The organism is Franconibacter sp. IITDAS19 (assembly GCF_023079515.1).
Classification (GTDB): Bacteria; Pseudomonadota; Gammaproteobacteria; order Enterobacterales; family Enterobacteriaceae; genus Franconibacter; species Franconibacter pulveris.
The window spans coordinates 227,621-341,571 of sequence record NZ_JALJCP010000003.1; the positions used below are offsets into that span (position 1 = coordinate 227,621).

Annotated in this window: 104 protein-coding genes, 2 tRNA genes, 2 pseudogenes, 1 CRISPR repeat array and 1 riboswitch (2 of these 110 running past the window's edge); of the genes and pseudogenes, 54 read left to right on the plus strand and 54 right to left on the minus strand. The window is 58.2% G+C overall.

The window, feature by feature from the left end; all coding sequences use genetic code 11:
• The 3 genes from MT962_RS10785 to MT962_RS10795 form a co-directional block, all read left to right on the plus strand.
• On the plus strand, positions 1–321 hold the 3' end of the coding sequence (locus tag MT962_RS10785; protein WP_247365579.1) for an alpha/beta hydrolase. Its footprint begins 525 nt before the window's first position; the window shows 321 of its 846 coding nt (coding positions 526–846); its start codon lies beyond the left edge, outside the window; it ends in the stop codon at positions 319–321.
• A gap of 365 nt (positions 322–686) precedes the next feature.
• Positions 687–1,169, plus strand: coding sequence for an Hcp family type VI secretion system effector (locus MT962_RS10790; RefSeq protein WP_029590420.1), 483 nt, complete (start codon positions 687–689; stop codon positions 1,167–1,169).
• The gene (locus tag MT962_RS10795; protein WP_247365581.1) at positions 1,166–1,645 is read left to right on the plus strand and encodes a DUF2778 domain-containing protein; all 480 of its coding nucleotides are present in this window, start codon (positions 1,166–1,168) and stop codon (positions 1,643–1,645) included. The genes MT962_RS10790 and MT962_RS10795 overlap by 4 nt, the downstream gene beginning before the upstream one ends.
• A 1,245-nt stretch (positions 1,646–2,890) precedes the next feature.
• On the opposite strand, the gene MT962_RS10800 is transcribed toward MT962_RS10795, so the two are convergent.
• Both MT962_RS10800 and MT962_RS10805 read right to left on the minus strand, forming a co-directional pair.
• Positions 2,891–2,966 (minus strand) — tRNA-Phe (locus MT962_RS10800).
• 103 nt (positions 2,967–3,069) lie between these two features.
• Positions 3,070–3,788: pseudogene (locus tag MT962_RS10805) on the minus strand (DUF554 domain-containing protein).
• A gap of 532 nt (positions 3,789–4,320) precedes the next feature.
• Between MT962_RS10805 and MT962_RS10810 the strand changes: the two are divergent.
• Positions 4,321–6,456: an ornithine decarboxylase gene (locus tag MT962_RS10810; protein WP_024556916.1), complete on the plus strand. Its 2,136-nt coding sequence runs from the start codon at positions 4,321–4,323 to the stop codon at positions 6,454–6,456.
• Between the two features lie 231 nt (positions 6,457–6,687).
• Here MT962_RS10810 and mltC read toward each other — a convergent pair whose 3' ends face one another.
• The 3 genes from mltC to mutY are packed head-to-tail and all read right to left on the minus strand — an operon-like array spanning position 6,688 to position 9,180.
• Complete coding sequence (gene mltC, locus MT962_RS10815) at positions 6,688–7,779, minus strand: membrane-bound lytic murein transglycosylase MltC (RefSeq protein ID WP_024561223.1); 1,092 nt, start codon at positions 7,777–7,779, stop codon at positions 6,688–6,690.
• Positions 7,780–7,820: 41 nt separating this feature from the next.
• The gene (locus MT962_RS10820) at positions 7,821–8,096 is read right to left on the minus strand and encodes an oxidative damage protection protein (protein ID WP_024553650.1); all 276 of its coding nucleotides are present in this window, start codon (positions 8,094–8,096) and stop codon (positions 7,821–7,823) included.
• Between the two features lie 28 nt (positions 8,097–8,124).
• Positions 8,125–9,180 (minus strand): A/G-specific adenine glycosylase, encoded by a 1,056-nt coding sequence (gene mutY, locus MT962_RS10825; RefSeq protein ID WP_247365582.1) that lies wholly within the window; start codon positions 9,178–9,180, stop codon positions 8,125–8,127.
• Between the two features lie 151 nt (positions 9,181–9,331).
• On the opposite strand from mutY, the gene trmB reads away from it, so the two are divergent.
• The 9 genes from trmB to fbpC all read left to right on the plus strand — a co-directional run bounded on the left by trmB (position 9,332) and on the right by fbpC (position 19,413).
• Entirely contained in the window at positions 9,332–10,051 is a 720-nt protein-coding gene (gene trmB / locus MT962_RS10830; protein WP_247365583.1) for a tRNA (guanosine(46)-N7)-methyltransferase TrmB, read from the plus strand.
• Positions 10,051–10,377, plus strand: a complete 327-nt coding sequence (locus MT962_RS10835; RefSeq protein ID WP_024561221.1) for a YggL family protein — start codon at positions 10,051–10,053, stop codon at positions 10,375–10,377. The genes trmB and MT962_RS10835 overlap by 1 nt, the downstream gene beginning before the upstream one ends.
• A 52-nt stretch (positions 10,378–10,429) precedes the next feature.
• Positions 10,430–11,146 carry a DUF2884 domain-containing protein gene (locus tag MT962_RS10840; RefSeq protein WP_024556921.1) on the plus strand — a complete coding sequence of 239 codons (717 nt, stop codon included), beginning with the start codon at positions 10,430–10,432 and terminating at the stop codon, positions 11,144–11,146.
• Between the two features lie 436 nt (positions 11,147–11,582).
• Entirely contained in the window at positions 11,583–12,215 is a 633-nt protein-coding gene (locus tag MT962_RS10845) for a response regulator transcription factor (protein ID WP_024561827.1), read from the plus strand.
• Positions 12,212–13,753, plus strand: a complete 1,542-nt coding sequence (locus MT962_RS10850; RefSeq protein WP_247365584.1) for an MASE1 domain-containing protein — start codon at positions 12,212–12,214, stop codon at positions 13,751–13,753. Before MT962_RS10845 ends, MT962_RS10850 begins: the two co-directional genes overlap by 4 nt.
• An 86-nt stretch (positions 13,754–13,839) precedes the next feature.
• Positions 13,840–15,168 (plus strand): MFS transporter family glucose-6-phosphate receptor UhpC, encoded by a 1,329-nt coding sequence (gene uhpC / locus MT962_RS10855; protein ID WP_024558979.1) that lies wholly within the window; start codon positions 13,840–13,842, stop codon positions 15,166–15,168.
• Between the two features lie 13 nt (positions 15,169–15,181).
• Positions 15,182–16,213, plus strand: a complete 1,032-nt coding sequence (locus MT962_RS10860) for an ABC transporter substrate-binding protein (protein WP_024558980.1) — start codon at positions 15,182–15,184, stop codon at positions 16,211–16,213.
• A 59-nt stretch (positions 16,214–16,272) separates the two neighbouring features.
• The gene (locus tag MT962_RS10865; RefSeq protein ID WP_024558981.1) at positions 16,273–18,351 is read left to right on the plus strand and encodes an iron ABC transporter permease; all 2,079 of its coding nucleotides are present in this window, start codon (positions 16,273–16,275) and stop codon (positions 18,349–18,351) included.
• 15 nt (positions 18,352–18,366) lie between these two features.
• The gene (fbpC, locus tag MT962_RS10870; RefSeq protein ID WP_024558982.1) at positions 18,367–19,413 is read left to right on the plus strand and encodes a ferric ABC transporter ATP-binding protein; all 1,047 of its coding nucleotides are present in this window, start codon (positions 18,367–18,369) and stop codon (positions 19,411–19,413) included.
• A gap of 27 nt (positions 19,414–19,440) precedes the next feature.
• On the opposite strand, the gene MT962_RS10875 is transcribed toward fbpC, so the two are convergent.
• The 8 genes from MT962_RS10875 to MT962_RS10910 all read right to left on the minus strand — a co-directional run bounded on the left by MT962_RS10875 (position 19,441) and on the right by MT962_RS10910 (position 29,584).
• Positions 19,441–20,598, minus strand: a complete 1,158-nt coding sequence (locus tag MT962_RS10875) for a sugar diacid recognition domain-containing protein (RefSeq protein WP_024558983.1) — start codon at positions 20,596–20,598, stop codon at positions 19,441–19,443.
• A 97-nt stretch (positions 20,599–20,695) separates the two neighbouring features.
• Positions 20,696–22,033, minus strand: coding sequence for an MFS transporter (locus MT962_RS10880; RefSeq protein ID WP_247365585.1), 1,338 nt, complete (start codon positions 22,031–22,033; stop codon positions 20,696–20,698).
• 93 nt (positions 22,034–22,126) lie between these two features.
• Positions 22,127–23,005, minus strand: coding sequence for an SMP-30/gluconolactonase/LRE family protein (locus tag MT962_RS10885; RefSeq protein WP_024558985.1), 879 nt, complete (start codon positions 23,003–23,005; stop codon positions 22,127–22,129).
• A gap of 13 nt (positions 23,006–23,018) precedes the next feature.
• Positions 23,019–24,356 carry an MFS transporter gene (locus MT962_RS10890; RefSeq protein ID WP_048887961.1) on the minus strand — a complete coding sequence of 446 codons (1,338 nt, stop codon included), beginning with the start codon at positions 24,354–24,356 and terminating at the stop codon, positions 23,019–23,021.
• 136 nt (positions 24,357–24,492) lie between these two features.
• Positions 24,493–25,683 (minus strand): thiolase family protein, encoded by a 1,191-nt coding sequence (locus MT962_RS10895; protein WP_247365586.1) that lies wholly within the window; start codon positions 25,681–25,683, stop codon positions 24,493–24,495.
• Between the two features lie 9 nt (positions 25,684–25,692).
• On the minus strand, positions 25,693–26,427 hold the full coding sequence (fabG, locus tag MT962_RS10900) for a 3-oxoacyl-ACP reductase FabG (RefSeq protein WP_024558988.1): 735 nt from the start codon (positions 26,425–26,427) through the stop codon (positions 25,693–25,695).
• The gene (locus MT962_RS10905; RefSeq protein WP_028019983.1) at positions 26,424–28,031 is read right to left on the minus strand and encodes a CoA-transferase; all 1,608 of its coding nucleotides are present in this window, start codon (positions 28,029–28,031) and stop codon (positions 26,424–26,426) included. The genes fabG and MT962_RS10905 overlap by 4 nt, the downstream gene beginning before the upstream one ends.
• Positions 28,028–29,584, minus strand: coding sequence for a class I adenylate-forming enzyme family protein (locus MT962_RS10910; protein ID WP_247365587.1), 1,557 nt, complete (start codon positions 29,582–29,584; stop codon positions 28,028–28,030). Before MT962_RS10910 ends, MT962_RS10905 begins: the two co-directional genes overlap by 4 nt.
• Positions 29,585–29,990: 406 nt before the next feature.
• Here MT962_RS10910 and MT962_RS10915 point away from each other — a divergent pair, with 406 nt between their 5' ends.
• Entirely contained in the window at positions 29,991–30,488 is a 498-nt protein-coding gene (locus MT962_RS10915) for a DUF4760 domain-containing protein (protein WP_024558991.1), read from the plus strand.
• A 143-nt stretch (positions 30,489–30,631) separates the two neighbouring features.
• Here the strand turns inward: MT962_RS10915 and yjiA are convergent, their stop codons facing one another.
• From yjiA to MT962_RS10930, 3 genes are read right to left on the minus strand one after another with little or no spacing between them, the layout of a single operon-like run.
• Positions 30,632–31,597, minus strand: coding sequence for a GTPase (gene yjiA / locus MT962_RS10920; protein ID WP_188723939.1), 966 nt, complete (start codon positions 31,595–31,597; stop codon positions 30,632–30,634).
• A gap of 19 nt (positions 31,598–31,616) precedes the next feature.
• Positions 31,617–31,820 carry a YbdD/YjiX family protein gene (locus MT962_RS10925; protein ID WP_024558993.1) on the minus strand — a complete coding sequence of 68 codons (204 nt, stop codon included), beginning with the start codon at positions 31,818–31,820 and terminating at the stop codon, positions 31,617–31,619.
• A 57-nt stretch (positions 31,821–31,877) separates the two neighbouring features.
• Entirely contained in the window at positions 31,878–34,031 is a 2,154-nt protein-coding gene (locus MT962_RS10930) for a carbon starvation CstA family protein (RefSeq protein ID WP_247365588.1), read from the minus strand.
• A gap of 718 nt (positions 34,032–34,749) precedes the next feature.
• Between MT962_RS10930 and cbiB the strand changes: the two genes are divergently transcribed.
• Genes cbiB through cobT form a run of 5 tightly spaced genes read left to right on the plus strand, consistent with a single transcriptional unit; the run spans position 34,750 to position 39,619 of the window.
• Positions 34,750–35,706 carry an adenosylcobinamide-phosphate synthase CbiB gene (gene cbiB / locus MT962_RS10935; RefSeq protein ID WP_247365589.1) on the plus strand — a complete coding sequence of 319 codons (957 nt, stop codon included), beginning with the start codon at positions 34,750–34,752 and terminating at the stop codon, positions 35,704–35,706.
• A 45-nt stretch (positions 35,707–35,751) separates the two neighbouring features.
• A complete protein-coding gene (locus tag MT962_RS10940) occupies positions 35,752–37,263 on the plus strand; it encodes a cobyric acid synthase (protein ID WP_247365591.1) in 1,512 nt (503 codons plus the stop codon).
• Positions 37,260–37,808 (plus strand): bifunctional adenosylcobinamide kinase/adenosylcobinamide-phosphate guanylyltransferase, encoded by a 549-nt coding sequence (gene cobU, locus MT962_RS10945; protein WP_188723815.1) that lies wholly within the window; start codon positions 37,260–37,262, stop codon positions 37,806–37,808. Before MT962_RS10940 ends, cobU begins: the two co-directional genes overlap by 4 nt.
• Positions 37,805–38,545: an adenosylcobinamide-GDP ribazoletransferase gene (cobS, locus tag MT962_RS10950; protein ID WP_024558999.1), complete on the plus strand. Its 741-nt coding sequence runs from the start codon at positions 37,805–37,807 to the stop codon at positions 38,543–38,545. Before cobU ends, cobS begins: the two co-directional genes overlap by 4 nt.
• Positions 38,546–38,566: 21 nt before the next feature.
• Entirely contained in the window at positions 38,567–39,619 is a 1,053-nt protein-coding gene (gene cobT / locus MT962_RS10955) for a nicotinate-nucleotide--dimethylbenzimidazole phosphoribosyltransferase (protein WP_024560752.1), read from the plus strand.
• Here the strand turns inward: cobT and cobD are convergent.
• The gene (cobD, locus tag MT962_RS10960) at positions 39,616–40,695 is read right to left on the minus strand and encodes a threonine-phosphate decarboxylase CobD (protein ID WP_247365592.1); all 1,080 of its coding nucleotides are present in this window, start codon (positions 40,693–40,695) and stop codon (positions 39,616–39,618) included. The two genes, cobT and cobD, sit on opposite strands and share 4 nt — an antisense overlap.
• Positions 40,696–40,822: 127 nt before the next feature.
• Here cobD and MT962_RS10965 point away from each other — a divergent pair, with 127 nt between their 5' ends.
• The gene (locus MT962_RS10965) at positions 40,823–41,389 is read left to right on the plus strand and encodes a sterol desaturase family protein (protein WP_024559002.1); all 567 of its coding nucleotides are present in this window, start codon (positions 40,823–40,825) and stop codon (positions 41,387–41,389) included.
• On the opposite strand, the gene crtB is transcribed toward MT962_RS10965, so the two are convergent.
• The 7 genes from crtB to MT962_RS11000 all read right to left on the minus strand — a co-directional run bounded on the left by crtB (position 41,295) and on the right by MT962_RS11000 (position 49,370).
• Positions 41,295–42,221: a 15-cis-phytoene synthase CrtB gene (gene crtB / locus MT962_RS10970; RefSeq protein WP_024559003.1), complete on the minus strand. Its 927-nt coding sequence runs from the start codon at positions 42,219–42,221 to the stop codon at positions 41,295–41,297. The two genes, MT962_RS10965 and crtB, sit on opposite strands and share 95 nt — an antisense overlap.
• Positions 42,218–43,699 (minus strand): phytoene desaturase, encoded by a 1,482-nt coding sequence (locus MT962_RS10975; RefSeq protein WP_024559004.1) that lies wholly within the window; start codon positions 43,697–43,699, stop codon positions 42,218–42,220. The genes crtB and MT962_RS10975 overlap by 4 nt, the downstream gene beginning before the upstream one ends.
• Positions 43,700–43,707: 8 nt before the next feature.
• Positions 43,708–44,874: a lycopene beta-cyclase CrtY gene (gene crtY, locus MT962_RS10980; RefSeq protein ID WP_188723818.1), complete on the minus strand. Its 1,167-nt coding sequence runs from the start codon at positions 44,872–44,874 to the stop codon at positions 43,708–43,710.
• Entirely contained in the window at positions 44,871–46,130 is a 1,260-nt protein-coding gene (locus tag MT962_RS10985) for a glycosyltransferase (RefSeq protein ID WP_024559006.1), read from the minus strand. The genes crtY and MT962_RS10985 overlap by 4 nt, the downstream gene beginning before the upstream one ends.
• Positions 46,127–47,167, minus strand: coding sequence for a type 2 isopentenyl-diphosphate Delta-isomerase (gene fni, locus MT962_RS10990; RefSeq protein ID WP_188723819.1), 1,041 nt, complete (start codon positions 47,165–47,167; stop codon positions 46,127–46,129). The genes MT962_RS10985 and fni overlap by 4 nt, the downstream gene beginning before the upstream one ends.
• A 50-nt stretch (positions 47,168–47,217) precedes the next feature.
• Complete coding sequence (locus MT962_RS10995) at positions 47,218–48,105, minus strand: polyprenyl synthetase family protein (protein WP_229701846.1); 888 nt, start codon at positions 48,103–48,105, stop codon at positions 47,218–47,220.
• A 242-nt stretch (positions 48,106–48,347) separates the two neighbouring features.
• Entirely contained in the window at positions 48,348–49,370 is a 1,023-nt protein-coding gene (locus MT962_RS11000) for a LacI family DNA-binding transcriptional regulator (RefSeq protein WP_024558885.1), read from the minus strand.
• A 270-nt stretch (positions 49,371–49,640) separates the two neighbouring features.
• On the opposite strand from MT962_RS11000, the gene MT962_RS11005 reads away from it, so the two are divergent.
• From MT962_RS11005 to cas2e, 12 genes are all read left to right on the plus strand, one after another.
• On the plus strand, positions 49,641–50,714 hold the full coding sequence (locus MT962_RS11005; protein ID WP_024558886.1) for a cellulase family glycosylhydrolase: 1,074 nt from the start codon (positions 49,641–49,643) through the stop codon (positions 50,712–50,714).
• Positions 50,715–50,933: 219 nt separating this feature from the next.
• Positions 50,934–51,329 carry a VOC family protein gene (locus MT962_RS11010; RefSeq protein ID WP_024560539.1) on the plus strand — a complete coding sequence of 132 codons (396 nt, stop codon included), beginning with the start codon at positions 50,934–50,936 and terminating at the stop codon, positions 51,327–51,329.
• Between the two features lie 111 nt (positions 51,330–51,440).
• Positions 51,441–51,923 (plus strand): DinB family protein, encoded by a 483-nt coding sequence (locus MT962_RS11015; protein ID WP_247365772.1) that lies wholly within the window; start codon positions 51,441–51,443, stop codon positions 51,921–51,923.
• Positions 51,924–52,043: 120 nt separating this feature from the next.
• Positions 52,044–52,295: a hypothetical protein gene (locus MT962_RS11020; RefSeq protein WP_024558890.1), complete on the plus strand. Its 252-nt coding sequence runs from the start codon at positions 52,044–52,046 to the stop codon at positions 52,293–52,295.
• Positions 52,296–52,804: 509 nt separating this feature from the next.
• A complete protein-coding gene (gene cas3, locus MT962_RS11025) occupies positions 52,805–55,462 on the plus strand; it encodes a CRISPR-associated helicase Cas3' (protein ID WP_247365593.1) in 2,658 nt (885 codons plus the stop codon).
• Between the two features lie 6 nt (positions 55,463–55,468).
• Positions 55,469–56,977 carry a type I-E CRISPR-associated protein Cse1/CasA gene (gene casA, locus MT962_RS11030; protein WP_024560542.1) on the plus strand — a complete coding sequence of 503 codons (1,509 nt, stop codon included), beginning with the start codon at positions 55,469–55,471 and terminating at the stop codon, positions 56,975–56,977.
• Positions 56,974–57,498 carry a type I-E CRISPR-associated protein Cse2/CasB gene (gene casB / locus MT962_RS11035; protein ID WP_247365594.1) on the plus strand — a complete coding sequence of 175 codons (525 nt, stop codon included), beginning with the start codon at positions 56,974–56,976 and terminating at the stop codon, positions 57,496–57,498. Before casA ends, casB begins: the two co-directional genes overlap by 4 nt.
• Positions 57,495–58,130: a type I-E CRISPR-associated protein Cas6/Cse3/CasE gene (cas6e, locus tag MT962_RS11040; protein WP_247365595.1), complete on the plus strand. Its 636-nt coding sequence runs from the start codon at positions 57,495–57,497 to the stop codon at positions 58,128–58,130. The genes casB and cas6e overlap by 4 nt, the downstream gene beginning before the upstream one ends.
• A 13-nt stretch (positions 58,131–58,143) precedes the next feature.
• A complete protein-coding gene (gene cas7e, locus MT962_RS11045) occupies positions 58,144–59,181 on the plus strand; it encodes a type I-E CRISPR-associated protein Cas7/Cse4/CasC (protein ID WP_247365596.1) in 1,038 nt (345 codons plus the stop codon).
• A gap of 3 nt (positions 59,182–59,184) precedes the next feature.
• Complete coding sequence (gene cas5e, locus MT962_RS11050) at positions 59,185–59,883, plus strand: type I-E CRISPR-associated protein Cas5/CasD (protein ID WP_247365597.1); 699 nt, start codon at positions 59,185–59,187, stop codon at positions 59,881–59,883.
• Between the two features lie 46 nt (positions 59,884–59,929).
• A complete protein-coding gene (cas1e, locus tag MT962_RS11055) occupies positions 59,930–60,790 on the plus strand; it encodes a type I-E CRISPR-associated endonuclease Cas1e (RefSeq protein WP_024558897.1) in 861 nt (286 codons plus the stop codon).
• Positions 60,787–61,077, plus strand: coding sequence for a type I-E CRISPR-associated endoribonuclease Cas2e (cas2e, locus tag MT962_RS11060; RefSeq protein WP_247365598.1), 291 nt, complete (start codon positions 60,787–60,789; stop codon positions 61,075–61,077). The genes cas1e and cas2e overlap by 4 nt, the downstream gene beginning before the upstream one ends.
• 55 nt (positions 61,078–61,132) lie before the next feature.
• Positions 61,133–65,614: a CRISPR direct-repeat array (repeat unit 28 nt; unit sequence GTCTTCTCCACGCCCGTGGAGGTGTTTC).
• A gap of 118 nt (positions 65,615–65,732) precedes the next feature.
• On the opposite strand, the gene MT962_RS11065 is transcribed toward cas2e, so the two are convergent.
• Positions 65,733–65,918, minus strand: a complete 186-nt coding sequence (locus MT962_RS11065; protein WP_247365599.1) for a YlcI/YnfO family protein — start codon at positions 65,916–65,918, stop codon at positions 65,733–65,735.
• 199 nt (positions 65,919–66,117) lie between these two features.
• Here MT962_RS11065 and MT962_RS11070 point away from each other — a divergent pair, with 199 nt between their 5' ends.
• The gene (locus MT962_RS11070) at positions 66,118–66,633 is read left to right on the plus strand and encodes a hypothetical protein (RefSeq protein WP_152526317.1); all 516 of its coding nucleotides are present in this window, start codon (positions 66,118–66,120) and stop codon (positions 66,631–66,633) included.
• Between the two features lie 39 nt (positions 66,634–66,672).
• Here the strand turns inward: MT962_RS11070 and MT962_RS11075 are convergent, their stop codons facing one another.
• Both MT962_RS11075 and MT962_RS11080 read right to left on the minus strand, forming a co-directional pair.
• Positions 66,673–67,182, minus strand: coding sequence for a YbjP/YqhG family protein (locus MT962_RS11075; RefSeq protein WP_073859885.1), 510 nt, complete (start codon positions 67,180–67,182; stop codon positions 66,673–66,675).
• Positions 67,179–67,547, minus strand: coding sequence for a hypothetical protein (locus MT962_RS11080; protein ID WP_029590473.1), 369 nt, complete (start codon positions 67,545–67,547; stop codon positions 67,179–67,181). Before MT962_RS11080 ends, MT962_RS11075 begins: the two co-directional genes overlap by 4 nt.
• 338 nt (positions 67,548–67,885) lie before the next feature.
• Here MT962_RS11080 and MT962_RS11085 point away from each other — a divergent pair, with 338 nt between their 5' ends.
• Together MT962_RS11085 and MT962_RS11090 are read left to right on the plus strand one after the other, a co-directional pair.
• Positions 67,886–68,335: an STM2901 family protein gene (locus MT962_RS11085; RefSeq protein WP_024558903.1), complete on the plus strand. Its 450-nt coding sequence runs from the start codon at positions 67,886–67,888 to the stop codon at positions 68,333–68,335.
• A complete protein-coding gene (locus tag MT962_RS11090; protein ID WP_247365601.1) occupies positions 68,329–68,655 on the plus strand; it encodes a DUF1493 family protein in 327 nt (108 codons plus the stop codon). The genes MT962_RS11085 and MT962_RS11090 overlap by 7 nt, the downstream gene beginning before the upstream one ends.
• A 147-nt stretch (positions 68,656–68,802) precedes the next feature.
• Here the strand turns inward: MT962_RS11090 and MT962_RS11095 are convergent.
• Positions 68,803–68,878 (minus strand) — tRNA-Ile (locus MT962_RS11095).
• Between the two features lie 127 nt (positions 68,879–69,005).
• Between MT962_RS11095 and mug the strand changes: the two genes are divergently transcribed.
• The gene (gene mug, locus MT962_RS11100; RefSeq protein ID WP_024558905.1) at positions 69,006–69,512 is read left to right on the plus strand and encodes a G/U mismatch-specific DNA glycosylase; all 507 of its coding nucleotides are present in this window, start codon (positions 69,006–69,008) and stop codon (positions 69,510–69,512) included.
• A 260-nt stretch (positions 69,513–69,772) separates the two neighbouring features.
• Here mug and MT962_RS11105 read toward each other — a convergent pair whose 3' ends face one another.
• From MT962_RS11105 to MT962_RS11125, 5 genes are all read right to left on the minus strand, one after another.
• Entirely contained in the window at positions 69,773–70,198 is a 426-nt protein-coding gene (locus MT962_RS11105) for a hypothetical protein (protein WP_024558906.1), read from the minus strand.
• A gap of 235 nt (positions 70,199–70,433) precedes the next feature.
• The gene (gene rpoD / locus MT962_RS11110) at positions 70,434–72,272 is read right to left on the minus strand and encodes an RNA polymerase sigma factor RpoD (RefSeq protein WP_024558907.1); all 1,839 of its coding nucleotides are present in this window, start codon (positions 72,270–72,272) and stop codon (positions 70,434–70,436) included.
• Positions 72,273–72,424: 152 nt separating this feature from the next.
• On the minus strand, positions 72,425–74,170 hold the full coding sequence (gene dnaG, locus MT962_RS11115) for a DNA primase (protein ID WP_247365603.1): 1,746 nt from the start codon (positions 74,168–74,170) through the stop codon (positions 72,425–72,427).
• A gap of 114 nt (positions 74,171–74,284) precedes the next feature.
• Positions 74,285–74,500 carry a 30S ribosomal protein S21 gene (gene rpsU / locus MT962_RS11120; RefSeq protein WP_001144069.1) on the minus strand — a complete coding sequence of 72 codons (216 nt, stop codon included), beginning with the start codon at positions 74,498–74,500 and terminating at the stop codon, positions 74,285–74,287.
• Positions 74,501–74,552: 52 nt separating this feature from the next.
• Entirely contained in the window at positions 74,553–74,714 is a 162-nt protein-coding gene (locus MT962_RS11125; RefSeq protein ID WP_154663432.1) for a hypothetical protein, read from the minus strand.
• 35 nt (positions 74,715–74,749) lie between these two features.
• Here MT962_RS11125 and tsaD point away from each other — a divergent pair, with 35 nt between their 5' ends.
• On the plus strand, positions 74,750–75,766 hold the full coding sequence (tsaD, locus tag MT962_RS11130) for a tRNA (adenosine(37)-N6)-threonylcarbamoyltransferase complex transferase subunit TsaD (protein WP_028019989.1): 1,017 nt from the start codon (positions 74,750–74,752) through the stop codon (positions 75,764–75,766).
• Between the two features lie 33 nt (positions 75,767–75,799).
• Here the strand turns inward: tsaD and plsY are convergent, their stop codons facing one another.
• Positions 75,800–76,426 (minus strand): glycerol-3-phosphate 1-O-acyltransferase PlsY, encoded by a 627-nt coding sequence (gene plsY, locus MT962_RS11135; protein ID WP_024558909.1) that lies wholly within the window; start codon positions 76,424–76,426, stop codon positions 75,800–75,802.
• Between the two features lie 106 nt (positions 76,427–76,532).
• Between plsY and folB the strand changes: the two genes are divergently transcribed.
• Both folB and bacA read left to right on the plus strand, forming a co-directional pair.
• On the plus strand, positions 76,533–76,892 hold the full coding sequence (gene folB / locus MT962_RS11140) for a bifunctional dihydroneopterin aldolase/7,8-dihydroneopterin epimerase (RefSeq protein ID WP_029591105.1): 360 nt from the start codon (positions 76,533–76,535) through the stop codon (positions 76,890–76,892).
• Between the two features lie 126 nt (positions 76,893–77,018).
• Positions 77,019–77,837, plus strand: coding sequence for an undecaprenyl-diphosphate phosphatase (bacA, locus tag MT962_RS11145; RefSeq protein WP_024558911.1), 819 nt, complete (start codon positions 77,019–77,021; stop codon positions 77,835–77,837).
• A gap of 4 nt (positions 77,838–77,841) precedes the next feature.
• Here bacA and MT962_RS11150 read toward each other — a convergent pair whose 3' ends face one another.
• Complete coding sequence (locus tag MT962_RS11150; RefSeq protein WP_024558912.1) at positions 77,842–79,089, minus strand: multifunctional CCA addition/repair protein; 1,248 nt, start codon at positions 79,087–79,089, stop codon at positions 77,842–77,844.
• A gap of 96 nt (positions 79,090–79,185) precedes the next feature.
• Positions 79,186–79,806: a TIGR04211 family SH3 domain-containing protein gene (locus MT962_RS11155; protein WP_024558913.1), complete on the minus strand. Its 621-nt coding sequence runs from the start codon at positions 79,804–79,806 to the stop codon at positions 79,186–79,188.
• Positions 79,807–80,054: 248 nt separating this feature from the next.
• On the opposite strand from MT962_RS11155, the gene MT962_RS11160 reads away from it, so the two are divergent.
• The 3 genes from MT962_RS11160 to hldE all read left to right on the plus strand — a co-directional run bounded on the left by MT962_RS11160 (position 80,055) and on the right by hldE (position 85,706).
• The gene (locus MT962_RS11160) at positions 80,055–81,356 is read left to right on the plus strand and encodes an inorganic triphosphatase (RefSeq protein ID WP_247365604.1); all 1,302 of its coding nucleotides are present in this window, start codon (positions 80,055–80,057) and stop codon (positions 81,354–81,356) included.
• 17 nt (positions 81,357–81,373) lie between these two features.
• Positions 81,374–84,211 (plus strand): bifunctional [glutamate--ammonia ligase]-adenylyl-L-tyrosine phosphorylase/[glutamate--ammonia-ligase] adenylyltransferase, encoded by a 2,838-nt coding sequence (glnE, locus tag MT962_RS11165; protein ID WP_247365605.1) that lies wholly within the window; start codon positions 81,374–81,376, stop codon positions 84,209–84,211.
• 67 nt (positions 84,212–84,278) lie between these two features.
• Positions 84,279–85,706, plus strand: coding sequence for a bifunctional D-glycero-beta-D-manno-heptose-7-phosphate kinase/D-glycero-beta-D-manno-heptose 1-phosphate adenylyltransferase HldE (gene hldE, locus MT962_RS11170; RefSeq protein ID WP_024555589.1), 1,428 nt, complete (start codon positions 84,279–84,281; stop codon positions 85,704–85,706).
• A gap of 46 nt (positions 85,707–85,752) precedes the next feature.
• Here hldE and MT962_RS11175 read toward each other — a convergent pair whose 3' ends face one another.
• Entirely contained in the window at positions 85,753–86,118 is a 366-nt protein-coding gene (locus tag MT962_RS11175) for an accessory factor UbiK family protein (protein ID WP_024561673.1), read from the minus strand.
• A 123-nt stretch (positions 86,119–86,241) separates the two neighbouring features.
• A riboswitch (FMN riboswitch) is annotated at positions 86,242–86,444 on the plus strand.
• 109 nt (positions 86,445–86,553) lie between these two features.
• On the opposite strand from MT962_RS11175, the gene ribB reads away from it, so the two are divergent.
• The gene (ribB, locus tag MT962_RS11180; RefSeq protein WP_024555587.1) at positions 86,554–87,207 is read left to right on the plus strand and encodes a 3,4-dihydroxy-2-butanone-4-phosphate synthase; all 654 of its coding nucleotides are present in this window, start codon (positions 86,554–86,556) and stop codon (positions 87,205–87,207) included.
• Positions 87,208–87,254: 47 nt separating this feature from the next.
• Here the strand turns inward: ribB and zupT are convergent, their stop codons facing one another.
• Complete coding sequence (gene zupT, locus MT962_RS11185; RefSeq protein WP_024555586.1) at positions 87,255–88,034, minus strand: zinc transporter ZupT; 780 nt, start codon at positions 88,032–88,034, stop codon at positions 87,255–87,257.
• A gap of 196 nt (positions 88,035–88,230) precedes the next feature.
• Here zupT and ygiD point away from each other — a divergent pair, with 196 nt between their 5' ends.
• On the plus strand, positions 88,231–89,019 hold the full coding sequence (gene ygiD, locus MT962_RS11190; protein WP_024555585.1) for a 4,5-DOPA dioxygenase extradiol: 789 nt from the start codon (positions 88,231–88,233) through the stop codon (positions 89,017–89,019).
• 30 nt (positions 89,020–89,049) lie between these two features.
• Here the strand turns inward: ygiD and MT962_RS11195 are convergent, their stop codons facing one another.
• The 3 genes from MT962_RS11195 to tolC all read right to left on the minus strand — a co-directional run bounded on the left by MT962_RS11195 (position 89,050) and on the right by tolC (position 92,574).
• The gene (locus MT962_RS11195; protein WP_188723842.1) at positions 89,050–90,210 is read right to left on the minus strand and encodes a glutathionylspermidine synthase family protein; all 1,161 of its coding nucleotides are present in this window, start codon (positions 90,208–90,210) and stop codon (positions 89,050–89,052) included.
• Positions 90,211–90,215: 5 nt separating this feature from the next.
• Positions 90,216–90,896: a DUF1190 family protein gene (locus MT962_RS11200; RefSeq protein ID WP_247365606.1), complete on the minus strand. Its 681-nt coding sequence runs from the start codon at positions 90,894–90,896 to the stop codon at positions 90,216–90,218.
• A gap of 157 nt (positions 90,897–91,053) precedes the next feature.
• Positions 91,054–92,574: an outer membrane channel protein TolC gene (gene tolC, locus MT962_RS11205; protein WP_247365607.1), complete on the minus strand. Its 1,521-nt coding sequence runs from the start codon at positions 92,572–92,574 to the stop codon at positions 91,054–91,056.
• A 210-nt stretch (positions 92,575–92,784) separates the two neighbouring features.
• On the opposite strand from tolC, the gene nudF reads away from it, so the two are divergent.
• Genes nudF through parE form a run of 5 tightly spaced genes read left to right on the plus strand, consistent with a single transcriptional unit; the run spans position 92,785 to position 97,204 of the window.
• Entirely contained in the window at positions 92,785–93,417 is a 633-nt protein-coding gene (nudF, locus tag MT962_RS11210; protein ID WP_024561670.1) for an ADP-ribose diphosphatase, read from the plus strand.
• A 2-nt stretch (positions 93,418–93,419) separates the two neighbouring features.
• Entirely contained in the window at positions 93,420–93,842 is a 423-nt protein-coding gene (locus MT962_RS11215; protein ID WP_024555580.1) for a DUF1249 family protein, read from the plus strand.
• A 24-nt stretch (positions 93,843–93,866) separates the two neighbouring features.
• Positions 93,867–94,694, plus strand: coding sequence for a 3',5'-cyclic-AMP phosphodiesterase (gene cpdA, locus MT962_RS11220; protein ID WP_024561669.1), 828 nt, complete (start codon positions 93,867–93,869; stop codon positions 94,692–94,694).
• On the plus strand, positions 94,694–95,269 hold the full coding sequence (yqiA, locus tag MT962_RS11225) for an esterase YqiA (RefSeq protein WP_024555578.1): 576 nt from the start codon (positions 94,694–94,696) through the stop codon (positions 95,267–95,269). Before cpdA ends, yqiA begins: the two co-directional genes overlap by 1 nt.
• Before the next feature lie 42 nt (positions 95,270–95,311).
• Positions 95,312–97,204 carry a DNA topoisomerase IV subunit B gene (gene parE, locus MT962_RS11230; RefSeq protein ID WP_188723845.1) on the plus strand — a complete coding sequence of 631 codons (1,893 nt, stop codon included), beginning with the start codon at positions 95,312–95,314 and terminating at the stop codon, positions 97,202–97,204.
• 87 nt (positions 97,205–97,291) lie between these two features.
• Here parE and MT962_RS11235 read toward each other — a convergent pair whose 3' ends face one another.
• Entirely contained in the window at positions 97,292–97,609 is a 318-nt protein-coding gene (locus MT962_RS11235; protein ID WP_024555576.1) for a putative quinol monooxygenase, read from the minus strand.
• Between the two features lie 31 nt (positions 97,610–97,640).
• The gene (locus MT962_RS11240; RefSeq protein WP_024561059.1) at positions 97,641–98,222 is read right to left on the minus strand and encodes an NAD(P)H-dependent oxidoreductase; all 582 of its coding nucleotides are present in this window, start codon (positions 98,220–98,222) and stop codon (positions 97,641–97,643) included.
• Positions 98,223–98,576: 354 nt separating this feature from the next.
• Here MT962_RS11240 and parC point away from each other — a divergent pair, with 354 nt between their 5' ends.
• From parC to ftsP, 3 genes are all read left to right on the plus strand, one after another.
• Complete coding sequence (parC, locus tag MT962_RS11245; RefSeq protein ID WP_024561058.1) at positions 98,577–100,847, plus strand: DNA topoisomerase IV subunit A; 2,271 nt, start codon at positions 98,577–98,579, stop codon at positions 100,845–100,847.
• Between the two features lie 322 nt (positions 100,848–101,169).
• Positions 101,170–101,907, plus strand: coding sequence for a 1-acylglycerol-3-phosphate O-acyltransferase (locus MT962_RS11250; protein ID WP_024555573.1), 738 nt, complete (start codon positions 101,170–101,172; stop codon positions 101,905–101,907).
• Between the two features lie 80 nt (positions 101,908–101,987).
• The gene (gene ftsP / locus MT962_RS11255; RefSeq protein WP_024555572.1) at positions 101,988–103,400 is read left to right on the plus strand and encodes a cell division protein FtsP; all 1,413 of its coding nucleotides are present in this window, start codon (positions 101,988–101,990) and stop codon (positions 103,398–103,400) included.
• Positions 103,401–103,643: 243 nt separating this feature from the next.
• Here the strand turns inward: ftsP and MT962_RS11260 are convergent.
• The 6 genes and pseudogenes from MT962_RS11260 to MT962_RS11285 form a co-directional block, all read right to left on the minus strand.
• A pseudogene (locus MT962_RS11260) lies at positions 103,644–104,030 on the minus strand (DUF559 domain-containing protein).
• A gap of 70 nt (positions 104,031–104,100) precedes the next feature.
• Positions 104,101–105,237 (minus strand): radical SAM family heme chaperone HemW, encoded by a 1,137-nt coding sequence (gene hemW, locus MT962_RS11265; protein WP_024561874.1) that lies wholly within the window; start codon positions 105,235–105,237, stop codon positions 104,101–104,103.
• Positions 105,230–105,823, minus strand: a complete 594-nt coding sequence (locus tag MT962_RS11270; protein ID WP_024561875.1) for an XTP/dITP diphosphatase — start codon at positions 105,821–105,823, stop codon at positions 105,230–105,232. The genes hemW and MT962_RS11270 overlap by 8 nt, the downstream gene beginning before the upstream one ends.
• A gap of 15 nt (positions 105,824–105,838) precedes the next feature.
• Positions 105,839–106,129, minus strand: a complete 291-nt coding sequence (gene yggU / locus MT962_RS11275) for a DUF167 family protein YggU (protein ID WP_024555569.1) — start codon at positions 106,127–106,129, stop codon at positions 105,839–105,841.
• Entirely contained in the window at positions 106,126–106,680 is a 555-nt protein-coding gene (locus tag MT962_RS11280) for a YggT family protein (RefSeq protein WP_024555568.1), read from the minus strand. Before MT962_RS11280 ends, yggU begins: the two co-directional genes overlap by 4 nt.
• Positions 106,681–106,695: 15 nt before the next feature.
• A complete protein-coding gene (locus tag MT962_RS11285) occupies positions 106,696–107,409 on the minus strand; it encodes a YggS family pyridoxal phosphate-dependent enzyme (protein ID WP_024555567.1) in 714 nt (237 codons plus the stop codon).
• Between the two features lie 18 nt (positions 107,410–107,427).
• On the opposite strand from MT962_RS11285, the gene MT962_RS11290 reads away from it, so the two are divergent.
• Positions 107,428–108,441, plus strand: a complete 1,014-nt coding sequence (locus MT962_RS11290; protein WP_247365608.1) for a type IV pilus twitching motility protein PilT — start codon at positions 107,428–107,430, stop codon at positions 108,439–108,441.
• On the opposite strand, the gene MT962_RS11295 is transcribed toward MT962_RS11290, so the two are convergent.
• Positions 108,442–110,700 carry an FAD-dependent oxidoreductase gene (locus tag MT962_RS11295; RefSeq protein WP_247365609.1) on the minus strand — a complete coding sequence of 753 codons (2,259 nt, stop codon included), beginning with the start codon at positions 110,698–110,700 and terminating at the stop codon, positions 108,442–108,444. It lies immediately after the preceding gene.
• A 55-nt stretch (positions 110,701–110,755) separates the two neighbouring features.
• Here MT962_RS11295 and MT962_RS11300 point away from each other — a divergent pair, with 55 nt between their 5' ends.
• Entirely contained in the window at positions 110,756–111,448 is a 693-nt protein-coding gene (locus MT962_RS11300) for an IclR family transcriptional regulator (RefSeq protein ID WP_247365610.1), read from the plus strand.
• A 164-nt stretch (positions 111,449–111,612) separates the two neighbouring features.
• Here MT962_RS11300 and ruvX read toward each other — a convergent pair whose 3' ends face one another.
• The 4 genes from ruvX to rsmE form a co-directional block, all read right to left on the minus strand.
• Complete coding sequence (ruvX, locus tag MT962_RS11305; protein WP_024555563.1) at positions 111,613–112,029, minus strand: Holliday junction resolvase RuvX; 417 nt, start codon at positions 112,027–112,029, stop codon at positions 111,613–111,615.
• A complete protein-coding gene (locus MT962_RS11310; RefSeq protein ID WP_024551335.1) occupies positions 112,029–112,592 on the minus strand; it encodes a YqgE/AlgH family protein in 564 nt (187 codons plus the stop codon). Before MT962_RS11310 ends, ruvX begins: the two co-directional genes overlap by 1 nt.
• 112 nt (positions 112,593–112,704) lie before the next feature.
• Positions 112,705–113,652, minus strand: a complete 948-nt coding sequence (gene gshB / locus MT962_RS11315) for a glutathione synthase (RefSeq protein WP_024555562.1) — start codon at positions 113,650–113,652, stop codon at positions 112,705–112,707.
• A 12-nt stretch (positions 113,653–113,664) separates the two neighbouring features.
• On the minus strand, positions 113,665–113,951 hold the 3' portion of the coding sequence (gene rsmE / locus MT962_RS11320) for a 16S rRNA (uracil(1498)-N(3))-methyltransferase (protein WP_247365612.1). The gene runs 445 nt beyond the window's last position; the window shows 287 of its 732 coding nt (coding positions 446–732); the start codon falls outside the window, past its right edge; its stop codon occupies positions 113,665–113,667.

Below are 113,951 nucleotides of genomic sequence, written 5' to 3' on the forward strand. Positions count from 1 at the left end.
GCGGCACGGCGGACGGATGTGGTTTCTCTGCGTACGGTGGCGGGGAACCTCGATGTCGCGTACGTGAATGCGCTGTACCGCGTTTCCGCCATGCCGGATGCGCAAAGCGCGGTAGACGTTGCGCCAGAACTGGCGAGCCTGCCGCAAATCCATTTCAGCGGCGCGGATGACCGCACGGTGCCGCCCGCTGTCGCGGCGCGTTTTCAGCAGGCGACAGGAACGCGCTGCGCGCAGGTTGAAGTGGTGCCGGGCATGGCCCATGGCTCCGACTGGGCGGCGCGCTGGCCGGGTTTGCTGGCGAAAGCGCCGGTTTGCCGGTGAAGGGGCGGGAACGTTTGTAGACTGTGGAAATAAACGTGCGAACCAATAAACGTTTTATCGCCACAGCCATTTCAAACCGAGCGTTTATTTCCATTCAGGAGGTTGGTTCCGGAAATAAAAAGGGCCTGCAGGGTTGGGAGTTAAGTTATTTGATTCATTAACTCTGTATCACGGGGGTATTGGGCTTGCAGAAATAAGTGTTATTTAATGACTTAAGGATTAGCGATTATCTCGTCTATGATTTTATAATATATATTTCTAGAAGTTATTCGTGCCATCTATGGCATTTTTTGCCTGGCATTATTATCTGCCACGGGGTTTATTAGTTAGCAGTATTTTTTCCAACTAATCAAGGAATAATGGAAATGGCTATTCCGGCGTACTTATGGCTTAAAGATGATGGCGGTGCAGATATTAAAGGCTCTGTTGATATAAAAGACCGAGAAGGAAGCATTGAAATATTATCATTTGGGCACGGGCTGCATCTGCCTACTGATACCGCAACAGGAAGGATTACGGGAACGCGTCAGCATTGTGCACTGAGTTTTCAGAAAGAATTTGATTCCTCCAGCCCCTATCTTTACAAAGCGATAGCGACGGGCCAGACGCTTAAAATGGCTGAAATAAAATGGTACCGCATCAACGATGCAGGGCAGGAAGTTGAATATTTTAATATGTTGCTTGAGAAAGTTAAGGTTGTCAGTTGTTGCCCCTGCATGCTGGATATAAAAAACCCGGCCACTGAAAAGCATAATCATTTGGAAAATGTATCGCTGCGTTATGAGCGGATTACCTGGAAGTATTGTGACGGCAATGTCCAGTTTACTGATGCGTGGAATGAAAGATGATCCGCTGTACTTTTCATCTGAATGGTGGACAGTTATCAACATTAAGTTGCCCAGGCGTGGGTTTCTTTTCCGCCTATTCCGGTAACGCTGGCCCGCACCGTAATAATCCCGACTCGATAGCAATCCCGAAAAAAGGCCCTATTCCACCGGGAAATTATTACATCGTTACGCGCCCGCGCGGCGGCTTCCGCACGCGCTGGCAGGATATGATCCACGGCCTGGAAAGCGGCTCAGATCGTGATCTGTGGTTTGCCTTATACCGGGAAGACAGCGCAATAGATGACTTCGCATTTATTGAAGGTGTGGAAAGGGGACACTTTCGGCTACATCCTTCAGGCCAGTCCGGGATCAGTAACGGTTGCATTACCTTAACCAGCCATGCTGAATATGACATTTTGCTAAACGCGCTGTTGAAAACACCATCAATAATGGTAACCGCGCAATTTAAAGCTTTTGGCACTATACAGGTGTATTAATGAAGCCCATTCACTATGTTTTTATTTGGCTGCTTGAGCTTTTATCGCTGTCTGTTATTTATAGCCTGCTTTGTTATGTTATGCCGGATGAAGCATTATTTTTATGGTATGAAGACAGATATGGCATGGTAATGGAGAATCAATGGTATGACGCGTATACATTAATACTGATGCTAATAGCCATTTTTATTAATTGCGTGTTGATCTGGCTGATTTTTTCTGCCTGCAACAGGAAAGAATTAACATAATAAAAACGGCGCAGAGTGAGATTCAGCCTGCGCCGTTTTGGTCTGGATTAAGCAAGAATCGCAGCGGCCAGTGGGTTAACCGCGTTAACCCCAAAGGATTTTAAATCCCTCGTTATGCTTCAGTGGAAAACGGATGCGTGAAACATATTTTGCAAGCTGAATTCCATATCACGATGAAAGGCGGGGCAACTGTCCAGGAAGCGGTAAACGCAGGCGCTTAAGTTCTTGAAGCGCATAACCTCTCGTTGTATCGTTCACCCGCGCCTGCAAAATCAGGCGCCGGGATTAGCCTCCTGCCAAACTTCACTGGCGACACATGACGCTTAGCGTCTTTTTTTGTGTCGTTCGCTCGGCTACACCTCAATGGTGGGCCGGGTGGGGGCGTCGCAAGACGCGCCCCTATCCGATGGAACCGGTGAGACCAATTCCGTTCAGTTCTCCGCCCGCAAGATTAATCTCTTCGGTGGTGAATAAAGATCTACTCATCAGAGACTGCCTTGTGGCTACAACCCTTATCCACGTTCCAGCTAATATCTCTGCGCATTTACCCAAGCTTTCCACTGTTTTTCCTCCACGTTTTATTCACATTCTCAACCCGGCATTAGCAAGGGAGTAGCGAACGACATATTGGAAGGTCAGACGTAGGTTTCTTGCACGAAATGGACTCTTATTAAGTAAAGGAATGGCACATAACCACTGAAGGATAGAGAAATGCCAATGAGAAAGTTCATGCTGGATGCAAAGTGAGCACAGCGAAACTGTAATGCCCGGTAACGTATCACCCCCAAAGCAAAAACCCAGCCATAGGCTGGGTTCTCTGAATAAGTGGTGTCCGGACTCGGACAAAAACGCCGGGAGCGTTTTTGCACAGCGCGTTCCGCGCTGGCCCCGCAGGGGTGAGCCACAGGGAGGTGGCGAACAATCGAACATCGTTCGATGAAGAGTCCGGAACCCCCAAAAGCAAAAACCCAGCCATAGGCTGGGTTCTCTGAATAAGTGGTGCCCGGACTCGGAATCGAACCAAGGACACGGGGATTTTCAATCCCCTGCTCTACCGACTGAGCTATCCGGGCAACGGGGCGCATTAAACCTGAATCGTCCATGCGCGTCAAACATTTTCACCTGAATCCGCGCCGTCCGCACATTCCGGCAGCAGTTTGCTGCGTTTATGAACGCTTATGCGAAGAAATGGGTCCAGAGCGCTGAAACCGGCATCGAAAGCAGCAGGGCGGGGAGCATATTCACCACCGCAAACATCTTAATGCGCAAATGCGCAGCCCCGTAGCGAGCAGCAGCAGGCCGCCGGTGGCGGTAAAATCCGCCATCATCGCGGGCGTAGTGAGCGGCAGGATAAACACCGCGCAGTACGCAAGCGTGAGCTGAATCAGCAACATCGGCGCGGCGATAGACGCCACCGCAATGCCAAGCGACGTCGCAAAAATCGTGGCGGTGAAGAAATCGAGAAACGCCTTGGCGATAAGCACGCTGTTATCGCCCGTCATTCCCTCGCGCATGGCGCCGAAAATCCCGGTGCCACTGGCGCAAAACAGAATAATAATGGCGACGAAATTCTGCACGTAGCTCTCCTGCGCCGGGTTCGCCTTCTTGCCGGGCCGCAACCGCTGCGCAATATGGCTTGCGTTCTTCACCGCCTTGCTGATGCCGCCTTCCAGGTAACAGAGCTCGCCAATCAGCGCGCCGAGCAGGGTAGAGAGCACCATCACCGGCAGGTTGGCGCACTTCACCACCAGCAAAATGCCAATGCCCATCGATGCCAGCCCAAAGACAGAGGGCATGGAGGTGCGCAGCCGCTCCGGCAGCCGTTGGCTCAGCGCCGCGCCGAGCACGCCGCCCAGCAGCACGGCGGCGGCGTTGATAAAAGGCCCTGTTACCATAGCCCTCTCCCACTAACTGTGTAAGTTTTAAGCATAAACCGCATCTGTTTTTCCTCGCGTGTCGCCCGCCCGAAACCCCTTGTTACGCATTTTTATGCGAAAAAATGATGAATTTATTCGAGCGGCTAAAAATAGTTATTTGAATTTTAAAGGATTACATTTGCGAGGCAAAATCGCGCTGCGTAAACCTCTTCTTACGGGTTGCCCGTCCCGGCAGAAGGTGCCATTATTGCGCGACTTTTCTTCACAGCACGGGGTGCTTTTATGCTGATTATCGCCACAGCTCCTGCTCTGCGAAGCCTTTCGCAGCCGCACGCCCGTTGTTTCTCCCGGTCGTTCTCCACGCTCGCCATGCGGTGAGGTTAACGCACGCTCACTGCAGGACAACAGTAAGACCAGAAACGCTCTGTTTTTACTGATGTCTGGCGGTCGGAGCTGGAACCCAGTCGGACCACGCAAGCCATCTTCGCCGGGATATTCCCGATGCTGTGCCTGAAGGCGCTCACCCCCTTTGTGACGGGTTTTCGTGCTTATGAATTCATTAAAAATTGCTGCCAGCCACACTCTGGCGACGGCACTCTCCACACACCGTGAAGTGGTGACGCTGGATAACACCGATTTCACGGACGTAGCGGCCGTGGTGCTCACCGTTGCCGATACGCGCAGCGGCATTCTGGCCCTGCTCAAACGCACCGGGTTTAACCTGCCGGTTTTCGTGCTGACGGAAGAGGGAACGGCAAGCGCGGAAGTGACGGGCGTTATCACCGGCAACGCGCAGGGTTTTCTGGAGCTGGAAGCGGCGGCGGTCGCTTATGAAGAGAACCTGCTGCCGCCGTTTTTCGACACGCTCTACCAGTACGTGGAGATGAAAAACAGCACCTTCGCCTGTCCGGGCCACCAGCACGGCGAATTTTTTAAAAAGCACCCGGCGGGGCGGCAGTTTTATGATTTCTTCGGCGAGAACCTCTTTCGCGCCGACATGTGCAACGCAGACGTGAAACTTGGCGACCTGCTCATCCACGAAGGGTCGGCGAAGCACGCGCAGAAGTTCGCAGCGAAAGTCTTTAACGCCGATAAAACCTACTTCGTGCTGAACGGCACGTCGGCGGCGAACAAAGTGGTGACGAATGCGTTGCTGACGCGCGGCGACCTGGTGCTGTTCGACCGCAACAACCATAAGTCGAATCACCACGGCGCGCTGATCCAGGCGGGCGCCACGCCGGTTTATCTGGAGGCGGCGCGCAACCCGTTCGGTTTTATCGGCGGTATCGACGCCCACTGTTTTGATGAAGATTACCTGCGCGAGCGGATCCGCGACGTAGCACCCGATCGCGCCGATCAACCGCGTCCGTTCCGCCTCGCGGTAATCCAGCTCGGCACCTACGACGGCACCGTCTATAACGCCCGTCAGGTGGTGGATAAGCTGGGGCCGCTGTGCGACTACATCCTGTTCGACTCGGCGTGGGTCGGCTACGAGCAGTTCATTCCAATGATGGCCGACTGCTCGCCGCTGCTGCTCACGCTCAATGAGAACGACCCGGGGATCTTCGTCACCCAGTCGGTGCACAAGCAGCAGGCGGGCTTCTCGCAGACGTCGCAAATCCACAAAAAGGATAACCACCTGCGCGGCCAGGCGCGTTTCTGTCCGCACAAGCGGCTGAACAATGCGTTTATGCTGCACGCTTCCACCAGCCCTTTTTATCCGCTGTTCGCCGCACTCGACGTGAACGCCAAAATCCACGAAGGGGAGAGCGGGCGCCGCCTGTGGGCGGAATGCGTGGAGAAAGGCATTGAGGCGCGCAAGGCGATTATCGCCAACTGCAAGATGATCAAACCGTTTGTGCCGGAAGAGGTGGCGGGGCGGCCGTGGCAGGATCACCCAACGGAGGTGATAGCCCGCGAGCGCCGCTTCTTCACCTTCGAGCCGAACGCCTCGTGGCACGGTTTTCACGGCTACGCGCGCGAGCAGTATATGGTCGACCCGTGCAAGCTGCTGCTGACCACGCCGGGCATCGACGCGGCGACGGGCGAGTACAGCGATTTCGGCGTGCCGGCGGCGATACTTGCCAACTATCTGCGTGAAAACGGCATTGTGCCGGAGAAGGCGGATCTTAACTCGATTCTGTTCCTGCTGACGCCTGCCGAAAGCACCGAAAAGATGGCGCAGCTGGTGGCGATGCTTGCGCAGTTCGAGCGCCACATTGAAGACGACACGCCGCTTGCCGACGTGCTGCCGACCATTTACCAGAAATACCCGGTGCGCTACAAAGGCTACACCCTGCGCCAGCTCTGCCAGGAGATGCACGACCTCTACGTGAGCTTTAACGTGAAGGATCTGCAAAAGGCGATGTTCCGCCGCGAAAGCCTGCCGCCGGTGGTGGTGAACCCGCAGGACGCGAACATCGAGTTTATTCGCGGCAACGTAGAGCTGGTGCGCCTGGCTGAGGCCGAAGGGCGCGTGGCGGCGGAAGGCGCGCTGCCGTATCCGCCGGGCGTGCTCTGCGTGGTGCCGGGCGAAGTGTGGGGCGGCGCGGCGCTGCGCTATTTCCTCGCGCTGGAAGAGGGCGTCAACCTGCTGCCGGGTTTCTCGCCGGAGCTGCAAGGGGTGTACAGCGAAACGGATGCCGACGGCATTAAGCGGTTATATGGGTATATGCTGCGCCAGTGAGTGGGCGCCTTCATGCTAACGGCCTGGCGCTAACTTTTCGTATGACGCTGCGTGGGGCCCCAGAACTGGCTTGTTGCCCCTAACCCTCTCCCCGGCGGGGAGAGGGTTAGGGTGAGGGGCGGAAGGCGCGGCGCAGGCCGGTACGCTTTTCCCCCTCTCCCTGCCGGGGTGAGGGTGAAAGCCCATCGACGAAACCGCGGATGGCGCTGGCCGAACCACGCTACGCCTTCATCACCCTCTGCCGCGCCGGTAAGATTTCTGCGCGGTATCCACTTTGTAGAGATAACGGCGCGACTCAGCGGACGGATGCCGCGTCGTCAGCATCTGGTAAACCTCGCCCGGGTCCATGTTGTTGATGATCGCCGCCGCCTCAATCTTGTCGCTCGCAAAGGTGCGCAGCACGCTGCCCGCGCCGCCGTTGTAAGCGGTGATAACCGCATAGCGGCGCGATGTCGGGTTGCTGATGTCAGAGAGGTAAACGTTGTTCAGCATCGCCAGATACGCGGTGCCGGTGTCAATATTGCTCTCCGGGTCGAACAAGTAGTTGCGGCTTGGCATGCCCCAGCGGCCCTGAGCGCGGAACACATCTTTACCGGCGCTGTGCTGCACAACCTGCATCAGCCCCAGCGCGTCGGAACGGCTGACAGCGTACGGGTTGAAGGACGATTCGGTCTGCATGATAGCGAGGATAAGCGACTCATCCACGCCATATTTGCGCGCCGCTTTGCGCACCATGCCGATATATTTATGCGCACGCTTATCAAGGTGGTTCGGCACCAGGTTAATCGTCACGCTGTAGATAATATGCAGGCCGTTGCTGCGGCTTTTCAGGCGGTTTTGCAGCAGGTAGTCAGCGAAGCTGTTCGCGCGTCCCTGCCAGCGGATCGGCTGACCGGTCTGGTCCACCACCTGGCCATAGAGGAACGGCTGCTTTGAGATCTGAATGTCGTTAACGTCGGAATAGAGATCGATAGAGCCAGGATCGTCGCCCATCAGCAGGGTGGTGACGATCGCCTTGCGCAGACGATCCGCCGGATCGGTGCCGGCGATGGTTTCAACGGTGATCGTCCCTTCGTCGAAGTTAATGTGGCTGCGGGTCTGATATTGATCCGTGTATTTCACGTAATCTTTCGGCCCCGCAATCAGAACCTCGTTAAATCCCCAGATGTTTTCAATGTTATGGGCGAACTGGCCCATCAGAATGTCAAAACCGTTGGTATCCTTAATCCAGGCCTCGTTATAGGCGTTTTCAGCTTTTTTATTACTGGAACAGGAAACTAATAACGGCGCGACCAGAGCAAGCGCGAGTAATTTTTTATTCATTCCTGAAGTGCGTCCTGGCTTAGGCAAAAGGGCCGAAGCCCTTACTGTTTTTCTGGCGGCGTGTAGCCTTCGATATGTACGTCTTTCCCTTCGAACAGGAAGTTCACCATCTCCTGCTCCAGCAGTTTGCGGTGCTCCGGGTTCATCATGTTGAGCTTTTTCTCGTTGATGAGCATGGTCTGCTTCGCCTGCCACTGCGCCCAGGCCTCTTTCGAGATTTCGTTATAGATGCGCTTGCCGAGCTCGCCCGGGTACAGCTGAAAATCCTGGCCTTCGGCCTCGCGTTGCAGGTAAGTGCAAAAAATCGTTCTGCTCATAATGTCCTCTGTTGCGGCGCGGCGCGGCTTAAGCCAGCGCCCCGGCGCGTAATTGTTGTAACAGGCGCTCTACAGGCGCCGCCAGCCCGACGGCGGGCGGCTGGGCTAAGTTATACCAGAGACCCGTTCCCTCATCCATGCATGCGCCGCTGCCGGACACGGAAAGCCACATCGGCACGATGTCCAGGTGGAAGTGGCTGAATGTATGACGAAAAGCAGTAAGCTGCGTCAGCCCGTGCGCTTCAAGGCCGCGCTCGTGCAGCCAGTCGCGCAGCGCCGCTTCGTCGCCAAACTGCGGAAAGCAGAAAAGACCGCCCCACAGCCCGCTTGGCGGACGCTGATTCAGGTAGACCTCATTCTCGTGCTGCATCAGCAGGAAGTAGCCTACCTTCTCCGGCAGCTGCTGTTTGGGTTTTTTTCCGGGATATTTCGCCCATGTGCCCTGGGCATACGCCACACAGCCGTTATTCAGCGGGCAAATCTCGCATTTCGGCTTTGAGCGGGTGCAGACCAGCGCGCCGAGATCCATCATCGCCTGGTTAAAGCGCTCCACCCCCTGGGCCGGGGTCACCGCGTCGCTTATCTCCCACAGGCGCTTTTCCACCTCTTTCCTGCCCGGCCAGCCCTCTACAGCGTAGCAGCGCGCCAGCACGCGTTTGACGTTGCCGTCAAGAATCGGAAAACGCTGACCAAGTGAGAGCGATAAAATCGCGCCCGCCGTGGAGCGGCCCACGCCCGGCAGCGCTGAAACGTCGTCGAAGTTTTCCGGAAACCTGCCGCCGTGCTGTGAAGCCACCTGCTGCGCCGCTTTATGCAGGTTGCGGGCGCGGGCGTAGTAGCCAAGCCCGGTCCACAGATGCAACACCTCGTCGAGCGGCGCGTTGGCTAAATCGGTCACCGTCGGAAAGCGCGCCATAAAGCGCTCAAAGTAAGGTATTACCGTCGTCACCTGGGTTTGTTGCAGCATCACCTCGGAAAGCCATACTTTGTAAGGCGTTTTTTCCTGCTGCCAGGGAAGGGTTTTGCGCCCGTATTTATCGTACCAGTCGAGCACCTGGCGGGAGAATTGCTGTGGCTGCATCATTAAAGCGTGGGGTCCGGCTTAAAAAAGAAGAGAGGCAGATTGCAGCACAGCGCCTGAGGGCTGTAAACAGGAACTTTCCGGCGCTTGCATCGAACCCCTATCTTTGGATAATGCCCGTTTTCCGAACACTAACTCAGACAGATGAATCGCCATGAATAACGACGTCATTTCACCGGAATTTGATGAAAACGGCCGCCCGCTGCGCCGGATTCGCAGCTTTGTCCGCCGCCAGGGACGCCTGACCAAAGGGCAGCAGCACGCGCTGGACCACTACTGGCCGGTGATGGGCGTTGAGTTCAGCGATGAACCGCTCGACTTCGCCGCGCTGTTCGGCCGCGAAGCGCCGGTAACGCTGGAGATTGGCTTCGGCATGGGCGCCTCGCTTGTGGAGATGGCGAAAAGCAATCCGCAGCAAAATTTCCTCGGCATTGAAGTGCATTCGCCGGGCGTTGGCGCCTGCCTGAGCTCCGCCCACGAAGAGGGCGTGGAGAACCTGCGCGTGATGTGTCACGACGCGGTGGAAGTGCTGCACAAAATGATTCCTGACAATTCTCTCGCCATGGTGCAGCTCTTTTTCCCTGACCCATGGCACAAAGCGCGCCATAATAAACGCCGTATCGTTCAGGCGCCGTTTGCGGAGCTGGTGAAAAGCAAGCTCAAGCTCGGCGGCGTCTTCCACATGGCGACCGACTGGGAACCTTATGCGGAACATATGCTCGAAGTGATGTCTTCTCTGGAGGGTTATAAAAACCTTTCCGCGAGTAACGACTATGTACCGCGCCCGGCTTCGCGCCCGGTGACCAAATTTGAACAGCGTGGCCATCGTCTTGGCCACGGCGTATGGGACTTAATGTTCGAGAGGGTGAAATAATGGCAAAGCACCGCAGCCGCCGCTTGCGTAAAAAGATGCACATCGACGAATTCCAGGAGCTGGGATTTTCGGTCGCCTGGCGTTTCCCGCAAGGCACCACGGAAGAGCAGATTGATAAAACCGTTGATGATTTCATCAACGAAGTGATTGCGCCCAACGGCCTTGCCTTCGACGGCAGCGGTTACCTCTCCTGGGAAGGGCTGGTCTGCAAAGAGCAGATTGGCAAATGCACCGAAGAAGATCAGGCTATCGTGCGTAACTGGCTTGAAGAGAAAAAGCTTGAAGAGATCCGCTTAAGCGACCTTTTCGACGTGTGGTGGGATTAATGCCGTGTAACGGGTCGGTTTAACCGGCCCGTTTTGTCTTACAGGAGTCACTATGATGCGTAAAGCCCTGCTGGGGGCGTTGCTGATTACCGCAGCGCAGGCCCACGCGGACTACCAGTGCAGCGTCACGCCGCGCGACGACGTGGTGCTAAAACCCCAGACCGTCCAGGTGGTGGGGGAAAACGGCGACCTGCTTATCGGCCCCGACGGCAGCGTAACCTTCAACGGCAAAACGCAAAGCCTGAATGTCGCCCAGCGCCAGCAGGCGCTCGACTACCAGAAACAGCTGCGCGCCACGCTGCCGTGGATTGATGACGGCGCGCGCTCGCGAGTGGAAAAAGGGCGCGTGGCGCTCGATAAAATCATCACCGAGCAGGTGGGCGAGAGCAGCAACATGCGCAACCGCCTGACGCAACTTGATAAGCAGCTTAAAACGCAGATGAACCGCATCATTGAGCATCGCGCCGACGGTCTGACCTTCCACTATAAAGCCATCGATCAGGTGCGCGCCGACGGCCAGCAACTGGTGAACCAGGCGATGGGCGGCATTCTGCAGGACAGCATCAACGAGATGGGCGCTAAAGCGGTCATCAAGGGCGGCGGCAACCCGCTGCAGGGCGTGCTGGGAAGCCTGGGCGGTCTGCAAACCGCCATTCAAAACGAATGGAAAAATCAGGAAGCGGATTTCCAGCAGTTCGGCCGCGATGTCTGCAACCGTACTATCCAGCTTGAAGAGCAGCGCCAGGCGCTGGTCGGCAGCCTGAAATAATCTTCAGGGGGCGTTTCGCCCCCGCGTTTCCCCGTTACGAAACAGCCTGTTACACAGCCCCTTACTCTCTCCCACTTTGCCTGACATTTCTTCACCAGCATGAAGGCATAACGTCATTCTCATAAGGGAAGGGATATGAAGGGTTTTCTCACCGCCGGTCGCGCCCTGTGCCTGTTTTTAGCGCTTCTCGTTCTGATTAATGTCGTGGTGCTGTGGGCGCAGACGTTCGGGGAGTAGCGACGTTTACGGGAGCGTAAATCCGCCTCGCCAACCCTCAACGTTATCCCGCGCCGTGTTATTGACTCATGCCTGTGTAAGCCTTCATCATCGCCCCTTCGCGCTTTTTTGCTACGCCTGTTACATAACGTCAACAATATGATTGCCAGACAATGATTCACAAGCATCATGACGTCATCTTTTTTCACGAGTGACGACGATGATTGGTGTGGTACTGGTCGATGACCATGTGGTGGTGCGCTCGGGATTTGCCCAGCTGTTAAGTCTGGAAACGGATATCCAGGTGCAGGGGCAGTACAGCAGCGCCGCAGAAGCCTGGCCGATGCTGTCGCGCCAGCCGGTGGATGTCGCCGTGCTGGACGTGGCGATGCCGGATGAAAACGGGCTTAGCCTGCTTAAGCGCCTGCGCGCCCGGCGGCCTGGCTTTCGCGCTATTATTCTCAGCATCTACGATACCCCCGCTTTTGTGCAAAGCGCGCTGGACGCGGGCGCAAGCGGCTATCTCACCAAAAGCTGCGGGCCAGAGGAGCTGGTGCAGGCGGTGCGCTCCGTAGGCATGGGCGGGCACTACCTGTGCGCTGACGCCCTGCGCGCCCTGCGGGGCGGGGCGCAGCCAGCTAAGGTCCTTGAGGTGTTAACCCCCCGCGAGCGCGAGATTTTTGACCTGTTGGTGAAGGGCGAAAGCGTGAAAGCCATCGCCGCGCAGCTCGACTTAAGCCATAAAACCGTGCACGTGCACCGCGCCAACGTACTGGGCAAGCTGCAATGCGCCACGACCATTGAGCTGGTGCACTTCGCGCTGGAAAATCAACTGCTGACGGGACACGGATGACAAGCTCGCTGCGCTACGGGGTGCTGTCGCTGTTTATCCTCTTCGCCTGGGGACCGGGCTGGCTGATGCTCTGGACAATCAGCCACTACCTGACCCATAACGGCGAACAGGCGGCGCTGCTGCTGCCGCAGGGAGTGCTGCTGGCGCTGCTGATTTTGCTGGCCCGGCGCTACTGGCTCACGCTGCTTTTGCCGCAATGCGCCATAACGCTCTGGCTGTGGCATGCCGGGCTGCTCTCAGGCTGGCCGATACTCTTCGCGCCTTTTATCAGCCTGTTGCCTGCGCTGGGCGCGCAGCGTTACTGGCACCGTTTCCCGCTCTACTGGCAGCGCCTTTCGCTGCTGCTCGCCGCCGTGATTGTCAATTCGCTGTTAACGACGCTGGCCTTGACGTGGCTGGTGGAGAGCAGGGCCAGCTATATTCTGCTCGCTTCGTTTACCGGCGGCGTGTTGCTGACCCCTTTCGTTTACCTGATTTATGACTATCTGCGCCAGCAGCACCGCTATCATCTGCTGGGGCTGGATGCCAGCAACCCGCCGCTGCGCACTTCGCTTATTCTCTGGTGCAGCCTCTTTTTTATCATCGGCATCGGCACGCAAATGGTGCTGTCGCCGGAAATCGAACGGCTGCTGCTGATTGTGGTGTTTTTGCCAAACGTGGTGATGGCGTGGAAATTCGGCTGGCAGGGCGGGGTGCTGGCGGCGCTGCTCGGCAGCATGATGATTGCCGCCGCGCGCCAGTTCGGCAGCGGTTTTAGCAACGTGCTGGAGCTGGAGATTTTTCTCTCTACCCAGGCGCTGCTCGGCATCGGGCTTGGCATCGCCATCAGCCGCCAGCAGCATCTCGCCAGCAACCTGCACCGCTACCGCCAGCGCCTCGAAGTGGAGCTTCAGGCGCGCCGCCAGCTCACTGAACAGCTTATCCACGCCGAAGAGGACACGCGTAAAAACCTCGCCCGTGAGCTGCATGACGAAATCGGTCAGAACATTACCGCCATTCAGATCCAGTCGCAGCTGGTGAAGCGGGCAAGCGATCGCCCCGTGGCGCTGCAGGCGGCGGAGGAGATAACCGCGCTTTCGCGCCGCATTCACCACTCTACCCGCCAGCTTTTACGCCAGCTGCGCCCGCCGGTGCTTGATGAGATGGGGCTGGACGAGGCGTTGCGCCATCTGGTTAACGAGTTCGCCTTCGAAGCGCGCGGCATCGCCTGCCGTTTTGATTACCGTCTCAGCGCGCCGCCCGGCAACGAAACGGTGGTTTTCACCCTCTACCGGCTGGTGCAGGAGCTGCTCAACAACGTGTGCAAGCATGCCAACGCCAGCGAAGTCGTGATTACGCTTAGCGAGCAGGGCGGCTGGCTGCGCCTTGAAGTGCACGACAACGGCGACGGCATCAGTCTCGCTCACCGGCCAGGCTTCGGCATTCAGGGCATGAGCGAGCGGGTGCAGGCGCTCGGCGGCGAGCTGCTGCTGGAAAACCGACGTGGTACGCGCGTTATTGTTAACCTGCCCACACTTTTGTCACAAAACCGCCCCTGACCAGGAAAAAGTCTTAGTGCTCCTGGAACGAGTCTCATCCCCTTTGCCGTCCCCTTTTTTATAGTCAGCTCAAGCCGGAGGAAATCATGAGCCAGCAAGGTCTGTCCCGCGCCGATATCGACCGTCGCTACCGCGCGCTGCGCCCGCGCCTGCTGTTCTCAATGGTGATGGGTTATGCCGCGTTTTACCTGACGCGCAAAAGCGTCAATTTTGTTCTGCCCGCGTTGCAGCTCGACCTCGGCTTAAGCAAGAGCGATATCGGCCTGCTCGGCTCGCTGTTCTATTTAAGCTACGGCGCCTCGAAGTTCGCCGCCGGGCTCTGGCACGACAGCCATGGCAGCCGCGCCTTTATGGGCGTTGGGCTGCTGATGACCGGCGTGCTGAACATGCTGTTTGCGCTGGGCGACAGCCTGCCGCTGCTGCTGGTTATCTGGACGTTGAATGGCTTTTTCCAGGGCTGGGGCTGGCCGCCCTGCGCCCGGCTGCTGACCCACTGGTATTCGCGCAACGAACGCGGTTTCTGGTGGGGCTGCTGGAACACCTCTATCAATATCGGCGGGGCGATAATCCCGCTGATTTGCGCCCTGGCCGCCCACGCGTGGGGCTGGCAGGCGGCGATGCTGACACCAGGGATAATCAGCGCGCTGCTTGGGCTGTGGCTGTGCGGGCGGTTGCGCGGCACGCCGCAGGAGGAGGGGCTGCCCACGGTGGGCGAATGGCGGCACGACCCGCTGGAGCTGCGACAAGAACAACAAAGCCCACCGATGACGCTCTGGCAGATGCTGCGCAGCACCGTGCTGCAAAACCCGATGATCTGGCTGCTCGGCGGGTCGTATGTGCTGGTTTATCTGATTCGCATCGCCCTGAATGACTGGGGCAACCTGTGGCTTGCGGAGAGCCACGGCGTGAATCTGCTGAACGCCAACGCCACGGTAATGCTGTTTGAAGTGGGCGGGCTGCTCGGCGCGCTGTTCGCCGGTTGGGGTTCAGACCTGCTCTTCAGCGGCCAGCGGGCGCCGATGATTTTGCTCTTCACGCTCGGCCTTATTGTGGCGGTGGCGGCGCTGTGGCTTTCGCCCGTGCACCACTACGCGCTGCTGGCGGTCTCGTTTTTCGCCATCGGCTTTTTTGTCTTCGGTCCGCAGATGCTGATTGGCCTCGCGGCCGTTGAGTGCGGTCACAAAGGCGCGGCGGGGTCGATAACCGGCTTTCTTGGGCTCTTTGCCTACCTGGGCGCCGCGCTCGCCGGCTGGCCGCTCTCAAAACTGATTGAGCATTACGGCTGGCCGGGGATGTTCGCGACGCTGTTTATCGCCGCCATGCTGATGGGTTTATTGCTGATGCCGCTCTTTATGGCGGGCGTCAGCGCACAGGAGCGGACCGATGCCGGTCCTGCTCCGCCACCTCACCTCTGATAAGGATAACAACATGAAAATGACAGCCCTCTCCGCTCTGGTCGCCGCCGGGGTTGCCCTTGCGTCCTTCAGCGGCGCGGCGCAGGCGAAAGGCCGCCTGGTGGTGTACTGCAGCGCCACGAACGAAATGTGCGAAGCGGAAACCAAAGCGTTCGGCGACAAGTATGATGTGAAAACCTCGTTTATCCGCAACGGCTCCGGCAGCACGCTCGCCAAAGTGGACGCCGAGAAGAAAAACCCGCAGGCGGACGTCTGGTACGGCGGCACGCTCGACCCGCAGTCGCAGGCGGGCGAGATGGGCCTGCTGGCGCCTTATCAGTCCGCCAATCTTAGCCAGATCATGGAGAAATTCCGCGACCCGGCGAAGGTAAAGGGCAACTACTCCTCGGCGGTCTATGTCGGCATTCTTGGCTTTGGCGTTAACACCCAGCGGCTGAAAGAGAAAAACCTGCCGGTGCCGAAATGCTGGAAAGACCTGACGAAGCCGGAATACAAAGGCGAAATCCAGATTGCGGACCCGCAAAGCTCCGGCACCGCCTACACCGCGCTCGCGACCTTCGTACAGCTCTGGGGCGAAGACCAGGCGTTTGAGTACTTAAAGCAGCTTAACGGCAACGTTTCCCAGTACACCAAGTCCGGCATCGCCCCGGCGCGTAACGCGGCGCGCGGCGAAACCGCCATCGGCATCGGCTTTTTGCATGATTACTCGCTGGAAAAAGAGCAGGGCGCGCCGCTGGAGCTTATCTCCCCGTGCGAAGGCACCGGCTATGAAATCGGCGGCGTCAGCGTGCTGAAGGGCGCGCGCAACATGGATAACGCGAAGCTGTTCGTGGACTGGGTGCTCTCTAAAGAGGCGCAGGAGCTCGCCTGGAAGAAGGGCAAATCGTACCAGATCCTGACCAACACCACGGCGGAAACCTCGCCGCTGTCGCTCAAGCTCGACGACCTCAAGCTCATTAATTACGACATGGATAAATACGGCTCCACTGACGTGCGCAAAGCGCTCATCAACAAGTGGGTCAACGACGTGAAAATGGGTAAATAACCGCCTGCGGGTGACGCCGTTCACCCGCCGTTTTTCCCCCTTTGCCCCATGAGGCGCTTATGTCTGAAACACTGCTTCTGCGTCCCGCCCACAAGCGGGAGGCGATTTTCGTCTGGGTGGCGATCGGCTGGCTGGCGTTCGCGCTGCTGCCGAGCTGGAGCCTGGATTACGGGCTGTTTGAAGCCACGAGCGAGGAGATCCTCGACGCCTACGGCTGGTCGCAGCTCAATATCAGCCTGCTCTGGTATTTACTGCCGTCGCTGCTGTTGCTGCGCCCCTTTCACGCGCCCGCCCGCGAGCAGCGCCAGCGCCACGCCTTCGACGCCGGATGGGCGCTCTTCTGCATGGCTTTTGTCGTGGTAAGCGCAACGCTTGCCGGGCGCGGCATGGGCTATGCCGCCATCGTGCTGTTTATCGCGCTCGGCGCCATCATGACGCTTGCGCTCTCGCGCCTGGAGTGGCTTGGCGGCGACCGGTTTGTGATTGGCTCGCTTATCGCCATCGTCGCGCTTATCGGCGTCTTTATCGTCTGGCCGAGCGTGGCGATGTTTATCCCTATGTTCACCAACGACGCGGGCGAATTCGCGCCGCTCGCCTTCACGGCGGTGCTGGGGCAGGCGCATATCGTGCAGGTGATTATTAACTCTATTGCGCTTTCCGTGGCGGTGGGCGTGGGCTGCACCTTTTTTGGCCTTGTGCTGGCGATTTACACCACCCGCATCGCTAAGCGCAGCGCCGTTATCGGGCGCATCTTCTCCATTTTGCCAATCGTAACGCCGCCTTTTGTGGTGGGGCTTGGTGTAACGCTGATGATGGGGCGCTCCGGCTACGTCACCGAGTTTATGGTGGAGTGGTTTGGGCTGACCAACACGAACTGGCTCTATGGCTTTACCGGCATCTGGCTGGCGCAGGTGCTCGCCTTCACGCCGATGGCTTTTATGATCCTGGACGGGGCGATCAAAACCATTCATCCGTCGCTGGAAGAGGCCTCTTATACCCTGCGCGCCAGCCGCTGGCAGACCTTCAACGGCGTCTTTGTGCCGCTGCTGAAACCCGCGCTCGCCAACGCCTTCCTGATTGTGGTGGTGCAGTCGCTGGCGGACTTCAGCAACCCATTAGTGCTCGGCGGCAACTTTGATGTGCTGGCGACGCAGATTTACTTCTACATCACCGGTTCACAGCTTGATTACCAGGCGGCGAGCACGCTGGGCGTCTTTTTACTGCTTTTCTCGCTGCTGGTGTTCTGCGTGCAGTACATGTGGATCGGCAAACGCTCCTATGTGACCGTTTCCGGCAAGTCTTATCGCGGCGACGTGCAGCCGCTGCCGGCGACGCTGGTGTGGAGCGTGGTGGCGCTGCTGGCGGTGTGGGTCGCCTTCAACGCGCTGCTTTACGGCAGCATTTTCTACGGCAGCTTTACGGTGAACTGGGGCGTGGATTACACCCTGACGCTTGATAACTTCATCAAGCTGTTCGGCCAGGGAATGGACGACGGGGCGTGGCCTTCGCTGCTCGACACGCTGCTTTACGCAGGCATCGCCGCGCCGATCACCGCCGTGTTCGGCCTGCTTATCGCCTGGGTGGTGGTGCGCCAGCAGTTCCGGGGCAAAAAGACCATTGAGTTCACCACCATGCTCTGCTTCGCCGTGCCGGGCACCGTGGCCGGGGTCTCTTATATCCTCGCCTTTAACAGCGCGCCGGTTTATCTCACGGGCACCGCCGCCATCGTCATTATTTCCATGGTGATGCGCAACGTGCCGGTGGGTATTCGCGCGGGCATTGCGGGCCTCGGGCAGATAGACAAATCGCTGGATGAAGCGTCGCTCAGCCTGCGCGCCGGCTCGTATCGCACCATTGTGAATATTCTGCTGCCGCTGCTGCGCCCGGCCATTCTTTCGGCGCTGATCTACAGCTTTGTGCGCGCCATCACCACGGTGAGCGCCATTGTTTTCCTCGTCACGCCGGATACCCGGGTGGCGACCGCCTACATCTTAAACCGCGTGGAGGATGGCGAGTACGGCGTGGCGATTGCCTACGGCTCAATCCTTATCGTGGTGATGCTGGCCATTATTTTCCTTTTTGACTGGCTTATCGGCGAGGCGCGCATCTCGCGCTCAAAAGCCAAAAACCAGGCGTAATCACGGAGCTTAACCATGACACAACAACATTTTGTGGAACTGCGTAACGTCACGAAACGGTTTGGCGCCAATACCGTGATTGAGAATATTAACCTCGCTATCCCGAAAGGGCAGATGGTGACGCTGCTCGGCCCCTCCGGCTGCGGCAAAACCACCGTGCTGCGGCTGGTGGCGGGGCTTGAGAAGCCGAGCGACGGGCAAATATTTATTGATGGCGAAGACGTGACTCACCGTTCTATTCAGCAGCGCGATATCTGCATGGTCTTTCAGTCCTATGCGCTCTTTCCCCATATGTCGCTTGGCGAAAACATTGGCTACGGCCTGAAGATGCTCGGCACGCCGAAGGCGGAGATCAAAGCGCGGGTGAATGAGGCGCTTTCGCTTGTCGATCTCGATGGCTTTGCCGACCGCTATGTCGACCAAATCTCCGGCGGCCAGCAGCAGCGCGTGGCGCTGGCGCGCGCGCTTATCTTAAAGCCCAAAGTGCTGCTGTTTGACGAGCCGCTCAGCAATCTCGACGCCAACCTCAGGCGCAGCATGCGCGATAAAATCCGCGAGCTGCAAAAGCAGTTCAACATCACCTCGCTTTACGTCACTCACGACCAGAGCGAAGCGTTCGCCGTCTCCGACACGGTGCTGGTGATGAACAAGGGCCACATTATGCAGATGGGCTCGCCGCAGGATCTCTACCGTCAGCCCGCCTCGCGCTTTATGGCGAGCTTTATGGGCGACGCGAACCTCTTTCCGGCGCGCTTTACGCCGGAGTTTGTGGAGATTCACGGTTACCGTTTGCCGCGTCCGGCGCATTTCGCCGCATCCGGCGACGGCACCATTGGCGTGCGGCCGGAGGCGATTACGCTTAGCGAACAAGGCAGCGAGAGCCAGCGCTGCGTGATTCGCCACGTCGCCTATATGGGACCGCAGTATGAAGTGGTGGTGGAATGGCAGGGCAAGCCGATCCTGCTGCAGGTGAACGCCACGCGCCTGCAGCCGGACGTTGGGGACACGTACTTTCTGGAAATTCACCCCTACGGCATGTTTATGCTGGCGGATGCCGCATAAAGAAAGCCGCCCTCAGGGGCGGCTTTTTTAGCTCAGCGTATCGATCCACTCGCTCTGGCGCGGGTTCTGGCGGCGGTAGCAGTGCACCGACACCGAAAGCTGCACGAGGTCGGTGAAGACCATCGGGTCGAGCTGGATCTGCTTTTTAATCTGCGCCAGGCGATAGGCCAGCGTGTTGCGGTGAATGCCGAGCTGCTGGGAGGTTTTCCCCACTTCGGCGTTGTTATTGATAAAGCAGTCGAGGGTATCAAGCAGCGCCTCGCCGGAGTCGTGCTCCAGCAGCTGGCGCACGTTGTTATTAAAGAAGTTGAACATGTAGCTGTTTTCCAGCACCCGGAACAGGCAGAGCATCGCCATCTCGCGGAAATAATAAACCTGCCGCTGCGGCTGCACCTTGCTGCCCACCTCAATCACCGAACGGGCGAACTGGATAGCCTCGCGGATATCCGGCGCACTGTCGGCCCGCACGCCCACGCCGATGTGGTAGTGGCTTATCTGGTTACTGAGGATAAAGCCGATCCGGTCGAGCAGCGCCTCCTGATCCTCTTTCACCGATCCTAAAATCAGGATCTCGTTGCTGCCGAGCAGGATCACCTCTTTCACGCCCGCAAGCTGCGAAAACTCGCTCAGCAGCGTGCCCAGCACGTCGCTTAAGTGCTGCTGCGCCACTTCCACCATCACCACCACCGGCACCACCGGCGTGGCGAGGGTGAAGCCCAGCTCGGCGAGCCGCCGGAGCGCTTCCTGGCCCTGCGGCGCCTCGCCGTGCTCCAGATACTGCGCAAACAGCGTGTCGCGCAGGCGCTGGCGCCAGTTCACTTCGCGCATCTCCAGCGACTGGCGCACCAGCAGCTCGGCGGTGAGGATAGCCAGCTCCGCATAACGGCTGATGACCGCCGGGTCGCCGCTCACGCCCACCACCATCACCACCTGGTCGTCCACCAGGATCGGGTGATTAATGCCCGGATGCACATTCTCAAAACGCGCCGCTTCCGCGGCGTTGTGGATGCTGATGCGCTTGCCGGTGCGGATCACCTCGCGGGCGATCTCATGCTGTTCACCGAGGCGGTGGCGCTCGCCGGAGGCGATGACCTGGCCGCGGTGGTCAATCACGTTGACGTTATGATGAATAATCGCCATCGCCCGGGAGACAATCTCATTGGCCAGCGCTGTAGTAATAATCATGCTGATGTCCGCCCGTTATCGTCAGGTTCGCCCCGTCAGGCGGACGGGGCGAGGGGTCAGTTCTTCTGCGCCTGCGTAAAGCAGGCGTTATGCTTGTTTAATGGCTGTGGCGCGGCGTTTTATCCACCGTCATCAGTTGCAGCAGCACGCCCAGCAGCGCGCAGCCCGCCATGGTGAAGAAGGTGTAGACGTAGCCGGTCGCGCTCTCCCAGCCGCCGCCAAGCTGAATCAGCCAGCCCATCAGCAGCGGCGAAATCCCGCCGCCGATAAACATGGCGGTAGTGATAATGCCGTTGGCGGTAGAGGTGGCGCTCTCTTCGGCGGAGTCGGACGCCATCGCGTAGTAAATCGGCCACACGGCGTTCGCCACCAGCCCGAAAAAGAGCTGGATGGCGACGAGGCGCGGCATGTTGGTGGCGAAGTAAAAGAGCGCGATGCCGATGCTCATCCACAGGCCGCACAAAATCAGCGTGCGCTTGCGCCCCAGACTGTCCGACAGCCACGGCCAGATAATCTGGCCAAGCGTACCGGTGAGCGTAAAGATAATGCTAAGCCCGGCGGAAGCGGCCAGGGAAAGTCCGGAAACGTGATACAGGTACGGCGGCAGCACCACATTGATGCCCATATAGACGATTTGGGTAAGCAGCGTGTTGCCGGCGGTCAGCGAGATATTGCGGTTGCGCAGCGTCTTGACGAAGGTCTTCATGCCGTCGCCTTTCTGCACGCGGTTACTCTCCTGCGTCGCTGGCCGGGTAAAGCCCTGCTCATCCATGTGGTTATAAAGCGTGTTGATGCGCGCGGCGGTGGAGTACTTCGCCCAGAAGATCATCAGCGGAATGGCGACAATCAGCGCCACCAGGAAGCAGTAGCGCCAGCTGCCTTCGCCAAAGGTGGTGAGCACGATACTCGCCACCACGCCGCTTAGCAGCGCGCCAATCGGGTAGCCGGTGTGGTGCACGCCAAGGGCGAAGCCGCGCTTCTCTTTCGGCCACCATTCGGCGGTGTTGCTCACGCCGACCGGCTCGCCCCAGCCCGCGCCGAGGTTTACCCCCACGCGCAGCAGCACGAAGCTCGTCAGCCCGTGGCTGATGGCTTTAATACCGGAGATAAACGAGAGCGCGGTGTAGCCTATCACCAGCGGCACCTGGAAGCGGGCGCGCTTCCAGCCGGAGCCGTAGCGGTCGCTCCAGACGGAGCCGGGAATATCCAGCACCGCCAGCGCCACCATAATCAGCGCCACAATGTTGCCCCACTGCTCGGGTGAAAGCGAAAACTCGCGAGAGATAACCGGGCCTAAGCGCAGGATCATCTCGCGATCGTAGGCGTTGAGTACCCAAATCAGCCAGCAGACCAGCAGGGATACCCAGGAAAAACGATGTATAGCTTGCCGTTTCCCGCGCTTTGCCGCCGCGGGAGAAGAGTTAATGAGGCTCATGTTGTTATCTCCACGGCCACGCCTTCGCGGGCCGCTGATGGTCAGGGTCAGAGAAACGCCGCGTGTTAGGTTTGTTTTTCGCGGCGAGGGCAATTAACCGGCGAAGCGGCGCTCAGGCACGCCGGTGATGCCTAAGCCGTAAATCGCAAACAGGCTGCCGCGCAGCTGGTTATCTTCCGGGAAGCGCGGCAGGGGCGGCTGCGCCATGGAGGTGACGTAGAGCACGTCGAGGTTTTCGCCGCCGAACATGACGCTGGTCACTTTCTTCACCGGCATGTCGATGATGCGGTCTACCTCGCCGTCCGGCGTGTAGCGCACCAGCTTGCCGGCGTAGACCAGCGCGTTCCACAGGCAGCCTTCGCTGTCCACCGTCGCGCCGTCCGCCGCGCCGCCTTCGCTGCGGTCTACCTTGCAGAAAACGCGCTCGCGGGAGAGGTTGCCCGTGGCGGTGTCGTAATCCCAGGCGCGGATCTCGCCCGTCCAGGTGTCGGCGAAGTAAAACGTCTCGCCGGACGGGCTCCAGCACGGCGCGTTGGAGCAGATGATGTTGCGCTCAAGCGTGTGCAGGGTAAGGTCGGTGTCCAGCCGGTAGAGCGCGCCGCTCGGCTCCTCTTCGCGCATGTCCATGGAGCCGAACAGAAAGCGCCCCTGGCGGTCCACCTTGCCGTCGTTTAAGCGGTTGTGCGGTTTATCCGCCTCCGGGTTATGCAGCAACTCCAGCTCGCCGCTGGCGAAATCAAGCAGATGCACGCCGTGCGCAAGCGCCACCACCGCCCCTTCGCCGTTCTGGCGTAAGGCCATGGAGCCGATTTTCTGCCGCACGTCCCAGCTTTTTATCGCCGTGCCCTGCGCGTTGCAGGAGAAAACGCGCCCGTCCTGGCTGTCCACCCAGTAGAGCCTTTGCTGTTCCACGTCCCAGAGCGGGCTTTCGCCAAGCCGGGTTTTCAAATCGACTAACACTTCAATACGCATGACGTTCTCCTGCTCAGACTTTTTCGCCGCGCGCCACCGGGCCTGCGGCAAGGGAAGGGGAAACCTGGCTGCGGATAAGCGTGGCGACCAGCGCGCCGACCACCAGCAGCCCCACGGCGAACCACAGGCCGGAGGTGGCGGAGCCGGTGCGGTCTTCAAACGCGCCGAGGATAAACGGCCCGAGGAAGCCGCCGCACAGGCCGAGGCAGTTAAGCAGGCCGAAGCTGCCCGCCAGCAGGCTGCCGCTCATGATGGAAGGCAGCCAGCTAAAGATGATGGATTGCACGGCGAAGAACATAAACGCGGTGATGGAGAAGCCGAGCATCGCAAGCGTCGGGCCGCCCGTCGCGCCAATCACCATGCCTACCGCCATCACCAGGTAGCCCACCATCAGCATGCGCCGCGAGCGGTTCTCCGTGCGGGCGAAGCGCGGCAGCAGCACGCCGCCGCAGGCCGCCGCAATCCACGGAATGGCGGTCAGCAGGCCCACCTGCAGCGGGGAGAGGCTGCCCCAGCTGCCGATAATGCCCGGCAGGAAGTAGCTCAGCCCGTACACCGAGAACTGGTGAGTGAAGTAAATCAGCACCAGCAGCAGGAAAACGCGGGTGGAAAGGGCTTTTTTCAGCGAGAACGCGGAGGGCGCATGGCTCGCCTCGCGCGCTTCGCGGGCAAGGGTGGTTTCAATAAACGCCACGTCCTGCTTATCAAGCCACTTCGCGTCGGCGGGTTTATCGGGCAGCACTCGCCAGACCACGAACGCCAGCGCCACCGCCGGTAAGCCTTCGATAAAGAACATCCACTGCCAGCCCGCCCAGCCCGCGATGCCGTCCATGTTCAGCAGCAGGCCGCCGAGCGGCGCGCCGATAATATTGGCGAAGCAGACGCCGAGCAGAAACAGGCCGGTGGCTTTGGCGCGCTCTTCACGGCCAAACCAGAGCGTTAAATAGTAAATAATGCCGGGATAAAGCCCTGCTTCGGCGGCGCCCAGCAGCAGGCGCATGGCGTAGAACGACCACGGGCCGGTGACGAAGGCCATCGCGCAGGAGATGACCCCCCAGGTAATCATGATGCGGGCTATCCAGCGCCGCGCGCCGATCTTCGCCAGAAAGAGGTTGCTTGGGATCTCCAGCACCGAATAGGTCAGGAAGAACAGCCCGGCGCCCAGGCCAAACGCCGTGGCGGAGAGGCCGAGATCCACCGACATGCTGGCTTTCGCCATGCCGATGTTGGTGCGATCGATAAAGCTGATGATGTAAGCCACGATCAGTAACGGCAGCAGGTGGCGGTAGATCTTTTTATGGGTGATGCGCGCCTGCGCGCTCCCCGTCGCCTTTTCATTTATTGCGGACATGGTTACTATTCTCCCGTTGTAACGGTCAAAGACCTTTGCCGGGATCGGCGAGATCCCGCTGTGTCAGCTCACGTTGTCGCAGGGGCGATGACCCGCACGACGTCCCGGCCCGATGCCCCACATCGGGCCGTTCTTCTTAAGCGCCTTCGCGCTCAAACAGCATCGAAATCCCTTGTCCGCCGCCGATGCACATCGTCACAAGCCCGGTGCGCGCGCTGCGGCGTTCCATCTCATACATCAGTTTTACCGGCAGGATAGCCCCGCTCGCCCCCACCGGGTGGCCGAGCGCGATAGCGCCGCCGTTGACGTTAACCCGCGCCGGATCGAGCTTCAGATCGTTCATCACCGCCAGCGCCTGAGCGGCAAAGGCTTCGTTCAGTTCGATCAGATCGACGGACTGAATATCCAGGCCGAGCTTGTCCATTAAACGGCGGGTGGACGGCGCCGGGCCAAAGCCCATGATCTCCGCGCCGCAGCCCGCCACCGCCCAGCCTTTGATGCGCATGCGCGGCGTTAAGCTCCGTTTTTCCGCCTGATCGCGGGTCATCAGCACCAGCGCCGCCGCGCCGTCGTTAATGCCGGAGGAATTCGCCGCCGTCACCACGCCCTCTTTCTTAAAGGCCGGGCGCAGGCTGGCGAGCTTCTCGCGCGGGGTGTTGCGCGGGTGTTCGTCGGTATCGAACAGGCGAGTCGCTTTTTTGCCGTCCGGCACCTCAATGCCCAGAATCTGCTCGCGGAAGTAGCCTTCGGCGATGGCCTTCAGCGCTTTCTGCTGGCTCGACCAGGCGAAGTCGTCCATCGCGTCGCGGCTGATGTTGAAGCGTTCAGCGACGTTTTCCGCCGTCATGCCGTTGTGGTACGGTCCTTCCGGCCAGGTGAGGATGGAGATAAGGCCGTCTTCCAGCACGCCGTTGCCCATGCGATAGCCGTCGCGGGCCTGGCGCAGGTAGTAGGGGAGCTGGGTCATGTTCTCGGTGCCGCAGGCAACCACCACGTTCGCCTGGCCGGTCTGGATAGCCATCATGCCGTCGGCGATTGCCTGTAAACCGGAGCCGCACTGACGGTTGACGGAATAGGCGGTGGTCTCTTTTGGTAACCCGGCGCGAAGCTGGCAGACGCGGGCGATAAAGCCGCTTTCCGCCACCTGACCTACGTTGCCCACCACCACTTCGTCCACCTCTTCGGGCGCGATGCCCGCACGAGCGACCGCTTCACGAATCACCGCCGCGCCCAGGTCGTGTTGGTGGGTGTGGGCGAAGCTGCCGTTAAACGCGCCGATAGCGGTGCGAACGCCGCTGACAATCACAATATCGTTTGGGTTTTTCATCTTTGCTCCTTACAGCACCATACCGCCGCCGACGTTAATCACTTCGCCGTTGATGTACCGCGCGCCATCGGAGGCGAGAAACGCCACGCATTCGCCCACATCTTTCGCTTCGCCCGCAAAGCCCGCCGGAATTTTGTTAATCATCATCTCCCACACCTTTTCCGGCACGCCGCGGGTCATGTCGGTGTCGATAAAGCCCGGGCAGATGGCGTTCACCGTCACCCCTTTTTTCGCCAGCTCCCGGCAGGCGGTTTTGGTCATCCCCACCACGCCCGCTTTCGAGGCGGCGTAGTTGGTCTGGCCGACGTTGCCAAGCCAGCTTGCCGACGCGATGTTGATGATGCGGCCAACACCGCGCTCGCGCATGCGAATGGCCGCCTGCTGCATGCAGAAGAAAGTGCCCTTGAGGTTAACGTCGATGACCGTGTCCCAGTCCGCTTCCGTCAGCTTGTGCAGCATGGCGTCGCGGTTAATGCCCGCGTTGTTCACCAGGATATCGACCTGGCCGAAGGCCGCTTCGGCCTGTTCGAACAGCGCTTCCACCTGCGTTTTGTCGCTGATATTGCAGGTAATGAACAGCGCCTCGTTGCCCCACTGACGCAGGGCGGCGGCGGACTCTTCGCCGCGCGGGTCCATATCGGCGATAACAACCCGCGCGCCCTCGCGCGCGAGCACCTGGGCGATGCCGAAGCCGATGCCGCGGGCGGCGCCAGTCACAATGGCGGTTTTACCGGTGAGTTTCATTTGTCGTTTCCTTGCTGGTCTGAAGAGGCGTGGCGGGCGAGCGCGGCGGCGAGGCCACAGGGGGCTTCTTCAAACAGCGCGCTGTCCATCACAGTTAAATCCGACGCGATAAGCGGGCGGAACGCCATCTGCGCGAGCACGTCGCGCTCAAGATCGATGCCCGGCGCAATCTCCACCAGCACCGGCCCTTCGGGGCGCAGCTCGAACACCGCGCGCTCGGTAACGTAGTGCATCGTCTGGCCTTTTTGACGGGCCAGCTCGCCGTTATAAGAGATCTGATCGACGGCGTTGACGAACTTGCAGACTTCGCCTTCCTGCACGATGCGTAGTTCGCCATTTTCACAGGCGATCTCCAGGCCTTTGGCGGTGAAAGAAGAGCAGAAGACCACGTGACGGGCGTTCTGGGTGATATCGATAAACCCGCCTGCGCCGGGGCAGGATGCGCCCAGGCGGGTGGCGTTGACGTGGCCGTTGGGGTCCATTTCGCCCGCGCCCATAAAGGTGATATCCACCCCGGCGCCATTGTAATAAAGCATCTGGTCCTGGTGGCTTATCATGGCGGTGAGGTTGCGCCCGATGCCGAAATCGGTGCCGCCTGCCTGCAAGCCGCCGTAAATGCCGGATTCCACGGTAATGGTGACAGCGTCGCCGACGCCTTCTTCGTGGATAACGGCGCCAATGACGTCGTTGGGAATGCCGGTGCCGAGGTTAATCACGCAGCCCGGCGTCAGGTAGCGGCAGGCGATGCGGCCAATCAGCTTGCGAAGGCTGAGCGGCAGCGGCGCGCTTTCGCTCACTGGCAGGCGGATATCGCCGCACAGCGACGGGTCGAAGGCCCAGCCGGAAGTCTGGCGATGGTCGGTTTCCGGCTCGTCGCACACCACGATGGCGTCAATTAATGTGCCGGGCACGGTGACGCTTTTCGGGTGCAGCGAACCGCGCGCCACGCGGTATTTCACCTGCGCCAGCACTGTTGCGCCGTAGCGCTTCGCCGCCAGCACGGCGGGCAGCACTTCGAGCTTCATCGCCTCTTCGTCGGTGGTCAGGTTGCCGTCTTCGTCAGCGTGCGTGCCGCGCACAATCACGACATCCAGCGGAATAGCCGGGTAGAAAAGAAACTCTTCGCCGCGAAAGGTATGGTGCTCAACGCGGTTCGGCTGCTCGCGGGTGCGGCGGTTCATGCGCCCGCCTTCAATGCGTGGGTCAACAAAGGTGCCTAAGCCCACCTGCGAAAGCCGTCCCGGCAGCCCTGCCGCCATCGCGCTGTAAAGGTGCACCATCTGGCCCTGCGGCAGGCACCAGGCTTCCACCTCGTCGTTATTGATCATCGCCATCCAGCGCGGGGCAAGGCCCCAGTGGGATCCGATAATGCGCGTCACCAGCCCCGGATGGGCGAAGTGCTGGTTGCCGCGCTGGCGGTCGCTCTGGCCTGCGGCGTGTACAAGCGTCAGGTCGCGCGGCGTATTCTCCGCCAGAAAGCGCGCTTCAATGGCTTTGAGGATCGATTCCGCCGCGCTGATGAGCGTCATGCCGACGGTGCACACCGTGTCGCCGTTCTTAACCAGGCGCGCGGCGGCGTCGGCGCTGATAAATGTCGCTTTCACTTTCTCTCCTCCGTGGCGAAATAAGGGATGTATTCAGCAAGCCGCGCGCGCAGCTGGCGCTTGCTGATTTTGCCGTTGTGGGTGCGCGGCAGAGTGCGGGTGAAAATAATGCGCGCCGGCAGCTTAAAGCGGGCCACCTTCGCCTTCAGCCAGCCCAGGATCTCCTCGCTGGTCAGGCTCTGCTGGCTGTCGGCGACGATAAATGCCACCGGCTCTTCGCCATAAACCGGGCTGGGGGCGGGGATGACGGCCACCTCTTTCACGCCGCGGTAGGTAGAAAGAATGTTTTCCAGCTCAATGGAGTAAATTTTCTCGCCGCCGCGGTTAATCATGTCTTTGCTGCGATCTTTAATGAACAGGTAGCCATCGGCGTCGAGATAGCCGATATCGCCGGTATTAAACCAGCCCGCGTGATTACAGGCGGGGCGGCGCTCGCTGCGCTGCCAGTATTCGTTTACCACCACATCGCCCTTAAGCCAGATGTGGCCGATTTGCTCCGCGCCGAGCGGTTGCTGGTTATCGTCGCATACCGCGATTTCCAGCCCCGGGATCGCCTGCCCGGAGCTGCCGCTTTTGGCGCTGCCCCAGACATCCTGCGGAAAAATGGTGGCGGGGGAGGTGGTCTCCGTCAGGCCATAGATGGGGTGAATGGTGGTGCGGGGAAAGCGCTCTTTAAGCTCGCGCACCAGCCCTTCGTTAAGGTGTCCTGCGCCGCAGGCGACGGCGCGCAGCGTCGGCCAGGTTTGCGGCACCCCCTCGCTCTGCGCCTTCGCTGCCTGGCAGAGCAGAATAAAGACCGTGGGCGAACCGTGCAGAAAGGTGATGCCCTGGTCGCGCACGGTGTTCATCACCTCTGTCGCATTAAAACGCAGCTGGAGCCAGATGGCGGCGCCCAGATAGACGAACAGCGCCAGCAGGGCGGAAAGGCCGGTGATGTGATAAATGGGCACCGCCAGCACGGTGCTGTCATTTTCGCCAAGCGAAAGCCCGTGAGCGTAAGCGTCTACGGCGCACAGCAGATTGCCGTGGGTGATCACCGCGCCTTTCGGCTCGCCGGTGGTGCCGGAAGTAAACATTATCACGGCGGTATCGTTGCGGCTTACGCGCGCTGCTGGCGCCGAAGCCCCGGCGGGCAGCGCGAGCGCATGCCACTGCGAGAGAGAAACGCAGCGCGCCCCTTCGGTGCGGGAAAGCCAGTCCTGGCCGTTAGCGTCATAAAAAACCGCCTGCGGCGCGATATGCGCCACCAGCCCTTCGCCCTCTTCCTGTTTGAGCTTGGTGCTGAAGGGCACCACCTCAATGCCAAGGCCCATCGCGGCGAAGAAAATTTCGCAGAAGGCGGGACGGTTGCCAAAGGCGAGCACGATGCGGTCTCCTTTGTGCAATGACCAGACGTGGGCAAGTTGCGCCATGGTCTGCTGAACACGCTGATAAAAATCGCGGTAGCGGTAACGCTCGTTTTCAAACGCCAGCGCCAGCGCGTCCGGGCGGCGCTCCGCGCTGCGGCGCAGGGCCTCATACAAATTCTGAAAGTCGGCGGAGGTGCTGCTCATGGGTCTCTCCTGACAAAGCTCAATGGCGATGACAGCAGTCTAGAGGAGGGACGCCCGGGCAAGTTGCGGGCTTATTCACAACAAAAAATCAACAAAACAACATCATCGTTGTAACTTCGCACAATGCGGCGCGAGCAGGGTCATGATTTTTGGCAAGGAGCAACGCGCTGCGCCGGCAAACGTTGCAAAAGCCAGTTATTTAATTGCGGCATGACTCGCAGGCCGTGATAATTTATTTTGCGCCGCCAAATTGGTTTACGTAATATTATCGGGAAGCGGTCACTCTCTCATTATTTAAGGAGGTCATATGAAAAAGGCATTTGATGAATTTGATGGTTTTTACATTATGAAATAACTGCTTCAGGGCGGGGTGCTCCCGCCCTTTTTATGGATGAACGTTATGACTATGGATCTTGTCGAACTACAGGCAATAAGTAATGCTATTATATTTACGGGTGTTATCGTGGCAACAGTAACTATTGTCTATAACGTCCGTACAGCAAAGAAAACACAAACGGCGGCGTTTCTTTTCGAAAGCAGAAAAGATAAGGAATACCTTGAATCGCTGTATATATTGAAAAAAGTACATGCTTCTGGAAAATCTTTCCGCTCTTATGTGTTTCCCGCGCCGGATGCGCCTATTACCCCTGAGGAGAGAGAGGAGCGCCTTAAGCTGCAATACATTCTGAATTTTTATGAGCGGGTCGCTGTCAGCATTCGGGAAGGTATTTATAACGAAAATATGATTAAGCGAACCTCTTACGCCACCGTCATGGAGACGTGGAATAATGCGGAGCCATTAATTAAAGCAGTAAGGGAATATATTCATTCTGAAACCACCTGGCAGGAGTTCGAATGGCTGGTGAGCCGGTGGCGTAAGTCGCCGTTAAAAAGAACGCGTTAAACGCACTGCTAAACATTCGTCGTTATTCTCTTCTTCCGCGTTGCGCTTTTTATTAACAGAATTAAACGCGGTGCAACGAATATTATTTAAACGCGTAATAAAAAAGGCGGCCCGCAAGCCGCCGCGATTATATTATTTCGCCGTTAACCTTTCGGCTCCAGCGCCGCGAAGGCTGCGCGAATTTGCTCTTCCGGCAGTTGCAGCCCGATAAAAACAATCGTGCTCTGGCGGGGTTCATCCTGCGCCCATTCGCGGTCCCAGTCGGCGCTGTAGAGGCGCTGCACGCCCTGAAACAGCAGGCGGCGCGGCTCGCCTTCAATAAACAGCATGCCCTTGTAGCGCAGCAGGCGGTCGGCGAAATCGAGCAGCAACCCTTCCATGGTGCGCGAGACCGCATCCAGCGCCAGCGGATAGTCCAGATTCACCACAATCGATTCCACCTCGTTCTGCGCCGGGGCGATAAAGCGAAAGCGCGGCGTTTTCTCCACGATGCGCTCTTCCAGCATAAAGCCCTGCACGTTAAAGAGCAGGCTGAGGTCGATGTCGCCATGAATCACGGTATAAATGGGCGCCCGGGCGTTGATGCGCGCAAGCCGGGCGAGCAGGGCGTCGTTTTCCCCCGCCACGTCGGTTTTGGTGAGCAGAATGCGGTCGGCGTAGCCAATCTGCGACTGCGCCAGGGTGAACTGGTCCATCTGCTGCTCTGCGTGCGCCGCGTCAACCAGCGTGAGCACGCCGTCTAACAGATAGCGTTCGCACAGCGTTTCATGGGCGAAAAAAGTCTGAATGATGGGGCCGGGGTCCGCCATGCCGGTGCACTCAATGACCAGCCGGTCGAAGTCGATTTCGCCGCTGTCGCGCTTGTCGAGCAGGTCGAGCAGCGCGTCTTCCAGCTCGTTGGAACGGCTACAGCAGATGCAGCCGTTGCTCAGGGTTGTAATCTGCGTGGCGCGGTCGCCGATGATGGCGTTATCAATCGGCACCTCGCCGAATTCGTTTTCGATAACTGCGATTTTCTGGCCGTGATCGGCCTCAAGAATATGGCGCAGCAGCGTGGTTTTTCCCGCGCCGAGGAAGCCGGTCAACAGCGTTACCGCTACAGGTTGCATCATCTTTCTCCCGTTAATTTCAGCAGCAGCGCATGCCGCCTTTGCCACTCCCGCCGTAACGCGCCTGCTGACGCTCCTGGAAAAACTCATCGTACGTCATGCAAGGCTTATCGGGGTGGTTTTGTTTCATGTGTTGCACATAGGTATCGTAGTCGGGAATGCCGATCAACATGCGGGCCGCCTGGCCCAGATACTTTGCCGCTTCGCCTAATTGACCAAACATAGCGTTATCCTGATAAAGCACGCGCCCCGCAGGAGGCGGGGCGCGTTACGGTCACGATTAATGACCTGAGGAGATTTTTACCCCTTCGGCAGGCACTGGCACATAGGGCGTTTCATTCGCCACAGGCCTGTCGGCGCGCAGCGCTTGCAGCGCGGTGCGAATGCCATAGAAAAGGATGCTGTAAACCACGATCAGGAAGAGAATGCTCAGCCCGGCGTTGGTGTAGTTGTTAACAATAATATGGTTCATTTTGGCGATCTGCTCCGCGGTCAACTCCGCGCCACCCGCCAGGATTTTCGCTTTGTAATCGCTGGCCATGAAGAAGAAGCCTTCCATCTTCGGATTGCTGCTAAAGAGCTTCTGGCCAAGCGCCCAGGTGGTGCAGATAAGCAGCCAGATAGCCGGCAGCATAGTCACCCAGACGTACCTCGTACGCTTCATCTTCACCAGCACCACGGTGCCGAGCATCAGCGCTACGGAGGCGAGCATCTGGTTGGAGATGCCAAACAGCGGCCACAGGCTCTTCACGCCGCCCAGCGGATCCACCACGCCCTGGTAGAGCAGGTAGCCCCACAGGCCCACACAGCCCGCCGTGCCCACAATGCCCGCCACCAGCGAGTCAGTCTTCTTCAGGAACGGCACGAAGTTGCCCACCAGATCCTGGAACATAAAGCGCCCGGAGCGGGTGCCTGCGTCCAGCGCGGTGAGGATAAACAGCGCTTCGAACAGAATGCCGAAGTGATACCAGAAGCCCATGTCGGCTGCCGGAATGATTTTGTGGAACACGTGCGCGATGCCTACCGCCAGCGTCGGCGCGCCGCCTGCGCGGTTCAGCACGGAAGGCTCGCCGATGTCTTTCGCGGTTTGCAGGATCTGTTCCGGAGAAATCACAAAGCCCCAGGAGCTGACGGTCGCCGCCGCGTGGGCCGTGACGTCCTGCAATTGCGCCATGATCGCCGGACCGTTGGCGCTGCCCAGTTCATGCAGGTTCGGCATGGTGAAGCCGAGGCCCGCAGGCGGGGTGTTCATGGCGAAGTAGAGACCCGGTTCGATGATAGATGCCGCTACCAGCGCCATCACCGCCACGAACGATTCCATCAGCATCGCGCCGTAGCCGATAAAGCGCGCATCGGTTTCGTTGGCGAGCAGCTTCGGCGTGGTGCCGGAGGCGATAAGCGCATGGAAGCCGGAAACCGCGCCGCAGGCGATGGTGATAAACAGGAACGGGAACAGCGCGCCTTTCCACAGCGGGCCAGTGCCGTCAATAAACGGCGTCATCGCCGGCATTTTCAGCTGCGGGTTCAGAATGACGATGCCAATCGCGAGGCCGACAATAACGCCGATTTTCAGGAACGTCGCGAGATAGTCGCGAGGCGCGAGGATAAGCCATACCGGCAGCAGCGCGGAGATAAACGCGTAGCCTATCAGCGCATAGGTGATGGTGGTGTCTTTAAAGGTCAGCGCCGGGCCCCAGTACGGGTCATGGGCAATCACGCCGCCAAACCAGATGGAGGCGACCAGCAGCACGATGCCGATAACGGAAACTTCGCCCACGCGACCCGGACGCAGGAAGCGCATGTAGATACCCATAAACAGCGCGATCGGCACCGTTGAGCAGACGGTAAAGACGCCCCACGGGCTTTCCGCCAGCGCTTTCACCACGATCAGCGCCAGCACCGCCAGGATAATAATCATGATGAGGAAGCAGCCGAACAGCGCGATGGTGCCGGGCACCGGGCCCATCTCTTCTTTAATCATCTCGCCAAGTGAAGCGCCGTTGCGGCGGGAGGAGATGAACAGCACCATGAAGTCCTGCACCGCGCCTGCCAGCACCACGCCCGCCAGCAGCCAGAGCGTGCCGGGCAGATAGCCCATCTGCGCCGCCAGCACCGGGCCTACCAGCGGGCCCGCGCCTGCGATAGCGGCGAAGTGGTGGCCGAACAGCACGTAGCGGTTGGTCGGCACGTAGTTCAGACCGTCGTTATTAATAACCGCAGGGGTGGAGCGCGTCGGGTCGAGCTTCATCACCTTGCTGGCGATATAGAGGCTGTAGTAGCGGTAAGCCACCAGGTAAACGGAGACCGAAGCCACCACAATCCACAGCGCGCTCACGCTCTCGCCGCGTCGCAGGGCGACGATAGCGAGGCAGAACGCACCGATTATTCCCAGGACAAGCCAGGGCAAGTGCTTAAAAAGTGTTTTTGCGTTCATGGAAGAACCTGTTTGTCAGACGTAAGTACATTCACGGCAGAAATCCGTTGCCGCACCGGAGGTAAGAAAAAAAGCGAGGCTTTTGCCATGCTGTCTATGATGACAAAACGACCGGAATGGCGGGGTAAGAAATCCTTAAGCGGCAATATAGCCAGACTGAATGGTCGTATAGCCGGACAAGCGGTTAACCAGCCGCAGAACGGGGGTAAGTAATGTGATTCATATCACGCGAAAAAGCGTCAAAATGCGCCGTAAAGGGCCGGAAGCGGCCGTTACGGCCGCGTTTTAGGAAATTGACAGGGGCGAAGCTTTCTTCTGATCGACAGGAAAAGGCGGCGCGTGCGGCGCGAAGGCTTCGCTCACCGCGTTGACAACACTGCGGATTTTCACCGTTTGCCGCCTGCCAGTCGAACCTCTTCATTTTGCCCGCGTTCTGAAACCGCCAGCGGCAGGGCCGGGCCAAAGGCCAGGCGCCGTAAGCCAGGCCGGCAGGCGCGGCCGTTTATTCCGCCGCGCGAGCGTTCATCACCCGAAAGTGGGTTTTTATTGTTTTTTCTGAAAAAAGATTGGTATACCGGCCCGTTGCTGAGGCAAGATTTTTGCTTCTCATCCTGGCGGCGAAAGTTGTCTTTTTGCGGCTGACGCCCCGCCAATAAGGAAGGCCGATGTTGTCAGTGGTATACCGCCTCTGTTTTTTTCGGTTATCAGGTGCGCGCCTGTGACGCTGCTTGCCTGGTTCATCGCGTTCGCCCTCGATCTGCTGCTTGGCGACCCGCCGCGCTGGCCTCACCCGGTACGCTGGATGGGCGCGCTTATCTCCTTTACGCAAAACCGCATTCGCGCCCGTTGCCATTCGCCGCGCCAGCTTCGGGCAGGCGGCGCGCTGCTGTGGCTGGTGGTGGTGGGCGTAACTTTCGCCGCGGCGTTCGGCGCGTTAAAAGCGGCGCAGGCCGTCCACCCGTGGCTCGGCTGGCTGCTGGAGGTCTGGATGATCTACACCTCGCTTGCCGCCCGCTGCCTTGCCGATGAAGCGCGCGGCGTGGAACGGGCGCTGCGTTCAGGCTCGCTTGCGCGCAGCCGCCAGCAGCTTTCACGTATCGTCGGTCGCGACACCTCGCAACTCGACGCGCCGCACATCACCCGCGCCGTGGTAGAGACGGTGGCGGAAAACAGCGTCGACGGCGTTATCGCGCCGCTCTTTTTCCTGCTGCTTGGCGGCGCGCCGATGATGATGGCCTACAAAGCGGTAAACACGCTTGATTCAATGGTGGGTTATAAAAATGAAAAATATCGCCATATCGGCATGATCTCCGCCCGCATGGACGACGCGGCGAACTTTTTCCCGGCGCGGATAAGCTGGTTATTGCTAACCTGCGCCGCCGCCCTCTGCCGCCTTAACCCGGCCGCCGCGCTGCGCATCGGCTGGCGCGATCGTTACCAGCACAGCAGCCCTAACTGCGCCTGGCCCGAAGCCACGGTCGCCGGGGCGCTCGGCATTCGCCTCGGCGGGCCGAACCGCTACTTCGGCGAATGGGTGGAAAAGCCGTGGATAGGCGACGCCCGGCGCGAGGTGGCGGTAGAGGATATTCCCCGCTCGGTGCGGTTAATGCTTATCGCCTCGACGCTGGCGCTGCTGCTGTTCGCCCTGCTGCGCCTGACCTTCAGCGGCGCGTAATATAATAAGGAGCGCAAGCATGCGTGATGTTACCCGGGAGGCGCGATGAGCCTCGCCATCATGTTGCAGGGCACCGCCTCGGACGTCGGCAAAAGCGTGCTGGCCGCCGGGCTGTGCCGGATTTTTTACCAGGACGGCCTGAAGGTGGCGCCCTTTAAAGCGCAAAACATGTCGCTCAATTCCGGCATCACGCCGGATGGCAAAGAGATGGGCCGCGCGCAAATCTTCCAGGCGGAAGCGGCGAACATCGCGCCGGACGTGCGCATGAACCCGGTGCTGCTCAAGCCCACCAGCGACCGCCAGGCGCAGGTGGTGCTGATGGGGCGGGTGGCGAAAAACATGGACGCGGTGAGCTATCACCATTTTAAAACCGAGCTGCGCGCCCGGGTGCGCGAGGTCTATCAGTCGCTGGCGGCGGACTATGACGCGATAGTGCTGGAAGGGGCGGGCAGCCCGGCGGAGATCAACCTGCGCGACCGGGATATCGTCAATATGGGCATGGCGGAGATGGCCTGCTGCCCGGTGCTGCTGGTGGCGGATATCGACCGCGGCGGCGTGTTCGCCGCCATCTACGGCACGCTGGCGCTCTTGCAGGAGCATGAGCGCTGGCGAGTGAAAGGCGTCATCATCAATAAGTTTCGCGGCGACGTGGCGTTATTAACGTCCGGCATTGAACAAATCGAAGCATTGACCGGCGTGCCGGTGGTGGGCGTGATGCCCTGGCTGGATATTGACCTTGAAGACGAAGACGGCGTGGCGCTCCAGCGCGGCAAATATGCGCATAGCGACAAGCGCGAGCTGAATATCGTCGTCGTGCAGTTGCCGCACATTTCCAACTTTACCGATTTCAACGCGCTGGCGGCGCAGCCGGATGCGCGGGTGCGCTATGTCTCCCGCGCCCATGACCTGGCGGGCGCGGACTTGCTCATCCTTCCCGGCAGCAAAAATACCCTTGGCGACCTGCAATGGCTGCGCGAAAGCGGTTTTGCCGACGCGCTAATCGCGCAACATAAAAAGCGCGTGCCGGTCATCGGCATCTGCGGCGGCTACCAGATGCTGGGCGGGGAGATTATTGATGAGGTGGAATCAGGCCTCGGCGCAGCGCAGGGGCTTGGGCTGCTGGATGTCACTACCCGTTTCGCCCATGAAAAAACCACCCTGCGGGTTTATGGCAAGAGCCTGACGCTGCCGGGGATGTTGGCTTGCGTCAGCGGCCTCGCGCTGCAGGGCTACGAAATCCATATGGGCGAAACCACCCTCGGTAAAACGACGCTGCCCTTCGCCCGGCTGGGAGAAGACAAACGCGACGGCGCGGTAAGTGCAGACGGCCTGGTGATGGGCAGCTACCTGCACGGCCTTTTCGATAGCGGTGCTTTCACCCGCGCCCTGCTTGACGGCCTGCGGCGGTGTAAAGGGCTTGCGCCTTTTGACGGCGACGCGCCGGACTACGCCGCCTGGAAGTCGCAGCAGTTCGACCGGCTGGCGAGCGCCATGCGCGAGCATATTGATATCACGAAAATTTATCAGATCATGCGCGAGCATCAGGAGCCAGAATGATGAAGCTGATTACCGGCGGCGCGCGAAGCGGCAAAAGCCGCCACGCCGAAACCCTCGCTGCCCAGGCGGGCGAGCGGGTGCTTTACATCGCCACCTCGCAGGTGATGGATGAGGAGATGGCGGCGCGGGTGCGCCATCACCAGCAAAGCCGCCCGGCTCACTGGCGCACGCTGGAGGCCTGGCGCGAGCTGGACCGCGTCATCACGCCGCGCAACGACCCGCAGGAAGTGGTGCTGCTGGAGTGCATTACCACGCTTATCAGCAACGTGTTGTTCGCGTTTGTCGGCGATACGGCAGAAGAAACGTGGGATTACGCAGCCATTGAGGCGGAAATCGAGCGTGAGATAACGGCGCTTATTCACGCCTGCGAGCGGTGTCCCGCGCCGGTCATTCTGGTGACGAATGAGGTGGGGATGGGCATCGTGCCGGAAAACCGGCTGGCGCGCCATTTCCGTGATATTGCAGGCAGGGTAAACCAGCGGCTGGCGCAGGCGGCGCACGAGGTCTGGCTGGTGGTTTCCGGGATTGGAGTCAAAATCAAATGATGCGTCTATTTTTTGCCACGCTCGCCTTTATGAGTCGTTTGCCAGTGCCCGTGCGCTGGTCGCAGGGGCTGGAGGCGGAGCAGTATGTCCGCGGCGTCTTTTTCTTTCCGCTGGTGGGATTGCTGCTCGGCGCCATCGGCGGCCTGGTGTTTCTGATGCTGGAGCACCTGTGCGGCACGCCGCTGGCGGCGCTCTTCAGCGTGCTGGCGCTTGCCTTGCTCACGGGCGGGTTTCACCTCGACGGGCTGGCGGATACCTGCGACGGCGTCTTTTCCGCCCGCAACCGCGAACGGATGCTGGAGATCATGCGCGACAGCCGTCTCGGCACGCATGGCGGCCTGGGGCTGATTTTCGTGCTGCTCGGCAAAGTGCTGGTGGTGAATGAACTGGCGCTGCGCGGCGGCGCGATGCTGCCTGCGCTGGCCTGCGCCTGCGCGGCGGGCAGAAGCGCCTGCGTGCTGCTGATGTATCGCCAGCGCTACGCCCGGGAGCAGGGGCTCGGCAATCTGTTTATCGGCAAGATAACGGGCAGGCAGTGCGGGGTTACGCTTGCGCTCGGCGTGCTGCTCTGCGCGCTGCTGTTGCAGGGGCCCGGGCTTATCGCCTTTGCGCTGACGCTTGTCATTGTTTATCTGCTCGGTCTTGCGCTTAACCGCACGCTGGGCGGACAGACGGGCGACACCCTCGGCGCGGCTATTGAGCTGGGCGAACTTTTCTTTTTACTGGCGCTGCTGTGAGCCGGCGCGACGGGCAGATTTATGCAAACTCTCGATTCACTGATTAACGCCATTCCCGCTCCCGACCACGAGGCCGCCCTGCGCGCCCGGCGGCATATCGACGGCCTGCTGAAGCCCACCGGCAGCCTTGGGCGGCTTGAAGATTTGGCGGTGCAGCTGGCGGCGATGCCAGGCTTTGGGGGGCGTCCCGATGTGTCGCAAAAAGCGATTGTGGTGATGTGCGCCGACCACGGCGTTTACGAAGAGCAGATAACCGTGTCGCCGCAGGCGATCACCGCCATTCAGGCGCTGAACATGATGCAAAACCACACTGGCGTCTGCGTACTTGCGGCGAATGTCGGCGCGAAAGTGCACGTGGTGGATATTGGCATCGACTGCGAGCCGCTGGCGGGCATCGCCTCGCTTAAGGTGGCGCGCGGCACCGGCAATATCGCCCGCGGCCCGGCGATGCGGCGTGAGGTGGCGGAACAGTTGCTGCTGGCGAGCGCAAACCACGCTCGCGAACTGGCGGCGCAGGGCGTGCGGCTGTTCGGCGTGGGGGAGCTCGGCATGGGCAACACCACGCCCGCCGCCGCTATCATCAGCGTACTGGCAAACCGCGACCCGGAGACCGTAGTGGGCATTGGCGCTAACTACCCGCAGGAGAGGCTGCATCATAAAGTCGAGGTGGTGCGCCGGGCAATTGCAGTCAACCAGCCGGACGCGCGCGACGGCGTGGAGGTGTTGGCGAAAGTGGGTGGGTTTGACCTGCTCGGCATGGCGGGCGTCATGCTCGGCGCGGCCTCGTGTGGGCTGCCGGTGGTGCTGGACGGTTTTCTCTCGTATGCCTCGGCGCTCGCCGCCTGCCGCATTGCGCCCGCGCTGCATGACTACTTAATTCCTTCCCATCTGTCGGCGGAAAAAGGGGCGCAAATCGCGCTTGATGAGCTTAAGCTCACGCCTTATCTCAATATGGATATGCGCCTTGGCGAAGGCAGCGGCGCGGCGCTGGCGATGCACCTGGTGGACGCCGCCTGCGCGGTATACGACAACATGGGCACGCTCGCCGGCAGCAACATTGTGTTGCCGGGTTAGCTTGCCAACACTTGCTTAAGCGCCACGATCAGCGCCGCGTTGGCCTCACGGGATTTCACGGCGACGCGATAGTAGCGGGCGTCGAGCCCCGGGTAGTTGGCGCAGCTGCGGATTAAAATGCGCTTTGCCAGCAGCGCGGCCTGTAAGTCCAGCCCGGGCGCGTCGCAGCGTAAAAAGAGGTAGTTGGCCGCGCCCGGCCAGACCGTTATCCCCGCAAGCTTCGCCAGTTCTGCATAAAGCCAGGGACGCTCGCGGTTGAGCCATGCAAAAGTGGCGGCGAGGTATTCGCTATCTGCAAACAGCACTTCGCCCGCCAGCGCGGCGAAAGCGTTGATGCTCCAGGGTTCGCGGCGGGCGCGAAGGGCGGCGACCGCCTGCTCGTCGGCGCAGGCCAGATAACCGAGCCGCAGGCCGGGAATGGCGAAGAACTTAGTCAGCGAGCGCAGCACCCAGACGTGAGGACATTCCGCCAGCACGGGGATAAGCCCCGGCGCCTGCGGTACGAAATCCAGAAACGCTTCATCGACAATCAGCGTGATGCCACGCTCACCGCAACGCTTCACAATCGCCTTGATCAGCGCGTCATCGGGCAACAGGCCGGTGGGGTTATTGGGCGTGCAGAGAAACAGGCAGTCGAGGTCGGGCGTCAGCGCCTCAAAAAACGCTTCGTCAATTTGCCAGCCGTTCGCTTCCGTCAGCGGATAATCGATAATATCGCAGCCCACTTTTTGCAGGGCGCGGCGATATTCAGCAAACCCGGGCGTCACCAGCAGCGCCCGGCGAGGCGCAAGCCATGCCGCGAGCGCGAATATCAGCTCCGTCTCGCCGTTGCCCGCCAGCACCCACGAGAGAGGAATGCGGTGGTGAGCCGCCAGCCGCGCATGCAGCGCCTGGTACTCCACGTCCGGGTAGCGCTCCGCCAGCGCAAGGTTATCGACAATCGCCTGTCGCAGCGAGCCGGGCATGCCGAGCGGGTTGATATTGGCGCTGAAGTCGAGCAGCTCCGCTTCATCAACGCCGTAAAGCGCCGCCGCCTCGCGGGTGTTGCCGCCGTGCTGGCTGGAAAGTAAGCCCATAATGCGTTCCGGTAAGGGGTTTTCGCCAGTGTAGCCTTAAGGAAGCCGCGCGGAAAAGTGGCTTAATTGGCGGGATGAACTACCCTCCATGCAGGGACTGCCTCTGGCGCACTGAACGGGAGAAAGTATGCTTGTGCTGTGGAATACGCTTATCGTCATCACGACATTTTGCCTGATGGAGATAGTGGCGACGCTTGCCCATAAATACATCATGCACGGCTGGGGATGGGGCTGGCACCGTTCGCACCACGAGCCGCGCCACGGCTGGTTTGAGGTCAACGATCTCTACGCGGTGGTGTTCGCGCTGCTCGCCATCGTGCTGATCGCGTTGGGAACGGCGGGCTGGTGGCCGTTGCAATGGCTTGGCGCAGGCATGACGCTCTACGGGTTATTCTATTTCCTCGTGCACGACGGGCTGGTGCACCGCCGCTGGCCGTTTAACTACATTCCGCGCCGCGGCTACCTTAAGCGGCTTTACCAGGCGCACCGGCTGCACCATGCGGTGAATGGCAAAGAGGGGTGCGTCTCCTTCGGTTTTCTCTACGCGGCGAAGCCGGAAGCGTTGCAGGCGGAGTTGCGCCGCCGTCACGGACGCAAACCTAAAGCGGACGCCGCCAGAGCCCGGCGGGACGGGAAACCTGTCGCGCAGAGCGAGAGCCGAGCGCAAGACCTGCCGCCGAAATCAGCAGAGTGAGTTTTCTGGCTTTGCTGGTGCCCTGCCGCCGGTCCCAGGCCCGCGGCCCCGCTTTCACCACGTTCACGCCAATTTCCCGGTACACGCTGCGGGCGGTGGCGATGGCCCACGCCGAGCGCAGCGGCAGCGCGCCCAGGCCCGCTTTCGCCGAGCGGTAATAAGGCTCCGCTTCTTCCACCAGACGGCGGGCAATCAAGGCAAGCCGTTGCCGGTTCTCCGGCGCGGCGAAATTCTGCTGCGTCAGCCCCGCGTCGTGCAGCCAGCGGGCGGGCAGGTAGCAGCGCCCGTTCCGGGCGTCCTCCACAATATCGCGCGCAATGTTGGTAAGCTGGAACGCCAGCCCCAGGTCGCAGGCCTGGTCCAGCGCCGCCTCGTCGCGCACGCCCATCACCCGCGCCATCATCAGCCCCACGACGCCCGCTACGTGGTAGCAGTAGCGCAGCGTGTCTTCAATCGTTTCGTAACGCTCGCCGCGCACGTCCATGGCGAAGCCTTCGATGTGGTCCAGCGCTTGCCGCTCGGGAATGGCGTGGGCAAGCGCTACCTCCTGAAAGGCGGCGAAGGCCGGGTCGCTCATCCGCTCGCCCCGGTAAGCGCGACGGGTCAGGCGCTGGAGTTCCGCCAGGCGCTGTTCAATGCTCGCCTCTGCGACGGCGCCTGAGGCGAACCCCAGCGTCTGGTCGTCTATCACGTCATCGCAGTGGCGGCACCAGGTATAGAGCATCAGCACGCTGCGGCGGGTTTCGGCGTCGAACAGCTTCGCCGCCGTGTTAAAGCTTTTTGAGCCCGCCGCCATGGTCTGGGTGGCGTGGTTTAATAGCGGTTGATTCATTTCGCCAGCGCCTCCAGCATGAGCCCCGCCGTGGCTTTCGCCGAGCCGATCACGCCGGGCACGCCAGCGCCCGGATGGGTGCCTGCGCCAACGAGGTAAAGGTTGGCGAAGTGCGCGTCGCGGTTGTGTGGGCGAAACCAGGCGCTCTGGGTCAGCAGCGGCTCAATGGAAAAGGCGGAGCCTACATGGGCGTCGAGCTGGTCGCGAAAATCAAACGGCGTAAAGATGCGGTGCGTCACCAGCTGGTCGCGCAGGCCTGGCATGTAGCGCTGCTCCAGGTAATCGAAAATACGCTCGCGCAGGCGCGGGCCTTCCACCGCCCAGTCGATGTCGGCGCGGCCCAGGTGCGGCACCGGCGCCAGCACGTAATAGCTGCCGCAGCCAGGCGGCGCGAGAGAAGGGTCAGTTACGCAGGGGGCGTGCAGATAAAGCGAGAAATCATCGGCCAGCCGGTCGCTGTTAAAAATTTCATGAATCAGCGCTTTATAACGCGGGCCGAAACAGACGGTGTGGTGCGCAAGCTGGGTATGCTGTTTATTGAGGCCGAAATAGAGCACGAACAGCGAGTTGCTCATCCGCTTGCGCTTAAGCTTGTTGGCGCGCTGCGCCCCGGCGGGGTGGTGGCCGAGCAGCTTCTGGTAGGTATTGATAACGTCAGCGTTAGACGCGACGGCTGAGGCCGGGAAGGTGCGGCCATCCTCCAGCGTCACGCCAGTCACCCGCGAACCGGCAGCCTCGATGCGTTTTACCTTCGCGTTCAGCACCAGTTCGCCGCCGAGATCTTCAAACAGGCGCACCAGCCCCTGCACCAGCGCGCCGGTGCCGCCGCGGGCGAACCAGACGCCCCATTCCCGCTCCAGCGCGTGGATAAGCGTGTAGATAGAGGAGGTAGCGAAGGGGTTGCCGCCCACCAGCAGCGAATGAAACGAGAACGCCTGGCGTAAATAGTCATCTTCGATAAACTTCGATACCACGCCATACACGCTGCGCCAGGCCTGAAGCCGCGCCAGCTGCGGGCCCGCTTTCATCATGTCGCGAAACGAGAGAAACGGCACCGTGCCAAGCTTCAGGTAGCCCTCTTTAAACACCGCCTGCGAATAGGCGAGAAACTGGCGGTAACCTTCCACATCCTTTGGATTAAAGCGCGTAATTTGCGCCTCAAGCTTCTGCTGGTCGTTGTCGTAATCCAGCACCTTGCCCGACTCCCAGCAGAGGCGATAAAAGGGCGTGACCGGCAGCAACTCAACATAATCGGCCATCTTTTTGCCCGCCAGCGTGAAGAGCTCTTCTATCGCGCTCGGGTCGGTGATGACCGTCGGGCCGGCGTCGAATTTGAATCCCTGGTCTTCGTAGACGTAGGCGCGTCCGCCGGGCTTGTCGCGCTGCTCCAGCAACAGCGTGGGGATGCCCGCCGCCTGTAGCCGGATGGCTAACGCCAGGCCGCCAAAACCGGCGCCTATCACAATTGTCTTTTCCATTATCGTCCTCATCGTCCTCGTTGCCGCAGCGGTTGTTTAAGTATCGCCAGCATCGCCTCACCGACGGGCACCGGCGGTTTGCCGCTGAGAAGGCGCGCCATATCGGCGGGCGTGAGCCGCCCGGCGTAAAAGCGGGCGATAAGCCCGTCGCTCAGGCCATAAAAACGCGCCATCACCCGCCAGCGTTGCTCAGGCCGCCCGGCGAGAAACAGCATGCGGTTAAGCAGTCGAAAGAAGCGTTGCCGCCGCCACTGCTTCTGCGCGTGGCTGGCGATAAGCGCGTAAAGCGAGGGGTGCGAAAAATCGGTTTGCCAGGCGAGCAGGTCGGCAAGCTGCGCCGACTGCGGCAATGAATAGCCCGTCGTGGCGTGAAACAGCCCGGCGCGCAGGCCGCTGCAGGGCTGGCCCGCTTTGCTGCGCCAGAAAGCGCGAGGGTTGCCGGCAAGCGTAATGGGCAGGCAGCCGCGCTCCTCCCGTTGCAGGCTCTCCAGCCGCCAGCCCTGGGCGGCGGCATAGGCGTGAATATTGGCCCGCGCCTGCGCCTGGTTTATCTCCGGGTGGTCGGTGTAGTACGTGTCTTCAATCAACAGCGTGTCAGGCGAAAGCGGCAGGGTATAGACGAAGCGATAACCCTGCTGCTGGTCGACCGTGGCGTCCATCAGGATGGGGTGCTCAAGGCCGTGGGGGGCTGAGAGCCGCCACTGCTGGCCGATAAACGCCTGGTAACCGCAAGCGATATGGTCATCCAGCAGCGGGCCGCGGCCGTCGATAACCGCGCGGGCGGTGAGCCGCTCGCCGTTATCCAGCGCCACTTCGTCGGGCGCCACGCGAATAACCGATACGTTGCAGCGCAGCGCCGCGTGAAGCTTCTGGCGAAGCTGATGGGCGAAATGGTCGGAAGTGATAGTCAGGTAGCCGCCCGGCAGCGTGCGCTCACGGTCAGGAAAGCGCACGTCGTAACCCTGCCAGCGGTGCGCCACCAGCGGCGAGATCCAGGCGAGCTGCTCCGGCGTGAGGTCCTGTTCGTGGAAAGACCAGGTGTGGTTGCCGCCCGCCTGCGGCCCGGCTTCGAGCAGCAAGACCTTAAGGTGCGGCTGGCGCTGGTGAAGACGCCAGGCGATAAGCCCGTTCGCCAGTCCCGCGCCCACCAGAATCACATCCCATTGCGGCTTCATAGCGTCTCCTTCGTACCGCCCAGCGCCGCTTCGGTGAGCGTGGCGGCAAGCGTCACGCCGCCTGCGCGCTTCAGATCCTCGCGAACCTCGGCGAGCCGCTGACGGTAGCGCGGCTCCGTCAGCACCTTTTGCAGCTGGCGGGCAAGCGTGTCGCGGGTGGCGAAGCGGGAAACGCGCTCGCCAATGCCGCTGTAGACGACCCGCGCCGCCACGCCAGGTTGATCGAAGGCTATCGGCAGCGCGAGGATAGGCGTATTGCCCGTCACCGCATCCAGCACGGTATTAAAGCCGCCGTGGGTGATAACGGCCTGCGCTTCGCGAATGATGGCGGGCTGATCGGCGAAATCGACCACCTGGCTTGCGCCGAGCGCGCGCAGCTTCTCCTCCTGCGCGGCGGTCAGCCCGCCGCAATGGGCTATCACCAGCTCTGCGCCAAGCCGCCGACAGGCGCGGGTTATTTTTTTAAACAGCCCGAAACGGTGGCCCTGAAGCGTACCCAGCGAGGCGAAGACTAGCGGCGCGGCGGCGCGTCGCGCCTCTGACGGTTCGCTCGCGGCGGGCGGGCGCAGCGGCCCAACGGCGTGAAAACAGGCCGGCAACCGCTGTCGGGGAAAATCGAGCGACGGCAGCGTCTGGCTGATTTGCGCCCGGGGCGACAGCCATTCATGCAGCCCGCGCCGCGGCGCAAGGCCCAGCTCTTCGGCATGGCGCGCCAGCACCGCATTCTGGCGGCGCATCATCCAGTCGTGGATGCGTTCGCTCGCCTGATAGGTGCGGCGCGCCCGCTCGCTGGCGGCATAATCAAAAGGCATTACCGGTAGCGGCAGCCCCGGCTCGCGATTTACCGGCAGGGCGCAGGCGACCGAGACAAACGGCAGCCCGGCGGCTTCCGCCGCCAGCGCGCCCGCAGGCTCCATCTGGTCGACAATCAGTCCGTCCACCTCCAGCGTTTTTAGCGCGTCGGGCAGCTCCCGGCAGAGCATGTCGGTAATGCCCGCCAGGTTGTTGATAAGGCGAAAGAGCGAGAGGCCGTTCGGCCGCGCCAGCAGGCGCAGCGATCGCGGCAGGCTGCCGGGGCCGTGCGTATGTTCGCCCACGGCGTAAAAGGCGAGACGCGGGTCGCCCAGCAGGGGGCGCGCCTCGCTCTGATGAATAAAGGTGATGCGATGGCCACGCTCCACAAGCGCGACGGCCAGCGCCTCCAGCGCCTTCACGTGGCTGTAAAAGGGCGGGGCGATAACGGCGTAATGGCTCATGCGTCCCGCGATACCGCAATCAGCGGCGCGGCGCGCAGCGCCACCAGGTCCGCGCTGCCGGTACAAAAACAGGTTACCCGCAGCTGTTCAATCAGCACCTCGAAATGGTCGATAACGGCTTGCGCCGAAGTGTTGGCGCTGCCGAGCACCGCCGCCGCCTGGCCCACCAGATGGGCGCCGAGACGCAGCGCCTTAGCGGCCTCGATGCCGTTGGTAATACCGCCGGAGGCGATAAGCGGGGTATCGGGCAGCGCGTCGTGCAGGTCGCGCAGCGCCTGCGCAGTGGGAATGCCCCAGTCGGCAAACGCCATGGCGATGGCCCGCTGGCGCGGGGTGGCGGCGCGTTCGCCCTCCACCGCAGCCCAGCTGGTGCCGCCTGCGCCCGCAACGTCCAGCATCGCGACGCCCGCATCGACCAGCTGTTTGGCGACCGGCAGCGAAAGCCCGGCGCCGACCTCTTTCACCACCACCGGCACGCCAAGCGCGTCGACCGTCTGGCGAATGGCCGCCAGCACCCCGCGCCAATCGCGGTCGCCGCCGTTTTGCAGGGCTTCCTGAAGCGGGTTGAGGTGAATAATCAGCGCGTCCGCTTCAATCATCTCCACCGCCCGGCGCGCGTAAGCCACGCCGCCGGGGCCTGCGATTTGCGCTGCCCCGAGGTTCGCCAGCAGCGGGATATCCGGCGCGACGCGGCGCAGCTCGCCCGTCAGGCCAAAATCGTTCTGCGCTTCCAGCGCCACGCGCTGCGAGCCAACGCCCATCGCCAGCCCCAGCGTTTGCGCCGCCTGGGCCAGATGCTGGTTGATATGCTGCGCCCGCTGCGCGCCGCCGGTCATGGAGCTAATCAGCACCGGCGCCTTCAGCGTTTTGCCAAACAGCATGGTTTCAAGATTAACGCTGTCGAGATCGAGTTCCGGCAGGGCGCAGTGTTCAAAGCGCCAGCGTTCCAGGCCGGTGGTCGCTTTGTTGGTCGCCCGCAAGGGGTCAAGAACGATATCCAGATGATCGTTCTTGCGTTGGATGAGTTCTTCCTTCATGACTGCTCCGGTAGGGTTACGTCGTTATTATCATGACTGAGCGGCATAGTTTACCGCTGGCAGAGCGGAGGAGCCGTCATAAAGGCAGGGTGAACCGCCAGCTGCTGGTTGAACCAGCTGTGCATAAACTGCTGGGTCGCCGCGCCATGGCTGCAAACAAACGCCAGATGCTCGTCGGCGCGGCGCAGGTGTTCGCGCAGGCGCTGGTGCACGCGGTCGTTGCCAAGCACGGAGACCAGCGTGGATTTCCCTGCATCTTTGTTCATGTCCTTACCGGTGGTGGCGAGGCCGTCGATAAGGTCGTCAAGCAACTGAAACGCCTGGCCGAAATCAAGCGCGAAGCTGCGAAGGCGGTTGCGCGCCGCGACGGAGGCGTTGGCGGCGATGGCCGCTAACTGCAACGAGGCGCTGAACAGCACGCCGGTTTTAAGATCGTTAGTGGTGTGAATCGCCTCGGTGCTGCGCGGCTCACAGCCTTCACGCAGGTCCTGATACTGCCCTTTCACCAGCCCCTGAGTGCCGACGGCTGCGGAAAGTTCGCTCACCGCCTGGGCGCGTCCGGCGTCTGACAATCCTTCTGCCGACGAGACCACGCCGAACGCCTTGCTGAGCAGCGCGACCGCGGCGAGGATGGCCACGTTCTCGCCAAATTTGCGGTGAATAGTCGGGCGACCGCGGCGCATCGCGGCGTTATCCATACAGGGGATATCGTCAAGCGTCAGCGAGGCGGCGTGGATCATCTCTACGGCGCAGGCGAGGTCGAGCAGGCCGGGATGGGCGGGCGCGCAGCCTAAATCGCGCGCCGCCAGCAGCATCAGAAGAGGGCGGATGCGTTTGCCTGGCGCAAGCGTCGCGTCGCGCATCGCTTGCGTCACCAGATCGTTTTCTTCCGTCTGCGGCAGCAGCGAATCCAGACGGTTTTCAATAGTTTTGCGCATACTCTGCAGTTCGCAGTCATGGCGTAAGGCTTCGTCGGGGGTGCCTGTCATCGTCGCGGCTCCTGAACTGAGGCATGGCTGTGGTTATGTCCATAAACGTAGTCGCAAGCTTGTACAATTTCCATTTTCCTGGATAACTTTACTGCCCGAAGCCGCTGAACTTTAATGAGAAAGTGCCAGCTAATGTGGGGGTATCAGTCTCTGTCCGTTTGCGCAAAAGCTTTTTCTGGCAGGTGAGAACGTTACAACGCCGGGCGGCGCGGCCGCAGCGAGGACTGGCGGACAATTAATTCGCCTTCCACTTTCATGATTTTATCCAGCAGCGGTTGCCGTCGGGTCAGGGTTAACAGGGTGGTGAGCGCCATTTTTCCCATCTCCCGATAAGATAAATCCACCGTGCTGAGTTCCGGAATTAATTCTGGCGACAGGCTCTGGTTATTGTAGCCAATCACGGCAATATCATGCGGAATGCGCAATCCCTTTGAGAGGATCGCCTGATAACAGCCCAGGGCAATATAATCGCTGCTGCAAAAAATGGCTTCCGGCGGCGGTGAAAAAGCGAGTAAATCCAGCGTCTTTTGATAAGCGGATTTTGGCGAAGGGCCGGTCGCCTGAATATAGCGATCGTCCGGGAAAATATCGTGGTTAATTAACGCCTGACGGTAGCCGTAAATACGATCGTTAGCCGTTTGATCTTCCCCGGTAAGAATAGCGATGCGTTGATAACCCTGCTGGAGCAAATGGCGGGTGGCTTTATAGGCGCCGATTTTATCGGCGGGTAAAATACAGGGAAGATCGGGACGCTCTGGGCAATAGCCGTTCAGCAACACCACGGGAATAGAGAGATTGGCGAACAAGGGCGGCAGCAGCGCGGTGAAGCAGGAGGCGAATATCAGCCCCTGATAGCCGCCGCGGCGGATTTCCTCTTCCAGCGCCGCACAGTGCGCCGGCTCGTTTTTCATATCAAAAATAGCCAGTAGCTTGTTGTGCTGCCACGCCGCCTGCTGGGCGGAGTAGATGGCTTCGCTGAACGGTTCGCTGTTAATTAATCCGTTAAAGATAAACGCGATTTTGTCTATGGCGCTGACGCGGGCCAACGCTTTATGCACGTAACCCATTTCCCGGGCGATGCGCGCAACTTTCTCCCGCGTCGCTTCCGAAAGCTTTACGCTCTGCGAACCGTTTAAAATAAGGGAAACGGTAGATTGCGACACGCCGGAGCGTGCCGCAATATGGCGCATAGTGACTTTAGTTTTTTGACTCATAGTTTACGGGCGGCGACAAAAATGCATCTTTTTAATAGTAGCACCCGCTTATTACGCCTGTTTTTAAAATAGCTTCGCTATTAACCGCTTACGGTTATTTTACTGCGCCCCGGTGAAGCAGTTTCGGGGCGCTTAATTTATTGAAATAACGTGCTTTAATTCAGCGCAAAAATAATGTGCTGTGGATCTGGTTTATTTACAGGAGTGCTGGTAATTTATCCAGTAGCTAATATATTAGCTAATAAGGTCTTTCTTGAGGAGGCCTGCATCATGCGTAAGTGGTCTGTAGAAAAAGCGTGGAACTGGCATGCGCAACAGGGATGGCTGCGCGGGTTCAACTACCTGCCGCGCACGGCGGTGAACTGGACAGAAATGTGGCAGCGGGAGACGTTCGACCCGGCCTGCATCGCCCAGGAGCTGCAGTGGGCCAAAGCCATCGGCTTTAACAGTCTGCGCACCAACCTGCCTTTTATTGTCTGGGAGCACGATCGCGACGGGCTTATCGACCGCATCGGCCAGTTCCTTGAAATTTGTCACCAGAACGACATCCGCGTGATGCTGACGCTGATGGACGACTGCGGTTTTTCCGGCGAACATCCGTTCCTCGGCCAGCAAAAGCTGCCGGTGCCCGGCGTGCACAACAGCCAGGCGGCGGCAAGCCCGGGGCGCAACATCGTGATGCAGCCTGCGCTGTGGGGGCTGGTTGAGCGCTATATCAAAGATATCGTCGGCCATTTCGGCCAGCACAAGACGCTTATCGTCTGGGACCTTTATAACGAGCCCACCAACCGTATGATCTTCACGCCGTCCGGGCAGACCACCTTTGACCCGGCGCTGGAGCGGCGCAGCCATCGCCTGATGGTGCTGGCGTTCCGCTGGGCGCGGGAGATGAAGCCGCAGCAGCCGTTAACCGTCGGCGCCTGGCATATCGCCGCAGGCCAGGACCCGGCGCTGCCGGTCTATTCGCACCCGACGGACCAGCGCGCGCTGGCGCTCTCGGACATTATTTCGTTCCACGCCTACGTGCCGCTGGCGCAGCTTCACCAGGCCATTGCTTACCTGCGACAGTTTAAGCGCCCCTTGCTGTGCACCGAATGGATGGCGCGCCATGCGGCCTCGATAATGCACGAACAGCTGCCGCTGTTTAAAGCGCAGGGCATCGGCTGCTGGCAGTGGGGGCTGGTAAAAGGGCGCACCCAGACCTGGCTGCCGTGGCCTGGCCTTGCCACCGTTGACGCCAGCGCGCCGCCCCGCTGGTTTCACGACCTGCTGGATGAAACCGGCGCGGCCTTTGATGAAACGGAAACGGCGCTGATTAAACAGCTGGCGGCTGAAGGCGGCTAAGCGGGCGCTTCGCCGCGATTCCTCACGCCGTTCAGAAAATAAAAAAGCGTTGCTGCAGGTGAAGGCGGAAAGGCGAGAAGGGAAATAATGACGGCGCGAGATTAATAAGATAATGAACAGACACGGCGGTTTTTTTAGCGCTGAAGGCTCCTGCGGACAAATATAAAAAGGCGGCGAGGTTATATTTCCTTGCATGCTTTTCTGTTACAGGAGTTTTTAATGCGCTTCATGCATATGCGTATTGCGAGACCGGTCGCCAACCCGGAAGCCGCCTTTCAGTGTTATTCCCGCGGCCTGGGCTTTGAGCGCCTTGGGGAGTTTACCGACCATGATGGCTTTAGCGGCATTATGATGGGGCATGCCGCGTTGCCATGGCATATTGAATTAACCACCTGCCTGCGCCACCCCGTTAAACCTGCGCCCACAGAAGAAGATTTACTGGTGTTCTATTACCCGGAGAGGGCCGCGTGGCAGCGCGTATGCGAAGAACTCGAAGAGACCGGTTTTACGCCCGTCGCCTCTTTCAATCCGTACTGGGATAAAAACGGGAAAACTTTTGTCGACCCTGACGGTTACCGCCTCGTGATTCAAAACCAGTGCTGGCCGCAGAAATAGCCTGGTTTTTATTTCCTTATTCCATCACCTCAGGTAGAAAATGAGCAGAAGGGCGTTATTGTGTTGATGCCTGAAAAAGCCCCCCTTCAGGGAAAAATGAAAAGGACTGCAATGAATAAAGATAACCTAATCACCTTGTTCCGGTACAAACGTTGGGCGGACGCTGAAACGCTGGCAGCGATTAGCCGGGTTGAAGAAAATTACAAAGAAAAACGCCATTTAATGCTCAGGCTGATGAACCATATCTACGTGGTCGACAGAATTTTTACCGCCAACCTTTCTGGTCAGGCTCATGGTTATACTGCGCTGAACACGCCGGAAACGCCTGACTGCGCTACGCTGAAAGCGGCTATGGCGGACGCAACGGAGGGGTTTATTGATTACATTACAGCCCTGCCCGAAACAACATTGATGGATACCGTCCGCTTTCGTTTTGTTGATGGCGGGGCGGGCGAAATGAAAATAATCGACATGCTTAATCATGTGCTTTTTCACGGCATTTATCACCGCGGCGCCGTGGGCTGGCTGCTTTCAGAAGCGAAGCAAACGCCGCCAAAAGATGTAATGACGGTTTTCCTGAGAGATCACAACTAAACTTTTCCGCCTCTGCGGCGGCTTAAAAGTAAATCAACGGCATGGCTGCGCTTTTCAAAACGCGGCCCGGCCTGCAGGATAAATAGTGCTGAATAAGATAATAAACGGGTCAGCTACGCCATGAGCAAAACGCAACTTCGGTTACTCTACTTTATCACCGTGATTATTTATGTTGTTCTTATTCCCTGGCTGATGTTTCATTTCATCCCGCCGGTTTATCTGGTGCTGCTGGGCTTTCTGGTTAGCTTTGGGCAGACGTTTGATCTGATGCTTTCGCTGCTGGTTTTTATGGCGCTCTTTTCCGCGGGGCTCGCTTGCCTGACGGTTTATATGTTTAAGCAATGGTATGCCTCTTCACGCCCTGAGAAATAGGCGCTGGCGAATGGAGATGGCGCGCCTGCCATCTCCCGTATGTTTGTTATTGCATTTTCCTTTCGCTGTTAAAGTAGCCTTACAAATTTCTGGGGTAGGAATTTGAGTTACTTCTTGCTGTTAAAAGAATAAATAACCTCAATCATTATCAGCGCCCTGAAATTACCTGCCTCGTCAATATTGTAATAAAAACCGTTTAGGGGAAATGAAGGGGCTGCTTGTATTTGTATATTCATGCGGATTATAAGTTAAGGTTAATCATAAGAGAAAATTAAATTGTTCCGGTTTTACGTGGTGAAAATAGAATGTGTTGCAAAAGATAATTCCTGGATTTATAGGGCTGGGTTTATCCCTTGTAGCATCCTGAAACAAAGCGAGGGTTAGCGAAATATAAATCATGCGCTGCGTCATTTTTTAAGGGCCTTATCAGTATTAGTATCCCAAAATACTTTTTCATAAGGTTGTCACTGACTTATCAGGCGTCCTTTTTAATTATAGGAATATTCGCGGTGCGTCGGCCTTCTGGTTCCTGTGGAAAACAAAAGTCTATACCTTGTATTAATGCGCAGCTGGCGCCCGCCAAAACGTATATTGATAGTGCCGGGGTAACGCGGGAAGGCCGCAGCATATATGAGCATTGTCTTATTGTTGGTTTTGTCGCCAAAGAAATTATAAAAAACTTTCCGGCAGCTATTGTTGATGCTTTATTCCCATCCGGAAGTGCGCTGGTGGCGGCATGTCATGATGTCGGCAAACTTTCTCCTGTTTTCTATCTACGGTTACAAATCGCGCTGAACCGTGCTTCATTGCCAATGGTGCAAGAGTTGCTCGCAATTTTGGGATGTGATGTCAACGAGCCTTCACTTCGCGAATTTGAACAACAGTGGGGTGGCCATGCCGGTGTTAGCGCTATCACTCTTGCGGCGATAACAAAAGATACGCATATCAGCGCCATCGTTGGTCAGCATCACGGCCGTAAAGTCTTTATTGAACGTTATCCGGCGCATAGTCAGGTGTTAGGTTCAGAAATATGGCAGCGTGAACGCACCGCACTGGTTTTGTCATTACAGCAGGCAATGCATGAACCCTGGCCAGAAATAAAAAGTTTTGCGCAGCGGCAGTTATTGTCTGGATTGACAACAGTCGCCGACTGGATTGGTTCTGGGCGCGGGTTCGACAATCCTGACATACCGTGGCGACAACAAATTCCACCAGCGTTGAATGCGGCGGGAATAAGGCCCGTTACTTATCGTTCTGGGCTGGAATTTGGTGATATTTTCCAGGATGAAGCGGGTCGTCCTTATCAGCCTAATGAAATACAACGGGCTTTTAGCGAGGCAGTAAAAGTCCCCGGCGTTTATGTACTGGAAGCGCCGATGGGAATGGGGAAAACAGAGGCGGCGCTTTACGCTGCCGGTAATTTGCTGGCGGCAGGTCATGCCCGTGGCGTTTATTTTGCCCTTCCCACTCAACTTACCTCTGACAAAATCTATCAGCGCTTCAGCTTATGGCTGCAAACGATTCTGTCGCCAGATAATGAGCTTCGCTATGCACTGCTATTACATGGTAAATCTCATCTACAGAATCAGATGATGGGGGAGGATGCGAAACCCGGCGGGAGCTGGTTTGATTCACGCAAACGAGGCTTACTGGCTCCTTTTGCGGTAGGAACGCTTGATCAAGCGTTAATGGCTGTTATGAACGTTAAGCACGGCTTTGTCAGAGCTTTTGGCCTGGCTGGCAAGGTGGTTATCTTTGATGAAGTTCATAGCTACGATGCCTATACCAGCCTTATTTTGACGCATCTGATTCACATGCTGCGTGAACTGCAATGCACCGTCATCATTCTGAGTGCAACGCTCACACAAAAACAGCGCGCTGTATTACTGGCTACAGAGCATTGTGGAAGCGAAGCATATCCGCTCATCTCAGCGATGCCTTTTTCATCACAGCAGCTAACGAGCCTGCCATTAACACCCCCACCGTCCCGCCGTGTCATGCTCCATTACTCTTCCACCGAGCTTGCGATAGAAGAAGCGCTGCGGCGCGCGGAGCAAGGACAGCAGGTGCTGTGGATAGAAAATACAGTGGCTGAAGCTCAGGAATGCTTTGCCACGCTGGCTTCTCGCTGTAAGGCGATGGGGCTGGAGTGCGGTTTATTGCATTCACGCTTTACCCTTCACCACAGGACGCTTAATGAAGAACGCTGGGTTAGCTTGTATGGCAAAGGGGGATGGCAGGAACGAACGGCGTCAGGCAGGGTGCTCATTGGTACTCAGGTGCTGGAGCAATCCATTGATATTGATGCTGATTTTCTGGTAACGCGTTTTGCGCCGACAGATTTACTGATGCAGCGACTGGGGCGTTTATGGCGACATGAGCGAACGCCTCGCCCAGCCTGCGCTCGCCGTGAAGCCTGGCTTCTGGCTCCTGAAACAAAACTCGCCATCTCTTCCCCTTATCTGGCTTTTGGCGCCAGCGCCTGGGTTTACGCGCCTTATATCCTTTGTCGAACGCTGGAAGTCTGGCGTTCGCGCCATCACGTCGACCTGCCCACAGACATACGCCCTTTGCTGGAGGCGACCTATCGCGAACGTCCGGAGACGGAACCGATGAGCTTTTGGCTGCATGAACTGCTTGAAGGCAAAAAAACGCATCCCGTACGGAAAGGTATTGTGGAACTGGAACAACATGCGCGCCTGACGCTTTCCAGCAACTCCGTTACGCAACCGGAAAGCCGCGCCCGAACGCGCTACAGCGAGCAGGATAACGCTTCATTCTTACTGCTGCGTGAAGCGACACGCGATACCCGGAACAAGCTCACCCGTGTGCGGTTGCTCAACGGCGACTGGCACGATATCCCCTGGCAAAAACAGCGGCTGGAAGAGGCCGAATGGCGGGAGCTTGCTCTTGAGCTGGAGAAACAACGCGTATCGCTACCGCACCGCCAGCGCCCGGAAGATAACGCTGACAATGGGTTATGGGAGTATGGCCTGAAACATGTGTTTTACCCGGGTAACAGGGCGGAAGGCGAAGAGCCTGAATTGCAGGTGGTCATCGTTGAAGAGGCAGGCGATTTACGAGGCGTTGACGGCGCGTTCCTTATGGGGCGCTACCGTTACCGATATCAGCAAGAAACAGGACTTCGCATTATGAAAAAGGAGTAATGAAAAATGGAGGAAGCGGTAAACCGTTTTAACTTGATAGACGAACCCTGGATTCCGGTTGCAAATGAAGGGCGAGTCAGCCTGAAAAGGGTGTTTAGCGACCCGGAATTAAAGGCGCTGGGAGGCGATGCGGTACAAAAAATTGCGTTGATGAAACTTTTGCAGGCCATTTGTCAGGCTGCCGCAACGCCAGAAAATAATACGCAATGGCAGCAAACAGGGCCGGATGGATTATGCAAAAAGGTGCTGGCCTACCTGAACCGCTGGCGTGATAGCTTCTGGCTCTATGGCAACACCCCGTTTTTACAGATGCCAGAAATTAAAAGAGCGGAGCTCAAGCCGTTCGGTACGGTACTGCCGGCGGTATCGACAGGTAATACGACGGTGCTTACGCAAAGCCAGACTGAGAAGCCGTTGAGTGATGCCGATAAAGCGCTCTTGTTGATAGTACAGATGAGTATGGCGCTGGGAGGAAAGAAAACGGACAACCGCGTTGTGCTTTCACAGGGGTACACAGGAAAAACCAACGAAAAAGGCAAACCAGCGACTGGAAAAGCGGGGTCTGCACTCGGGTTTATGGGGATGATGCACCATTTCTGCCTGGGAGCGAATCTTCAACAAACGTGCTGGCTGAATCTTTTCACACAACAGGATATCGCTGCGTTAACGCAATATCCGGCCGGGCTTGGGGTGGCGCCCTGGGAAGCGATGCCCGAAGGTGAAAATTGTGCGCGGGCTAAAGCGTTAAAGCAAAGCCTGATGGGCAGATTGGTGCCGATGGGCCGTTTTTGCCTGCTGACGGAAAGCGGGCTGCATTACAGCGAGGGAATAAGCCATAGCGGGTACAAGGAAGGGCTGTACGACCCCTCCCTGCTTGTTAATAAAAAAGGGAAAGAACTCAAGGTCCTGTGGGCAGACCCGGCGCGTCGCCCCTGGCGTGAATTACCTTCGTTACTCACGGTCGCTCTTGCGCAGCAATCTGAGTGGGAATGTGAACAGCTCCATTTCGCCATTTCAAAAGCTTGTCGTGAGCAATTGCAATTTGGCGTGTGGTCCGGCGGTCTGCGGGTTAGCAGCAATGCCGGAGAGCAATTTCTCACGGGTACTGACGACGTTGTCGAGTCATTACTGTGGATCGAGCCCGATCTTTTTGGCGAATCCTGGTTCAACCATTTTAAAGGCGAAATGCTGGCGCTTGATGGACTGGCAAAACGTCTGTTCGGTTGTGTCAGCGGCTGGTACCGGGAAATGAAAGTGGACGCCAAATCTATTGCACCGCAGGCAACGGAGCTCTTCTGGCAACGTTGCGAGCAGCAGGCGCAGGCGTTGTTGGATGGCTGTATGGATGCGGATCAGCGGCAGCGATTACGCCATCAGTTTGCGGCCTTTCTGTATCAGACTTTTGACCATTTTTGCCCCAGTCAGACCGCCAGGCAACTTGACGCCTGGGCGAAAACACGCCCCAACCTGGCGGATTACCTTAAAAACGCCAGCCTCGCTAAGGAGAGCATATGAGTACCCTGACAGAGCCGCAAACACGCAGCGGCGCGTTTATTCACTATCTCTTTGAACATTGTCAGCATGACAAAGGGTTCGCCGCACGTCTGAGGCGCGCCAGCAACCCCGCCACGGAATACCAGAGTTGGGAAATTCTGGGACGTTTCGGCATTAACCTCGAAAACGATGCGGAGCGCCGCGTCTATGGCCTGGTTTCGGCGGCGCTGGCAAACAGTCGCGCTCAGACAAATGGCTCGCTGAGGCTTGGTCAGGCTGTTGCTCTGAGTTTCCCGGACGGGAGCAACAGCGACCAGGCGAAGGCGCGTTTACGACGGCTGCTCGCCTGTGAAAGCGTGGAAGAAGTATGCCGTATTCTCAGACCGCTGTTATCGCTTATCCAGAGCCGGGTTTCCCAGCCACTGGATTACGAGAATTTGCTGAACGATTTGCTCTTTTTCAACCGCGGCGGGGAGCGTGTCCGGGCACGCTGGGCGCAGCAGTTCTACGCGAGTGAGCCGAAGGGGGAGGGCGCAAAATGACGCTTTATATTAGCGCGCTGCGCCTTGATGCCCGCGCTTGCCGCCACTTGAAAATCACTGACGGTTATAGCCTTCACCGGGTGGTGTACAGCTTGTTTAACGACGTACGTTCAGATGAGCAAAAGCAGCATTCGGCGGCGAGCGGTTTCCAGTGGGCAGATAAAGGCGGCGATAGCCTGGGCAGACGTCTGATTTTGTTGTCTGACCGTCCACCGGTTTCCCCTGAAATGGGCGAACTGGAAACGCGGATATTGCCCGAGGAATTTCTGAAACATAGCCATTATCGCTTCACTGTCTGCATGAATCCCACCCTGCGAAATAAACAGACCGGCAAACTAACGCCGGTGCGTGGTCGGGAAGCGATAAGCGCATGGTTTTGCAGTAGAGCGGAGAAATGGGGTTTCCGTGTCGAGCCGCAGCATATACAGGTGGACAGCATTAACGTGCTGCGTTTTACGGCCGGGGATAAAAAAACCGTGACGTTGCAGCAAGCCACGGTAAGCGGGCGACTTACCGTTACGCAGGCAGAACATTTTCAACACGCTTTTACCAGAGGGATTGGTCGTGGGCGCGCATTTGGTTGCGGCTTGCTGCAAATCACTCCGCTACCTGAATTACCTTTTTTTAACTGAACAAGGATTTGTTATGAACAACACCCATATTGAGTTTCACATTCTGCAATCTTTTCCTGTTACTTGCTTAAATCGTGACGACGTTGGCGCGCCGAAGAGCGCTATTGTCGGGGGCGTTTCTCGCGCTCGCGTCAGCTCTCAGTGCTGGAAGCGGCAGGTGCGTTTAGCGCTACACACATTTGGTGTAAAGCTTGGCGTGCGAACAAAAAAGGTTAAGGAACTGATCCACCCTCACTGCATCGCGTTGGGCGCATCGCAGGAACAGGCCGACGCGTGCGCCGGAAAAATAGCCGAGCTGTTGTCGGACGACACGCTGCTGTTCATCAGCGAGAGCGAAGCGGCCGCGTTTGCCGCACTTGCGCAGGCAAACGCGTTTGACGCCGGGAAAATGACTATAAAAGAGCTGACGAAAGCGGCGAAGAAAATCCTTAACCCCAACCTGGACGCGCTGGATATCGCATTATTCGGCCGCATGGTGGCAAAAGCGGCGGAGATGAATGTTGAAGCGGCATCTTCATTCAGCCACGCTATTTCCACTCATAAAGTCAGTAATGAAGTGGAATTCTTCACCGCGCTGGATGACAGGCAGGAAGAGTCAGGATCGGCGCATATGGGAAGCCTGGAGTTTAATGCCGCTACCTATTATCGCTATATCAGCCTTGACCTCGGGCAACTGGCTCAGACGCTTGGGTCAGATGAATCGCCCGCCAGTCAGGAACAACTGCGCAAAGCGGTTGCAACCTTTACGAAAGCGCTGTTCGTCGCTCAGCCTGCTGCACGCCAGACCACACAGTCTGGTGCCAGCCCCTGGGAGTACGCCAGGGTGCTGGTGCGTCAGGGGCAGCGTTTACAGGCGCCGTTTGAGACGCCCGTAAAAGCCGAACAAGGCGGATATCTGCAGCCCAGTATTCGTGAACTGCAGGCCTGGCTTAATAAGAAAGAAAAACTCAGCGGTTCGTTGTTTGGCAAGCGTGGCGATTACGAATGGGGGCTTGATGAAAATTATTCCATCGATGCGCTGATTGACGACCTGCAGCGTCATGTGGAGTAAGCCATGAATGAGCATTACTTGCTCCTCTGGCTGGAGGGCCCATTACAAAGCTGGGGGCACGACTCCCGCTTTGGTCGCCGTGATACGCTGCCTTTCCCTACGATGTCCGGTGTTTGCGGGCTGCTTTGCGCGGCGCTGGGCGCAGGCGGTGAGCAGCGGGAACTGTTGGCCTCGCTCACGCAAGGAGAATGGTATGTCCGTGCGCTGGCGCGACACGATCTCCCTCCGTCTGCGCCGCTCCGTGATTTCCACATGGTGGGCAGCGGCTATGATGAAAGCGACCCGTGGCAGCTCTTGCTCATTCCCAAAACGAATGAGGGGAAAAAACCGGTGGGCGGCGGGACCAAAATGACCTACCGCTACTATCTCCAGGACCAGGCTTTCGCCGTTATTGTCGCGCTTGAAGAGACGTTAGCTAAGCGCCTTGCCGGCGTGCTTGCCGACCCGGTCTGGACGCTGTCGCTGGGGCGCAAGAGCTGTGCGCCGACGGAACTCATCGGCCAGGGCGTTTATGCGGACAGGCAGCAGGCGCTGGCGCACTGCGATGCGCTGATGCAGGAGAAAAATCGTCATCTGCATTTTGAAGTGATTTGCGGCGCGGCGCCTGAAAACGGAGAGGTGCTGACGCTGAACGATGTGCCGTTACAGTTTGGCACGGATAAGCGCTACCGGGACAGGCAGGTCACGCTGGTTTATGCATAGGAGATGCGGGCTACGGAAACGTAGCCCGCTTATTCAGGGAGGAACGATGGCGCAAGGTCAAAGGTTGTTTGTCAAAATTACCCGGGAGTCTTTACCGCAGGTAAAAGATAAATATCCATTTATCTATCTGGAGCGCGGGCGGCTGGAAATTGACGACAGCAGTCTTAAATGGCTGGATGCCGAAGGCAATGTGGTTCGATTGCCAGTAGCCACGCTCAACACATTATTATTAGGCCCCGGAACCTCTATTACTCACGAAGCGGTAAAAACAGCGGCGGCGGCCAACTGCTCGCTTTGCTGGGTGGGTGAAGATAGCCTGTTATTTTATGCCGCCGGTTTTCAGCCGACGGCCGATAGCCGTAATTTCCGGCGTCAGATGGAATTGGCATGCGATAAAAAACGCGCGCTTGAGATTGCGCGTGCGATGTTCGCGAGACGTTTTCCGGATGCCGAACTGACGGACAAAAGCCTGAAAGAGATGATGGGCATGGAGGGCAACCGGGTTCGCGCGTTGTATCAGGAAAAAGCGCAACAGTACGGCGTTGGCTGGAAAGGCAGGCAATTTGTACCCAACAAGTTTGAGCTTAGCGACACCACAAACCAGATCCTGACTTCGGCCAATGCGGCCCTTTACGGCATTCTCTGTTCCGCTATTCACGCTATGGGCTACTCTGCGCATATCGGGTTTATCCATACGGGCTCGCCGTTGCCGTTTATCTATGATCTGGCCGATCTCTATAAAGCAGAGCTTTCCATTGATTTGGCTTTTGCGCTGAATAAAGAGATGGCGGGGCAATATGATAAACACCTGCTGGCGAAACGCTTTCGTGAGCGGGTTATCGCCATGGATCTTCTCTCTGTGGTCGCCAGAGACATTACGCAGTTACTGGGAGAGCGGAAGAGATGATAGTGGTTGTGGCAAATAACCTTCCGCCTGCCGTACGCGGACGTATGAAGCTGTGGTTTGTTGAGCCGAGAGCCAATGTGTTCGTTTCAGGCGTTAAGGACGCAGTCGCGTGTCATGTGGTGGAGTATCTGTTAAGCCACTGCTCTGCTCATGCAGGCGGGATTATTTTTAAAAGCCTTTCTGAGCCGCCGGGTTATGAGATTCGAACTATCGGGATGCCCGATAGAGATCTTTGTGAAATATCCGGCTTACAGCTGGTGATTGAAAAATTATTAAAATCTGAATAGTTGCCAAAACCACACTATCCAGGTCGCAACTGATGTTCTTTAACAATATATTGGTGTCTTCTCCACGCCCGTGGAGGTGTTTCTTTTGACGTTCTGAAACGCATTATTTCAGACTCGTCTTCTCCACGCCCGTGGAGGTGTTTCCAATCTGCGCAGAAGATACAGAAACATGGTCTGGTCTTCTCCACGCCCGTGGAGGTGTTTCTCGTGTTTGCGTGGGTTGACGAACAGAGCGAGGGTCTTCTCCACGCCCGTGGAGGTGTTTCTCATCGACGAGAAGGGAAAATCAGCGGGGGAGAGTCTTCTCCACGCCCGTGGAGGTGTTTCCGCCGCCAGCGACGGTCTTACCAAAATCGTTCGGTCTTCTCCACGCCCGTGGAGGTGTTTCTCCGTCACGCGTATATTTATGCCCGTTCGCTTGGTCTTCTCCACGCCCGTGGAGGTGTTTCTCACTACCGCTCAGGTGCGGGATTTGTGCGACAGTCTTCTCCACGCCCGTGGAGGTGTTTCTACCGCAAAGCGCGGGAGCGGGCGGAGCCTGATGTCTTCTCCACGCCCGTGGAGGTGTTTCTGGCGTTGGTGGGCGGGATGTCGTTATTGAGCGGTCTTCTCCACGCCCGTGGAGGTGTTTCTAATTGAGGGATAAATAGATATTGAGAGATAAAGTCTTCTCCACGCCCGTGGAGGTGTTTCTACTCCAGGCGGCCGGGGGGCGGGAGAACGGTAGTCTTCTCCACGCCCGTGGAGGTGTTTCCAAGGAAGTCACTCACAGCGTGAATCGCAGCTCGTCTTCTCCACGCCCGTGGAGGTGTTTCTCTGCTGTTCAGTAAGCCGGCGGGCGGCATACGGTCTTCTCCACGCCCGTGGAGGTGTTTCCGCGCCGGTGATTATCGATTGTGCCTGCCGTTGGTCTTCTCCACGCCCGTGGAGGTGTTTCCGTCGTCCAGTCGCCGCCCCACTCGATTGGGATGTCTTCTCCACGCCCGTGGAGGTGTTTCTTCAGCGATAAGAGAGGCCACGTTTGCGGCCTCGTCTTCTCCACGCCCGTGGAGGTGTTTCTTGCTTCTTGTGCCAGTTGCGCGGCGTTGAAGAGTCTTCTCCACGCCCGTGGAGGTGTTTCTGCCTGATGGATGGCGTGCCAGAGGACGACATCGTCTTCTCCACGCCCGTGGAGGTGTTTCGTTATAAAGTGCGCATGAACAGAACAGAATCGAGTCTTCTCCACGCCCGTGGAGGTGTTTCCGAAAAAAGGGGCGCGTGGCGCGACTTTTACGCCGTCTTCTCCACGCCCGTGGAGGTGTTTCCTCAGTGGCGGCGGAAATACCCTTATTGGCATCGTCTTCTCCACGCCCGTGGAGGTGTTTCTCAGTGCGTCGGGGTGGTAGTTAGGATGGTCTGGTCTTCTCCACGCCCGTGGAGGTGTTTCCCACTCGGTCGCTACGCGGCGGGCAACGTCCTCGTCTTCTCCACGCCCGTGGAGGTGTTTCTGCAGACCAGCGCACCGCGACGCTGACTGGGATGTCTTCTCCACGCCCGTGGAGGTGTTTCCAAGTCGCAGGGCGACATTAAGCGCGACGCTGAGTCTTCTCCACGCCCGTGGAGGTGTTTCCCCCGCGCCGATAGTAGTGAGGATGCCTATCAGGTCTTCTCCACGCCCGTGGAGGTGTTTCTATCACGCAGTACGGCACCGCTGCCGAGCGCGCGTCTTCTCCACGCCCGTGGAGGTGTTTCCAGAGGGCGGTCAGGGATATCGCAAAAAGGCCAGTCTTCTCCACGCCCGTGGAGGTGTTTCGCCACCAGTACGTCGTAATCGTCGCTGGTCAGGGTCTTCTCCACGCCCGTGGAGGTGTTTCTCAAAAAGAACCAGGCGGCGCAGCGGCAAAATAGGTCTTCTCCACGCCCGTGGAGGTGTTTCGCCTGGCTGCTGCTGGCGGGCAAACCGTTGATGGTCTTCTCCACGTCCGTGGAGGTGTTTCTCCGCCGCACCCGCTCACGCCTCGAGCGCCTGGGTCTTCTCCACGTCCGTGGAGGTGTTTCTGTAGAAGAGTGCCACGTTCTCGGCACCTGGTAGTCTTCTCCACGTCCGTGGAGGTGTTTCCGAGGCGGCGAAATACCTGGCGGATATCAAGTCGTCTTCTCACGTCCGTGGAGGTGTTTCACCATGCCCACGCTGTTGTCACCACGGAGTTTGGTCTTCTCCACGTCCGTGGAGGTGTTTCCCTGTGGTTCAGGTCTCGACTCTATTCTTTCAGGTCTTCTCCACGTCCGTGGAGGTGTTTCTATGGGCCGCGGCCGAGAAAATTGGCGGCGGGAGTCTTCTCCACGTCCGTGGAGGTGTTTCCTTCATAGCCGGGTCCGATTCAAGCAACGCATTGTCTTCTCCACGTCCGTGGAGGTGTTTCTTTTACGCCGCAGATTTTGCATGAGCGGCGACAGTCTTCTCCACGTCCGTGGAGGTGTTTCCGACGGCCGCCGTTTTTTGCGTATCGACGCGAAGTCTTCTCCACGCCCGTGGAGGTGTTTCTGAGTTAATCGCCTGGGCTCAACTGTGTACGGGTCTTCTCCACGCCCGTGGAGGTGTTTCTCAAACGTATCGTGTCCGTCCCTGAGCCTGATTGTCTTCTCCACGCCCGTGGAGGTGTTTCCCTTGAGACAGGGGGCGAGTGATGGCCTTGACGGTCTTCTCCACGCCCGTGGAGGTGTTTCCGCGTGACGCCCCCGCCAGGCTCTTAGTGCGCAGTCTTCTCCACGCCCGTGGAGGTGTTTCTATCGTTGTTGTTCATCGCTTCACCTCAACGACGTCTTCTCCACGCCCGTGGAGGTGTTTCCCACGCCGACCATCGGCCAGCTTGGCTTGTCTCGTCTTCTCCACGCCCGTGGAGGTGTTTCTGCGACGTTACGAGATCTGGCAACACCACCCACGTCTTCTCCACGCCCGTGGAGGTGTTTCTATGTGGGACGTGCTGAGCCGTGACGACAATCGGTCTTCTCCACGCCCGTGGAGGTGTTTCCGATTGACGAGCACCGGGGCGGTTTTCAGGCCGGTCTTCTCCACGCCCGTGGAGGTGTTTCTAAATTTTCAGGCTGTGTGGTCTTTGCCCGTCAGTCTTCTCCACGCCCGTGGAGGTGTTTCATCCCGACGCAACGATAACAACCTTTGAGGGCGGTCTTCTCCACGCCCGTGGAGGTGTTTCCGCCGGAAAGCGCCACGCTAACAAGCTTCCAGAGTCTTCTCCACGCCCGTGGAGGTGTTTCTTAAAGAGGAGCGCGCCGCATGACCGACATAGCGTCTTCTCCACGCCCGTGGAGGTGTTTCCGACGTACTTCAGCGTATTGATAATTCCCAGGAGTCTTCTCCACGCCCGTGGAGGTGTTTCCCTTCATCACCTCATCCCCGCTAACTTTGTTTGGTCTTCTCCACGCCCGTGGAGGTGTTTCGAAGTGGATCTTAGTCTTGCAGAACTGGGCGACGTCTTCTCCACGCCCGTGGAGGTGTTTCTAAACAAACGTAAACGCCGGTTTGATGTCCTCAAGTCTTCTCCACGCCCGTGGAGGTGTTTCCGGGTAATCAATCTCTTCGGGCGGTGCCGGGAGGTCTTCTCCACGCCCGTGGAGGTGTTTCTAACGCTCGCGACGGAGACTCTGATGAATTGCGGTCTTCTCCACGCCCGTGGAGGTGTTTCCAAAGAGGGCAAGCAATGAAGCGCATCACCCAGGTCTTCTCCACGCCCGTGGAGGTGTTTCCTGGCGGCGCGGCGTTGCAGCTCGCCCGCGTCAGTCTTCTCCACGCCCGTGGAGGTGTTTCCCCGCGCACCCGTCACCGCTTGAGCCCGGCGTAGTCTTCTCCACGCCCGTGGAGGTGTTTCTGTCGGGCAATTGCGCTTTAGCGGCCAAACGGCGTCTTCTCCACGCCCGTGGAGGTGTTTCTTCCCGAGCAGAATACCGCGAAAAACCAACAGGGTCTTCTCCACGCCCGTGGAGGTGTTTCTCACAGCAGCAGACGTTAAGGCCTTCCTCGCTGGTCTTCTCCACGTCCGTGGAGGTGTTTCCAACTCGCAGACCGGGTTAAAAAATCTGGGGTGGTCTTCTCCACGTCCGTGGAGGTGTTTCTGACCTGGCAATGGTAGACGCGACTATCTGCGAGTCTTCTCCACGTCCGTGGAGGTGTTTCCGCCTTCAATCGAGCATGACTAATCTGGCAGACGTCTTCTCCACGTCCGTGGAGGTGTTTCTCTGAGCGCATCCAGTGAGGCATCCCTTTTTCAGTCTTCTCCACGTCCGTGGAGGTGTTTCCCGAGATAGACCTCTTTGAGACGGGGGGCGTCGGTCTTCTCCACGTCCGTGGAGGTGTTTCCTTCCATCGGCGAAACATTCAACACGTCCATTAGTCTTCTCCACGTCCGTGGAGGTGTTTCCCATGGACATAAACGGCGTTTCGCTGCCACTGGGTCTTCTCCACGTCCGTGGAGGTGTTTCCAGGCGAGAGATGAAGGCTTTAGAGGCCAGCAGGTCTTCTCCACGCCCGTGGAAGTGTTTCCGTCCAACTCGCGGATTAAAAATATGCGGTTTGCATGGGGTTGTTTTCGCAAAACCTGATTTGCACACCTGACCAACAAAAAGGGCCGGATATTCCCGGCCCTTTCGGTAAGTGTGGTTCAGCCTTTCGGCGTCTCCTGCTTTTTTTGGCGCTGGCGGCGCTTTATCTCGCCCCGCATAGAAGTAACGATAAATTGCGCATCGCTTTCGCCTTCTTCTTTTACTAACTCGACCTCTTCAAGGACATCGAGAGGGATTCTCGCTGTTTTTTGTCGAGATTTGTTATTAGTCGTACCCGTTGCCATAACTGAGACTCCTTGCATTAGGTGGGTGTCATTATGCACAGGAAAAAGGGAATGTGAAATCTTGAGGTGGGAGTCACCTTGCGATAGACTCACCTTTGTTGGTGACTTGCACCTAAGCAGGAAACCTAATAGCGAAGCCCGGCAGTGTTGACGCACTAACCGGGCCTCTCACCACAACTTGTTAATCGGAGTAACAGCTATGGCTAACGTCAATAGTACCACACCCGCACGCCCTGAATTTATCCATCCCGCCTTTCAGGATATTTTCCCGCCCGAACTGGGCGACATTACGATCGAAGTTCTGCTCACCCGACCCTTGCATCAGGGGATGGACTTCCTGGCGCTGGCGCCGGTGTGTTCTGAACTGGCGGCGGAACTGCTCGAGACGCGCAACACCACCGCTCGCCTGGCGCTGGCCGGGCGGCTGGCGCTGGCGCTCCGTCTGCTGCGCGATAACCTGGAAGAGGACCTCACCGGGGCGCAGCGGCAAGCGCTGACCTCTACTGAACCTCCGAAAGAGCAGGCCTGCGACTTTTCACCTGACGCGGATAGCCTGGCGGATTACTGCCACACATTAACGCAGATCCTGCTAAGCAGAACCCTTGCGCCGCAGCAGGAGAAAATTATGGCGGGTCTGTTGTTTGAACTGGTGAACTACCAGACTGACACGCTGACCGCGCCGCAGTTCTGGCACGCGGAAGGGCAGGCAAACTGAAGCGGTTTATAAAAAGCAGACAGCCCGCCAGAGGCGGGCTTAATCGTTCAGATGCGCCGACCACGCTTCGGCGCGCTTTATGGCCGCGTTATTGAAAATGGGCTGTTCATAGTTATCGGTAATATCCCGCACCCGATAAATCTTCCAGACGTTATCCTCAAGGCGCAGATAAACACGCAGCTGCATGCGCTGGTTATTTTCAATGCCGAGCCAGACATCCATTACTTTGCCGCCCATAAAATCGGTCGCCGCGCCGGTTTTCAGGCGGGATATCCACTCAGGTGCATAGTCCTGCGTATACGAGAAGTAATCGGCGCTGAGAATTTCCTGCTCGTGAAGCGCGCTTATTTTATCCAGCCGTGACAGCGTTTCGGCTGAGACATAGTTCCTGTAAAACGACTCTTCGCTGCGGGGCTTATCATTATCCGACGCAGAAATATGCGAAAGATGTTGCTGATAAAAAGCAGCAACCCGGCTCTGTACGTCGTTTTTGCCTGAACTACACGCCGCCAGCATAAAAGCCAGCGCCAGCATCATTATTCTCATCATGGCATCCTGTAAATTACATGAGACGGTTTTGCCTGCCGGTAACCGGGGCCGCCCCACATGTCGCGCTGGCGGAAATCGGAGTACCACGTTGAGCCGTCGAACAGGGCGATATGCCCTGCGGGGTTGCCGCCAGGCCTGGGCTGTATCACCACGATATCACCCGTCTGCGGCGTCTCGCCAGGCTTAAGGGGACGAAAGCCCGCGTGAATAAGCACTGGCCCATAATCTTTAGCAAAGTGGGTTATCGGCAATTCAATGCCGCCTGCCCGAATCGCCAGCCGCACATAGGTTGCACAAATGCCGTGAGACGACGCCCTGGCATTGTGACGGGCATAAGCTGCCGCAGCAAATTTATTCCAGCCCATTTCTCATTCCTTTTTAATAAATGAGGGCGTGTTGAAGAGAGTGAATAATAATTGTGGGATGAAGCGGTCTGGTTAGGCTAAAAATGTCATTAATAATATGTATTACGAGGCTTGAACATATTCGTTTTTAAAATTGTAGGTTGCTGTACCGGTAAGGCGTTATGACGAGCGGTATTATTGCAATGTCGTGTAACGGGTTAGCTTTATAGGGGTTCTGAAAGTTGTGGTGGGTAGTGGCTTTTTAATTAATATATGGTATTAATTTTCATTCATATGTTAGGGTGGATTATTATTGTTTTATCAAGAATGCGATTCTGCATTTTGCAAGGTCAGCAATGATGGATACTGTTGAAGAACTTAATGGGACCTATTTTTACAAGGGAATAATAAATGTTTCTGCGGGAGAACTTTTCTTTTGGATTTTACTGGAAGAAATTGATGGTTACTTTGGTGGATGTTCTAACTTTACTACTCTTGCACTTATTTTGCTTGGACAGCCACTAATAAAGACCAGAGGTAAATTTAGGGGGGCAACGCCGGGTACTTCGATCGCATCGGTAGCCGCGAGGCGTTGGCTTAACATTGAGCTTCCACGCCCTTTGCCTACGCTTACGAATGCGAGTATCAGAACCCTTAAGCCAATGATGGTTACAAATCTTGGTGCTTTCGTTGGCCGTACCGTACCTTTGTTAGGCTGGGCTCTTTTAGCAAAAGATGTTACGGTAATCACTTTCGGTGCTATCAATAAATACAATAAGATTGCAAGGGGAGACGATAAAATATGGTAAACAATGAAGAGGTCTTATCTTTCTTTCGTAAAGAGTTACCTGTTCTTGCAACCTTACGTCTGAAACCTATTCCCCTGGAAATGAATGATGTATTGCAAGAGTATGCTCCAGCAGATGATTTAGTAAGAGTAATTAATAAATACAGCGAGCATTTTAATGTTGATATTTCTGCTCTTAACTTTGATAACTATTATCCATGGGAGATCCCCTGGTTTTTCCGCAAGTGGTTTACAACAAAAACGGTTAATCAGGTAAGTCTGCCTCTGACGGTAAAGATGTTTGCTGACTCTGCACGCGCCGGAAAATGGTTGTTTGATTAGTCCAGCCTGCAAAACTAAGCGAACTGCCCATCCAATGACTAATGGCAGCCCTGAGCGTCTGGCGTCATTTTGCTGCCACTCAAATCTGAAAAACAAAAAAGCCACCCTTGCGAGGTGGCTTAATTATATGATTTTACAGCTAAAATTTGGTGGCCCCTGTTGGGTTTGAACCAACGACCAAGCGATTATGAGTCGCCTGCTCTAACCACTGAGCTAAGGGGCCGTGGCGCTGGATTATAAAGGAAGTGGCGGTGCCAATCCAGCCTAAGCGGTAACGGGTGCTGTTTTTCTAAGCAACCTGCTTGCCAGGCCTTATACTTTAGGAATCCGTAAGTTATCAAGGCAAGAATATGATTACCGATATTATCGCGCCAGGGCTGCGCGTGGTTTTTTGTGGAATTAACCCCGGCAAGTCGTCGGCGCACACCGGGTATCACTTCGCCCATCCGGGCAACCGCTTCTGGAAGGTTATCCATCAGGCCGGGTTTACCGAACGGCAACTCAAGCCTGAAGAAGAGCACGAGCTGCTGGATACCCGCTGTGGCATCACCATGCTGGTTGAGCGCCCCACGGTGCAGGCAAGCGAGGTGGAAAAGCAGGAGTTGCACGAAGGCGGGCGTTTGCTTGTAAAAAAGATTGAGCAGTACCAGCCGCAGGCGCTGGCGGTGCTGGGCAAGAAAGCGTTTGAGCAGGCGTTCAGCCAGCGCGGCGTGAAGTGGGGAAAGCAGAATATAACGATTGGTGAAACGCAAGTATGGGTGCTGCCGAATCCTAGCGGGTTAAACCGCGCTTCGCTGGAAAAACTGGTGGAGTCTTATCGCGAGCTGGACGAAGCGCTGGCCATGCGCGGACGGTAGGAGAGGGCGCAGGCGCTACGCTTTTTGTTCTGCTAAACCCTATCCCCTCGCCCCGACCTTCTCCCCAAAGGGAAGAGAGGGAAAAGCCTCAGGAAAGGTTGTGTTGTGACGGCAGGCGTCGCTTCGCTGCCCCCCTACGACGTGAATACCGTATGAAGCAGGCGTCGCGGGTAGCGCTTTGCTGACTGGTTCTGCAGAGGTGAGCGATAACCGCCGCGCATTCCTTAAAAAAACCGCCTGCTGAGAGGCGGTTTTTTATGTTAGTCAGCGAGGCTGGCCGTGGCCTGGTCGACCAGCATCTGGCCGAGTGACGCTTCAATCTTGTAGCACAGCGTCTGCATGCGAGACTGGTAAGCGCTCATCACGATGTCGTTGATGCGCGGGTTCAAATCCTCTTTTACTGAGAGAAACTTGCTGGTTTTCGCAGTCAGTGTCGCCATCTCGCTCGCGTAGCGGTTGTAGGTGCGCGGCCCGTAGGCCCGCAGGGCTTCAAGCTCCTTGCGGCAGGTCTCCTGCGCCATCAGGCCATTATTATCCGGCTCGGTGCGGGCAGGCGGCGCTGGCGGCTGCGGCGCGATAGCGGCAGGCTGAGCAGGCGCGGGCGTAACCAGAGAAGTGGGTTTCTGAGATTTATTTACGCAGCCTGCCAGAACGACGCATAGCGTCACAAGCATCATTTTTTTCATTCGTATGGGGTCCCTTGCTGTGTCAAAAAACACACGAAGCCGGTTCGATTGGCTCAAACAGAGGGAAGTTACATGATGAAAGATAATTCTGACAAATGAATTTTGCTTAACTAACCGGCGGGCTCACAAAAACAAAGCGGCCCGGTAAAGCGTGATTTTACAGCAGGATATCGGTCGCGCAGAAAAACGACAATAAAAAAGCCCTCGCGAGGAGGGCTTAGTCAGAAAGCGACGATTAATCGTCAAGGAAGCTGCGCAGCACTTCAGAGCGGCTCGGGTGACGCAGCTTACGCAGCGCCTTCGCTTCGATCTGACGGATACGTTCGCGGGTAACGTCGAACTGTTTACCCACTTCTTCCAGCGTATGGTCGGTGTTCATGTCGATACCGAAACGCATACGCAGCACTTTCGCTTCGCGAGCGGTCAGGCCTGCCAGCACGTCGTGCGTGGCGGCGCGCAGGCTTTCCGTGGTCGCGGAGTCCAGCGGCAGCTCGAGGGTGGTATCCTCGATAAAATCGCCCAGATGCGAATCTTCATCGTCGCCAATCGGCGTTTCCATGGAGATTGGCTCTTTGGCGATTTTCAGCACCTTGCGGATTTTATCTTCCGGCATCAGCATGCGCTCGGCCAGCTCTTCCGGCGTCGGCTCACGGCCCATCTCCTGCAGCATCTGGCGCGAAATACGGTTGAGCTTGTTGATGGTCTCAATCATATGCACCGGAATACGGATGGTACGCGCCTGGTCGGCGATAGAGCGGGTGATAGCCTGACGGATCCACCAGGTGGCGTAAGTGGAGAACTTATAGCCACGGCGATATTCAAACTTATCCACCGCTTTCATCAGGCCGATGTTGCCTTCCTGAATCAGGTCGAGGAACTGCAGACCACGGTTGGTGTATTTCTTGGCGATAGAAATCACCAGACGCAGGTTCGCTTCCACCATCTCTTTCTTCGCACGGCGGGCTTTCGCTTCGCCGATAGACATGCGACGGTTGATGTCTTTCACCTGCTCGATGGTCAGGCCGGTCTCTTCTTCAATCTGCTGCAGCTTTTGCAGGCTGCGATGCACATCTTCCGTCACTTCATGGAGCTTCTCAGACCATGGTTTGTTCATGGCGATAGCGGCGTTGAACCAGGTTTCGCTGGTCTCGTTGCCGGTGAAGAGCGTGATGAAGTTCTTCTTCGGCATTTTGCACTGCTCAACGCACAGCTTCATGATGATGCGTTCCTGGGTACGCACGCGGTCCATCATGGCGCGCATATTATTCACCAGGTAATCGAACTGCTTCGGCACCAGACGGAACTGCTTGAACACTTCAGACAGCTTCAGGATCTCTTCCTGAGCGGCGGCATTGCTGCGGCCCTTGGCTTTAATGGTGTCGCGGGTGACCTCGTACTGGGTGCGCAGCTCTACAAACTTCTCGCGCGCCAGTTCCGGGTCGATGCTGTTGTCGTCATCACTGCTGTCGTCGTCAGACTCTTCGTCTTCATCCTCGTCGTCGTCCATCTCTTCCTGAGAGAGTTCAGAGCCAACGTGGGTGGCGGTCGGCGCCATGTCTTCTTCCGCGTTCGGATCGACAAAGCCGGTGATGAGGTCGGACAGGCGCGCTTCGCCTGCTTCTACGCGATCGTACTGCTCCAGCAGATAGGTGATCGCTTCCGGGTATTCTGCAACAGAGCACTGTACCTGGTTGATACCGTCTTCGATGCGTTTAGCGATGTCGATTTCGCCTTCACGCGTCAGAAGTTCAACGGTACCCATTTCGCGCATGTACATGCGCACCGGGTCGGTGGTACGCCCGATTTCAGATTCCACGCTGGAAAGCACCTGCGCGGCGGCTTCGGCAGCATCTTCGTCCGCTGTGTTTTCCGCCAGCATCAGATCGTCGGCGTCCGGGGCCTCTTCCATTACCTGGATGCCCATGTCGTTGATCATCTGAATGATGTCTTCGATCTGGTCGGAGTCGACAATATCTTCCGGCAGATGGTCATTGACCTCAGCATAGGTCAGATAGCCTTGCTCCTTACCACGAGTGACAAGAAGCTTCAGCTGTGACTGCGGGTTTTGCTCCATAAGACGGTATCCACACTTATTTCATGAGGGTTGGTGTCGGTAGGCGTTGCCGCCAACAATAGCATTGCGGGCTAATTTCTTTTGTTGCCGCTGCCCGGCATGCGGCTTTCGGGGGTGTCCCGATATATAATCGGCAATTAAGCCGCGGAAATTTATTTTTTAGCGCGTGCTTCAGTTATCACGCGAACTTCTTCACGCTCCGCCGGCGTTAACCCATGGGTACGCGAGCGGGCGATCAATTCCGTTAATCGCAACTCCAGCGCTGAATCGAAAAGATGGTCCAGCGAGTCCGTGAACGTTTTTTCTGCAATGTCCTTATCTGCTATATCGTCCCATGTTGCGAGTTTTTCAAGGGTAGCGGCCTCTTTTGTGCCGCGATAATGCTCAAGCAACTGTCCGGTGGTCAGACCAGGCTGAGAAAGACACGTCTTTACCAGCTCGGCGAAAAGCGCGAGGCCGGGTAATTTGCTCTCATCAAGCCCGGCGAGCGACGGCACCAGCGGCGCCAGCTCGGGGTTCTGCACCAGTAACCCTATCAGTATACGCATGGTTGTGCGTTTTAGCGTTGGCGCCGGGCGCGATTGGGCATTATCCGATTGTTTGGGCATCAGCCGCTCAAGCTGGCTGTCATCCAGAATGCCGAGCTTGTTGCCAAGCTCCTGGCGCAGATAAATACGCAACGTTTCGCCTGGCACCTGGCTGATTAACGGCAGCGCCAGCGTGCTGAGCTGCGCGCGGCCGTCCGGCGAGCTTAAGTCCACCTGCGGCAGCAGGCTGTTGAACAGGAAAGTGGAAAGCGGCTGCGCCTGTTCCATTCGTTGTTCAAACGCCGCTTTGCCCTCTTTGCGCACCAGCGTATCCGGGTCTTCGCCCTCGGGCAGAAACATAAAGCGTAGCTGACGGCCGTCGGTCATGTACGGCAGGGCGGTTTCCAGCGCGCGCCAGGCTGCGCTGCGGCCCGCGCGGTCGCCGTCGTAACAGCAGATGACGGTATTGGTCACCCGGAAGAGCATCTGGATATGCTCCGCGGTCGTCGACGTGCCGAGCGAGGCTACCGCATAGTTAATGCCATACTGGCCCAGCGCGACAACGTCCATATACCCTTCCACCACCAGCAGGCGGGGCGGGTTCTGATTGCTTTGCTGTGCTTCATAAAGGCCATACAGCTGGCGGCCTTTGTGGAAAATCTCGGTTTCCGGAGAGTTCAGATACTTCGGTAGGGCATCGCCCATTACGCGGCCGCCAAAGCCAATCACGCGGCCTCGTTTGTCGCGAATGGGGAACATCACCCGCTCGCGGAAACGGTCGTAGCTGCGGCCCTGGTCGTTGGTCACCAGCATGCCCGCATCGATTAACGATTTGCGGTTTTCGCTGTTGCCGCCGAAGCGCTTAAGCACGTTATCCCAGCCCGGCGGCGCGTAGCCGATAGCGAAATGGCGGATCACCTCTTCGCTCAACCCGCGCTTTTGCAGATACTGCCTTGCCGGTTCGGCGCCCGGTTGCGCCAGCGCTTGCTGATAAAACGCGTTCAGGCCGTCGAGCAGCTCGTACAGCGTCTGGCGCTGATGGCGTTCAATCTGGCTTGGGCCGTTGCCTGCTTCATAAGGCACTTCGAGGTTGTGCATGGCCGCCAGTTCTTCGACGGTTTCCACGAACTCGAGCTTGTCGTAGTTCATCAGAAAGTCGATGGCGTTGCCGTGCGCGCCGCAGCCGAAGCAGTGATAAAACTGTTTTTCACCGTTTACGGTGAAAGAGGGGGTTTTCTCGTTATGGAAAGGACAGCACGCATGGTAATTCTTGCCCTGTTTTTTGAGCTTCACGCGCGCATCAATCAGGTCGACAATATCGGTGCGAGCCAACAGGTCATTGATAAAGACACGTGGGATTCGTCCAGCCATAAGCCCCGTTTTTTATCAGTCCATAAACGAAAATAAGCCGCGCATTCCTTTCGGAAGCACGGCCTCTACAACTACTACTCGGTCTGTCGCTGAGGGGAGCGCCCCCTCAGGGAATTAGTACAGACGAGTACGGCGTGCGTTTTCGCGAGCCAGTTTCTTCGCGTGACGTTTCACTGCGGAAGCTTTGGCGCGTTTACGTTCGGTAGTCGGTTTTTCATAGAACTCACGACGACGAACTTCCGCCAGAACACCTGCTTTCTCGCAGGAACGCTTGAAGCGACGCAGTGCTACGTCGAACGGCTCGTTTTCACGTACTTTAATTACCGGCATGTGCCTCTCACCTTTGATTAATTCGGTTTGCTGCTGGCATCAAAACGCCAGCTTATTTCAAAATGGTGCGGAATTTTACTGCAATTGCTGCTGCTTTGTAAAGCATCAGCAGCGGCAAAACCTGCTTTTTGTGCAGACGCTTCCAGGGGGCAAGATTATACATGAAGCGCCCGCCTGGGTTGAGCAAAGTTTTACATCGCAGGCGTACCGTCATACACTGCGCGCCATGCGAAAGAGGTAAAAAAAGCCATGCGTGTACTGGGTATTGAGACATCCTGTGATGAAACCGGCATCGCCATTTATGACGATGAGAAAGGGCTGTTAGCCAACCAATTGTATAGTCAGGTGAAACTGCACGCTGACTACGGCGGCGTGGTGCCGGAGCTCGCCTCGCGCGACCACGTGCGCAAAACCGTGCCGTTGATTCAGGCGGCGCTGAAAGAGGCGAATCTCGCCGCGCAGGAGATAGACGCGGTGGCCTATACCGCAGGCCCGGGGCTTGTCGGCGCGTTGCTGGTCGGCGCCACCGTCGGCCGCGCGCTGGCGTTCGCCTGGGATGTGCCGGCGATTCCGGTGCACCATATGGAAGGGCACCTGCTGGCCCCGATGCTGGAAGATAACCCGCCGGAATTCCCCTTTGTGGCGCTGCTGGTTTCCGGCGGCCATACCCAGTTGATTAGCGTAACCGGCATTGGCGAATATGAACTGCTCGGCGAATCTATTGATGACGCCGCAGGCGAAGCATTCGACAAAACCGCCAAGCTGCTGGGGCTGGATTACCCTGGCGGCCCGATGCTGTCAAAACTGGCGGCGCAGGGCGTGGCGGGGCGTTTTACCTTCCCGCGTCCGATGACCGACCGCCCGGGGCTTGATTTTAGTTTCTCCGGCCTGAAAACCTTTGCCGCCAATACCATTCGCGATAACGGCAATGACGACCAGACCCGTGCTGATATCTCCCGCGCTTTCGAAGACGCCGTGGTAGACACGCTGATGATCAAATGCCGTCGCGCGCTCGATCAAACCGGCTTTAAACGTCTGGTGATGGCAGGCGGCGTGAGCGCTAATCGCACGCTGCGCGCACGCCTCGCGGAGATGATGGAGAAGCGTAAAGGCGAAGTCTTCTATGCGCGTCCTGAATTCTGCACCGACAACGGCGCGATGATAGCCTACGCCGGTATGGTGCGTCTGAAGGCGGGCGGGGCGGCGGGTCTGGGCGTGACCGTGCGCCCGCGCTGGCCACTGGCTGAGCTGCCGCCAGCGCAGTAAACCGCTGCGAGCCAATAAAAAAGGAGTGAATCATCACTCCTTTTTTTGTGCCTTCAGCGCGCGCTTTTTGCGAAGCTTTTCCCAGATGCGGGTTTCCTGACCGCGCCAGAGACGCTGGATATTATCGTGATGGCGCAGAAGAATCAGGCAGGAGAGCATGGAAACCGGGAAGGTGAACTGCGGCTTGAACCACCAGACGTAAAAAGGCGCCACCAGCGCGCTAATTATCGCGCCGAGCGACGAATAGCCGCTTAAAAGCACTGTCAGCAGCCAGGTGCCCGCCATCACGCCGGTTAAGTCCCAGCCAATCGGCGCAATAGCGCCAAAGGCGGTGGCGACCCCTTTGCCGCCGCGAAAATGAAAGAAAACCGGCCAGATGTGGCCAAGGCAGGCGGCAATGGCGATAAGCCCGAGCCAGAACGGCGTTACGCCCAGCGCATAAGCGCCCCAGACTGGCAGCATCCCTTTCAGGACGTCGAAAATCAGTACCGCTGCGGCTGCTCCCTTACCACCAATTCGCAAAACGTTGGTCGCTCCGGGATTGCCGGATCCACTGTCGCGAGGGTCCGGCAGACCCGCGATGCGGCAGACCAGAATGGCGCTGGAAATTGAGCCGCAAAGATACGCGAGGAGGATCATTCCAGGCGCGATTGCACTCATGACGCTGTTCCGTTGTGAAAATGTCGTTTTATTTGCTGCATCTGTGGATAATACGCATATTTCGCCGGAAGTGGTATCCGGCTGACCTAAAAACAGGCAGGGCGTGATGGATATTGTATTTATAGAGCAGCTTTCGGTAATTACCACTATTGGCGTGTATGACTGGGAACAGACTATTCAACAAAAGCTGGTGTTCGATATCGAAATCGCCTGGGATAACCGGGCGGCGGCGGGCAGCGACGATGTTAACGACTGCCTGAGCTATGCCGACGTGACGGAAGCCGTTTTAAATCACGTGGAAAATGGCCGCTTCGCGCTGGTCGAGCGCGTGGCTGAAGAGGTGGCGCAGCTCATCCTTACGCGCTTCGGCGCGCCCTGGGTACGTCTTAAAGTCAGCAAGCCCGGCGCGGTGGCGCAGGCGGTTAACGTCGGCGTAATTATTGAGCGTGGCAATAATCCGAAATAAATCATTTAGTTTAATAATGATTAAACCAAACGCGGGCATACCGGTCTTACAGCAGGACCTTTCGCGGTTGTCGTGATACGCCAGCCGTTTTTTTATGTCATTTTTTTGGGGTACGAGGGTAAGTTAATGAGTGATATGCATTCGCTGCTCGTGGCGGCGATACTGGGCGTGGTCGAGGGGTTAACGGAGTTTCTGCCGGTCTCCAGCACTGGTCATATGATTATTGTCGGCCACCTGTTGGGCTTTGAAGGCGAAACGGCGAAAACCTTTGAGGTGGTTATCCAGCTCGGTTCCATTCTGGCTGTGGTGGTGATGTTCTGGCGCCGCCTGTTTGGGCTCATCGGCATTCATTTCGGCCACCCTGTGCACGAAGGCGCTGGTAAAGGCCGTCTCTCTTTGATTCACATTCTGCTCGGCATGGTGCCCGCCGTCGTGCTGGGGCTGGTGTTCCATGACGCCATTAAGTCGCTGTTTAACCCGATAAACGTTATGTATGCGCTGGTCGTGGGCGGTCTGCTGCTGATTGCCGCCGAATGCCTGAAGCCAAAAGAGCCTCGCGCGCTCGGCATCGACGACATGACTTACCGTCAGGCGTTTATGATTGGCTGCTTCCAGTGTCTGGCGTTATGGCCGGGCTTCTCCCGTTCGGGGGCGACCATTTCCGGCGGCATGCTGATGGGCGTGAGCCGTTATGCGGCTTCCGAGTTCTCGTTCCTGCTGGCGGTGCCGATGATGATGGGCGCCACCGCGCTTGACCTCTACAAGAGCATCGGCTTTCTGACGATGCACGATCTGCCGATGTTCGCGGTGGGCTTCATTACTGCGTTTATCGTGGCGCTGATAGCGATCAAAACTTTCCTGCATATCATCAAGCGCATCTCGTTTATTCCGTTCGCCATCTACCGTTTTATCGTGGCGGGCGCGGTTTACCTCGTCTTTATGTAAGGCGTCAGCCCTCAGCCTGCGGCTGGGGGCAACGTTCCGCTTTCCAGTTCGCCACGGCGCGAATGCGCCGTTTGGTTAATTCTTCGCGAATCTCCGCGCCGGTAAAGCCTGCGGCCACTACCTCTTTTGACGAAACGCTTTTCGCCACTTCCCAGGCTTCGCGCAGCAAACGCCCCTGCGGGTAATCGTTCGCTTCAAAGCCGGTGCGCCCGCGCACGTCCGCTTCGCTGGTAATGGCGATTTGCTCCACGCGCTGCGGCTTGCGCCAGGCGTCGATGGCGTCGAAAAGGTTTACGATGGTGCGCGGCTTAAGCATAGGGAAGGTATGGATAAGGTCATGGAACTCTGCCACCAGCTTTGCGAGATCGCGAATTTCATTCGGCACGCGCAGTCGCTGGCAGACCCGCTCCACAAGCCGTACGCCCGCCGGGCCGTGGCCATGATGGCGCGGCCAGAGGTGTTTCGGCGTCAGCCCTTTGCCGAGATCATGCAAAAGCGCGGCGAAACGCACGTCTACCGCCGGGCTTAGCATCGCCGCCATCGAGAGCGTCATCAAGGTGTGAATGCCGGTGTCGATCTCCGGGTGCCATTTCTCTGGCGCAGGGACGCCAAACAGCGCGTCCAGCTCCGGGAACAGCACTTTCAGCGCGTCGCATTCGCGAAGCACCATGAAGAAGACCTGCGGGTTGCGGCTGGTGAGCGCGTTTTCTGTCTCTTTCCATACGCGCTCCGGCGTCAGGTGCTCCAGCTCGCCGTTGCGCGCCATTTCGCGCATGAGCTCCAGAGTTTGCGGCGCGATGCGGAAATTAAGATGCGCGTAGCGGGCGGCGAAACGGGCGACGCGCAGCACGCGCAGCGGATCTTCCCCAAAAGCGGGGGAGACGTGGCGCAGCTGCCGTTTTTCAATGTCGGCGCGGCCATGGTAAGGGTCAATGTAATCGCCGTTTTCATCCTGGGCGATAGCGTTGATGGTGAGATCGCGGCGCAGCAAATCCTGCTCCAGCGTGACATCCGGCGCCGCGTAGCAGGTGAAGCCGGTATAGCCCTGGCCCGATTTACGCTCGGTGCGCGCCAGCGCGTACTCTTCGTGGCTTTGTGGATGCAAAAAGACCGGGAAATCCCGTCCCACCTGTTGATAGCCGTTATCGAGCATCTCCTGCGGCGTGGCGCCGACGACCACCCAATCTCTGTCCTTCACCGGTAAGCCCAACAGGGCGTCCCGTACCGCACCACCCACCAGATAACTCTTCACCCAACATTCTCCAGCTTTACAATTTGCCGACAGATAATACGTAAGTGTAGAGGAGATGGCGAAAGAAAAGGGCAGCGTAGCGCTGCCCGTGAGGGATCAACTCATCCAGCGGTCTTTGCGCTTGCGGCTTGGGATCATGTGCGGCAGCAACAGACCCAGCAGCAGCCCTACGCCCAGTACGCCGCCGCCATACATAAACCACTGCATAATAATGGTGCGCTGTTTGTCATCCAGCTGAATATTGGCGGCGTTCACTTTCTTCTGCGCCACAATAAGCTCGTTTTTCAGCTTCTGATTTTCTTCTTTCAGGCCGTTGATCACGCCGTCGCTCGCCGCCACCTTTTTCTGCATGTCGGCGGTGCGTTGGTTCCACGTCGCGTCGATATTGTTGAGCTTTTCGGTCAGCGTATTGACCTGGTTTTCCAGGTCCGGCACCCGGGTGCGCAGGCTGGGTTCCGCTTTTAACTGCGCGAGCGGGATCCACGCGGTGCGGCCGTTGCTGTCGCGCACCTGGCCGTAATTGGTATTGTCATTGCTTTGCAGCAGAGTGACTTCCTCGCCGGCGTTCAGCGTGCCGACCAGGCGATAGTTATCTCCCGGGCCGCTGCGCACCCAGGTATTCAGCTCGTCTGAGACATAACGTTTTTCATCCGCATGGGCCGCGGCGGTAATGCCAAGAGCGAACAAAGAGAAGCAAATGAGGCGTAATTTCTGCATTATCGGGTCATTATTGTCATAAATGTGGAACGATGGTAGTGGCAACAGTCTGACGATGCAAAGCGCAAACCTGAATGAGAATCATCCTGGTCATCCTTCGCGCGCTGCCCCCGTGGCTCAAGGGTTTTGCGACGGCTTATCTACCTGAAACATGGCAATTTGCCGCAAAATACTATCTACTGACAAATACCAGGCTATTAAGTTCGCTGGAATTTCTTCCGGTGTGACGCAACCAGAAATCAGAGACTATGGCTCAGGAAATCGAACTCAAATTTATCGTCCATCCCGCCCATGTTGATGCGCTGCGCGCGACGCTGGGCGGCCTTAGCGCCGAACACAGCGCGCCTCGCCAGCTTCTTAACATCTATTATGAAACGCCGGATAAGCAGCTGCGTCAGCACGGCATGGGCCTGCGCATTCGCGGCGATAATGGCCGCTATGAGATGACGATTAAAGTGGCGGGTCGTACGGTTGGCGGCCTTCATCAGCGGCCCGAGTACAATATTGAGCTGGAAAAGCCCGAGCTCGATCTGGCCCGTTTCCCGGCGGAAATCTGGCCGGAAGGGCTAACCCCGCAGGCGATGCAGGCGGCCGCACAGCCGCTGTTCAGCACCGATTTTCATCGCGAAAAGTGGGTGGTTACTCACGGTGAAAGCCGTATTGAGCTTGCGCTCGACCTGGGAGAGGTCAAGGCCGATGAACACCGCGAGCCCATCTGCGAGCTGGAGCTGGAACTGCTTTCCGGCAACCCGGCGGATGTGCTGAAGCTGGCGCGCCAGCTGGTTTCACAGCCCGGCCTGCGTCAGGGCAACCTCAGCAAAGCGGCGCGTGGCTATCACCTGGCCCAGGGCAATCCGGCGCGTGAACTTAAGCCGCTGACGCTGCTTAAGGTGCCGCCGAAAGCCACGGTCGAGCAGGGAATGGAAGCGGCGCTGGAACTGGCGCTGGACCACTGGCTCTGGCATGAAGAGCTGTGGCTGCGCGGCAATGGAAAAGCGAAATATCAGGTGCAGGAAGCCATTGGCCTGGTGCGCCATACGCTGGCGCTCTTCGGCGCTATCGTGCCAAGAAAAGCGAGCACTCGCTTACGTGACCTGCTGACCCAGTGCGAGGCCTCGCTTGCTTCGGAAGCGTCGGCGGAGACCGTGGCTTACGGCGCTGAACAAAGCACCGCCCGGCTGGCGCTCACCGACTGGCTGGTTTCGCGCGGCTGGCAGCCGTTTCTTGATGAGAAAGCGCGCCAGAAAATGGCGGACTCGTTCAAACGCTTTGCCGACATAAACCTCTCTCGCCACGCCTCAGAGCTGAAAAGCGCCTTTGCGCAACCGCTCGGCGACCGTTATAGCGACCAGCTGCCGCGCCTCGCCCGCGAGCTTCACGCGCTGCGTCTGCTGGCGGGCGTTTATGACGATACCGTCGCGCTTTTCTGGCTGGATAACTGGCAGGGGCTGCGCCACGCCATCGAAACCCGCCAGCGTATTGAAATTGAACATTTCCGCAACGAGGCTATCTCGCAGGCGCCGTTCTGGCTGCACAGCGGGAAAAAATAACCGCAGGGATAATCACCATGACGCCGCTCTCTTCTGTTTTGCAACAGCACTGGCAAACCGTAACGGAGCGGCTTCCCGCCGCCCTCAACGGCGCCGCTTTTAACGACGACATCCGCGCGGTGTTGACCTTCAGCGACTTTGTTCGCGAGGCGGTCAGCGCGCATCCGGAGTGGTTAAGCGAACTTCAGCAGTCGCCGCCGCAGGCGCAGGAGTGGCGGCACTATCCCGCCTGGCTGCAGGACGCTTTACAGGAGGTGAGCGATGAAGCGGCGCTGATGCGCGCGCTGCGTCTGTTTCGTCGTCGCATCATGGTGCGCATCGCCTGGGCGCAGACGCTTTCAACCCTTTCTACCGAAGAGACGTTGCAGCAGCTCAGCCAGCTTGCCGAAACGCTGATCGTCGCGGCGCGGGACTGGCTTTACGCCGCCTGTTGCAAAGAGTGGGGAACGCCGTGCAACGCGCAGGGCGTGCCGCAGCCGCTGATGATTCTGGGCATGGGCAAGCTTGGCGGCGGCGAACTCAACTTCTCATCGGATATCGATTTGATCTTCGCCTGGCCGGAAAACGGCGTGACGCAGGGCGGGCGACGCGAGCTGGATAACGCGCAGTTCTTCACGCGTCTCGGCCAGCGGCTTATCAAGGTGCTTGACCAGCCCACCCAGGACGGCTTTGTCTACCGGGTGGATATGCGCCTGCGCCCCTTCGGCGACAGCGGTCCGCTGGTGCTGAGCTTCGCCGCGCTGGAAGATTACTACCAGGAGCAGGGGCGCGACTGGGAGCGCTACGCGATGGTGAAAGCCCGTATCATGGGCGATAACGACGACGCCTGGAGCCAGGAGCTGCGCGCGATGCTGCGCCCGTTCGTGTTCCGTCGCTATATCGACTTCAGCGTGATCCAGTCGCTGCGCAACATGAAGAGCATGATCGCCCGGGAGGTGCGTCGCCGTGGGCTTACCGATAATATCAAGCTCGGCGCGGGCGGCATTCGCGAAACTGAGTTTATCGTGCAGGTGTTTCAGTTGATTCGCGGCGGACGGGAGCCTGCTTTGCAGTCGCGTTCGCTGCTGCCGACGCTTGCGGCCATCGAACAGCTTCACCTGCTGCCGGAAGGGGATGCCGCGCGACTGCGCGAATCCTACCTCTTTTTACGCCGGCTCGAGAACCTGCTGCAAAGCATCAACGACGAGCAAACCCAGACGCTGCCCGTTGATGAACTCAACCGCGCCCGGCTCGCCTGGGCGATGGGAGTGGCGGAGTGGCAGAGCATGCACGCGGTGCTGGATGAGCATATGGCGGCGGTGCGGCGCGTCTTTAACGAGCTTATCGGCGACGATGAGCCGGAGGCGGAAGAGGACAAGCTAAACGAAGGCTGGCGCGAGCTATGGCACGACGCGATCGACGCCGACGACGCCACCCCGGTGCTCGGTCATCTTGGCGCAGAGTGCCGGGCGCAGGTGCTTTCTCTGCTGACCGATTTTCGCCGTGAAATTGACAAACGCACCATCGGCCCGCGTGGGCGTCAGGTGCTTGACCAGCTGATGCCGCGCCTGCTGAGTGAGGTGTGCGCCAGCAATAACGCGGCGGTGCCGCTTTCGCGCCTGACGCCGCTGCTCTCCGGCATCGTCACCCGCACCACTTATCTGGAGCTATTAACCGAGTTTCCCGGCGCGCTGAAGCATCTGATTCGCCTGTGCGCCGCCTCGCCGATGGTGGCAGGCCAGCTGGCGCGTTATCCGCTGCTGCTGGACGAGCTGCTCGACCCGAACACGCTCTATCAGCCGACCGCGATGAACGCCTATCGCGACGAGCTGCGTCAATACTTGCTGCGCGTGCCGGACGATGATGAAGAGCAACAGCTGGAGGCGCTGCGCCAGTTCAAGCAGGCGCAACTGCTGCGCGTAGCGGCAGCGGACATCGCCGGTACGCTGCCGGTCATGAAAGTAAGCGATCACTTGACCTGGCTGGCGGAAGCGATTATCGACGCTGTGGTGCAGCAAGCCTGGGGGCATATGGTGGCGCGTTACGGCCAGCCGACGCATTTGCGCGAGCGGGAAGGCCGCGGTTTCGCCGTTGTCGGCTACGGCAAGCTCGGCGGCTGGGAGCTTGGCTACAGCTCTGACCTGGATTTAGTTTTCCTGCACGATTGCCCGGTGGAAGTGATGACCGACGGCCCGCGGGAAATCGACGGCCGTCAGTTTTACCTGCGCCTCGCGCAGCGCATCATGCATCTTTTCAGCACCCGCACGTCGTCAGGAATTTTGTACGAGGTGGATGCCCGTCTGCGCCCCTCCGGCGCGGCGGGAATGCTGGTGACGACGACCGAGGCCTTTGCGGATTATCAACAAAACGAAGCCTGGACGTGGGAACACCAGGCGCTGGTGCGCGCTCGCATCGTCTACGGCGAACCGCAGCTCAAAGCCCGCTTTGACGACATCCGCCATCAGATCCTCTCAATCTCGCGGGAAGGCGAAACGCTGCAAACCGAAGTGCGCGAGATGCGTGAGAAAATGCGTGCCCACCTTGGCAATAAGCATCGCGATCGCTTCGATATCAAGGCGGATGAAGGCGGTATCACCGATATCGAATTCATCACACAGTATCTGGTGCTGCGCTATGCTGCGCAAAAGCCGAAGCTGACGCGCTGGTCTGATAATGTCCGTATTCTTGAGCTGCTGGCGCAAAACGACATTATGGATGAAGGGGAAGCGAAGGCGTTAACTCACGCTTACGTCCTGCTTCGCGACGAACTGCATCATCTGGCGCTGCAGGAGTTGCCAGGCCATGTTGAGCGGGAGGCGTTCAGCGCCGAGCGCGAGCAGGTGCGCGAAAGCTGGCGGCGCTGGCTGCTGCCTTAACCGTGCGATTGGGCGTAATTATGCTATCATCGCGCGCAAATTTTGGTGTCTCTCAGGAGAGTCAGGAATGAAAGTAACGCTGCCCGAATTCGAGCGCGCAGGCGTCATGGTGGTGGGCGATGTGATGCTGGACCGCTACTGGTATGGCCCCACCAGCCGCATTTCGCCGGAGGCCCCGGTGCCGGTGGTGAAAGTCGATACTATCGAAGAGCGCCCGGGTGGCGCGGCGAACGTGGCGATGAACATCGCCTCCCTCGGCGCAAACTCCCGCCTTGTGGGCCTCACCGGCATTGACGACGCGGCGCGTGCGCTGAGCCAGACGCTGGCGGGCGTGAACGTCAAATGCGACTTCGTCTCGGTGCCGACGCACCCGACCATTACCAAACTGCGCGTGCTCTCCCGCAACCAGCAGTTAATCCGCCTCGATTTCGAAGAGGGTTTTGAGGGCGTGGACCCGGAGCCGTTGCACGAGCGCATCAACCAGGCGCTGCCGCACATCGGCGCGCTGGTGCTCTCCGATTACGCTAAAGGCGCGCTCGCCAGCGTTCAGCAGATGATTACGCTTGCGCGCAACGCGGGCGTGCCGGTGCTTATCGACCCGAAAGGCACTGAGTTTGAGCGCTATCGCGGTGCCACGCTGCTTACCCCGAACCTCTCCGAGTTTGAAGCGGTAGTGGGCAAATGTAAGAACGAGCAGGAGATTGTTGAGCGCGGCATGAAGCTGATTGCCGATTACGATCTCTGCGCGCTGCTGGTGACCCGTTCCGAACAGGGCATGACGCTGCTGCAGCCGGGCAAAGCGCCGTTCCACCTGCCGACGCAGGCGCAGGAAGTTTATGACGTGACCGGCGCGGGCGACACCGTCATCGGCGTGCTGGCGGCGACGCTTGCCGCCGGTAACACGCTGGAAGAGTCTTGCTATTTCGCCAACGCGGCGGCGGGCGTGGTGGTCGGCAAGCTCGGCACCTCGACCGTTTCGCCCATTGAACTGGAAAACGCGGTGCGCGGACGTTCAGAAACCGGTTTTGGCGTGATGACCGAGCAGGGGCTGAAAGAGGCGGTGCTGGCGGCGCGCAAGCGCGGCGAGAAAGTGGTGATGACCAATGGCGTGTTCGACATTCTGCACGCAGGCCACGTCTCTTATCTGGCCAACGCGCGCAAGCTGGGCGACCGCCTGATTGTCGCGGTAAATAGCGATGCTTCAACGAAGCGCCTGAAAGGCGAAACCCGTCCGGTTAACCCGCTCGAGCAGCGCATGATTGTGCTGGGCGCGCTGGAAGCGGTGGACTGGGTAGTTTCGTTTGAAGAAGACACGCCGCAGCGTCTGATAGGCGAGATCCTGCCGGATCTGCTGGTAAAAGGCGGCGACTATAAGCCGGAGGATATCGCAGGCAGTAAAGAAGTGTGGGCCAACGGCGGTGAAGTGCTGGTGCTCAACTTTGAAGATGGTTGCTCCACCACCAACATCATCAAGAAAATCCAGAAAAACAGCTAGGTTTGTTGCAAAAGCCCCTGCCTGAGCGGGGGCTGAGCGGCGACGGTTAGTCCTGCTTGTCGATATTATCAACAGGCGGAATCGCCGGCGGCGGCGTTACCGGTTCTGCGGTAACGGGCGTTGCAGAAGCAGGCGTAGCGGTTGCGGCGGGAGTCGCGGCAGTCGTGCTGGCGCCACGGCTTTCCAGCTCGGTCAGGCGCTGCTCCAGGGCGGTCAGCTTTTCACGGGTGCGCAATAGCACCTGCGTCTGCACATCAAATTCCTCACGGCTTACCAGGTCAAGGCGCGACAGCTGGGATTGCAGAACCTGGCGGATCTTCTTCTCGACATCTTCCCCGAACTCGCGGATCCCTTTTGGCATCGATTCATGGACCTGACGGGCGATCTGTTCAATTTTCTTCGGGTCAATCATAGCGGTTTCCCTGATCTTCAACGGTGTGAACTCTAATTGTAATGCCTGATCCGAAGGGGATAAACCGGAAATGTTTGAATCGAATACATTGCCGACAATAATCATTGGCGTTATAGTTAACCCGCTTATTCTCAGGGCGGGGCGAAATTCCCCACCGGCGGTAAATCAGTTTTTCTGTCCATACTCTTTTTCGCGTTGCGGCAAAGCGGCGTGAAAGACGAAGGATAAACTGAAAGCCCGCGAGCGCTTCAGATTATCTCTGAAGGTCAGCAGATCCGGTGAAATTCCGGGGCCGACGGTTAAAGTCCGGATGGGAGAGAGTAACGATCAAGCGACGTCAATCCGTCCGCTCACGTTATTTTTTTGGCCGCTTTTCGGCACTCCTAAGACCGCCCTGGTTCTGGTAATCCATAATTTTAATGAGGTTTTTTTACCATGAATCAGACGCTTCTTTCCTCTTTTGGCACTTCGTTCGAACGCGTGGAAAACGCGCTGGCTGCGCTGCGCGAAGGTCGCGGCGTGATGGTGCTTGACGATGAAGATCGTGAAAATGAAGGCGACATGATTTTCGCCGCCGAAACCATGACCGTTGAACAGATGGCGCTGACCATTCGTCACGGCAGCGGCATTGTCTGCCTTTGCCTGACTGACGAACGCCGCCAGCAGCTCGATCTGCCGATGATGGTGGAAAATAACACCAGCGCTTACGGCACCGGCTTTACGGTGACGATTGAAGCGGCGCGCGGTGTGACGACTGGCGTTTCCGCAGCCGACCGCATCACCACGATCCGCGCGGCGATTGCCGATGACGCTAAGCCGTCCGACCTTAACCGTCCGGGCCACGTTTTCCCGCTGCGCGCGCAGCCGGGCGGCGTACTGACCCGCGGCGGCCACACCGAAGCGACTATCGATCTGGTTACGCTGGCGGGCTTTAAACCTGCGGGCGTGCTGTGCGAACTGACTAACGACGACGGCTCAATGGCGCGTGCGCCAGAGTGCATTGAATTCGCGAAGCAGCACAATATGGCTGTCGTCACCATTGAAGATCTGGTGGCTTACCGCCAGGCGCATGCGCGTAAAGCCAGCTAAGGCATAGCGCGAACAGAAAAAAGCCCGGTCGCTACCGGGCTTTTTTGTTAGCCGATGCCGCTGGTTTGCAACAGCGTCAGGCTGAACCCCATCACTGACATGCCGCACAGCACGCCATAGCTCGGGTTGTTGTGCGGGTCTATCTCTTTGGCGAGCGGCATTAACTCATCCACTGACAGCGCCACCATAATCCCCGCGACCGCCGCCATGATGGAAGCCATTACGACGGGCGAAACCATCGATCCCAAAATAAGCCACGCCAGCACGCCGCCGACGATTTCCGCAAGACCGGAAACGCCCGCCCAGAGCACCGCTTTGCGTTTAGAGCCCGTTGCGGCGTAAACCGGCCCGGCCACCGCCAGCCCTTCGGGAATGTTGTGCAGCGCGACGGCGAGCGCAATGCCGAAACCCAGCTCCAGGTTATTGCTGGCGGTAACGAACGTCGCTACGCCCTCCGGAAAGTTATGCAGGCTGATGCCAAGCGTCAGCAGCAGGGCGGTGCGCCGCAGGTTGCGCACGCCGTGCGCTTCGCCGTGGCCTTTATCCAGCAAATCCTGCGGGTGCGCGTGCGGCAGCATCCGGTCCAGCGCGAAGTAGCCAAGCAGGCCAATAATAAACATGCCATAGCCCAGCACTGGCGACATTCCCTCTTCATGCAGCGCGGCGGGCAGCATTTCCATCAGCGAAATAAGCAGCATAATGCCCGCCGCAAAGCCGAGTGAGAAAGCCAACAGGCGGTTAGACGGCCGCTGGCCGAGCACCCCTAAAAAGGCGCCGATAAACGTGGCGCCGCCCGCCAGCAACGTCAGGATCAGAGGCACAGACATTGAACGCTCCTTATGATAATGATTCTCATTAATGTAAAGGGCCGAGTGATAAAGGTCGAGTAACCGCAGGGGCTTTTACACATTCCTTACATTCAAAATTTCTGATGATGATCATCACGCTTATCTGAGTTCTTCCCGCCAGCAAACAGCGTAAGGTTAACGCAACAAAACGCTCAATCTTGTTAAGGATATCATCATGACTTCCTCCCGCATGCCCGCACTGTTTCTCGGCCACGGCAGCCCCATGAACGTGCTGGAAGACAACCACTATACCCGGACCTGGCGCGGTTTGGGTGAAACGCTGCCGCGTCCAAAGGCAATTGTCGTGGTTTCCGCTCACTGGTATACGCGCGGTACGGGCGTGACGGCGATGGAGCAGCCGCAAACTATCCACGATTTCGGCGGTTTTCCACAGGCGCTTTATGACACGCATTATCCCGCTCCCGGCTCGCCTGAGCTGGCGCAGCGCGTGGCGGATCTGCTTGCGCCGACGCCCGTGACGCTCGACCGCGAAGCCTGGGGATTCGACCATGGCTCCTGGGGCGTGCTGATTAAAATGTACCCCGACGCCGACATTCCCATGGTGCAACTGAGTATAGACAGCACCAAACCTCCCGTCTGGCATTACGAGCAGGGGCGTAAACTTGCGAAACTGCGTGATGAAGGCATTATGCTGGTGGCGAGCGGCAACGTGGTGCATAACCTGCGCACGGCGCGCTGGCATGGCGAAAGCACCCCTTATCCGTGGGCGGAATCGTTCAATAACTTTGTTAAACAAAACCTGCGCTGGCGGGGCGAGGCGCAGTCGCACCCGCTGGTAAACTACCTTGAGCATGAAGGCGGTAGCTTGTCTAACCCTACGCCGGAACATTTCTTGCCGCTGCTTTATGTGCTTGGCGCCTGGAATGGCGAAGAGCCGCTAAGCGTGCCGCTGGAAGGGATGGAGATGGGATCGATAAGCATGCTTTCGGTGCAGGTGGGTTAAAAATAACGGCGCATGTTTCGCGCCGTTTTTTTATTCCACAAAGATATGCGGATAAAAGCGCGAGAGATCCTGCGTAATCAATTCGCGATCTTCGCGTATCCCAATGCCCGCCGCCTGGTCGTTAATCAGCCAGCTGCCGATAAGCGTATAGCTTTCGCCAAACTTCGGCAGCGGATGGAACTGCTGGACGATCATTCCCTCTTCGCCGTAAGGCCCTTCCACTTTAGCGATCGGCTGGCCATTTTCCACGATAGAAACATTAGCGCCTTCGCGAGAGAAAATGGGCTTCATAACATATTTCGCCAGTTCCGGATGAGCGTCTTCGGCGAAGTAAGCGGGAAGCAGATTGGGGTGATTGGGGAACATCTCCCAGAGCATCGGCAACAGCGCCTTGTTAGAGATAATGCTCTTCCATGCGGGCTCCAGCCAGCGCACGCCTGCATCTTCAAGCTTGGTGGAGAACATTTCACGCAGCATATGCTCCCACGGATAGAGCTTGAACAGATTGCCGATAACCTGATCCTGAAGATCGGTAAACTGACCTTTTTCGCCAAGGCCGATGTCTTCAATAAACAGGAACTCGCTCGGCAATTGCGCTTCAGCAGCGCAATCCTGCAGGTACTGCACCGTGCCGCGGTCTTCTACCGTGTCGCGGCAACAGGCAAAATGCAGCAGGTTAAAGCCATGCTGTTCTTTAAGCTCGGCAAAGCGCGCAATCAGTTTTTCCTGCAGACTGTTGAACTGATCGCTGCCAGCAGGGAGCTTGCCGGCATTGAGCTGATCTTCAAGCCAGATCCACTGAAAAAAAGCGGCTTCATACAAGGAAGTCGGCGTATCGGCGTTATTTTCCAGAAGCTTTGGGTCACCCACGCCGTCCCAGGCGAGATCGAGACGCGAATAGAGCGAAGGCTGCTGCGTGCGCCATGACTGGCGAACAAATTCCCAGGTATGTTTCGGAATGCGAAATTTGGCCATCAGCGTATCGCTGGCGACCACTTTTTCCACCACCTGCAAACACATCTGATGCAGCTCTTCGGTGACCGCTTCAAGGCGTTCAACCTGCGCCAGCGTCAGTTTGTAATAAGCCTCTTCACACCAGTACGGCTCGCCGTACATGGTGTGAAAGTTGAAACCATATTCGGTCGCTTTATCGCGCCAGTCCGGGCGCTCGCTGATAGCAATTCTTTCCATTGCGTTTAACCACCCATTGAACGGGAGCCGGCGCCCATCGCGCTGCGCTGCATGGCGCTTTGTTTCGCCACGGTTTCGCCAAATCCGCCACGGGTTATGGTGGTTGTGGTAGCCGGTTTCGGCGTCATTGCGGTTTTAGGCACCGTTGCGGTACGGCCCGGCTGCGCGGCGCCGTAGCTCTTGCCGCTGGCGTCAGTATACTGGCCGTAAGCAGGGCTTGCCGGGTTGCGCGAACTGAAGAGCGGCTGTTGCGCGAAGCCCATGCCGCCGCCCATCAGACGGCCCATCATGTAGCCTGCCATCAGCGGCATCCAGAAGCTGCCGCTGCTTTGCGCCTGCGCCTGGTTTTCCGTCGAGCCGCTGCCCGCGACGCCTGCCTGAGCGGGCGCCTGCTGGCACTGGCCTTCGCCAAACTCCGCCACGCAATCTTCGCGGGTGGCGTACTTCGGCGCGGTGCGTTCGGCTTCCTTCAGCGCATTGTTGTAGGCGGCGGTACACTCGGCGCTTTTGCCTGGGTTCGCCTGCGAGCAATCATCCGCGTTTTGAAACATCTGCACGGTTTCATCGCTTTTCTCGCAACCGGCAAGCATGAAGACCGCCGTGACCGCGAAGGCCACAGGGGTGAGGTGACGCGCGTTCCAGCTTTTGCGGAACGTGGCGTGATTTATCTGTTTTGTCCGTTTCATGACTTTCTTCCTGGCCCCAAAGATATTGCACAGTTATGGTGCTCAGGATAGTGGATGAGTGGTTGAAATTAAAGCAGAGGGCCGCAAGGGCAGGAGATCTTTACGTTGCCTTACGTAAAGGCGTGATGCGCCAGCGCGCATCACGCCTGAAGCGCGATTACTGACGGAACGGGTTCGCGCCAGAGCGGCGGGATTGCGCGGCTGGCTGTACCGAAGCGGCAGGCTGCGCTGCCGGCATCGTGGCATCGTTACCGGCGGCGTTAGCGTTAGCCGTGAAGCTATCTACGGCCGCGTCCTGTTGCGGATTCTCCGGCGCTACGCTTTCCGGCGACGTCGGGATTGGCTTGCCAAGCGTCGTGTTCAGCGCAACCAGATCCTGCTCGTTCAGCGTACCGAGCGCAGCTTTAATATTAAGCTGGTTAATCAGGTAGTTATAGCGCGCGCTGGAAAGCTGCTGTTTCGCGTTATAGAGCGTGGTGGTGGCATCCAGCACGTCGACGATGGTACGCGTACCCACGGCGTAACCCGCTTCAGAGGCGTCCAGAGAACTTTGCGCGGAAACCACGGCCTGCTCGTAAGCTTTAATGCTGCTGATGGAGGCGTTGACGTTGTTCCAGGAGGAACGCACAGTCTGAATCACGCTGCGGTGCGCGCTTTCTAACTGCTCGCTGGCGCTCACGAAGTTGTACTGCGCTTGCTTGACCTGCGAGGTGACCGAGCCGCCGCTGTAGATAGGCAGATTGAAGCTCAGGCCAACGGAGTTCTGACCGATATTGCGATCGGCATAACTTGAGCTGCTGAGGCTATTGCCGCGTGTCGCGCTGCCGCTGTAAGAGGTGTCGGAAATACTGCTGGAGGCGGTTAAGCCCAGCGTCGGCAGGTGGCCGGTTTCCGCATAGCGGATCTGTTCACGCGCCAGATCCTGGCTCAGACGCGCCTGCAGCAGGGACAGGTTGCGGTTTTCCGCTTCCTTCAGCAGCGCATTGACGTTGTCCGGCTTGTTGGTTTTAAAGCTGTCGATGTTCAGCGAAGCGAGCTGCGGATAGTAGTTACCGCTCACCTGGCGCAGCTGTTCTACTGCGTTATCAAGGTTGTTGCGCGCGGTGACTTCGTTCGCCAGCACGGTGTCGTACTGCGAGCGGGCGTTCTGCACGTCGGTGATGGCCACCAGGCCTACGTTAAAGCGCTGGGTGGTCTGATCCAACTGGCGGTAGACCGCCTGTTTTTGCGCTTCCGTGTAAGAAAGGGCGTCAATGGCGCTCAGTACGTTAAAATAGGCGGTAGCGGTATTGAGGATCAGCGTCTGCTGGTCCGTCTGATAAGTGACGTCCTGAACGCCGGCGGTTTTTTCCTGCAGCGTCAGCGCGCGCCATCTCGACATATCGAAAATGGTCTGGGTCAGCTGCAATGAGCCGCTGGTGACGTTGGAGTTAATGCCGTCGTTGTCGCGAAAACCGTTATTGTAGGTGTAATCGGCGCCCAGACCTAGCTGCGGCAGCAAAGGGCTGCGTGCTTCGTTAATTTTTTCGAATGCGGCGTCACGGTTAGCAGCGGATCGACGTAAATCCGGGTTACTTAATCGTGCCTGCTGATAAACCTGTAACAGGTTTTCTGCCTGGCTCATGGCGCTGAAACCCGTCAGGCTCAGACCGATAAGGATGGGGAGCAGTTTCTTCATTTGCATTCCTTGTTGTGAAGCAAAAATATTGTTAGCGCTGACAGAAGTCGAAAAATGATCGCCGATTCTAACAGAGTCAGCCCGCCGTGCGGCTTGGCGTAACGTGCCTTCTGCCTTTAAATTTCATCAATCTATCACATACCCGCACAGGCAGCAGGTAAACTGGCTTGAAATTACCAGATTCGCCACTATAAAGGAGTGGAAAACGTCATGAGTAAACCCACCAAATCAGCCGTTACGTTCGCCAAAAACGATGTAGAAATTATTGCACGAGAAACGCTCTATCGCGGCTTTTTTTCACTTGATCTTTACCGCTTCCGTCATCGCCTTTTCAACGGCGAAATGAGTGGCGAAATTAAGCGTGAAATTTTTGAGCGCGGCCATGCCGCAGTCCTGCTACCCTTTGACCCGGTGCGTGACGAGGTGGTGTTGATCGAACAGATCCGCATCGCCGCGTATGATACGAGCGAAACACCGTGGCTGCTGGAGCTGGTGGCTGGCATGATAGAGCCTGGCGAAAGCGTCGAAGAGGTAGCCCGCCGCGAAGCGGTGGAAGAGGCGGGCCTCTCCGTCGGCCGGGTGAAAAAATTCATGAGTTATCTGGCAAGCCCCGGGGGCACCAGCGAGCGCCTTTCCTTACTGGTAGGCGAAGTGGACGCCACGACCGCGAAAGGGATTCACGGTCTGGCTGATGAAAACGAAGATATTCGGGTTCATGTGGTAAGTCGGGAGCAGGCATACCTTTGGGTTGAAGAGGGGAAAATCGATAACGCAGCCTCGGTCATCGCTTTGCAATGGCTGCAATTACATCATGAAGCATTGAGACAAGAGTGGAACACCTGAAAATGAAGCGCTATACGCCTGACTTTCCTGAAATGATGCGCCTGTGCGAAACCAACTTCGCTCAGCTGCGCCGCCTGCTGCCTCGCAACGACGCGGTGGGCGAAACCGTGAGCTATCAGGTCAATAGCGCGCAATACCGATTAACTATCCTGGAATCTACCCGTTACACTACGCTCGTGGAAATCGAGCAAACGGCGCCGAAGGTAAGCTACTGGAGCCTGCCTTCCATGTCCGTGCGTCTTTATCATGACGCTATGGTGGCGGAAGTGTGTTCAAGCCAGCAGATATTTCGTTTTAAAGCGCGTTATGATTATCCGAATAAAAAGTTGCATCAGCGCGATGAAAAGCATCAAATTAACCAGTTTCTTGCTGACTGGTTGCGCTATTGTTTAGCGCATGGAGCGATGGCGATTCCGGTTTGTTAGCGTCGTGAAACCTAAGGACACCATTTGGAAAGCCTGTTAAACCTTCCTGTTGCTGGTGGGGCCAGCGTCAGGATCTTGCAAATAACCGATACCCACCTGTTCGCCGGAAAAGACGAAACGCTGCTCGGCATTAAAACCTGGGAGAGCTATCAGGCGGTACTGGCGGCTATCCATGAACAGCAGCGTCCATGCGACCTTATCGTCGCGACCGGCGACCTGGCGCAGGATCATTCGCCCGAGGCCTATCAGCATTTCGCTTCAGGCATCTCGTCGATTTCTGCGCCCTGCGTCTGGCTGCCCGGCAACCACGACTTTCAGCCCGCCATGTATAGCGCGCTGCAGGAAGCGGGGATTTCTCCGGCAAAGCGGGTAATGGTGGGCGAGCAGTGGCAGATAGTGCTGCTCGATACTCAGGTGTTCGGCGTCCCTCATGGTGAACTTAGCGAGTATCAACTGGAATGGCTGGAGCGTAAGCTTGGCGAATGCCCCGAGCGCCATACGCTGCTGCTGTTGCATCATCATCCCTTACCCGCAGGCTGCAGCTGGCTCGATCAGCATAGCCTGCGCAATGCGGCTGCGCTTGATGACGTGCTGAGCCGTTTTCCGCGGGTGAAAAACCTGCTGTGCGGCCATATTCACCAGGAGCTGGATCTCGACTGGAACGGTCGCCGTATTTTAGCCACGCCGTCTACCTGCGTGCAGTTTAAGCCCCATTGCGCTAATTTTACGCTTGATACTATCGCGCCCGGTTGGCGCTGGCTGGAACTGCATCCGGACGGCACGCTGACGACGGAAGTCTGCCGTCTGGCAGGCGCGCAGTTTCGCCCCGATATCGCTTCCGAAGGCTACTGATGCCGACGCTTCTCTATTTGCACGGCTTTAACAGCTCGCCGCGCTCCGCCAAGGCCACCAGTCTGCAAGGCTGGCTTAAGCAAACGCACCCGGAGATCGAGATGATTGTGCCGCAGCTGCCCGCCTACCCGGCAGAAGCGGCGGAGCTGCTTGAGTCGCTGGTCATGGAGCATGGCGGGGATGAGCTTGGCGTTGTCGGTTCTTCTCTTGGCGGTTATTACGCCACCTGGCTTTCGCAATGTTTTATGCTGCCTGCTGTCGTGGTGAATCCGGCGGTGCGTCCTTACGAATTGCTGATAGATTTTCTGGGCGCCAATGAGAACCCCTACACCGGGCAGCAATATGTGCTAGAGTCTCGCCATATTTACGATCTTAAAGTCATGCAGATAGACCCGCTGGAAGCGCCGGATCTTATCTGGTTGCTACAGCAAACAGGCGACGAAGTGCTGGATTATCGCCAGGCGGTGGCCTATTACGCCTCCTGCCGTCAGACTGTGGAGACCGGCGGTAACCACGCTTTTGTAGGCTTCGAAGATTATTTCACCCAGATTATCGATTTTCTCGGGCTGCGCTAAGCCTGAAAGATCGGTACCGTTTTGTTATCTGACGATTAAATCATGACGCAATCCTATAATGCCGATGCCATCGAGGTACTCACCGGGCTTGAGCCGGTTCGCCGCCGTCCAGGGATGTACACCGATACCACCCGTCCCAACCATCTGGGTCAGGAAGTAATTGATAACAGCGTGGATGAAGCGCTGGCGGGACACGCGAAGCGCGTGGACGTTATCCTGCACGCTGACCAGTCGCTCGAGGTGATCGACGACGGGCGCGGCATGCCGGTGGACATCCATCCCGAAGAGGGCGTTCCTGCGGTTGAGCTGATCCTCTGCCGTCTGCACGCCGGCGGTAAATTTTCTAACAAGAACTACCAGTTCTCCGGCGGCCTGCACGGCGTTGGCATCTCGGTGGTAAACGCCCTCTCCACGCGGGTTGAAGTTAACGTGCGCCGCGATGGCCAGATTTACAACATCGCTTTCGCCAATGGCGAAAAGGTTAAAGAGCTGAGCGTGGTTGGCACCTGCGGCAAGCGCAACACCGGCACCAGCGTCCATTTCTGGCCGGATGAAAAATTCTTCGACAGCCCGCGCTTTTCTGTTTCGCGCCTCACGCATTTGCTAAAAGCGAAGGCGGTGCTCTGCCCGGGCGTAGAAATCACGTTTAAAGACGAAGTGAATAAGACGGAGCAGCGCTGGTGTTATCAGGATGGCCTGAACGACTACCTCACCGAGGCGGTAAATGGCCTGATTACGCTGCCGGAAAAACCGTTTATCGGTAATTTCTCGGGCGATACTGAGGCGGTGGACTGGGCGCTGCTCTGGCTGCCGGAAGGCGGCGAACTGCTGACGGAAAGCTACGTTAACCTTATCCCTACCATGCAGGGCGGCACGCATGTGAACGGCCTGCGCCAGGGGCTGCTGGACGCGATGCGCGAGTTTTGCGAATACCGCAATATCCTCCCGCGCGGCGTGAAGCTTTCCGCTGAGGATATCTGGGAGCGCTGCGCCTATGTGCTTTCGGTGAAAATGCAGGATCCGCAGTTCGCCGGGCAGACCAAAGAGCGCCTCTCGTCGCGCCAGTGCGCGGCGTTTGTCTCAGGCGTGGTGAAAGACGCTTTCTCGCTGTGGCTGAACCAGAACGTTCAGGCGGCGGAGATGCTGGCGGAGATGGCTATCTCCAGCGCCCAGCGCCGCATGCGCGCCGCCAAAAAAGTGGTGCGTAAAAAGCTCACCAGCGGCCCGGCGCTGCCTGGCAAGCTTGCGGACTGTACCGCGCAGGATCTGGCGCGCACCGAGCTCTTCCTGGTGGAAGGGGACTCGGCAGGCGGCTCCGCCAAGCAGGCGCGCGACCGCGAATATCAGGCGATCATGCCCCTTAAGGGCAAGATCCTGAACACCTGGGAAGTCTCTTCCGATGAGGTGCTGGCGTCGCAGGAGGTGCATGATATCTCTGTGGCTATCGGCATCGATCCGGACAGCGACGATTTGTCCCAGCTGCGCTATGGCAAAATTTGCATTCTCGCGGATGCGGATTCCGACGGTTTACACATCGCCACGCTGCTTTGCGCGCTGTTTGTGAAACATTTCCGTTCGCTGGTGAAAGGCGGGCATGTTTATGTCGCCATGCCGCCGCTTTACCGTATCGACCTCGGTAAAGAGGTCTATTACGCGCTGGATGAAGAAGAGAAGGCGGGCGTGCTGGAGCAGCTTAAGCGCAAGAAGGGCAAACCGAACGTGCAGCGCTTTAAGGGGCTTGGCGAGATGAACCCGATGCAGTTGCGTGAAACCACGCTTGACCCGAACACCCGCCGCCTCGTGCAGCTGACCATCAGCGATGATGACGATGCGCGTACGCTTGCGGTGATGGATATGCTGCTGGCCAAGAAGCGCTCTGAAGATCGTCGCAACTGGCTGCAGGAGAAGGGCGACCTCGCGGATATCGAGGTATAACATTTCCGCCGTTGCCTTACGCAGGCACGCTCGCGGGTAATAAAAAAGGCGATGACTCTCATCGCCTTTCTTTTTTAGCAATAACGCTTATTTCACGCCTTCTTCCAGGATACGGATGTGAGTATCGAGCACATCGCTCTTTACCGCCTCGCTCCAGGCTTTCATGTGAGGCGTTTGCAGGTGCGCCTGCAAATGCTGCACGCTTTCCCATTTTTCCAGCATGACGATGGAATCTGGCGCGCTGGTCTGGAAATCGACCCCAGCGGCATGATCGATAAGCGGCGCATAGCCGTGACAACCTTCTTCCGCCAGCACCGTCGGAATGATTTTCCGAAAGGCGTCCAGCACCGCCTGGCGATGATGCGCGCCGGGACGGGTACGAATTTCTGCAATCACTGTCAGCATGGTTAACTCCTTTTGTAAAACCGCCTTTCAGTTAAGCAAAAATTTTCGCCAGATGCTCGCGATATTCTGCAACATAGCGCGGCACGTCCGGCATTTTAATCACGTCGTTGGCGATAAAGGTCGGCAGGCCGCTCAGGCCGATAAACTCGTTGGCCTTGTGGAAGGGCAGGTAAACGCCATCTACGCCTACGCCGTGGAAGAACTGCGCTTCGTCGTTGAAGGCTTCCAGCGGCGCGTTCCAGGTCAGCGACAGCATATATTTTTTGCCCTGCAGCAGGCCGCCGGAACCATACTTTTTGGACGCGTCGGAACGGGTGCGGCCATCGCTTGCATACAGCGAACCGTGACCTTCGGTAAACACATCATCAATGTACTTTTTAACGGTCCACGGCGCGCCCATCCACCAGCCCGGCATCTGATAAATAATCACATCGGCCCAGAGGTATTTCTGCACTTCCGCTTTCACATCGTAATCGCTGTCGGCGCGGGTGACCTGAACATCATGTCCGGCGTCGCGCAGAAAGCCTTCCGCGACCTCGGTCAGGGTGTCGTTAAGCTGACCATTGGAATGGGCGAATTTTTTCGCGCCATTGATGATAAGTACGTTGCTCATTATTTATCCTCTAACTATTACGTTTGGCATTAATTTTACCGCACCAGACGATGCGGCAGAATTAGCAAATTGAGCAAAGACTTTTGCCAAAACAGCAATAATTAAGCAAAAAGAGGGGCTTGCCTGATAAGTTTGTCCAATAAGCAAACCGGTAAAAGGGCTATAATAATGCCAGTCATGCTGACAGCGAGGCCTGTCATGCCAGCCCCTGCCTTGCAGGCAGAAAAAGCCTGATCGTATATACAATACTGTGACAGTAAGCCCCTGGATAAGGTACTATCGCGAGCAAAGATCTGCCCAGCGGGCAGGCATTGACGCGTGTAAAGCCACACCACGGTCTGAGGAAAAGAATTAATGAGTGATATTACTCACGACGGTGCAGAGCGCCTGGCGCTGCATGAGTTTACCGAAAACGCCTATCTCAACTACTCCATGTACGTCATCATGGACCGCGCGCTGCCGTTTATCGGCGACGGGCTTAAGCCTGTTCAGCGCCGTATTGTCTATGCGATGTCGGAACTGGGGCTGAACGCCAGCGCGAAATTCAAAAAGTCGGCGCGCACCGTGGGCGACGTATTGGGTAAATATCACCCGCATGGCGACAGCGCCTGTTATGAAGCGATGGTGCTAATGGCGCAGCCGTTCTCCTATCGTTACCCGCTGGTAGACGGGCAGGGCAACTGGGGCGCGCCGGACGATCCGAAATCCTTTGCGGCGATGCGTTATACCGAATCGCGTTTGTCGAAGTATGCCGAAGTGCTGCTGGGCGAGTTAGGCCAGGGGACGGTAGAGTGGATCCCGAACTTTGACGGTACGCTGCAGGAGCCGAAAATGCTGCCGGCGCGCCTGCCGAACATTCTGCTGAACGGCACTACCGGCATTGCGGTGGGCATGGCGACCGACATTCCGCCGCACAACCTGCGTGAAGTGGCGAAAGCGGCCATCAGCCTGATTGAGCACCCGAAGAGCACGCTCGAAAACCTGCTCGACATCGTGCAGGGGCCGGATTACCCGACCGAGGCGGAAATTATCACGCCGCGTGATGAGATTCGTAAGATTTACCAGAGCGGCCGTGGCTCCGTGCGCATGCGCGCCGTGTGGAAGAAAGAAGATGGCGCGGTGGTGATTAGCGCGCTGCCGCACCAGGTTTCCGGCGCGCGCGTGCTGGAGCAAATCGCAAGCCAGATGCGCGCTAAAAAGCTGCCGATGGTGGACGACCTGCGCGATGAGTCCGACCACGAAAACCCGACCCGTCTGGTGATTGTGCCGCGTTCCAACCGTGTGGATATGGAGCAGGTGATGAACCACCTGTTCGCCACCACCGATCTGGAAAAAAGCTACCGCATCAACCTGAACATGATTGGCCTCGACGGTCGCCCGGCGGTGAAAAACCTGCTGGAGATCCTCACCGAATGGTTGGCTTTCCGCCGCGATACGGTGCGCCGTCGTCTTAACTATCGTCTGGAGAAAGTCCTCAAGCGCCTGCATATCCTCGAAGGTTTGCTGGTGGCGTTTCTCAATATCGACGAAGTGATTCACATCATCCGCAGCGAAGATGAGCCGAAGCCGGTGCTGGTCAGCCGTTTCGGCATCAGCGAAACGCAGGCGGAAGCGATTCTGGAGCTTAAGCTGCGTCATCTCGCGAAGCTGGAAGAGATGAAGATTCGCGGCGAGCAGAGCGATCTTGAAAAAGAGCGCGACCAGATTCAGGGCATTCTCGCTTCTGAGCGCAAGATGAACACCCTGCTGAAAAAAGAGATCCAGGCGGATGCCGACGCTTACGGCGACGATCGCCGTTCGCCGCTGCACGAGCGCGAAGAGGCGAAGGCGATGAGCGAGCACGATATGCTGCCTTCTGAACCGGTAACCATCGTGCTTTCGCAGATGGGCTGGGTTCGCAGCGCCAAAGGACACGACATCGATGCGCAGGGGCTTAGCTATAAAGCGGGCGACAGCTGGAAAGCGTCCGCCAAAGGCAAGAGCAACCAGCCTGTTGTGTTCGTTGATTCAACCGGGCGCAGCTATGCGCTTGACCCGATCACGCTGCCTTCCGCACGTGGTCAGGGGGAGCCTGTCACCGGCAAGCTAACGCTGCCGCCGGGCGCTGTCGTCGAACATATGCTGATGGCGCCGGAGGAGCAGAAGCTGCTGATGGCTTCCGACGCGGGCTACGGCTTCGTCTGCACCTTCAACGACCTGATAGCGCGCAACCGCGTGGGGAAAGCGCTTATCACGCTGCCTGAGAACGCCAGCGTGCTGCCGCCGCTGGAGATTACTCATGACGACGATATGCTGCTCGCCATTACTCAGGCGGGACGCATGCTGATGTTCCCGGTAGCGGACCTGCCGCAGCTCTCGAAAGGCAAGGGCAACAAGATTATCTCTATCCCGTCTGCTGAGGCGGCGAAGGGCGACGATAAGCTCGCTTATCTCAACATTCTCCCGCCGCAGAGCACCGTGACGCTGCATGTCGGCAAACGTAAGATCAAACTGCGTCCGGAAGAGTTGCAAAAAGTGCATGGCGAGCGCGGACGTCGCGGTACGCTGATGCGCGGCCTGCAGCGCATCGACCGCGTGGAGATTGACTCTCCGGCGCGCCCGACGGTAGGCAGCAGCGAAGAATAATCCGGACGCGTCAAAAGCGTGCGGGTTAGCGCCTGCGCCGCCATAAAAGGTGACGGGCGACAGCGAAGGCCCGGCGTTGACCGGGTTCCTCTCCCCGCCGGGGAGAGGATTCGGGTAACGGGCTGCGCTTAGCCTGCTCCTGAACTGGCGTTCTCCCGTCAGCGTTGCGTAAACTTTTCCCATCGAACCCATTGTTTGTTAGCGCGTTGCGCATAAAAATAACTGTTTTGGGATCCTCAACGTGATGGGCCGACAGCGGCGCCTGATCATGCCCCGAACGATTCGGGTATACTGACCGGCGGCTGCGGCTTCAGAGGTATTTATGCTATTTATTGTTCGTCTGACTATTGTTGTGCTTTATTGCATTGTGGTGTGCATCCTCGGTTCCATCTGGTGCCTTTTCAGCCCACGTAATCCCCGACATGTTGCAACTTTCGGTCACCTGTTTGGTCGGCTGGCGCCCGTTTTTGGTCTGAAGGTGGAAACCCGCAAGCCGGAAGGCGCAGAGAAATATGGCAACGCCATTTATATTGGCAACCATCAGAACAACTACGACATGGTGACGGCGTCGAATATTGTTCAGCCTCCCACCGTTACCGTCGGTAAAAAGAGCCTTGTCTGGATCCCCTTCTTCGGTCAGCTTTACTGGCTTACCGGCAATATCCTCATCGATCGCGACAACCGCGCTAAAGCTCATACCACGATTGCCACTGTGGTTTCGCAAATCCGCAAGCGCAATATCTCCGTCTGGATGTTTCCTGAAGGCACGCGCAGCCGCGGTCGCGGACTGCTGCCTTTTAAAACCGGCGCGTTCCACGCTGCTATCGCCGCAGGCGTGCCGATTGTGCCGGTATGCGTCTCCAATACCAGCAATAAAATTAATCTTAACCGTTGGGATAACGGTCTGGTGATTGTCGAAATGCTGCCGCCTATCGACACCCGCAACTGGGGTAAAGAACAGGTTCGCGACCTGGCCGCGCACTGCCGCCAGGTCATGGAAGCGAAAATTGACGAATTGAATAAAGAAGTCGCCGAGCGCGAAGCCGCGGATAAGCGATAATCCGCACCTGTAGTGGGGCCAGGCGGCCCCTTCCGGCTGGCATGTTGCGCCAGTCGTTAGTCCTTATTCATGGAGCAAGTATGTCACTCAGCCGGCGTCAATTTATTCAGGCATCGGGTATGGCCCTCTGCGCAGGCGCGGTGCCGCTAAAGGCCAGCGCGGCGGGTCAGCAGCCAGCGCTGCCTGTGCCTCCGCTGCTGGAATCCCGTCGCGGTCAGCCGCTCTTTTTAACCCTGCAACGCGCGCACTGGTCTTTTGCAACCGGCACCCGCGCGCAGGTATGGGGCTTTAACGGACGCTATATGGGGCCGACCATTCGCGTCTGGAGCGGCGATGACGTCAAAATGATTTACAGCAACCGCCTGCAGGAAAACGTCGCCATGACGATAAGCGGGCTTCAGGTGCCAGGGCCGCTGATTGGCGGCGCGGCGCGGATGATGAGCCCGAACGCCGACTGGGCGCCGGTGCTGCCCATACGCCAGTCCGCCGCCACGCTCTGGTATCACGCTGATACGCCAAACCGCAGCGCCCAGCAGGTCTATAACGGACTGGCGGGCATGTGGCTTGTGGAAGACGACGTCAGTAAATCGCTGCCCGTGCCGAACCATTACGGCGTTGACGACTTTCCCGTCATCATTCAGGACAAACGGCTGGATAACTTCGGCTCGCCGGAGTATAGCGAGCCGGGGAGCGGCGGCTTTCTTGGCGATACGCTGCTGGTCAACGGCGCGCAAAGCCCTTATGTGGAAGTCTCCCGCGGCTGGGTGCGCCTGCGTCTGCTGAACGCGTCGAACGCCCGTCGCTACCAGCTGCAGATGAGCGATGGCCGACCGCTGCACGTGATTGCAGGCGACCAGGGCTTCCTGCCCGCGCCGGTGTCGGTAAAACAGCTTTCGCTGGCGCCAGGCGAGCGGCGAGAAGTGCTGGTGGACATGACGAATGGCGATGAAGTCTCCATTACCTGCGGCGAAGCGGCTTCCATCGTGGATCGCATTCGCGGCTTCTTTGAACCTTCACGCATCCTTATCTCCACGCTGGTGCTGACGCTCCGCCCAACCGGGCTGTTGCCGCTGGTAACCGACAATCTGCCGATGCGCCTGCTGCCGGATGAAATCATCAACGGCAGCCCGGTGAATAACCGCACCATTAACCTGGGCGACGACCCAGGCATCAATGGTCAGCTCTGGGATATGAAGCGTATCGACGCGCAGGCGCAACAGGGCACCTGGGAGCGCTGGACGGTGCGGGCGGATATGCCGCAGTCTTTCCATATCGAAGGGGTAAGTTTCCTGGTGCGTAACGTTAACGGTGCGGCGCCTTTCCCGGAAGATCGCGGCTGGAAGGACACGGTATGGGTGGATGGGCAGGTAGAACTGCTGGTCTGGTTCGGCCAGCCCTCCTGGAGCCACTTCCCGTTCCTCTACCGCAGCCAGACGCTGGAGATGGCCGACCGCGGTTCGGTAGGACAGTTGCTGGTCAACCCGTCGCCTTAACGGCGAACAGAGAAAAGGCCGCTGTGAAGCGGCCTTTTTTATGCGTAGCGTTTGCCCCTCCCTCTAACCCTCTCCCTGGCGGGGAGAGGGAACCGGTCAGTGCAGGGATAGATGGCTTTTCGGTTGTTATTTCATGAAGCGTCTTAAACGACCTGGCTGAAGCGCTCCTCACCCCACGGAAGAGGGAGTCGGCCCGCATGGATGGACTCTTTTGCCGGAAAAAGAGGCCAACCCGTGCAGGCGTCATTGGTTTTCCCCCTCTCCCTTCCAGGGAGAGGGCCGGGGTGAGGGTAAAAGATGTTCAAGCTCCGCCAGTAAAGTCAGCAAAACTCCTTCCTGATTATTTAATCGTCTATTATTCCAAAAGCGTAACACCGTCCAACCGTGAGCCTGCAACCATGCCGTATGCCTCGCGTCGTATGCCCGATGCTCTGCATGCTGCCCGCCATCCAACTCAACAGCCAGCTTTACCTGGCAACAGGCGAAATCAAGAATGAAAGGACCAACGGGATGCTGGCGGCGAAATTTATGCGCCGCAAAGCGGTGGTCGCGTAAGAGGCGTCATAAGAGGCGTTCCTGGGCAGTTAACTGCCGCCTGAGCTGGCGGGCATGAGTGGGAGCGTATCGCATTGCTCCACTCTGCCAGCCGTAAACGGAGCTGTCAGCGCGGAGCGATAAATGTGGAATCTGCCTTCAGAATTTATTCCGCCAGGAACAACTCCAGCAGCGAATTGAGAAACAGCTTGCCGTGGTCGGTTATCTGCCAGCTTTCCGGCGTTTCAATCAGGTATCCCTGCGCTATCGCTTCGTCAATCTGTGGGCGAATCACGCGCTCATCGAGACCGGTGTAACGCGCAAACTCCTCACGCGGCGCGGCTTCCAGTAAACGGAAGCGGTTCATAAAGAACTCAAATGGTTTATCTGTCGCTTCCACCTCATGCTGGCGGTCGAGGTACTTTCCCTGCATATAGCCGCGCGGATGGCGGGTTTTCGCCGTGCGCAGAATACGTCCGTCCGGGAACGTCACCTTACCATGCGCGCCGCAGCCGATGCCGAGGTAATCGCCAAATCGCCAGTAGTTGAGGTTGTGCTGGCACTGATAACCCGGCTTCGCATAGGCCGACGTCTCGTACTGCTGATAGCCCGCCTGGGTGAGTAACTGATGGCCTTGCTCGAAGATATCCCACAGCGCGTCATCATCCGGAAGCGTTGGCGGGCGCGAGCCAAATAGCGTATTAGGCTCAATCGTCAGTTGATACCAGGACAGGTGCGGCGGGTTGAGCGCAATGGCCTGACGCAAATCGTCCAGCGCCTCGTCCAGCGACTGGTCCGGCAGGCCGTGCATCAGGTCGAGGTTAAAGCTGCGAAGCCCCAGCCCGCTTGCAAGGTTTGCTGCGCGCTTCGCCTCATCCGGCCCGTGAATGCGGCCAAGGCGCTTGAGCTTCGGCTCGCTAAAGCTCTGCACGCCGATGGAAATACGGTTCACGCCGGCGCGCTGGTACTCCACAAAGCGGTCAGCTTCCACGGTGCCTGGGTTGGCCTCCATGGTTATCTCCGCATCGGCGGCCAGGTTCAGGCGCGCGCGTACGCCGTCGAGCAGTTGCTGCATCGCCGGACCCGAAAGCAGGCTCGGCGTGCCGCCGCCGATAAAAATGGTTTTTACCTCGCGTCCCTGGGCATAAGAGGCGTCGTTATCAAGGTCGGTTAACAGATGCTGGACGTAATCATCGTGCGGCACCTCGCCCTTAAGCGCGTGCGAGTTGAAGTCGCAGTAAGGACACTTCTGCACGCACCAGGGAATATGAATATAAAGACTTAAGGGTGGCAAATTAGCCATTACGCATTGCTTCCAGTAACAGTTTCAACGCCTGTCCGCGGTGGGAAATGGCGCTTTTCTCTTCCCGCGTCAGCTCCGCCGCGGTTTTGCCCTCGGAAGGGACAAAGAAAATCGGGTCGTAGCCAAAGCCGCCTTCACCGGCAGGCTTGCGGGTAATAACGCCTTCCCAACTGCCGTGACACACCAGCGGCGTCGGGTCGTCGGCATGGCGCATATAAACCAGTACGCAGTGAAATTGCGCCTGACGTTTGCCTTCAGGCACATCTTCAAGCGCCGCCAGCAGCTTTTCGAGGTTTTGTTGATCGGTTGCTTCAACGCCTGCGTAGCGTGCGGAATAGATGCCCGGCGCGCCGCCCAGAATGTCGACCGCAAGCCCGGAGTCATCGGCAATCGCCGGCAGGCCGGTTACCTGCGCCGCGTGGCGCGCTTTCAGGATGGCGTTCTCAATAAAGGTGAGTCCGGTCTCTTCAGCGGACTCAACCCCAAGCTCGGTCTGCGCCACCACCTCTAAGCCAAAGTCTTGCAGCAGCGAGGCCAGCTCGCGCACTTTACCGGCGTTGCCAGTAGCGAGAACAACTTTTTGCATAACGAAATCCTGTGATTAATCGATAATCGCCGCGACTTGCGCCGGGATTTGTTGAGGGTTAATGATTCTGACTTGCTTATGGCGGCCCAGTTCGCCTTTTTCAATGAAAACCTGGCTTTTGGCGACGCGAAACTGCTTTGCCAGAAACTTCAGCAGGTGCGCGTTGGCCTGGCCGTCCACCGGCGGGGCGGTGATGGCGACTTTCAGTTCGTCGCCATGCGCGCCCACAATGGCGTCCCGGCTGGCTTTCGGCTGAATATAAAGCCGTAAAACCAGCCCGTCCGCGCTGCGGCTTACTGCACTCACAGCAAGTACCACAGCCCCGGGAAGAGATCCATGCCGAGGTAGTTCAGCAGATAAAGGATAATGATGACGCCCATCGCTGAAAAATCGATGCCGCCCATCGCCGGAATGATGCGGCGGATCGGCGCCATCATCGGTTCGGTCATCTGCATCAATACATACTCGACAGGGCTGCGGCCCTGGCTCACCCAGCTCATCAGCGAGCGAATGATGATGACCCAGAAGACCAGCGTACCCGCGGATTTCAGCAGCGAGAGCGCGCCTACCAACAGGTTCATCGGATCCAGCGACAGTACGCCCGCCTGGATAAGCAGCAGCAACGGATATTTCAGCGTCGTCAGAATAAACGCCACCAGCAGTGAAGCGGTGTCTATCGGCCCGAGGGACGGGATGATGCGACGCAGCGGCCCGATAACCGGCTGCGTTACTTTCACAATAAACTGCGCGAAGGGGTTATAAAAATCGCAGCGCGACCACTGCATCCAGATGCGCAGCAGCAGCACCATTACGTACAGCTCAATCAGGGTCTTGACCAGAAAAGTCAACGTCAGCATGGCGTTCCTCAGTAGTTATTGTTCAGTGTGGCGCGTGTAATCCCGCGCGCCAAAAATGGCGGTTCCAATGCGCACCATGGTGCTGCCCGCCGCTATCGCGGCTTCCATGTCGTCGGTCATGCCCAGAGATAGCGTATCGACAGACGGATAGCGGCTTTTCAGCTCGTTAAATGCTACCGCCATTTGACGTGCGACGGCAAACTGCCGCTCGTAATCGGGTTCCGGCGCGGGAATGGCCATCAGCCCGCGAAGCTGAACGCGCGGCAGTTGCGATACCTGCGCCGCCAGCGCATCCAGCTCGCTTAAGGGAATGCCTGATTTGCTTTGTTCATCGCTGATATTAATTTGGATCAGCACATTGAGCGGCGGCAGATTATCGGGGCGCTGGTCGCTTAAGCGGCTGGCGATGCGCAGGCGGTCGACGGTATGACACCAGTCGAAATGCTCCGCCACCAGGCGGCTTTTGTTGGACTGCAGCGGACCGATAAAGTGCCACTGCAACCCTTCCACGCCGCGTTGCCGGAAATGAAGGATCTTCTCCACCCCTTCCTGCACGTAATTTTCCCCAAAGGCGCGCTGCCCGGCGGCGATAGCTTCTGCGAGGGCGCTCGCAGGTTTGGTTTTGCTTACTGCAAGCAACGTAACTTCTTCTGAAGACCTGCCGCAGCGTTGGGCCGCCGCTGAGATCTTCTGCTGCACTTGCGCTAAGTTGCGCTCTATCTCACTCATGATTTATCGGGAAGCGGTATGGATATGGATGAACTGGTGGCGCTTAGTGTAAAGCATAACGTTTCGGATCTACACCTGTGCAGCGCGTTGCCTGCGCGATGGCGTCGGCGCGGCAGGCTGGAGCCGGTGCCGCACCCGCTGCCTGAACCTGAAACCTTGCTCGGCGAGTGGCTTAATGAAACTCAGCGCAGCGAGCTTGCCTTTAACGGGCAACTTGATTTCGCCGTCTCGCTGCCTGGCGGGGCGCGGCTGCGCGTCAACGCCTTCCGGCAGCAAAACGGGCTTTCGCTCGCGCTGCGTTTGCTGCCCACGCGCTGTCCGCAGCTGTCGTCGCTCGATCCGCCAGCGGCGTTAACCGGGCTGCTGCAGGCGCCGGATGGCCTGATTCTGGTGACCGGGGCGACGGGCAGCGGAAAATCGACCACGCTGGCGGCGATGGTCGACTACCTCAACCAGACGCTGGATGGGCATATCCTTACGCTGGAAGATCCGGTGGAGTTTCAGCACGCCAGCGCACGTTGCCTGATTCAACAACGGGAGGTAGGCATTCATTGCCGAAGCTTCAGCGACGGTTTACGCGGCGCGCTGCGGGAAGATCCGGATGTGATTTTACTGGGCGAACTGCGGGACAGCGAAACTATCCGGCTCGCCCTGAGCGCGGCTGAAACGGGCCATCTGGTGCTGGCGACGCTGCACACGCGCGGCGCGGCGCAGGCGGTGGAGCGGCTGGTGGATGTCTTCCCGGCGGAGGAGAAAACCTGGGTGCGCAGTCAGCTTGCCGGCAGCCTGCGGGCGGTGCTGGCGCAAAAACTGGCGGAGTCGAGCGATGGCGGGCGGGTGGCGCTGTATGAGCTGCTTATCAACACCACGGCGGTGGCGAACCTTATCCGCGAAGGCAAAAGCCATCAGTTGCCCGGCCAACTGGAAACCGGAAGACAGCAGGGGATGCAGAGCTTCGCGCATAGCCTGGCTTCGCGCATCTGTGAAGGAAAAATCGCCGCCGCGCAGCCGCAGGCGGCGAAGTGGGGATAGTCATCGCACGTTGAGCGAGTAAAGCACGGGCAAAGCGCCAGCGGTGGTGAGTATCTCGAGCTTAAGTTCACTGACGTGCAGCGGCGCGCTGAGCCGGTGTTCCTGCACAGAATGGCGGTTATCAGTCACCTCCGCCACCAGGATTTCATCTGCCCAGAGCCGGTAATGCGTAACGCAGTGCGGCGTCACCGCAAAATGATGGCCCATTTGCACCGTTTCCATCGCGTTGTCGAAATCGTTGTCAAACACCAGCGTCAGGGTCTGGATGGTTTGCGGTTCGGCCCAACGCCAGAGCACGGCGGGCTGTTTATCTTCAGGCGAGGGCGCCCAGCCGTTGAAGTGCTGTTCCGGGCGAAGCCGACCGTTTAGCAGGTTTTGCGCTTCAAAACAGCGTAGCGGTTCGCTCAGGCGCAGAGCGGGCAGCACGTTATGCGGACGGCGGCGCGGCAGCCAGAAGTCAAACTCCTCCACGCCGAAGTCGCCGTCGGCAATCTGGCGCGCGTGTTTCGCCACGCGGGGGTTCTGGCTGTTGAATACCGTGATGATGCCAGGCGCGTCTGCCGCGCTCAGCGCTATTTCAGTCTCATCGTTGCGATCGAATGCAATAAACAGGTATTCGTCGCGCGGGCTGGAATAATCGAATTGCAGCGTGTAATCGCCCGCTTGCGCTACCGTCAGCGTGCGCTCCGCCAGCAACCTGTCCGGCGTAAAGTTGCCCGCCTTTTCGCTGGTCAGCAGGCTGACGTTCAGGCGTTGCGGGCTTGCGGCGCGCAGGGTAAACGTGAGGGCAGGTAGCGACCCGGCAGCCTTTAACGGCAGAAGCAGCGCCATGCGCGCCTGCAGCGGCAACCATTCGCCGTTTGTGGGCAGGGCGTGAAGTTGATATTCGCTGGTGGCGGTTACAACCGCGCCGCTCGCCGGGTCGCTAAGCGTCTGGCGCGGAATGTAGCAGCCGCTGGCTTGTAAATGCTGTTGCAAAAGCGTGACGCGTTCGCGCTGCGCCAGCTCGCGTGGGGTAAGGCGTTGCTCGCGACAGAGCGCTGCGGCGCGGCCCACCACTTCGCCCAGCAAACCGCAGGTGCACATCACTCGCGCGCTGCCAAAAGCGACATGGGACGCGGAGATAAGCCGCCCGGTTAAAAAGAGGTTATCCAGCGAACGGCTGTAAAGGCAGCGAAAGGGGATAGTATAAGTGCCCTTGCTGTGGAACTGTCGGCAACCGTCGTGCGTGCTGTAGACGCCGTCCGCCGGATGCAGGTCAATGGACCAGCCGCCGTAGCCGACGGCGTCATAATGGTCGCGCTGCTCGATAATATCTTGCTGGCAGAGCAGGTGATCGCCCATAAAACGGCGGCTTTCCCGCTTGCCGGGAATGGCGCCGACCCATTCGATGGTCATCTTCTCCGCCTCGGGAAAGTTGCCGGAATTTTTAATGTAGTTCCAGACGCCCCAGACGATTTTCCAGAGTTCCCATTTTATGGTTTCGCTGTCGTGCACGGTATCAAGCCGGCCGCCCCATTCCAGCCACCAGAGGTCGCAACCGTTGAGGGTGGAAGTCAGGCGGGTATAGCGCGGAATTTCGCTTATCTCGCTCAGAGCGAAGGAGGGGGGCGTAAACGCTACCGCTTCCTCTGTGCGTTTGGTGTAGAAATAAATGGAGTGGCCCAGTTTGTGCCCGAAGCTGTCGCCTGGCGCCATCTTCTCGCCAAGCTCATCGGCGGCTTCTGCTCCGACACGATATTCCGCGCCAGCAAGGTAGCCGAGTACGCCATCGCCGGTAGCGTCGCAAAACTGCTCCGCCGTGATGAGGTAAAAGGTTTCGTTGATAGCGTTGAATCCTTTCACGCCCGTAATGCGTTTACCCTGCGTGTAAACCTCAAACAACGCGGTGTTAAGCAACAGCGTCAGGTTGGGTTCGCGCTGCGCCATATCAAGCAGCACCAGATCGAACATCACCGGATTGCCCTCTTTGTTGCGATAGAGATTCTCTTCCAGGATTTCCCCCATAATGCCGCCTTCTCTCGCCCAGCGGTTATTGTTACCCATATGCGAGGTGGCGCCGTTGGCCCATAGACGCACTTCGCTGGAGGCGTTGCCGCCGAGTACGGGCCTGTCCTGCACCAGCACAACCTGTAACCCCTCGCGCGCCGCCGCCAGGGCCGCGCACAGGCCGGATAGCCCACCGCCCGCCACCAGCAGGTCGGCGTGCAACTGCGCCTGCGGAAAAGCCCGGGCATCGCTTTGGTGAAAGATCTGCATAATGTTTGTATCCTTCTTAAAGAGCACGACTCAATTCACGCAACCCAGGGCAGCTATGTCATCACAACCCAATCAAAGTCTGATCGACGGCATCCGTTGCCTGCAGTATCTGGTCTCCAGCGACCGCGCCATTGGCTGTCGCGAGCTGGCGCGCCTGATGAATATCAACACCACCCGCGTTAACCGCCTGCTGATGACCATGGCCTCAATTGGCCTCACCATGCAGGACGAACAGCGCCGCTATCTTCCCGGACCCGGCATCCATGCGCTGGCGGCGCAGGCGATCCGCGGTTCTGCGCTTTTTTCGCAGGCGCTGCCGCAGCTTGAACGCCATGCGCCAAAGGAGATTGTGGTAGCGCTTGGCGTACTGTGGGAAGACCAAGTTATTTACATCTATCACGCCTCTCCGGGTTCGCAGCCGGGTCAGGCGCTGGCCGGGTTTCACATGTTGCCTGCCTGGCAGTCGGTCATCGGCATGTCGCTGTTGGCGTCGGAGAGCGACGACGCGCTGTCGCCGCGCTTCACCCCTGAGCAGTGGACGGCGCTTTCCCCTTATCTGACCCAGCAGCGCGAGCAGGGCTATGTGCTGTGGCGTCATGATGATGGCGAGATCTCCATGGCGAAGCCGCTGGGCATGCATAACGCGTCGCTGGCGCTGGCGGGGATGTGGCATATCTCCGAAACGGAGATTGACGCGCGTCTTCAGCAACTCCATGAACTGGCGGCGCTACTGATCAAACCTGTTTAATCGTCTGTTGCTCGCCTGACGTTGGCGTACCTGGCATACAATGACTATCGTGTCTCTTTAATAGAAACACAAAGTTTTTGACGAAACGCCACCGGGAAATGTGATGTGGCTCGAAGGGAAAGGGCGGGGCGGCAAGCCCCGGCACTATCAGAAGAGTAATGCGGTCAGGGGTGCTGTTCGAAGTAGCTTTCCAGAATGACGACCGCAGAAGCGGAGTCCACGCTGCCCTTATCCAGCGCGCGAAAGCCGCCGCGGGAGAAAAGCCCTGCGCGCGCTTCCACCGTACTGAGGCGCTCGTCATGCAGTTCCATCGCCACGCCGAAACGGCCATGCAGGCGATTAGCGAAGTTACGCGCGCGCGCCGTGAGCGGCTGCTCGGTGCCATCCATATTCAGCGGCAGCCCGACGACGACTTTTTCCGGCTGCCACTCTTTTATCAGACGTTCGATAAGCGTCCAGTCCGGCGTGCCGTTTTGCGCTTTCAGCGCCGTCAGCGGACGGGCGGTGCCGGTGATGCGCTGACCTACGGCCACTCCGATGCTGCGGGTGCCAAAGTCAAAGGCAAGTAAGGTGCCGCTCATCAGGCGTGCCCCGCCACGCCGGGCATGGTATGGATATCAATGCCGATAAGCTTCGCAGCCTCGCGCCAGCGGTCGGCAATCGGCGTGCGAAAGAGAATATTGAGATCGGCAGGCGCGGTGAGCCAGGCGTTTTCCAGCAGCTCTTGCTCCAGCTGACCTTTCTCCCATGACGAGTAGCCCAGCGCCACGATAATGTCGGAAGGTTGCTCAGCGGTGCCCATGGTTTCCAGCACGTCGCGGGAGGTGGTGATAATGGTGTTATCGGAAATCCGGATGCTCGAAGCAAACTTATCCGGCGGAGTATGCAGGATAAAACCGCGATCTTCCGCCAGCGGTCCGCCGAGAAAAACCGGCTTATCCAGGCGAATAGCCGGGTCGCGCGGTTCCGGGTTGATTTTCAGCTTCTGCAAAACCCCTTCGACCTGCAGGTTTTCCAGCGGCTTGTTGATGACGATTCCCATGGCGCCTTCGTCGTTATATTCGCAGATGTAAACCACGGAACGCCGGAAGAGAGGATCCTGCAAGGCCGGCATGGCAATCAGAAAGTGATGCTGTAAATTCATTGTCAAAGGTTCTGTAGTCCTGGTTGAAAAAGCGACAAGGCCAAGTATGGGGGCAAAGTGGCGGACTGTCACCAGGTGGGAGGAAAAGGCGGGCCTGCGCCCGCCGTAAAGATTATTTTGCCAGGCGTTTCTCAATGGCGTCCATCAACATGCCGGTGATGGAGATGGGGAATTCCGCTTCGATTTCACGCACGCAGGTGGGGCTTGTGACGTTAATCTCCGTCAGACGGTCGCCGATGATATCCAGGCCTACAAAAATCAGCCCTTTCTCTTTCAGCGTCGGCGCTACGCGGCGGGCAATCGCCCAGTCGCTGTCGCTCAGCGGACGCGGTTCGCCACGGCCGCCCGCCGCCAGGTTGCCGCGCGTTTCGCCGCCCTGCGGAATACGCGCCAGGCAGTAAGGCACCGGCTCGCCATCCACCACCAGTACGCGCTTGTCGCCATCTTTAATGGCCGGCAGGTAATTTTGCGCCATGCAGTAGCGGCTGCCGAGCAGCGTCAGGGTTTCTGCAATTACCGAAAGGTTCGGGTCGCCTTCTTTGACGCGGAAAATAGAGGTGCCGCCCATGCCGTCCAGCGGTTTGAGGATGATATCGCCATGCTTTTGCCAGAACGCTTTCAACTGCGCTTTATTGCGGGTCACCAGCGTTTCCGGAGTCAGGTCCGGGAACCAGGCGGTGAACAGCTTTTCGTTGCAGTCGCGCAGGCTCTGCGGCTTGTTGACGATAAGGGTGCCTTTCTCTTCGGCACGCTCAAGAATATAGGTCGCGTAGATGAATTCGGTATCAAACGGCGGGTCTTTGCGCATCAGGATGACGTCGAGATCGGCGAGTTCGATATCCTGCTCGTTGCCGAATTCATACCACTTGTCGTAGTTCTGTTCCACGCTGACGCGACGAGTGCGGGCGCGCGCTTCGCCGTTAATCAGGTAAAGATCCGCCATCTCCATATAGTGCAGCTCATACCCGCGGCGCTGCGCTTCCAGCAGCATAGCGAAGCTGGTGTCTTTTTTAATATTAATGGTTGCGATGGGGTCCATCACGATGCCGAGCTTAATCATTCTCTTTCTCCTTTAGCCCAGATCGCCAAAACGCACCTGTAGCGCGGTGATGGCGGTGAGCGCGGTAGTCTCAGTGCGCAGAACGCGAGGTCCCAACAGAATATCAGTAAAATGGTAGCGCGCCGTCATGGCGATTTCATCCGCCGACAGGCCGCCTTCCGGGCCGATCAGCAACCGCACGCGCTCAACCGGCAGCGGCAGCGTGTTGATGCTGTGCGCCGCTCGCGGGTGAAGATTGAGTTTTAAACCCTCATCCTGCTCGGCGCACCAGGCTTCCAGATCCATTGTCGGGCGAATCT

Coding starts and splice junctions, on each gene's coding strand:
- zupT (WP_024555586.1), bottom strand. CDS start 88,034: ATGTCTGTGCCTCTGATCCTGACGTTGCTGGCGGGCGGCGCCACGTTT.
- hldE (WP_024555589.1), top strand. CDS start 84,279: ATGAAAGTAACGCTGCCCGAATTCGAGCGCGCAGGCGTCATGGTGGTG.
- MT962_RS11080 (WP_029590473.1), bottom strand. CDS start 67,547: ATGGGCTGGAATAAATTTGCTGCGGCAGCTTATGCCCGTCACAATGCC.
- MT962_RS11015 (WP_247365772.1), top strand. CDS start 51,441: ATGAATAAAGATAACCTAATCACCTTGTTCCGGTACAAACGTTGGGCG.
- MT962_RS10810 (WP_024556916.1), top strand. CDS start 4,321: ATGAATTCATTAAAAATTGCTGCCAGCCACACTCTGGCGACGGCACTC.
- MT962_RS11270 (WP_024561875.1), bottom strand. CDS start 105,823: ATGCAAAAAGTTGTTCTCGCTACTGGCAACGCCGGTAAAGTGCGCGAG.
- mug (WP_024558905.1), top strand. CDS start 69,006: ATGATTACCGATATTATCGCGCCAGGGCTGCGCGTGGTTTTTTGTGGA.
- MT962_RS11300 (WP_247365610.1), top strand. CDS start 110,756: ATGTCATCACAACCCAATCAAAGTCTGATCGACGGCATCCGTTGCCTG.
- MT962_RS11000 (WP_024558885.1), bottom strand. CDS start 49,370: ATGAGTCAAAAAACTAAAGTCACTATGCGCCATATTGCGGCACGCTCC.
- fni (WP_188723819.1), bottom strand. CDS start 47,167: ATGAAGGAAGAACTCATCCAACGCAAGAACGATCATCTGGATATCGTT.
- MT962_RS10835 (WP_024561221.1), top strand. CDS start 10,051: ATGGCAAAGCACCGCAGCCGCCGCTTGCGTAAAAAGATGCACATCGAC.
- plsY (WP_024558909.1), bottom strand. CDS start 76,426: ATGAGTGCAATCGCGCCTGGAATGATCCTCCTCGCGTATCTTTGCGGC.
- ftsP (WP_024555572.1), top strand. CDS start 101,988: ATGTCACTCAGCCGGCGTCAATTTATTCAGGCATCGGGTATGGCCCTC.
- casA (WP_024560542.1), top strand. CDS start 55,469: ATGGAGGAAGCGGTAAACCGTTTTAACTTGATAGACGAACCCTGGATT.
- MT962_RS11155 (WP_024558913.1), bottom strand. CDS start 79,806: ATGCAGAAATTACGCCTCATTTGCTTCTCTTTGTTCGCTCTTGGCATT.
- MT962_RS10875 (WP_024558983.1), bottom strand. CDS start 20,598: ATGATTATTACTACAGCGCTGGCCAATGAGATTGTCTCCCGGGCGATG.
- MT962_RS11195 (WP_188723842.1), bottom strand. CDS start 90,210: ATGGAAAGAATTGCTATCAGCGAGCGCCCGGACTGGCGCGATAAAGCG.
- hemW (WP_024561874.1), bottom strand. CDS start 105,237: ATGGCTAATTTGCCACCCTTAAGTCTTTATATTCATATTCCCTGGTGC.
- MT962_RS11010 (WP_024560539.1), top strand. CDS start 50,934: ATGCGCTTCATGCATATGCGTATTGCGAGACCGGTCGCCAACCCGGAA.
- MT962_RS10880 (WP_247365585.1), bottom strand. CDS start 22,033: ATGAGCCTCATTAACTCTTCTCCCGCGGCGGCAAAGCGCGGGAAACGG.
- fabG (WP_024558988.1), bottom strand. CDS start 26,427: ATGAAACTCACCGGTAAAACCGCCATTGTGACTGGCGCCGCCCGCGGC.
- MT962_RS11285 (WP_024555567.1), bottom strand. CDS start 107,409: ATGAGTGAGATAGAGCGCAACTTAGCGCAAGTGCAGCAGAAGATCTCA.
- MT962_RS11065 (WP_247365599.1), bottom strand. CDS start 65,918: ATGGCAACGGGTACGACTAATAACAAATCTCGACAAAAAACAGCGAGA.
- ruvX (WP_024555563.1), bottom strand. CDS start 112,029: ATGAGCGGCACCTTACTTGCCTTTGACTTTGGCACCCGCAGCATCGGA.
- MT962_RS10840 (WP_024556921.1), top strand. CDS start 10,430: ATGATGCGTAAAGCCCTGCTGGGGGCGTTGCTGATTACCGCAGCGCAG.
- MT962_RS11215 (WP_024555580.1), top strand. CDS start 93,420: ATGAAGCGCTATACGCCTGACTTTCCTGAAATGATGCGCCTGTGCGAA.
- MT962_RS11075 (WP_073859885.1), bottom strand. CDS start 67,182: ATGATGAGAATAATGATGCTGGCGCTGGCTTTTATGCTGGCGGCGTGT.
- MT962_RS10860 (WP_024558980.1), top strand. CDS start 15,182: ATGAAAATGACAGCCCTCTCCGCTCTGGTCGCCGCCGGGGTTGCCCTT.
- MT962_RS11005 (WP_024558886.1), top strand. CDS start 49,641: ATGCGTAAGTGGTCTGTAGAAAAAGCGTGGAACTGGCATGCGCAACAG.
- rpoD (WP_024558907.1), bottom strand. CDS start 72,272: ATGGAGCAAAACCCGCAGTCACAGCTGAAGCTTCTTGTCACTCGTGGT.
- MT962_RS11310 (WP_024551335.1), bottom strand. CDS start 112,592: ATGAATTTACAGCATCACTTTCTGATTGCCATGCCGGCCTTGCAGGAT.
- cas2e (WP_247365598.1), top strand. CDS start 60,787: ATGATAGTGGTTGTGGCAAATAACCTTCCGCCTGCCGTACGCGGACGT.
- tsaD (WP_028019989.1), top strand. CDS start 74,750: ATGCGTGTACTGGGTATTGAGACATCCTGTGATGAAACCGGCATCGCC.
- MT962_RS11105 (WP_024558906.1), bottom strand. CDS start 70,198: ATGAAAAAAATGATGCTTGTGACGCTATGCGTCGTTCTGGCAGGCTGC.
- MT962_RS11200 (WP_247365606.1), bottom strand. CDS start 90,896: ATGAAACGGACAAAACAGATAAATCACGCCACGTTCCGCAAAAGCTGG.
- MT962_RS10925 (WP_024558993.1), bottom strand. CDS start 31,820: ATGTTTGGTCAATTAGGCGAAGCGGCAAAGTATCTGGGCCAGGCGGCC.
- casB (WP_247365594.1), top strand. CDS start 56,974: ATGAGTACCCTGACAGAGCCGCAAACACGCAGCGGCGCGTTTATTCAC.
- rpsU (WP_001144069.1), bottom strand. CDS start 74,500: ATGCCGGTAATTAAAGTACGTGAAAACGAGCCGTTCGACGTAGCACTG.
- yqiA (WP_024555578.1), top strand. CDS start 94,694: ATGCCGACGCTTCTCTATTTGCACGGCTTTAACAGCTCGCCGCGCTCC.
- MT962_RS10795 (WP_247365581.1), top strand. CDS start 1,166: ATGATCCGCTGTACTTTTCATCTGAATGGTGGACAGTTATCAACATTA.
- yjiA (WP_188723939.1), bottom strand. CDS start 31,597: ATGCAACCTGTAGCGGTAACGCTGTTGACCGGCTTCCTCGGCGCGGGA.
- nudF (WP_024561670.1), top strand. CDS start 92,785: ATGAGTAAACCCACCAAATCAGCCGTTACGTTCGCCAAAAACGATGTA.
- MT962_RS11240 (WP_024561059.1), bottom strand. CDS start 98,222: ATGAGCAACGTACTTATCATCAATGGCGCGAAAAAATTCGCCCATTCC.
- MT962_RS10975 (WP_024559004.1), bottom strand. CDS start 43,699: ATGGAAAAGACAATTGTGATAGGCGCCGGTTTTGGCGGCCTGGCGTTA.
- MT962_RS10890 (WP_048887961.1), bottom strand. CDS start 24,356: ATGTCCGCAATAAATGAAAAGGCGACGGGGAGCGCGCAGGCGCGCATC.
- gshB (WP_024555562.1), bottom strand. CDS start 113,652: ATGATTAAGCTCGGCATCGTGATGGACCCCATCGCAACCATTAATATT.
- MT962_RS11235 (WP_024555576.1), bottom strand. CDS start 97,609: ATGCTGACAGTGATTGCAGAAATTCGTACCCGTCCCGGCGCGCATCAT.
- MT962_RS10865 (WP_024558981.1), top strand. CDS start 16,273: ATGTCTGAAACACTGCTTCTGCGTCCCGCCCACAAGCGGGAGGCGATT.
- MT962_RS11295 (WP_247365609.1), bottom strand. CDS start 110,700: ATGCAGATCTTTCACCAAAGCGATGCCCGGGCTTTTCCGCAGGCGCAG.
- MT962_RS11175 (WP_024561673.1), bottom strand. CDS start 86,118: ATGATTGACCCGAAGAAAATTGAACAGATCGCCCGTCAGGTCCATGAA.
- MT962_RS10850 (WP_247365584.1), top strand. CDS start 12,212: ATGACAAGCTCGCTGCGCTACGGGGTGCTGTCGCTGTTTATCCTCTTC.
- trmB (WP_247365583.1), top strand. CDS start 9,332: ATGAATAACGACGTCATTTCACCGGAATTTGATGAAAACGGCCGCCCG.
- MT962_RS10885 (WP_024558985.1), bottom strand. CDS start 23,005: ATGCGTATTGAAGTGTTAGTCGATTTGAAAACCCGGCTTGGCGAAAGC.
- cas1e (WP_024558897.1), top strand. CDS start 59,930: ATGGCGCAAGGTCAAAGGTTGTTTGTCAAAATTACCCGGGAGTCTTTA.
- MT962_RS10995 (WP_229701846.1), bottom strand. CDS start 48,105: ATGCGCAAAACTATTGAAAACCGTCTGGATTCGCTGCTGCCGCAGACG.
- cobT (WP_024560752.1), top strand. CDS start 38,567: ATGCAAACTCTCGATTCACTGATTAACGCCATTCCCGCTCCCGACCAC.
- MT962_RS11070 (WP_152526317.1), top strand. CDS start 66,118: ATGGCTAACGTCAATAGTACCACACCCGCACGCCCTGAATTTATCCAT.
- ygiD (WP_024555585.1), top strand. CDS start 88,231: ATGACTTCCTCCCGCATGCCCGCACTGTTTCTCGGCCACGGCAGCCCC.
- mutY (WP_247365582.1), bottom strand. CDS start 9,180: ATGATGCAGCCACAGCAATTCTCCCGCCAGGTGCTCGACTGGTACGAT.
- MT962_RS10965 (WP_024559002.1), top strand. CDS start 40,823: ATGCTTGTGCTGTGGAATACGCTTATCGTCATCACGACATTTTGCCTG.
- dnaG (WP_247365603.1), bottom strand. CDS start 74,170: ATGGCTGGACGAATCCCACGTGTCTTTATCAATGACCTGTTGGCTCGC.
- MT962_RS10845 (WP_024561827.1), top strand. CDS start 11,583: ATGATTGGTGTGGTACTGGTCGATGACCATGTGGTGGTGCGCTCGGGA.
- crtB (WP_024559003.1), bottom strand. CDS start 42,221: ATGAATCAACCGCTATTAAACCACGCCACCCAGACCATGGCGGCGGGC.
- MT962_RS10910 (WP_247365587.1), bottom strand. CDS start 29,584: ATGAGCAGCACCTCCGCCGACTTTCAGAATTTGTATGAGGCCCTGCGC.
- MT962_RS11250 (WP_024555573.1), top strand. CDS start 101,170: ATGCTATTTATTGTTCGTCTGACTATTGTTGTGCTTTATTGCATTGTG.
- MT962_RS11090 (WP_247365601.1), top strand. CDS start 68,329: ATGGTAAACAATGAAGAGGTCTTATCTTTCTTTCGTAAAGAGTTACCT.
- MT962_RS11290 (WP_247365608.1), top strand. CDS start 107,428: ATGGATATGGATGAACTGGTGGCGCTTAGTGTAAAGCATAACGTTTCG.
- uhpC (WP_024558979.1), top strand. CDS start 13,840: ATGAGCCAGCAAGGTCTGTCCCGCGCCGATATCGACCGTCGCTACCGC.
- cas5e (WP_247365597.1), top strand. CDS start 59,185: ATGAATGAGCATTACTTGCTCCTCTGGCTGGAGGGCCCATTACAAAGC.
- mltC (WP_024561223.1), bottom strand. CDS start 7,779: ATGAATAAAAAATTACTCGCGCTTGCTCTGGTCGCGCCGTTATTAGTT.
- tolC (WP_247365607.1), bottom strand. CDS start 92,574: ATGAAGAAACTGCTCCCCATCCTTATCGGTCTGAGCCTGACGGGTTTC.
- MT962_RS11125 (WP_154663432.1), bottom strand. CDS start 74,714: ATGACGGTACGCCTGCGATGTAAAACTTTGCTCAACCCAGGCGGGCGC.
- MT962_RS10940 (WP_247365591.1), top strand. CDS start 35,752: ATGAGCCTCGCCATCATGTTGCAGGGCACCGCCTCGGACGTCGGCAAA.
- MT962_RS11085 (WP_024558903.1), top strand. CDS start 67,886: ATGGATACTGTTGAAGAACTTAATGGGACCTATTTTTACAAGGGAATA.
- bacA (WP_024558911.1), top strand. CDS start 77,019: ATGAGTGATATGCATTCGCTGCTCGTGGCGGCGATACTGGGCGTGGTC.
- cas7e (WP_247365596.1), top strand. CDS start 58,144: ATGAACAACACCCATATTGAGTTTCACATTCTGCAATCTTTTCCTGTT.
- MT962_RS11160 (WP_247365604.1), top strand. CDS start 80,055: ATGGCTCAGGAAATCGAACTCAAATTTATCGTCCATCCCGCCCATGTT.
- cobU (WP_188723815.1), top strand. CDS start 37,260: ATGATGAAGCTGATTACCGGCGGCGCGCGAAGCGGCAAAAGCCGCCAC.
- MT962_RS10790 (WP_029590420.1), top strand. CDS start 687: ATGGCTATTCCGGCGTACTTATGGCTTAAAGATGATGGCGGTGCAGAT.
- parE (WP_188723845.1), top strand. CDS start 95,312: ATGACGCAATCCTATAATGCCGATGCCATCGAGGTACTCACCGGGCTT.
- MT962_RS10895 (WP_247365586.1), bottom strand. CDS start 25,683: ATGAAAAACCCAAACGATATTGTGATTGTCAGCGGCGTTCGCACCGCT.
- ribB (WP_024555587.1), top strand. CDS start 86,554: ATGAATCAGACGCTTCTTTCCTCTTTTGGCACTTCGTTCGAACGCGTG.
- crtY (WP_188723818.1), bottom strand. CDS start 44,874: ATGAAGCCGCAATGGGATGTGATTCTGGTGGGCGCGGGACTGGCGAAC.
- glnE (WP_247365605.1), top strand. CDS start 81,374: ATGACGCCGCTCTCTTCTGTTTTGCAACAGCACTGGCAAACCGTAACG.
- cobS (WP_024558999.1), top strand. CDS start 37,805: ATGATGCGTCTATTTTTTGCCACGCTCGCCTTTATGAGTCGTTTGCCA.
- folB (WP_029591105.1), top strand. CDS start 76,533: ATGGATATTGTATTTATAGAGCAGCTTTCGGTAATTACCACTATTGGC.
- MT962_RS10985 (WP_024559006.1), bottom strand. CDS start 46,130: ATGAGCCATTACGCCGTTATCGCCCCGCCCTTTTACAGCCACGTGAAG.
- MT962_RS10915 (WP_024558991.1), top strand. CDS start 29,991: ATGGATCTTGTCGAACTACAGGCAATAAGTAATGCTATTATATTTACG.
- MT962_RS11280 (WP_024555568.1), bottom strand. CDS start 106,680: ATGCTGACGTTGACTTTTCTGGTCAAGACCCTGATTGAGCTGTACGTA.
- MT962_RS11020 (WP_024558890.1), top strand. CDS start 52,044: ATGAGCAAAACGCAACTTCGGTTACTCTACTTTATCACCGTGATTATT.
- cobD (WP_247365592.1), bottom strand. CDS start 40,695: ATGGGCTTACTTTCCAGCCAGCACGGCGGCAACACCCGCGAGGCGGCG.
- cas6e (WP_247365595.1), top strand. CDS start 57,495: ATGACGCTTTATATTAGCGCGCTGCGCCTTGATGCCCGCGCTTGCCGC.
- MT962_RS10930 (WP_247365588.1), bottom strand. CDS start 34,031: ATGAACGCAAAAACACTTTTTAAGCACTTGCCCTGGCTTGTCCTGGGA.
- fbpC (WP_024558982.1), top strand. CDS start 18,367: ATGACACAACAACATTTTGTGGAACTGCGTAACGTCACGAAACGGTTT.
- parC (WP_024561058.1), top strand. CDS start 98,577: ATGAGTGATATTACTCACGACGGTGCAGAGCGCCTGGCGCTGCATGAG.
- MT962_RS10820 (WP_024553650.1), bottom strand. CDS start 8,096: ATGAGCAGAACGATTTTTTGCACTTACCTGCAACGCGAGGCCGAAGGC.